Annotated in this window: 93 protein-coding genes, 3 tRNA genes, 1 other RNA gene and 1 riboswitch (2 of these 98 cut by a window edge); of the genes, 32 read left to right on the forward strand and 65 right to left on the reverse strand. The window is 50.3% G+C overall.

Going from position 1 to position 115343, the window contains the following annotated elements; translation table 11 throughout:
- From C9J03_RS01825 to cobA, 6 genes are all read right to left on the reverse strand, one after another.
- A protein-coding gene (locus C9J03_RS01825; protein WP_052829818.1) for a lytic polysaccharide monooxygenase crosses the window boundary here: on the reverse strand, positions 1 to 1383 show its 5' portion. 126 nt of this gene lie to the left of the window's left edge; 1383 of the gene's 1509 nt are visible here — the first part of the coding sequence; its start codon is at positions 1381 to 1383; the stop codon falls past the left edge of the window.
- A gap of 88 nt (positions 1384 to 1471) precedes the next feature.
- Positions 1472 to 1577, reverse strand: a riboswitch (cyclic di-GMP riboswitch).
- A 242-nt stretch (positions 1578 to 1819) separates the two neighbouring features.
- Entirely contained in the window at positions 1820 to 3613 is a 1794-nt protein-coding gene (locus C9J03_RS01830) for a bifunctional protein-serine/threonine kinase/phosphatase (RefSeq protein WP_082060655.1), read from the reverse strand.
- A gap of 102 nt (positions 3614 to 3715) precedes the next feature.
- Positions 3716 to 5191 (reverse strand): NarK family nitrate/nitrite MFS transporter, encoded by a 1476-nt coding sequence (locus C9J03_RS01835; protein WP_039459544.1) that lies wholly within the window; start codon positions 5189 to 5191, stop codon positions 3716 to 3718.
- 291 nt (positions 5192 to 5482) lie between these two features.
- Complete coding sequence (gene nirD / locus C9J03_RS01840) at positions 5483 to 5821, reverse strand: nitrite reductase small subunit NirD (RefSeq protein WP_039459548.1); 339 nt, start codon at positions 5819 to 5821, stop codon at positions 5483 to 5485.
- Between the two features lie 13 nt (positions 5822 to 5834).
- The gene (nirB, locus tag C9J03_RS01845; RefSeq protein ID WP_082060656.1) at positions 5835 to 8444 is read right to left on the reverse strand and encodes a nitrite reductase large subunit NirB; all 2610 of its coding nucleotides are present in this window, start codon (positions 8442 to 8444) and stop codon (positions 5835 to 5837) included.
- 63 nt (positions 8445 to 8507) lie between these two features.
- On the reverse strand, positions 8508 to 9365 hold the full coding sequence (gene cobA, locus C9J03_RS01850; protein ID WP_419761165.1) for a uroporphyrinogen-III C-methyltransferase: 858 nt from the start codon (positions 9363 to 9365) through the stop codon (positions 8508 to 8510).
- Positions 9366 to 9769: 404 nt separating this feature from the next.
- Here cobA and C9J03_RS01855 point away from each other — a divergent pair, with 404 nt between their 5' ends.
- Positions 9770 to 12505, forward strand: a complete 2736-nt coding sequence (locus tag C9J03_RS01855; protein ID WP_044623884.1) for a nitrate reductase — start codon at positions 9770 to 9772, stop codon at positions 12503 to 12505.
- Between the two features lie 59 nt (positions 12506 to 12564).
- Here the strand turns inward: C9J03_RS01855 and C9J03_RS01860 are convergent, their stop codons facing one another.
- Both C9J03_RS01860 and C9J03_RS26585 read right to left on the reverse strand, forming a co-directional pair.
- Positions 12565 to 13977, reverse strand: a complete 1413-nt coding sequence (locus tag C9J03_RS01860) for an anion permease (protein ID WP_044623885.1) — start codon at positions 13975 to 13977, stop codon at positions 12565 to 12567.
- A 66-nt stretch (positions 13978 to 14043) separates the two neighbouring features.
- Positions 14044 to 14196: a hypothetical protein gene (locus C9J03_RS26585; protein ID WP_156149946.1), complete on the reverse strand. Its 153-nt coding sequence runs from the start codon at positions 14194 to 14196 to the stop codon at positions 14044 to 14046.
- 72 nt (positions 14197 to 14268) lie between these two features.
- Between C9J03_RS26585 and C9J03_RS01865 the strand changes: the two genes are divergently transcribed.
- Both C9J03_RS01865 and C9J03_RS01870 read left to right on the forward strand, forming a co-directional pair.
- Positions 14269 to 15843, forward strand: coding sequence for an ATP-binding protein (locus tag C9J03_RS01865; RefSeq protein ID WP_044623886.1), 1575 nt, complete (start codon positions 14269 to 14271; stop codon positions 15841 to 15843).
- Positions 15840 to 16538, forward strand: coding sequence for a response regulator (locus tag C9J03_RS01870; RefSeq protein WP_044623887.1), 699 nt, complete (start codon positions 15840 to 15842; stop codon positions 16536 to 16538). The genes C9J03_RS01865 and C9J03_RS01870 overlap by 4 nt, the downstream gene beginning before the upstream one ends.
- A 165-nt stretch (positions 16539 to 16703) precedes the next feature.
- Here C9J03_RS01870 and C9J03_RS01875 read toward each other — a convergent pair.
- From C9J03_RS01875 to C9J03_RS01885, 3 genes are all read right to left on the reverse strand, one after another.
- Positions 16704 to 16833, reverse strand: a non-coding RNA gene (locus C9J03_RS01875) — RtT sRNA.
- Positions 16834 to 16879: 46 nt separating this feature from the next.
- A tRNA-Ser gene (locus C9J03_RS01880) sits at positions 16880 to 16970 on the reverse strand.
- Positions 16971 to 16994: 24 nt separating this feature from the next.
- A tRNA-Ser gene (locus C9J03_RS01885) sits at positions 16995 to 17082 on the reverse strand.
- Positions 17083 to 17344: 262 nt separating this feature from the next.
- On the opposite strand from C9J03_RS01885, the gene mscM reads away from it, so the two are divergent.
- Positions 17345 to 20641, forward strand: a complete 3297-nt coding sequence (gene mscM / locus C9J03_RS01890) for a miniconductance mechanosensitive channel MscM (RefSeq protein ID WP_052829819.1) — start codon at positions 17345 to 17347, stop codon at positions 20639 to 20641.
- A 36-nt stretch (positions 20642 to 20677) separates the two neighbouring features.
- Here the strand turns inward: mscM and C9J03_RS01895 are convergent, their stop codons facing one another.
- The 4 genes from C9J03_RS01895 to C9J03_RS01910 all read right to left on the reverse strand — a co-directional run bounded on the left by C9J03_RS01895 (position 20678) and on the right by C9J03_RS01910 (position 23735).
- Positions 20678 to 21100: a hypothetical protein gene (locus tag C9J03_RS01895; RefSeq protein ID WP_052829820.1), complete on the reverse strand. Its 423-nt coding sequence runs from the start codon at positions 21098 to 21100 to the stop codon at positions 20678 to 20680.
- A 445-nt stretch (positions 21101 to 21545) separates the two neighbouring features.
- On the reverse strand, positions 21546 to 21995 hold the full coding sequence (locus C9J03_RS01900) for an L-alanine exporter AlaE (RefSeq protein WP_039467727.1): 450 nt from the start codon (positions 21993 to 21995) through the stop codon (positions 21546 to 21548).
- Positions 21996 to 22663: 668 nt separating this feature from the next.
- Positions 22664 to 23143, reverse strand: coding sequence for a (deoxy)nucleoside triphosphate pyrophosphohydrolase (locus C9J03_RS01905; protein WP_082060657.1), 480 nt, complete (start codon positions 23141 to 23143; stop codon positions 22664 to 22666).
- The gene (locus C9J03_RS01910) at positions 23088 to 23735 is read right to left on the reverse strand and encodes a YecA family protein (RefSeq protein WP_044623888.1); all 648 of its coding nucleotides are present in this window, start codon (positions 23733 to 23735) and stop codon (positions 23088 to 23090) included. Before C9J03_RS01910 ends, C9J03_RS01905 begins: the two co-directional genes overlap by 56 nt.
- 195 nt (positions 23736 to 23930) lie before the next feature.
- Here C9J03_RS01910 and C9J03_RS01915 point away from each other — a divergent pair, with 195 nt between their 5' ends.
- The gene (locus C9J03_RS01915; protein ID WP_044623889.1) at positions 23931 to 24617 is read left to right on the forward strand and encodes an NAD(P)H-binding protein; all 687 of its coding nucleotides are present in this window, start codon (positions 23931 to 23933) and stop codon (positions 24615 to 24617) included.
- A gap of 84 nt (positions 24618 to 24701) precedes the next feature.
- The gene (gene dusC / locus C9J03_RS01920) at positions 24702 to 25652 is read left to right on the forward strand and encodes a tRNA dihydrouridine(16) synthase DusC (protein WP_044623890.1); all 951 of its coding nucleotides are present in this window, start codon (positions 24702 to 24704) and stop codon (positions 25650 to 25652) included.
- Between the two features lie 111 nt (positions 25653 to 25763).
- Here the strand turns inward: dusC and C9J03_RS01925 are convergent, their stop codons facing one another.
- Together C9J03_RS01925 and C9J03_RS01930 are read right to left on the reverse strand one after the other, a co-directional pair.
- Positions 25764 to 26318, reverse strand: a complete 555-nt coding sequence (locus tag C9J03_RS01925) for a hypothetical protein (RefSeq protein WP_146149052.1) — start codon at positions 26316 to 26318, stop codon at positions 25764 to 25766.
- A gap of 118 nt (positions 26319 to 26436) precedes the next feature.
- Positions 26437 to 26871, reverse strand: coding sequence for a YcgN family cysteine cluster protein (locus tag C9J03_RS01930; protein ID WP_082060658.1), 435 nt, complete (start codon positions 26869 to 26871; stop codon positions 26437 to 26439).
- A gap of 233 nt (positions 26872 to 27104) precedes the next feature.
- On the opposite strand from C9J03_RS01930, the gene C9J03_RS01935 reads away from it, so the two are divergent.
- On the forward strand, positions 27105 to 27353 hold the full coding sequence (locus C9J03_RS01935; protein ID WP_044623892.1) for a YkgJ family cysteine cluster protein: 249 nt from the start codon (positions 27105 to 27107) through the stop codon (positions 27351 to 27353).
- Here C9J03_RS01935 and C9J03_RS01940 read toward each other — a convergent pair.
- Together C9J03_RS01940 and C9J03_RS01945 are read right to left on the reverse strand one after the other, a co-directional pair.
- A complete protein-coding gene (locus C9J03_RS01940) occupies positions 27350 to 27595 on the reverse strand; it encodes a TIGR02647 family protein (protein ID WP_039467701.1) in 246 nt (81 codons plus the stop codon). The two genes, C9J03_RS01935 and C9J03_RS01940, sit on opposite strands and share 4 nt — an antisense overlap.
- Before the next feature lie 165 nt (positions 27596 to 27760).
- Positions 27761 to 28639, reverse strand: a complete 879-nt coding sequence (locus C9J03_RS01945; protein WP_044623893.1) for a Tim44 domain-containing protein — start codon at positions 28637 to 28639, stop codon at positions 27761 to 27763.
- Between the two features lie 194 nt (positions 28640 to 28833).
- On the opposite strand from C9J03_RS01945, the gene C9J03_RS01950 reads away from it, so the two are divergent.
- The 3 genes from C9J03_RS01950 (at position 28834) to C9J03_RS01960 (ending at position 32117) form a co-directional block, all read left to right on the forward strand.
- Positions 28834 to 29232: an NINE protein gene (locus C9J03_RS01950; protein WP_039467695.1), complete on the forward strand. Its 399-nt coding sequence runs from the start codon at positions 28834 to 28836 to the stop codon at positions 29230 to 29232.
- A 273-nt stretch (positions 29233 to 29505) separates the two neighbouring features.
- The gene (locus tag C9J03_RS01955; protein ID WP_044623894.1) at positions 29506 to 30102 is read left to right on the forward strand and encodes a TetR/AcrR family transcriptional regulator; all 597 of its coding nucleotides are present in this window, start codon (positions 29506 to 29508) and stop codon (positions 30100 to 30102) included.
- A 146-nt stretch (positions 30103 to 30248) separates the two neighbouring features.
- Complete coding sequence (locus C9J03_RS01960; RefSeq protein ID WP_044623895.1) at positions 30249 to 32117, forward strand: MFS transporter; 1869 nt, start codon at positions 30249 to 30251, stop codon at positions 32115 to 32117.
- A 92-nt stretch (positions 32118 to 32209) separates the two neighbouring features.
- Here the strand turns inward: C9J03_RS01960 and menE are convergent, their stop codons facing one another.
- Genes menE through C9J03_RS01985 form a run of 5 tightly spaced genes read right to left on the reverse strand, consistent with a single transcriptional unit; the run spans position 32210 to position 38501 of the window.
- Positions 32210 to 33625: an o-succinylbenzoate--CoA ligase gene (gene menE, locus C9J03_RS01965; protein WP_044624578.1), complete on the reverse strand. Its 1416-nt coding sequence runs from the start codon at positions 33623 to 33625 to the stop codon at positions 32210 to 32212.
- Between the two features lie 20 nt (positions 33626 to 33645).
- The gene (gene menC, locus C9J03_RS01970) at positions 33646 to 34620 is read right to left on the reverse strand and encodes an o-succinylbenzoate synthase (protein WP_044623896.1); all 975 of its coding nucleotides are present in this window, start codon (positions 34618 to 34620) and stop codon (positions 33646 to 33648) included.
- Between the two features lie 38 nt (positions 34621 to 34658).
- On the reverse strand, positions 34659 to 35483 hold the full coding sequence (menH, locus tag C9J03_RS01975; protein ID WP_044623897.1) for a 2-succinyl-6-hydroxy-2,4-cyclohexadiene-1-carboxylate synthase: 825 nt from the start codon (positions 35481 to 35483) through the stop codon (positions 34659 to 34661).
- On the reverse strand, positions 35467 to 37188 hold the full coding sequence (menD, locus tag C9J03_RS01980; protein WP_044623898.1) for a 2-succinyl-5-enolpyruvyl-6-hydroxy-3-cyclohexene-1-carboxylic-acid synthase: 1722 nt from the start codon (positions 37186 to 37188) through the stop codon (positions 35467 to 35469). The genes menH and menD overlap by 17 nt, the downstream gene beginning before the upstream one ends.
- Positions 37185 to 38501, reverse strand: a complete 1317-nt coding sequence (locus C9J03_RS01985; RefSeq protein ID WP_044623899.1) for an isochorismate synthase — start codon at positions 38499 to 38501, stop codon at positions 37185 to 37187. The genes menD and C9J03_RS01985 overlap by 4 nt, the downstream gene beginning before the upstream one ends.
- Positions 38502 to 39045: 544 nt before the next feature.
- Between C9J03_RS01985 and C9J03_RS01990 the strand changes: the two genes are divergently transcribed.
- From C9J03_RS01990 to C9J03_RS02000, 3 genes are all read left to right on the forward strand, one after another.
- Positions 39046 to 40260 carry a pyridoxal phosphate-dependent aminotransferase gene (locus C9J03_RS01990; RefSeq protein ID WP_039467679.1) on the forward strand — a complete coding sequence of 405 codons (1215 nt, stop codon included), beginning with the start codon at positions 39046 to 39048 and terminating at the stop codon, positions 40258 to 40260.
- Between the two features lie 258 nt (positions 40261 to 40518).
- Positions 40519 to 41103 (forward strand): 5'-deoxynucleotidase, encoded by a 585-nt coding sequence (gene yfbR / locus C9J03_RS01995; protein ID WP_039467675.1) that lies wholly within the window; start codon positions 40519 to 40521, stop codon positions 41101 to 41103.
- Positions 41103 to 42479 carry an anti-phage deoxyguanosine triphosphatase gene (locus tag C9J03_RS02000; RefSeq protein WP_044623900.1) on the forward strand — a complete coding sequence of 459 codons (1377 nt, stop codon included), beginning with the start codon at positions 41103 to 41105 and terminating at the stop codon, positions 42477 to 42479. Before yfbR ends, C9J03_RS02000 begins: the two co-directional genes overlap by 1 nt.
- Positions 42480 to 42627: 148 nt before the next feature.
- Here the strand turns inward: C9J03_RS02000 and C9J03_RS02005 are convergent, their stop codons facing one another.
- On the reverse strand, positions 42628 to 43248 hold the full coding sequence (locus tag C9J03_RS02005) for a tRNA-uridine aminocarboxypropyltransferase (RefSeq protein WP_044623901.1): 621 nt from the start codon (positions 43246 to 43248) through the stop codon (positions 42628 to 42630).
- Positions 43249 to 43258: 10 nt separating this feature from the next.
- On the opposite strand from C9J03_RS02005, the gene rrtA reads away from it, so the two are divergent.
- On the forward strand, positions 43259 to 43819 hold the full coding sequence (gene rrtA, locus C9J03_RS02010; RefSeq protein WP_231580683.1) for a rhombosortase: 561 nt from the start codon (positions 43259 to 43261) through the stop codon (positions 43817 to 43819).
- A 100-nt stretch (positions 43820 to 43919) separates the two neighbouring features.
- Here the strand turns inward: rrtA and C9J03_RS02015 are convergent, their stop codons facing one another.
- The 7 genes from C9J03_RS02015 to tig all read right to left on the reverse strand — a co-directional run bounded on the left by C9J03_RS02015 (position 43920) and on the right by tig (position 52965).
- Positions 43920 to 44216, reverse strand: coding sequence for a ComEA family DNA-binding protein (locus C9J03_RS02015; protein ID WP_039467667.1), 297 nt, complete (start codon positions 44214 to 44216; stop codon positions 43920 to 43922).
- Between the two features lie 135 nt (positions 44217 to 44351).
- On the reverse strand, positions 44352 to 46241 hold the full coding sequence (ppiD, locus tag C9J03_RS02020) for a peptidylprolyl isomerase (RefSeq protein ID WP_044623902.1): 1890 nt from the start codon (positions 46239 to 46241) through the stop codon (positions 44352 to 44354).
- A gap of 259 nt (positions 46242 to 46500) precedes the next feature.
- Entirely contained in the window at positions 46501 to 46773 is a 273-nt protein-coding gene (gene hupB / locus C9J03_RS02025) for a nucleoid-associated protein HU-beta (protein ID WP_039467660.1), read from the reverse strand.
- Between the two features lie 212 nt (positions 46774 to 46985).
- Positions 46986 to 49358 carry an endopeptidase La gene (lon, locus tag C9J03_RS02030; RefSeq protein WP_044623903.1) on the reverse strand — a complete coding sequence of 791 codons (2373 nt, stop codon included), beginning with the start codon at positions 49356 to 49358 and terminating at the stop codon, positions 46986 to 46988.
- Positions 49359 to 49487: 129 nt separating this feature from the next.
- Entirely contained in the window at positions 49488 to 50768 is a 1281-nt protein-coding gene (clpX, locus tag C9J03_RS02035; RefSeq protein WP_039467655.1) for an ATP-dependent protease ATP-binding subunit ClpX, read from the reverse strand.
- A 164-nt stretch (positions 50769 to 50932) separates the two neighbouring features.
- Positions 50933 to 51556 carry an ATP-dependent Clp endopeptidase proteolytic subunit ClpP gene (gene clpP / locus C9J03_RS02040; RefSeq protein WP_039467653.1) on the reverse strand — a complete coding sequence of 208 codons (624 nt, stop codon included), beginning with the start codon at positions 51554 to 51556 and terminating at the stop codon, positions 50933 to 50935.
- Positions 51557 to 51663: 107 nt separating this feature from the next.
- Complete coding sequence (gene tig, locus C9J03_RS02045) at positions 51664 to 52965, reverse strand: trigger factor (protein WP_039467649.1); 1302 nt, start codon at positions 52963 to 52965, stop codon at positions 51664 to 51666.
- A 460-nt stretch (positions 52966 to 53425) separates the two neighbouring features.
- Here tig and C9J03_RS02050 point away from each other — a divergent pair, with 460 nt between their 5' ends.
- A complete protein-coding gene (locus C9J03_RS02050; protein ID WP_044623905.1) occupies positions 53426 to 54181 on the forward strand; it encodes an SDR family NAD(P)-dependent oxidoreductase in 756 nt (251 codons plus the stop codon).
- Positions 54182 to 54328: 147 nt separating this feature from the next.
- Positions 54329 to 54493: a hypothetical protein gene (locus C9J03_RS26590; RefSeq protein WP_162845539.1), complete on the forward strand. Its 165-nt coding sequence runs from the start codon at positions 54329 to 54331 to the stop codon at positions 54491 to 54493.
- Between the two features lie 25 nt (positions 54494 to 54518).
- On the opposite strand, the gene C9J03_RS02060 is transcribed toward C9J03_RS26590, so the two are convergent.
- Positions 54519 to 54595, reverse strand: a tRNA-Arg gene (locus tag C9J03_RS02060).
- Between the two features lie 349 nt (positions 54596 to 54944).
- On the opposite strand from C9J03_RS02060, the gene folD reads away from it, so the two are divergent.
- Positions 54945 to 55805 carry a bifunctional methylenetetrahydrofolate dehydrogenase/methenyltetrahydrofolate cyclohydrolase FolD gene (gene folD, locus C9J03_RS02065; RefSeq protein WP_044623907.1) on the forward strand — a complete coding sequence of 287 codons (861 nt, stop codon included), beginning with the start codon at positions 54945 to 54947 and terminating at the stop codon, positions 55803 to 55805.
- Positions 55806 to 55969: 164 nt separating this feature from the next.
- On the opposite strand, the gene galU is transcribed toward folD, so the two are convergent.
- Both galU and rfaH read right to left on the reverse strand, forming a co-directional pair.
- Positions 55970 to 56875, reverse strand: a complete 906-nt coding sequence (galU, locus tag C9J03_RS02070; protein ID WP_044623908.1) for a UTP--glucose-1-phosphate uridylyltransferase GalU — start codon at positions 56873 to 56875, stop codon at positions 55970 to 55972.
- A gap of 78 nt (positions 56876 to 56953) precedes the next feature.
- Positions 56954 to 57451: a transcription/translation regulatory transformer protein RfaH gene (rfaH, locus tag C9J03_RS02075; RefSeq protein WP_039467630.1), complete on the reverse strand. Its 498-nt coding sequence runs from the start codon at positions 57449 to 57451 to the stop codon at positions 56954 to 56956.
- A 416-nt stretch (positions 57452 to 57867) separates the two neighbouring features.
- On the opposite strand from rfaH, the gene C9J03_RS02080 reads away from it, so the two are divergent.
- Positions 57868 to 59256, forward strand: coding sequence for a peptide MFS transporter (locus C9J03_RS02080; protein WP_039467627.1), 1389 nt, complete (start codon positions 57868 to 57870; stop codon positions 59254 to 59256).
- Between the two features lie 79 nt (positions 59257 to 59335).
- On the opposite strand, the gene C9J03_RS02085 is transcribed toward C9J03_RS02080, so the two are convergent.
- The gene (locus C9J03_RS02085; protein ID WP_039467623.1) at positions 59336 to 60385 is read right to left on the reverse strand and encodes a response regulator; all 1050 of its coding nucleotides are present in this window, start codon (positions 60383 to 60385) and stop codon (positions 59336 to 59338) included.
- 338 nt (positions 60386 to 60723) lie between these two features.
- On the opposite strand from C9J03_RS02085, the gene C9J03_RS02090 reads away from it, so the two are divergent.
- On the forward strand, positions 60724 to 61599 hold the full coding sequence (locus tag C9J03_RS02090) for a LysR family transcriptional regulator (RefSeq protein WP_044623909.1): 876 nt from the start codon (positions 60724 to 60726) through the stop codon (positions 61597 to 61599).
- Positions 61600 to 61866: 267 nt separating this feature from the next.
- Positions 61867 to 62466, forward strand: coding sequence for a Yip1 family protein (locus tag C9J03_RS02095; RefSeq protein WP_039467617.1), 600 nt, complete (start codon positions 61867 to 61869; stop codon positions 62464 to 62466).
- A gap of 189 nt (positions 62467 to 62655) precedes the next feature.
- Here C9J03_RS02095 and purF read toward each other — a convergent pair whose 3' ends face one another.
- The 9 genes from purF to C9J03_RS02140 all read right to left on the reverse strand — a co-directional run bounded on the left by purF (position 62656) and on the right by C9J03_RS02140 (position 75855).
- Complete coding sequence (gene purF, locus C9J03_RS02100; RefSeq protein ID WP_044623910.1) at positions 62656 to 64173, reverse strand: amidophosphoribosyltransferase; 1518 nt, start codon at positions 64171 to 64173, stop codon at positions 62656 to 62658.
- Positions 64174 to 64322: 149 nt separating this feature from the next.
- Positions 64323 to 64814, reverse strand: a complete 492-nt coding sequence (cvpA, locus tag C9J03_RS02105; RefSeq protein WP_039467779.1) for a colicin V production protein — start codon at positions 64812 to 64814, stop codon at positions 64323 to 64325.
- A 64-nt stretch (positions 64815 to 64878) separates the two neighbouring features.
- Positions 64879 to 65466, reverse strand: a complete 588-nt coding sequence (locus C9J03_RS02110) for an SPOR domain-containing protein (RefSeq protein ID WP_044623911.1) — start codon at positions 65464 to 65466, stop codon at positions 64879 to 64881.
- A gap of 2 nt (positions 65467 to 65468) precedes the next feature.
- On the reverse strand, positions 65469 to 66743 hold the full coding sequence (folC, locus tag C9J03_RS02115) for a bifunctional tetrahydrofolate synthase/dihydrofolate synthase (protein ID WP_039467610.1): 1275 nt from the start codon (positions 66741 to 66743) through the stop codon (positions 65469 to 65471).
- A gap of 184 nt (positions 66744 to 66927) precedes the next feature.
- Positions 66928 to 67866: an acetyl-CoA carboxylase, carboxyltransferase subunit beta gene (gene accD / locus C9J03_RS02120; RefSeq protein ID WP_039467607.1), complete on the reverse strand. Its 939-nt coding sequence runs from the start codon at positions 67864 to 67866 to the stop codon at positions 66928 to 66930.
- 166 nt (positions 67867 to 68032) lie between these two features.
- Positions 68033 to 68818, reverse strand: coding sequence for a tRNA pseudouridine(38-40) synthase TruA (truA, locus tag C9J03_RS02125; RefSeq protein WP_044623912.1), 786 nt, complete (start codon positions 68816 to 68818; stop codon positions 68033 to 68035).
- A gap of 247 nt (positions 68819 to 69065) precedes the next feature.
- Complete coding sequence (locus C9J03_RS02130; protein ID WP_044623913.1) at positions 69066 to 73157, reverse strand: FimV/HubP family polar landmark protein; 4092 nt, start codon at positions 73155 to 73157, stop codon at positions 69066 to 69068.
- A gap of 515 nt (positions 73158 to 73672) precedes the next feature.
- Positions 73673 to 74686, reverse strand: coding sequence for an aspartate-semialdehyde dehydrogenase (locus tag C9J03_RS02135; protein ID WP_039467598.1), 1014 nt, complete (start codon positions 74684 to 74686; stop codon positions 73673 to 73675).
- Positions 74683 to 75855, reverse strand: a complete 1173-nt coding sequence (locus tag C9J03_RS02140) for a 4-phosphoerythronate dehydrogenase (protein WP_044623914.1) — start codon at positions 75853 to 75855, stop codon at positions 74683 to 74685. The genes C9J03_RS02135 and C9J03_RS02140 overlap by 4 nt, the downstream gene beginning before the upstream one ends.
- Positions 75856 to 75910: 55 nt before the next feature.
- Between C9J03_RS02140 and C9J03_RS26595 the strand changes: the two genes are divergently transcribed.
- Positions 75911 to 76132, forward strand: a complete 222-nt coding sequence (locus C9J03_RS26595; RefSeq protein ID WP_156149947.1) for a hypothetical protein — start codon at positions 75911 to 75913, stop codon at positions 76130 to 76132.
- 178 nt (positions 76133 to 76310) lie between these two features.
- On the opposite strand, the gene fabB is transcribed toward C9J03_RS26595, so the two are convergent.
- Positions 76311 to 77522: a beta-ketoacyl-ACP synthase I gene (fabB, locus tag C9J03_RS02145; RefSeq protein ID WP_044623915.1), complete on the reverse strand. Its 1212-nt coding sequence runs from the start codon at positions 77520 to 77522 to the stop codon at positions 76311 to 76313.
- Between the two features lie 158 nt (positions 77523 to 77680).
- Between fabB and mnmC the strand changes: the two genes are divergently transcribed.
- Positions 77681 to 79777, forward strand: coding sequence for a bifunctional tRNA (5-methylaminomethyl-2-thiouridine)(34)-methyltransferase MnmC2/FAD-dependent 5-carboxymethylaminomethyl-2-thiouridine(34) oxidoreductase MnmC1 (gene mnmC, locus C9J03_RS02150; RefSeq protein ID WP_082060659.1), 2097 nt, complete (start codon positions 77681 to 77683; stop codon positions 79775 to 79777).
- A 111-nt stretch (positions 79778 to 79888) separates the two neighbouring features.
- Here the strand turns inward: mnmC and C9J03_RS02155 are convergent, their stop codons facing one another.
- The 4 genes from C9J03_RS02155 to C9J03_RS02170 all read right to left on the reverse strand — a co-directional run bounded on the left by C9J03_RS02155 (position 79889) and on the right by C9J03_RS02170 (position 83482).
- Positions 79889 to 80203, reverse strand: a complete 315-nt coding sequence (locus C9J03_RS02155; protein WP_231580684.1) for a hypothetical protein — start codon at positions 80201 to 80203, stop codon at positions 79889 to 79891.
- A gap of 159 nt (positions 80204 to 80362) precedes the next feature.
- Positions 80363 to 80713 (reverse strand): four helix bundle protein, encoded by a 351-nt coding sequence (locus C9J03_RS02160; protein ID WP_082060660.1) that lies wholly within the window; start codon positions 80711 to 80713, stop codon positions 80363 to 80365.
- A 52-nt stretch (positions 80714 to 80765) separates the two neighbouring features.
- Positions 80766 to 81932: a nucleotide sugar dehydrogenase gene (locus C9J03_RS02165; protein WP_044623917.1), complete on the reverse strand. Its 1167-nt coding sequence runs from the start codon at positions 81930 to 81932 to the stop codon at positions 80766 to 80768.
- Between the two features lie 161 nt (positions 81933 to 82093).
- The gene (locus tag C9J03_RS02170) at positions 82094 to 83482 is read right to left on the reverse strand and encodes an MBL fold metallo-hydrolase RNA specificity domain-containing protein (protein WP_044623918.1); all 1389 of its coding nucleotides are present in this window, start codon (positions 83480 to 83482) and stop codon (positions 82094 to 82096) included.
- Between the two features lie 396 nt (positions 83483 to 83878).
- On the opposite strand from C9J03_RS02170, the gene wecA reads away from it, so the two are divergent.
- A complete protein-coding gene (gene wecA / locus C9J03_RS02175; RefSeq protein WP_044623919.1) occupies positions 83879 to 84979 on the forward strand; it encodes a UDP-N-acetylglucosamine--undecaprenyl-phosphate N-acetylglucosaminephosphotransferase in 1101 nt (366 codons plus the stop codon).
- A 156-nt stretch (positions 84980 to 85135) separates the two neighbouring features.
- Entirely contained in the window at positions 85136 to 85303 is a 168-nt protein-coding gene (locus C9J03_RS26600) for a hypothetical protein (RefSeq protein ID WP_156136317.1), read from the forward strand.
- Positions 85304 to 85346: 43 nt separating this feature from the next.
- Here C9J03_RS26600 and C9J03_RS02180 read toward each other — a convergent pair whose 3' ends face one another.
- The 3 genes from C9J03_RS02180 to C9J03_RS02190 form a co-directional block, all read right to left on the reverse strand.
- Positions 85347 to 86123: an SWIM zinc finger family protein gene (locus tag C9J03_RS02180; RefSeq protein WP_044623920.1), complete on the reverse strand. Its 777-nt coding sequence runs from the start codon at positions 86121 to 86123 to the stop codon at positions 85347 to 85349.
- A gap of 9 nt (positions 86124 to 86132) precedes the next feature.
- Positions 86133 to 87293: a Na+/H+ antiporter NhaA gene (locus C9J03_RS02185; protein ID WP_052829822.1), complete on the reverse strand. Its 1161-nt coding sequence runs from the start codon at positions 87291 to 87293 to the stop codon at positions 86133 to 86135.
- A 263-nt stretch (positions 87294 to 87556) separates the two neighbouring features.
- On the reverse strand, positions 87557 to 90280 hold the full coding sequence (locus tag C9J03_RS02190; RefSeq protein WP_044623921.1) for a G8 domain-containing protein: 2724 nt from the start codon (positions 90278 to 90280) through the stop codon (positions 87557 to 87559).
- A gap of 341 nt (positions 90281 to 90621) precedes the next feature.
- Between C9J03_RS02190 and C9J03_RS02195 the strand changes: the two genes are divergently transcribed.
- On the forward strand, positions 90622 to 91647 hold the full coding sequence (locus tag C9J03_RS02195) for a lipase family protein (protein ID WP_044623922.1): 1026 nt from the start codon (positions 90622 to 90624) through the stop codon (positions 91645 to 91647).
- Positions 91648 to 92452: 805 nt separating this feature from the next.
- Entirely contained in the window at positions 92453 to 93499 is a 1047-nt protein-coding gene (locus C9J03_RS02200; protein ID WP_044623923.1) for a lipase family protein, read from the forward strand.
- 98 nt (positions 93500 to 93597) lie between these two features.
- Here C9J03_RS02200 and C9J03_RS02205 read toward each other — a convergent pair whose 3' ends face one another.
- Both C9J03_RS02205 and C9J03_RS02210 read right to left on the reverse strand, forming a co-directional pair.
- On the reverse strand, positions 93598 to 94755 hold the full coding sequence (locus C9J03_RS02205; protein WP_052829823.1) for a Na+/H+ antiporter NhaA: 1158 nt from the start codon (positions 94753 to 94755) through the stop codon (positions 93598 to 93600).
- A 229-nt stretch (positions 94756 to 94984) separates the two neighbouring features.
- A complete protein-coding gene (locus C9J03_RS02210) occupies positions 94985 to 95632 on the reverse strand; it encodes a TetR/AcrR family transcriptional regulator (RefSeq protein WP_044623924.1) in 648 nt (215 codons plus the stop codon).
- A gap of 428 nt (positions 95633 to 96060) precedes the next feature.
- Between C9J03_RS02210 and C9J03_RS02215 the strand changes: the two genes are divergently transcribed.
- On the forward strand, positions 96061 to 97449 hold the full coding sequence (locus C9J03_RS02215) for an NCS2 family permease (RefSeq protein ID WP_044623925.1): 1389 nt from the start codon (positions 96061 to 96063) through the stop codon (positions 97447 to 97449).
- Between the two features lie 14 nt (positions 97450 to 97463).
- Entirely contained in the window at positions 97464 to 99233 is a 1770-nt protein-coding gene (gene adeD / locus C9J03_RS02220) for an adenine deaminase (protein WP_044623926.1), read from the forward strand.
- A 361-nt stretch (positions 99234 to 99594) separates the two neighbouring features.
- On the opposite strand, the gene manA is transcribed toward adeD, so the two are convergent.
- From manA to C9J03_RS02270, 10 genes are all read right to left on the reverse strand, one after another.
- Positions 99595 to 100794: a mannose-6-phosphate isomerase, class I gene (gene manA, locus C9J03_RS02225; RefSeq protein ID WP_044623927.1), complete on the reverse strand. Its 1200-nt coding sequence runs from the start codon at positions 100792 to 100794 to the stop codon at positions 99595 to 99597.
- A gap of 33 nt (positions 100795 to 100827) precedes the next feature.
- Positions 100828 to 102006, reverse strand: a complete 1179-nt coding sequence (locus C9J03_RS02230) for a sugar efflux transporter (protein ID WP_044623928.1) — start codon at positions 102004 to 102006, stop codon at positions 100828 to 100830.
- 244 nt (positions 102007 to 102250) lie between these two features.
- A complete protein-coding gene (locus C9J03_RS26605; RefSeq protein WP_044623929.1) occupies positions 102251 to 103546 on the reverse strand; it encodes a hypothetical protein in 1296 nt (431 codons plus the stop codon).
- A 10-nt stretch (positions 103547 to 103556) separates the two neighbouring features.
- Positions 103557 to 104663 carry a hypothetical protein gene (locus C9J03_RS02240; RefSeq protein ID WP_044623930.1) on the reverse strand — a complete coding sequence of 369 codons (1107 nt, stop codon included), beginning with the start codon at positions 104661 to 104663 and terminating at the stop codon, positions 103557 to 103559.
- Positions 104664 to 104708: 45 nt separating this feature from the next.
- Entirely contained in the window at positions 104709 to 105653 is a 945-nt protein-coding gene (locus C9J03_RS02245; protein ID WP_044623931.1) for a DUF1861 family protein, read from the reverse strand.
- Between the two features lie 19 nt (positions 105654 to 105672).
- Positions 105673 to 106692: a glycoside hydrolase family 130 protein gene (locus C9J03_RS02250; protein WP_197078611.1), complete on the reverse strand. Its 1020-nt coding sequence runs from the start codon at positions 106690 to 106692 to the stop codon at positions 105673 to 105675.
- Between the two features lie 55 nt (positions 106693 to 106747).
- The gene (locus tag C9J03_RS02255; RefSeq protein ID WP_044624585.1) at positions 106748 to 108322 is read right to left on the reverse strand and encodes an alpha-amylase family glycosyl hydrolase; all 1575 of its coding nucleotides are present in this window, start codon (positions 108320 to 108322) and stop codon (positions 106748 to 106750) included.
- 15 nt (positions 108323 to 108337) lie between these two features.
- A complete protein-coding gene (locus C9J03_RS02260; protein WP_044623932.1) occupies positions 108338 to 109168 on the reverse strand; it encodes a carbohydrate ABC transporter permease in 831 nt (276 codons plus the stop codon).
- The gene (locus C9J03_RS02265; RefSeq protein WP_044623933.1) at positions 109168 to 110055 is read right to left on the reverse strand and encodes a carbohydrate ABC transporter permease; all 888 of its coding nucleotides are present in this window, start codon (positions 110053 to 110055) and stop codon (positions 109168 to 109170) included. Before C9J03_RS02265 ends, C9J03_RS02260 begins: the two co-directional genes overlap by 1 nt.
- Positions 110056 to 110066: 11 nt before the next feature.
- Positions 110067 to 111335, reverse strand: coding sequence for an ABC transporter substrate-binding protein (locus C9J03_RS02270; protein WP_044623934.1), 1269 nt, complete (start codon positions 111333 to 111335; stop codon positions 110067 to 110069).
- A 304-nt stretch (positions 111336 to 111639) separates the two neighbouring features.
- Here C9J03_RS02270 and C9J03_RS02275 point away from each other — a divergent pair, with 304 nt between their 5' ends.
- The 4 genes from C9J03_RS02275 to C9J03_RS02290 form a co-directional block, all read left to right on the forward strand.
- Positions 111640 to 112653, forward strand: coding sequence for a LacI family DNA-binding transcriptional regulator (locus C9J03_RS02275; protein ID WP_044623935.1), 1014 nt, complete (start codon positions 111640 to 111642; stop codon positions 112651 to 112653).
- Positions 112654 to 112688: 35 nt separating this feature from the next.
- A complete protein-coding gene (locus tag C9J03_RS02280; protein WP_044624586.1) occupies positions 112689 to 114059 on the forward strand; it encodes a phosphohexomutase domain-containing protein in 1371 nt (456 codons plus the stop codon).
- Positions 114060 to 114116: 57 nt separating this feature from the next.
- Positions 114117 to 115202, forward strand: a complete 1086-nt coding sequence (locus C9J03_RS02285) for an ABC transporter ATP-binding protein (protein ID WP_044623936.1) — start codon at positions 114117 to 114119, stop codon at positions 115200 to 115202.
- An 81-nt stretch (positions 115203 to 115283) separates the two neighbouring features.
- Positions 115284 to 115343: the beginning of an ROK family protein gene (locus C9J03_RS02290; RefSeq protein WP_044623937.1), read on the forward strand. It continues 843 nt past the right edge of the window; only the first 60 of its 903 coding nucleotides appear in the window; its start codon is at positions 115284 to 115286; the stop codon falls past the right edge of the window.

Below are 115343 nucleotides of genomic sequence, written 5' to 3' on the forward strand. Positions count from 1 at the left end.
GAGTACCACGGTCTCGCCCGGTACATAGCTACCGATACCTTCAGGGTAGGCATAATCATAATCCCCGCCACCGGCGCTCTCCTTGACCGTAATAGACTTGGTTTCGACCACCTGTTGCTCGTTACTCGCCGGATCTGTCGCCGTCACTACCACGCTGAACGACCCCGTCTGATTGGTAGACAGTGACATACCAACACTGCTGTTATTGATAACATCATTATCCGATGCCAGTTGCTGCCCTGCGCTATCAAGCAGCGTCATGTTAATCTTATAGTGCCCCTCAGAGCTCACCGTGGCTTCAATGTAAGCCTTACCGTCAGTCCCCAACGTGTATTGACTTTCCAGCCCTTGGACGATGACCGGCGCAGGCTCTATCACATCCCCATCACGTACATCGAGAGCGTAGTTATAGTCAGGGTTGGTAACAAAAACCTGGTTGGCATACAGATCAGCTGGCTGGTATATAATATCGCCAGAGGCTTCTTCCACACCGACCTGAGCCACAGCCGGGTATTTCTCGTTAATCAACAGGGCAAGATCATAGGACCAGGTATTGATGTTCTCATTAGCGGCAGTGATTGGCAGCTTCTCGAAAACAATTTCTGAACCTTGCTGATTGAAGATCCGGAACCAGACGCTGTCGCCATCTTGTGCCTCTACCCCAGGCTTGACATACTGGCCCTTAGAAGTCCACTCCGGCGGCAGCACTTCGCCGTCAAAACGAATATCGCTACAATTGTAAAAGCCTTCGCCAGCGGGATCATTACGCTGCCAGCGGGTTACCAGCGTGGCCTCACCACTGCGACCGCTCGGCAGGGTCACATCAACGAGGTAGTACTGGCCGCTGCTCTCCTTCGTCACTGCCACATTGCCGGCAGTATCAATCAGCTCCAGATCATCCCAACCCAAACGACTATGGGCAGCATTGTACCCCGGTTTGGTCAGGTAGAACTGCCAAAAGCTCGGGTTATGCGGAGCGGTTGCACGGTAGCGCAAGGTGAAGGTTTCACCAGCTTTCATCTCGGTACGCTGCCAGTGCTCAGAGGCCACGCTCATGCCGCTCTTGCGCGGGTCGCCACCAGAACAGATAGTCCCATCGGGCACAGCGGCTTTGACGGCATCCATATTGTTGTAATTCGGTACCAAAGCGGCAAACTCATTCTTCTGCACCAATGGATAGGTCCCGGATTCCAAGAATGAGGCGCGGCACGCCTCGTTCGGGATCTGCGAGCCATCAGAGGGGCCCCAGTGGCCGCCATCTGATTCACAAATCACTTGGCGGGCCGCCGGAAAATCGGCCCAGCCGTGGGCACCGACATGCAACGGAGATAGGGCTGCCATGACTGACATTGCGCCCAACGAAAAGTTAATCACTTTTTTCATGTTTAGCTTCCATTATGATTATTGTGGGAAGCCAGCTAACGGGAAGAAGCCACTGCTTTGATCTTATTCTTGATCTTGCTTATTCCAATCAGGTAACCCCGCTACCCTAGAACCCAATCACCTTGAAGTGATGGCGACTCCGTAGGCCGGAAGTTTTGCGCCCTATCCTTTCGGATAATTAGCCTTTAGCTGACGATACAAAAATAGGTCACTTCAATTGTTGGTTCGCCTTGAACCAGTCGATTAAAGAGCCCGGCTATAGTTATAGTGTGTTTTTAATTAGCGACAAAAAATCAGTAATTAATAATGGAATGGTGATCTCATTTAATTCTCAACAATTAATATTAATAAATTAACTTGGTGATATGTGATATTTTATTTATCTTAAAGCATTCACCATATAAATAATCACCAACCTAAAACAAAATAAATAATATTAGTCCAAGGAGATGGTAAGTTGGACAATAACAATAAAAAACAAACAGAGCGATACGACTTTCCAGAACCTAACCGGGTTCTTGCTTTTCAAAGAACGTCCGCTTGCCTGCTTCATTATTTCAGCCGAAGGGTGGAACAAATCACTGGCGAGCTCAGAAAAGGCCGCATATCGCAGGTTGGCTTGCGGAAAGCACCCTTTTCGGATCACCAGATCCATCCAGAATGGTAGATCACGACGGTAACTCCCCAAGGGGATATATTCTGGCCACCGGCTTATAGCCGCTGACGACGTAATAGCCTTAGGAAAAGAATAGGGGAAATGTCCAGTCAACATCTCGTAAATTATGATAGATACAGAATACATGTCGGACCTGACTGACAATTTACCCCCAGACAAACACTCTGGTGACAAATATTTAATATCACCAACAGGGACCGTTTCCTCTATTGGGGTATATATTTCATCAAAATGCTCAGAATAAACCGAACCAAAATCAATAATAACAATTTCGTCAAGTTGATTAACGATAAGGTTTTCTGGTTTGATATCACGATGAATAAGGCGGTGACGCTGCAAAACTCGAAGTGACTTAATGATCTCCTCTGCCATTAACCGCACTTTACCTAATTCAGGCCTGGGATTATCGTCCATCCACTGGCGTAATGTTTTTCCTTCAATCCAATCACAGACATGGTATAGAAAAGGCGAATGGCGGGAAAATGGATGGATCTTCATAACCCTGTGGTTAGCTATCTGCTCCCCCAACCAGCCTTCACGCACGAAACCCTGCAGATACTGATAGTCCTCTGCAAAATTTAGCGAAGGCATCTTCAGTACATAGCGTTTAGTGTCAAATTCACTGACCGCCAAATAAACATGACTTCGCGGGCCGCTGTGCAATACCCGCAGAATACGGTACTGGTCAATCCGGTTTCCTTCTTCCAACACCGGCGGGATCACCCGTCCTGTCAGCTCCTCGATATATTCATCCATGGTCAGGCTAGGTAGCGACTGGGCCTCAAGCAGCACACCCGAGACATTATCCTGGCTGCCCGACGCCAATGCGGCCTCCACCAGCACACGCGCTTGCTGTTCGGCTGGCAAAACACTCGAAGACAAAATTTGCTGCATGTCGGCATCGCCCAACCACTCGTGGATGCCGTCTGTGACCAGCAGCAGCCGGTCGGCTTGCTCTAGCCGTATTTGCTGAAAGTCGACTTCAATGTGGCTGTCCATCCCCAGCGAGCGTGTAAGGAAAGACTGCTGACCATATAACTGACGACGATGATCTTGGGTAAGCGGAGTCAGGATCTGATTGCGGTAGAGATAGGCTCGCGTATCTCCCACGTGCATAATATAAGCGGTATTGGACTTGATGATCACCGCGCAAAAGGTGGTTACCAAGCCGTTATGCTGCAGCTCAGATTGGTTGCTCTGATAGTAAAGCCACTGGTTCAGGGCATGCAGCACTTGGCCGGCAGAGTGCTTCACCCCCCAGGTTTTTGGCGTTGCATAGTATTCTTCAACAAACTGGCTCACACTGATCTGGCTCGCACGCTGGCCCTGTTCGCTGCAGCTGACCCCGTCAGCCAGGCAGGCAACAACGCCTTTGTGTACCAGTTCATCACGCTGCATGGGCTGGCAGATGGCAAACGCATCCTGATTACTGGGCTTACACCCGCCCACCGAGTACCCGCCAACGTCCAACTTTAGAGTACTGGCTCTCGAAGCCCATGCCCCCCTATCCGCTTTCTGATTGGATATGCCCTCGCGCCCAGTTGTTTCACTCATCCACTCCTCCTAGAGCATATTCAACCTGCTGTTGCTCGCCCCAGCAGTTTCATCAACACGGCCGACGGCCTACTCTGCCGTTGCAGGGTAGGCCGGCTGAGCTTATCGGTTAGCGACATCAATCATCACGATACTGCCGTCTTCATTGATCTCGGCGATCTGCCCACTTGGCTCTTCCATCATTAACAAGGTGATGAAACCAATGACCGCCGTAGCCGCTATCACGTAGAAGAAGGTACTGTAATCAACCAGCGACAAAATGGTCAGGTAACACACTGCCCCTACATTCCCGTAGGCACCGGTCATTCCGGCGATCTGGCCAGTCATCCTGCGTTTTATCAATGGTACGGTAGCAAACACCGCCCCTTCCCCCGACTGGACAAAGAACGAACAAGCCATCGCCGCCACCACCGCGAGCCATAGCGGCCAACTGCTATCCACCTGCCCCATCAGGAAGTAACCGGCGGCCAATCCTGCAGTCAAAATCAACAAAGTCGGCTTGCGGCCAAACTTATCGGAAATCCAGCCGCCCCCCGGGCGGGACATCAAGTTCATGAAGGCATAGGCTGAAGCAACCATACCAGCCATCACCGGGGTTAACTCGAAGGTTTCCGAGAAGAACAACGGCAACATCGAGACCACAGCCAACTCCGAACCAAAGGTGGCGAAGTACAACACATTCAAAATCGCAACTTGCTTGAACTTATAGCGATGCACTTCGGGGACCGGCTTCTCAAACACCGTTTTGTTGACCCGCCATACCTGCAGAACTTCATAACAATAAATCAGGGCAAGCACGCTATAGATAGCCATCACCGCACTATCACTGAGCATACCGATCCCGGTTGGCGATAGCTTCCATGCCAGCAGGGCCAAGGCCCCATACATCGGCAACTTCATCAACAGCAGCAGGAAGAAGTCCCCTTTCGAGGTCACCTCCATTGCACCCAACTGCTTAGGCTTGAAATACGTCGCCCCCTTTGGGGTATCCGTTACACTGGCATAGAAGACAAAGGCGAACAGCAGACTCATCACGCCGGTAATGGCCATAGCGTAGCGCCAGCCATCGTCACCGCCGAACATGATAGCAACGGTGGGCAAGGTAAAGGCCGCCGCCGCAGAACCAAAGTTACCCCAGCCACCATAAATCCCTTCCGCCGTCCCCAGCTCATTATGCGGGAACCACTCAGAGACTAGACGGATCCCGACCACGAAGCCTGCCCCGATAAAACCCAGGGCAAAACGGGCAATCGCCGCCTGAACGAAGCTGTCGGCAAAAGCAAAGACAAAACAAGGGATGGAGCAAACAGCTAACAAGGCGGAATAAACCAGTCTCGGGCCATATTTATCGGTGAGCATACCGATGAGCACCCGGGCAGGTATGGTAAAAGCGACATTGAGGATCAATAACGTCTTAATCTCCGCCGTCGTTAACCCTAACGAAGCTTTGACCGATTGGAGGAGTGGAGCAAAGTTGAACCACACAAAAAAGGTAATGAAAAACGCAAACCAGCTAAGGTGGAGAATTTTCATTTTCCCCGTAAATGAAAAGATATTGAACTTGCCTGTTTCTGACATATTGGTGTTTCCTTTTTTATACTGACCTGACACTAACAATGCATTGTTTATGCCAGGTATTTATTTATTATTTATCAACAACTTAAAATGCATAAATCATTTAAAAACAAATCCAAGCACCAAAATAAGTCAAAATTATAAATTTAAGCACCATATTGAGCCATATAACAACCTATAAGACATTATAGACTCACTTAACTTTCAAGCATTATTCAATAAAAATATATATTTATAAGAAATAAATAAAAAATCACAGCATATACTGTGATTTTTCGTCATGACGCCAACTAATTATAAACTAAGTTGCACATCCTCACCTTGACATCGTACCGCGAAAGTTTTCAGTTTTACCTCTGGCTGTTCGATACACTGGCCTGTTTGCAAACTGAAGTGCTGCTTGTACAGGGGAGAAGCCACCACCACTTCATCACCTATCGAACCCATGATCCCCCGCGACAACACATTGGCCTCACCAATCGGATCGTAGTTCTCGACGGCATACAGGGAATCTGACCGGTGACAGTAAAAGATTGCCACTTGCTCGTGACCCCAAAGGACACAAATACCTGAATTTTTAATGAGTGCATCTCGATGGCACACCCTATACCACTCTGCCTGCTTCTGCTCCATGCTATCTTCCTCTTTACTTAGTAATATCAATAATATTAATTGATTCACCAACGAGCCCACCGGGTGAAATACCCGCCGCGATATTGGCCTTACCTTGTTCCAGAGCCCTTTCTTCCCGAGTCATAGGCCTGCGCTGTCCCCGCTCCGATACATAAGCCAGTCGGCTATCTTGCTGTTCGCTATTGATAAAATGCCTGAAACGCTCGAGTTTTTCTGGCGAAGCCAGGGTCGTCTTCCACTCACACTGGTACTGGCCGAGCGTCGCTGCCATCTCCTGCTCAAGTTCTTCACCAAGGCCTAAATGATCGTCAATCACCACTTTCTTCAGATACTCTAGACCACCTTCAAGGTTCTCCAGCCACACAGACGTCCGCTGTAACCTGTCAGCGGTGCGGATATAGAACATCAGAAGACGGTCGACATAACTGACTAATGTATCTGCATCCAGATCACTGGCCAGCAAGTCAGCATGGCGCGGACGCATCCCGCCATTACCGCAAACATACAGGTTCCAGCCGTTTTCCGTCGCAATCACCCCAATATCTTTGGACTGGGCTTCGGCGCATTCACGGGTACAGCCGGAAACGGCAAATTTGAGCTTATGCGGGGCACGCAGCCCTTTGTAACGGTGTTCAAGATCAATAGCAAAACCGACACTGTCCGCCACTCCGTATCGGCACCAAGTACTACCGACACAGGATTTGACGGTACGGACGGCCTTGCCATAGGCATGGCCGGTCTCAAATCCGGCATCCACCAAAATGCGCCAGATCTCTGGTAACTCATGCAGTTGGGCACCAAACAAGTCGACCCGTTGGCCACCGGTGATCTTGGTGTAGAGATCAAACTGCTTGGCAACCTCTCCCAGCACGATCAGTTTGTCCGGGGTGATTTCTCCGCCTGGTATACGCGGTACCACCGAGTACGTACCGTCTTTTTGCATGTTGCCGAGGAAGATATCATTGGTATCCTGCAGCTCGATGTGCGGTTCCGCCAGTACATAGTCATTCCAGTAAGATGCCAGCATCGAGCCCACGGCTGGCTTGCAGATGTCACACCCAAGACCGCGACCATACTCTTTGAGCAAGGCATCAAAGGAGGTGATTTTTTTCACCCTTACCAGATCGGCCAGCTCCTGGCGTGAATAGGCAAAGTGCTCACAAATATGGTTGCTGACTTCTACCCCCATCGCGGCCAATTCTGCATCCATCACTTGTTTGGCCAGTGCTGAACAGCCGCCACAGCCGGTTGACGCCTTAGTCACCGTCTTGAGATCAGCCATTGAGCAGCAGCCTTCGGCCACGGCCTGCTTGATTTGACCTTTGGTCACGTCATAGCAGGAGCAGATAGAGGCGCTGTCGGGCAAGGCATCTATCCCCAAGCCTGAAGAGGCTCCTTCCCCTTCAAACTGGGGCAGGATCAATACCGAGGGGTTCTCAGGCAGCGGCATATCGTTGAGCTTGAGTTGCAGCAGCGACGGGTAGTTACTGACATCGCCTACCAGCACCGCGCCCAATATCTTGTCACCTTGCGGTGACAAAATTAGTCGCTTGTACACCTGCTCCAAGTCATCGCTGTAGGTATAAGACAAGGCCCCCGGCGTCGAGCCACTCACATCACCGATACTGGCCACATCCACCCCCAGCAATTTGAGCTTGGTACTCATATCAGCACCGACGAAAGCCATACCGGCTTCCGGCTGGCAGAGGTGGCTGGCCAGCACTTTGGCCATCTGGTAACCGGGGGCGACCAGACCAAAAACCCGCTGCTGCCACAGGGCACACTCACCGATGGCATAGACATCCTCGGCACTGGTCTGACAATGATCATCAATCACAATGCCGCCCCGCTCACCAACCTTCAGGCCGCACTTGCGAGCCAAGGTGTCTTGCGCACGGATCCCCGCCGAGAACACAATCATGTCGGTTTCCAGATACGAACCATCAGCAAAATTCATCCGGTAGCGGCAAGATTCACCGGCGACAATGTCAGTCGTGGCCTTGTCGGTATGAACCGATACCCCCAAAGACGCAACTTGGCGAGCAAGCAAGTCGCCCCCACCCTGATCAAGCTGAACCGCCATCAGGCGAGGGGCGAATTCCACCACATGGGTATCAACCCCCAGCTGTCTGAGTGCATTGGCCGCTTCCAGGCCAAGCAACCCGCCCCCGACGACAACCCCCACCTGGCTCTGTGCCCCTGACTCGGCAATCGCTTCCAGATCTTCGATTGTCCGGTACACATGGCAGTGCGGCTGGTCATTGCCGGGGATCGGCGGAACAAAAGGATATGAGCCGGTTGCCAGCACCAGTTTGTCGTAGTGCTCGCGCCGGCCGCTTTGGGTCACCACGCACTTCTCGGCGGTATCAATGTCGCAAACCTGCTCGTTAAGCAGATACTCAACCCCGCTAGCTTGGTACTCGGTTTCGTGGGCCAGCGCCAAATCCTGTGCGCTCTTGCCACTAAAATAGCTGCTTAGCTGTACTCGGTCATAAGCCAATCTAGGCTCTTCAGAAAAAGTCAGGATAGTAAACTGTGCCTGCTGATCCTGAACCTGCATATCTTCAATAAACTTGTGCCCGACCATGCCGTTACCGACCACAATAATTCTTTTTTTATCCATTTCTACTCTCCCCTGAGCGGCTGACTTCACGACTCATTTCTCTTGCTCTCAAGTCAATGGCGCTCAAGCTGAAAGCTGGAGCTGTTTTTGTTGCTGTAGTTCGGCAACCTGACTGACCCACTGCAGCTGCTCTGCCAGCGCGACAACCTCTCCGACCACAATCAGTGCCGGCGATACCACCTGGTGCCGCTTCACCAACGCCGGCAAATCCTGCAATTGACCGGTCACGGTGCGCTGCTCGGGGCAGCACCCTTTCTCGACCAGCGCCACCGGCGTGGTAGGCGTCATCCCACAAGCCAGCAACCTATCGCGGATCATAACCGCTTTAGTAACCCCCATATAAAACACCAGGGTATGATCAAGCTGTGCCAATGCCGGCCAGTTAAGATCAAGCGACTGCTCAGCATGGCCGGTGACAAAAGTGCAACCTTGCGACACTCCCCGGTGTGTCAGCGGAATACCGGCATAGCTGGTGCAGCCGGCGGCTGCCGTGATCCCTGGCACCACGTCGACAGGCACCCCAGCCGCTTTGAGCGCCAACATCTCTTCGCTGCCCCGACCAAAAATAAAGGCATCGCCTCCTTTCAAGCGGCATACGCTATTTCCCTGCCAGGCCAGTGCAACCAGCAAATCGTTGATTGCCTCCTGACGGGTACTGTGATCTCCCTTGGCCTTACCGACATACAAAGCCTGGGCACTGGCCGGAAAACATGCCCGTATCTGCTTGCTAACCAAACGGTCGTAAACAATCACATCGGCTTGCTCAATACTTTGCATTGCCCGCAAGGTCAGCAGCATAGGATCACCGGGGCCAGCCCCGACCAACTCCACTTTTCCGACCTTGCGTCCCGACGCCCCTGAAGCGCTGATCAGGGCATTCCCTGCCTGTTCTCTCATCGCTGGCTTACCTCTTCTACTCATACATATCCTGAGAAATCTATTACTAAGACCATCTACCAAGACCATCAGCAAAGACGATGCCAGCTGCGAGCAACCCTGCCCCAGTAAACAAATAACTAACTGTTATTTATGAATTAATAGTCGTTTTCTTCGTCACGATCCGGCCAAGCCATGATGCTCATTGCGCCGGTAACTGCCCGCTCCCCGTGCAAGGAAAGCGTGTTTTTGCACCAAAACAGCCACACAATCAGCATTTCATATAAGCTCAGATACCACTTTAGGGGTGTAGGCAGAATTTAAGGCCGAATATTTCGCGCACAGCAAGCTAATCATCCAATTTCTGATGGAATTTCAGCACAGCGAAAGCTGGCCTGGTTATTGCTGAATACGTTTTAGAGCGATTACCCAGCCAAGGAGAACAGCAGGTGGGCCATAGAGAGAGTAATAAGTGGATTAAATCGACCTGCCCCTACTGCGGAGTAGGCTGCGGCATTGAAGCCACAGCAAACCACCACGGGGGACTGGAGGTTCGCGGCGACAGCCAGCACCCTGCCAACTTTGGCAGGTTGTGCTCTAAAGGGCTGGCCCTCGGGGAAACGGTAGGCATTGAAGGCCGGCTGCTTACGCCGCAAATCAACCAGCAGGATGTAACGTGGGAAGAGGCACTGACAGATGTCGCAACCCATTTTCGCCAGATCATCGAACATCATGGCAATGACGCCGTGGCCTTCTACGTATCGGGACAGTTACTGACCGAAGACTACTATGTCGCCAACAAACTGATGAAAGGGTTCATCGGCAGCGGCAATATCGATACCAACTCCCGGCTCTGTATGTCATCGAGTGTCGCCGGGCACAAACGTGCGTTTGGGGCAGATATTGTCCCGGGTTGCTATGAAGATCTCGAACAGGCAGACCTGATCGTATTGACCGGTTCGAACCTCGCCTGGTGCCACCCTGTCCTGTTTCAGCGTATCCGTGACGCGAAAGCACATAACCAATGCAAAGTCATCGTCATTGATCCGCGCCGCACACCGAGCTGCGATATTGCCGATCTACACCTGCCATTGCTGCCGGGCAGCGACATTGCCCTGTTCAATGGCTTGCTGGCCTTTCTCAGTGAAAACAGGGCAATGGACTTTGCCTATATTGACCAAGACACCGAAGGGCTGGATCTGGCCCTAGCCACCGCCTTCCGGTTTGGCGACATCGAATCGGTACAGGCTGCAACCGGGCTCGACAGGGAGCAGATCCTCGCCTTCTACCAGCTCTTTGCAGCCACCGAAAAAACTGTCACGGTCTACTCGCAAGGTATCAATCAGTCCACATCGGGCACCAACAAGGTCAACAGTATCCTTAACTGCCACCTGGCTACTGGCCGGATCGGCAAACCGGGCAGCACCCCTTTCTCCATCACCGGGCAACCCAATGCCATGGGGGGACGCGAAGTGGGCGGACTGGCCAATATGCTGGCCGCCCATATGGACTTCGGTAATCCTGAGCATACCCGGCAAATCAGCGAGTTTTGGCAGACCGACAACCTGGCCCGCACCCCCGGCCTCAAAGCCCTCGACATGTTCAATGCCATCGAGAGCGGGAAAATCAAGGCGATTTGGATCATGGCCACCAACCCTGCTGTCAGCCTGCCGGATAACCAGCGGCTCAGTGCCGCTTTGGCCAACTGCCCCTATGTCGTGGTATCAGATTGCATGGCCGATACCGACACCCTCCGCCATGCCGATGTCGCGTTACCCGCTCAAGGTTGGGGCGAAAAATCCGGTACGGTGACCAACTCCGAGCGGCGGATCTCACGCCAGCGACGCCTGCTGCCGTCACCGGGGGAGGCCAAGCCCGACTGGTGGATCATCAGTGAAGTGGCCAAGAAAATGGGCTTTGGCTATGCCTTCAACTACCAGAGCGAGGCCGATATTTTCCGCGAATATGCCCAGATGACCACCCTGGGCCAAGAGACCTTGACTCCCTCTTCCTCCGGATCCAGAACCGGCAACCATGGGCAAGACGTACAGGCACTTTCTAGGCCGCTGAACCTCTCGGGTCTTGCCGATCTTACCCCCAAGCAATACCATCAGCTGGCCCCACAGCAATGGCCGGTAACACAGTACGACCAACCAACGGCTAGGCTGTTTGGCAATGGTGAATTTGCCACGCCATCGGGCAAAGCCCAGTTTATTGCCACCGATCACCGGCCAACCGCCGAGCAAACGTCGTCCCGGTATCCGTTGCGGCTCAATACCGGACGAATACGGGATCACTGGCATACCATGACCCGCACCGGCTTATCCCCCCGCCTCAGCGAGCACACCAGCGAGCCATACCTAGCCCTGTCAGCACAAGATGCCGAGCGGTTTTCAATCGAGCAGAACAAACTCGTCAAAGTCTCCAGTGAACGCGGCTGTATCCTATTGCGGGCACGTATCAGCAAAGAATGCCTCCCGGGCCAGGTATTTGCCCCGTTTCATTGGAATGACTGCACCACCAGCATGGGCAAAGTCAACGCACTGCTCGCCGGGCATCGCGATCCCCTGTCAGGCCAACCCGAACTCAAGGCCACACCAGTATGCATTCATCCCTCCCCCTACCAGAGCGAAGCTCTGTTGATCAGCCAAACCAACCACATCCCGGACTGGCTGAGTCCGCAAGAGCACTGGACATGCCAGCGCAATCACACCGGCTATCTGTTCCGGATAACCTCGCAGCGCCAACCCGGGCAGTTACATCGCTACCTGGCAACACACCTTGCAAAGCAGCAAGGCAGGGGGCAGCAGGTAGTCGATATTGCTGCCCGCACCCAAAGCCGTTATGCCCAGTTCCAAAATAGCCAGCTCCAAGGGGCCTTCATCGTTAGCGATGACTTACACGCTGGCGATAACGACTACTTGTACACCCTAATTGGCCGATCGATTTCGGACCCACTGGTACAGGCGCTGTTTACGGGCAAGGCCATGCCCGAGCAGCAAGCCGGACGTTTGGTTTGTGCTTGCAAGCAAGTTGGAGCCAACACCATAGCGCAAGCGATTCGAGCGAAGTCTTGCGGCTCAGTAAGGGCGATCAGCGAGGCGACTCAAGCCGGCACCGGGTGCGGGAGCTGCGTATCTGAGCTGCAGATGATGTTGGATGACATCCAGATAAAACAGGCATGAACGAAAAAGCCCTGTCTGACAACAGGGCTCTGGCTAATTAAACTTTACTGACACTGGGCTTACCACAGACCGATCAGTTTCCACCACGCACCGCCAATCACCATAAAGACGGGGATAACGACCAAGGTGAAAAGAAAGCCTATTTTCCACCACTGTTTCAGTGACATATAACCAGCACCGAACAAAATCGGCGCCGGGCCTGACGAATAGTGTGTGGTTGACATATACAGGTTACTGAACATACCCAAGACAATAGCCGCCAGCATCGGCGGCGCACCCGCACCGATCGCGATAGCGAGAAAGGCAGAATACATCGCACTGATATGGGCCATTGCACTTGCCATCAGGTAATGGCTGTAGAAGTAAACCAACAGCAAAATAACCAAGGTAACAACCCAGCCCATGCCTGCCATGGAGGCCCCTACCTGCTCACCAAACCAATTGATAAACCCGAGTGAATTCAGCTGGCCGGCCATCATTACCAGCACCGCAAACCACACAATTGTATGCCAAGCCTCCTTCTCCTTGAGAATGTCATCCCACTGGATAGTCCCTGTGACAAGCAAAAAGACCAAACCCGCCAGTGCCGTTACCGTCGCATGCAGAGACAACACCGGACCAAACACCCACAAGGTCACCATGCCGACGAATGTTGCTGCTATCATCCACTCGGCCTTGCTCATTGCGCCCATCCGTTGGAGTTCATCACGGGCGAGCTGCCGCATCTCCGGCGTACGCTTTAACTCAGGCGGAAAAAATTGGTACATCAACAAAGGGATCAGTGCCAAGCACACCAAACCTGGCACTACCGCTGCCAGCGCCCAACCCGCCCAAGAGATCTCCACCCCTTGCTCGGCGGCAAAATTCGCCGCCAGTGGATTTCCGGCCATTGAGGTCAGGAACATGGCACAGGTAATCGCATTGCACTGAAAAATACACTGCACCAGAAACGCACCGATTTTATTTTCAGTCCCTTTCTCAGGCGAAGAGTCATACGCCTCTGCCACCGAGCGAAACAACGGTGAAATAATGCCCCCGCAGCGGGCTGTCGTACTCGGCGTGGCAGGAGCAAACAGCAAATCCGTCAGCACCAGGCCATAGGCGAGGCCCAACGAACTGTGTCCGAGCTTGCTAATGAATAAGTATCCGACCCGCCGGCCAAACCCGGTTTGGATAAAACCACGCGAGATAAAAAATGCTGCCGCAATCATCCAAATTGTCGGATGAGAAAAGCCAGACAACGCGGTGCGGATCGGCAACAGCCCGGTCAGCGTTGTAGCCGTAAGCCCAATCATCGCCATCGCGCCCAGAGGCAGCGGTGCGATGATCAGCCCAAGTACGGTCGCCACAAATATTGTCATCATTTGCCAGGCATCGATACTCAACCCATCGGGCACCGGCATAAACCAAATCGCAGTACTCAGCACCACCAGCATCACCAGCCGGAGGCGGGAAGATTGCAACCATTGCATCGTAAATTACTCCATAGAAAAAAATCTACGCCCGAATCTACCCCGCCCGACAACAAAAAAATTGTGTTAGGTCAGTTTCTTGGAAATCCAGCCTGAGGCGATAACAGAACTTCCGCGCCCTTCATCTTCTGCTGCAATGCTCATTGAGAAAAGAATAATTAAGGCTGTTAACATCATAAAAACAATAATAAAACCCATAAAAACCAGAGTGTGAGCCAAGTATTAGTTCCATCACATTTGCGCTGCGTGATCTTCCCCGTTCACGTAACCTGTCGCCCACAGGGAGGTAACGTGTCTTTCAACAAACAAATTATGATCTGCCTGCTGCTGGTATTGGCAGCGCAGGCGCTGGTCTGGTGGTGGCTCGTCACCCCGAAGGCCATGGTGGTACTCAGGCAGGAAGTAGCAGCACGTGCTATGGTCCAGTCGCGACAAATCGCCGAATTACGCCTGTTACAGCGCAGCGTGGAAGCGGGGGATACCGAGGCCGTGGGAGAACTGGTTGACGATCTCTACGCCCATAGTGATGCCGACTTTATTGTGATCGGCGATAAGCATGGCATACGCATGGCACACCCCATCGCCGACCGCATTGGCTTGCCGATTATGGGCGGCGATATCGATGCCGCGCTGACCTCGGGGGCGCACTATTTGTCAGAGGGGGTGGGCTCTCTGGGCCGCTCACTCCGCTACATCACCCCGATCAAAAACACCCACGGTGAGATCATCGGAATGATCAAGGTCGGTTACCTCATCGATACCCTCAGCCACTGGAAACGACTCTACTGGGCTCCGATCTGGATAGCGGTGATCACCACCATTGCCTTTTCAGCGATCCTCACCTGGCTCATTTCGCAATGGATCCGCCGCGGAATGCAAGGGATGGAACCGCAAGAGCTACTGCAGATGCTCGACTTGAAGCGAGGGATCCTCAATGCGACCCACGAAGGGATCATCGCTCTCGATCATCAAAATCACATCCTAGAGTGCAACCACAACGCACGGCGCTGGCTGGGCCTGAAAGACACTGCGCTTCTCGGACAGCCGGTAGGCCGCATTTTTTCCAGCGAAGGATTCTGCGATGCTCACCGAGGCAGTGTTGCCGACCAGATGGCCCAATTCAACGGCCATGCCGTTATCGCCAGCCGGGTATCACTCGCCGCCACCAACGGCGGCTGCGTGATCAGCTTCCGCCGCCGTGATGAAATGAGCCTGCTTACCGAGCAACTGAGCCAGATCCGCCAGCATACGGAAAGCCTAAGGATCATGCGCCATGAATACGCCAACAAACTCACCACCATCGGCGGCCTGCTTCAGCTGGGGAAAAGTGACACGGCCCTGAGGCTTATCAATACCCACTCAGCAGGCCAGCAGCAGTTGATTGACCGCATCACCCAGGTATGCCGACTAGATATGATGGCCGGTCTGCTGATCGGCAAGTGCCATCGTGCCATGGAGCTCCAGCTCAATTTTAGACTCAGCGACGACAGTTCCATTACCTGCCTTCCTCCGCAGCTTAGCGAGGAGACCCTGTGTGCCATCGTTGGCAACCTCATCGACAACAGCTTTGCCGCCTGTAGCATGGGCAATGGAGAGATAGAGCTTGCGATAATAGATGAGGGCCCAGAGTTGATGATCACCATTTGTGACAATGGCTGTGGCATCGAGCCGGCTTTGATCGATCGCATCTTCGAACTTGGTGTGACCAGCAAACAGGCTGACGGCCATGGGATCGGCTTGCATCTGGTCAAGACTCATGTCGAGGAGGCTCAAGGCTATATCGACCTCGACAGCGAGCCAGGGGCAACAACGTTTGCCCTCTATATTCCGTTTCCCCAGCCGACCGAACATAAGGATGTACCGTGATCAGCGTATTAATCGTCGAAGATGACGTCACCATTGCCGATTTACACAGCCACTTCATCGGCTCACTGGATCACTACCGGGTGGTGGGGGTTGCCAGTACCGTCAAGCAGGCCTGGGTGATGCAGGAGGCACTGAGTCCCGATCTGATCCTGCTAGACCACTTCCTGCCCGATGGCAAAGGGATCAACCTGCTCCGGCAATGGCGCACCCTCGCCCGCATGCCCAATGTCGTTTTTGTCTCTGCGGCCAACGACGGGAAAGTGATCCGCGATGCCTTGTCGCTGGGGGTGTTTGATTACCTGATCAAGCCGATTAACTACCAGCGCCTCCGTCACAGCCTGGAGCGCTTTCACGCTTATCAGCACTCTCTCACCGGCGAGCAGCCGATCCAACAAGACCAGCTGGATCAGCTCCTCACCGCAGGCAGTCAACCTCCAGCACGCCTCGCGAATCGTGTTCCGAGCAACGGAGTCGACCCGTATACCCTAGATCAAGTCATGGCCTGCTTCCGCTATGCTACCGAAGAGCACAGTGCATCAACCCTGGCAGAACAAACGGGGCTAAGCAAGACAACGGCGCGACGTTATCTCGACTATGCGGTACGTCAAGGGCGGTTAGAGGCTCACTTGCAGCATGGGAGCGTCGGCCGGCCGATCCGCACCTACCACCGGCCCTACCCATCTCCGTCATCCTAGGCAGGGTGCTGCTACTCTTGTCTTTGCCGAACGACAGATGCAAAAAAGGCTCGCATTTCTGCGAGCCCTTCGAATGTGGCGGAGCGCTCTGGGCATGAAAGGATTTGAATCCTCTATATCGCTAACGCGAAAAAGCCCAGCATTTCTGCTGGGCTTATCTGAATGTGGCGGAGAGATAGGGATTTACTTCGCCCTACGGGCCGTTGCTTTACTACGCCTTCGGCTAGCAACGTTGTCTCGCTTCGCTCGGCTGAACCCTGTCTAGGGTTCTTCACCCTATCACATTCTTTGCCAAGCTATAGATGTAAAAAAGCCAGCAATTAAGCTGGCTTTCTTGAATGTGGCGGAGAGATAGGGATTTGAACCCTAGATACGCTATTAACGTATGCCGGTTTTCAAGACCGGTGCTTTCAACCACTCAGCCATCTCTCCGAATTGTATCACCCTTAAGGATGATGGCGGTGAGGGAGGGATTCGAACCCTCGATACGTTGCCGTATACACACTTTCCAGGCGTGCTCCTTCAGCCACTCGGACACCTCACCACATTGTTGTTTGGACGCCTTGCGTCTCAACGGCGGCTAATGTAATCACTTAGCGTATCAGGGTCAAGTGCTTTTACCGAAATCTTTTGCCGACTGGCGAGGATTAGTGCAAATTGTACCAATGTCCAGCAAAGCACTCGTCAGATATCCATCAAGTCTGTTATACACTACAATTTAACACTAATTATCAATCTATTATCCCTCAGGCTTATTTACCCCACTATTCTCAGGCGAGCTTGAGTCTCTGTTTTATTGGAGTGTTATGATCTGCCGGCTATTTACTGCTTTCGCCCTGCTTGCGCTAAGCCTTTCCTCTAACCTTGTCCATGCGCTGGAGGGGCATTACGATGTCTGGAACCAAGCTCTGGATGAGCAAATCGAACAGCTTCGAGCGCTGGGCAATACGCCAGAAGCCGTCAAGGAGCTCGATACCCTGCAAAATGCTAAAGGCATGATTGAGAGTTCGGTCGGCTTCGATAAAAAAACCCAAAGCTACCGCCAGCTTATTGAGGATTTCCCGGCTCGGAGCGAGAAGCTTAAGCAGCAAATCAATAACTTTGCCACCTCCAAGCTTCCCGACTTCAGCAATATGTCGCAAGAAGAACTGGCAGATGCCATCAAGGAGCAAGACTCGACAATCAAGCAGCTTGAGCAAAGCCGCACCAATAGTAAAAACGAATTGGTGAGTATTGAGCAAGGGATCGATGAATTCTCGTACCGGTCAACCCAGTTACGCGACTTAATCAAGCAAGAGGAGCAGGCGCTGCGGCAGTTCGAAAACCAGCCCGAGGCCAGCAACCAGCAACTAGTGCACCAGATCTCGCATCAGTACTATGTCAGCGAACTGTATATGCTCGAAGCGGAGCAGCTCAGCGCCGGCAACCGCCGTACCCTGGTCAAACAGCGTATCCAGCTGCAAAACCTGCAAATTGATGCCCGCCTGGCCTACCGTAACAACCTACAGCGCGAGCTCACCCGCCAGCAGCGTATCGACACCGATCTGTCCTCAGAGCAAAACGACCAGTTTGATATCGATCTGGATGGGCAGCCCGAACACCTGCGCCAACTGACCATCAACAACAAACGTTACATTGCAGCCCTCAACACCATCAGCGCCCAAAGCGAACAGGTACAGCAGCGCCTCACGACGACCCGGGAGCAGATCCGCAAGGTCGAAAGCACGACCGATGATCTCGCCACCATGGCGGAATGGCTCAAGCTCAGCCCGGCGTTCAGTGAAAACTTGCGAACCCGCCTCAGCCGCTTGCCGGCCAATCCTCCTATCGAACAACTCGACAAGGATATCGCCCAAAACCAGATCAAAAAGTACGAATACCAGCAATTGGCGGACTCGCTCAAAGACCAGGCTTCCTCGCCCGATACTCGGGACCTGACCGAAGAGCAACTGCTGCAAGAAAATGCGCTGGTGGAGGCCAACCAACTGCTGCTTGAAAAGCTCATCGACCAGACCGACACCCTGATCTACCAACAAGCGACGCTCAAGGTATCCTACGAGCAGCTCAACAGTAACCTCAACGATCTGCAAACCTCGGCAAACAAACAGCTGTTTTGGGCCCCGGATACTAACCCCGCCAGTATCCGGTTAGTCGTTGCCACCTGGGAGAAACTCAAATGGTTCTTCTCTCCCTATCAGTGGGTTGGCTTTGTCAAGTTCCCGGCAGTCGCCGAGAAGATCAAGCTGGCGTTTGCCCTGAGCATCATTGCCGTGATCATTGTTGGCTTGAGCTGGTGCCGCAAGTACTGGAAGCGCTACCTGACCGAGACCAGCAAAAAAATCGGCAAGGTTACCCAGGACAAGTTCCGCTTCAGCTATAGCAATGTCTTCTTCTCGTTTTTGATGGCGTGGCCGATCCCGATCATTGTTGGCCTTGTCGGACTGATTTTCTCCAGTGGCTGGCAATATCCCTTCGTCCACCACCTCGGCCAGGCGCTGACGGTACCGATGGCGCTGGTCATGTTCTGCTTCATGCGCGAACTGGTGCGCCCCAACGGCTTGCTCGCCAGCCATTTCGGCTGGGAGCACGATCTTATCAGCCGTTGCTTTAGCCATTACAAACACCTACTTTGGGTTTACCTGCCAATGATGGTCATCCAGCAGTTCGCCCACCTCTACAGCGACATTGATGTCAATGCAACGTTGGGACGCCTGGCGTTTGTGATCAGCAATATCTCGATCAGCTACTTCATGTGGCGGATGTGCAAGGAAAAGCTGCCAATGACCTACGGTGACCTCCCCGAGGGCAAAGCCCATATCGGGCACCACCTGTTCTGGTGGACCCTGATCCTGATCCCGCAGGGACTCAACTACACCGCGCTCAGTGGCTACCTCTCCTCATCGCAAGATGTGATGCACAAACTGGAATATTCCGCCGTCCTTGGCGTGATCACCATCTTGATCTATTACCTGATCAAGCGACTGATGCTCATTCAGAAGCGCCGACTGGCCTTTGAGCGAGCCAAAGCCAAACGACAGGAGATCATCGCTCAGCGTATCGCCGAGCTTGAAGAAGAAAAAGAAGAGCACTTCGGCAGTAACGAAATGCAAATTGAGATCGAAGAGCCGGAAGTGGACTTGGATAGAATAAGCGCCCAATCACTTCGCTTGCTGCGCTCGTTGCTGCTGCTGATTTACCTTGCCTGCCTCTCGACAGTATGGTCCGATTTCTATCAGGCAATTTCCTACCTTGGCGATCTTACGCTGTGGGATGTCACCAGCCAAATCGATGGTATCGACGAGCTTAGCGCTATCTCGGTCAGCAGCGTGTTGCTCGGCATCCTTGCTTTCTGGCTGACCGCGATTGTTGCCCGTGATTTACCCGGCGCCATGGAACTGCTGATCCTCCAACACCTGGACCTGTCACCGGGTACCGGCTACGCCATAACCTCGCTGACCCGTTATGTCGCGATAATCATGGGGATCTTAATCGGGTCGGGTTTGGTCGGCTTTGACTGGTCGAAAATGCAATGGCTGGTAGCCGCACTGGGTGTCGGCCTGGGCTTTGGCCTGCAGGAAATCTTTGCCAATTTTATTTCTGGCTTGATAATCTTATTCGAAAGGCCAATCCGTATCGGGGATACAGTGACCATTCGCAACCTGACTGGGGTCATTGCGAAAATTAATACCCGTGCCACCACCATCGTCGACTTTGATCGCAAAGAAGTGATCGTACCGAACAAGGCCTTTGTCACCGAGCAGTTCATCAACTGGTCGCTATCCGATCCGATCACCCGGGTAACCCTATCTATCAGTGTCAATTACTCGGCTAATACGGATTTGGTCACCAAATTGCTGTTTGAAGCCGCCGAAGAATGCGAACTGGTACTCGACAACCCTGCCCCTGAAGTCTTCTTCCTGACACTGACCGCTGATAGCCAAAATTTCGAAGTCAGGGCCTATGCGGCAGAAACCGCCCACCGCCTGAGCCTTACGCACGATCTGCACCATCGCATCAAGCACAAGTTCAACCACCACGGAATCCAGATTGCCAACCCGCAGCTTGAAATCCAGATGAAGCGACGTCGTGCCACGGCCCCCTGAGCGCCAATACAATAAAAGCCCCTTTGGGGCTTTTTTTTAATGCTTATTTCGAGCTGCAGCGCGTTCATTTTGCATTTGAATATAACTACCCAAATGCATTGAGGCAGGCTTGCCTCTTAGGATGTAAGGTAACTCTGAAGGTTGCATCGTCGCTTTGCTGGTAGGGCGCATTCTGACATAAAGCACGCGAAACATGTTTTTAGCGACACCTTGGCAACAGCGGTCAACCCAAGAGAAGAAGCGACCGAAAAGACCAATTTTCACCCACAGGACAAACTGACTAACACCTAGCATCGCTGCTAGCGACCAATGTACCTCAATCATTTTACTTCCCCCGCTATTTATAGTTTTTGCTGCAGAACTGACTGAGGTAACTATGCCAATAAAATCATGAACAATATGCCTGTGGCTGTAACTGAATTTAACCTGAATCGGCCCCACGGCGCTGTTACAGGTCATTTATGAAATCAAAGATCCCAACCATGAAAACAAAACAAACCAGCAACATAATACAATACTACATATTTAACCAGCTGATTTAATGGACAAATAACCAAGCCAACCAAAACGCCGAGGAACAATAATTTAACAACCCGAACAACCGGTGATCATTTCATTGATATAAATCAATTTCAGCACCTTTCACAACCATCACAATCAGAGATATGTTTTTACAAACAGAAACAGCTTGTTCAAGGCTTATCCAGGCATTTTCATGCAACATAAGAGCGAATAAACGCCAATGCACACACAAATTTTGATCTTTAGAGCTTGACTCGATGCCAGAAAAAACCGCCGTCGCTCAAAATCAATCAGCAACTGGGTAAAAATAGAAAAACCCCAAAGGCAAAACCTTCGGGGTTATAGAATGAGATATTGAATTGGCTGTTAGGCCGCAGCGTCTTTACGCTTGCTGATAGTAACCTGGAACCCGGAACATACGGCGGCACATTTCAAGAAACTGGCCATACACCACACCCAGTGCTCCCGAAACAAAAGCATTGCTCGTCACTGCTGTGATGATCTGGTCAATATCAGCGCCGACGAACAGCAAGATACCCGCGTAAGCCGGTGACTGGAACATCACATAAGCTAACATATCTGAGAGCCCTTTCATCCAGCCACTCGCGGACAGCTTCATTCCCTGGCGGATCACCATGTCGCGAAACATACCATAAGGCCAGGCGATGGCTATATTGACCGGAATAGACAAGGTTCTTGATGCGAGAGACTGCTCGAATGTCATCCCCGATATGAATACTTCTATCACCATGCCTGTAATAAAACTAAAAATTACCATCGCGAAAGTATCGGCGGCAGCACTTCTTACGTTAAATGGCCCTTTAACAGACATAACCAAACCTCAAAACACAGTGAATAAGACCAAGGATTAAAAACAACATAGCCAGATAAACTGGATTAATGTCAACAAACCAGTTTATGCGCGTATTAAAACAGAGAATCAGCAGAATTACCCACCAAAGATCTGGATTGTTTGTAAGTTTACAACTAGTTTCAACTCAGTCTTTGGCATGATCGGCTACACTGGCAGCAGTAACGTGCCACAACGATATAAAAGTAACTTCCTGGCTACGAAAAATGGCAGTTTAATACGTAAAAAGCCCGCCCATTTATTAAGTTTGATTGTGTTTTTGAGTCGTAGCTTTACGATACCGCTTGAACACCATTGAGCAGCAATATCAACCAAGCTCTTAAAGCCAAGTCATCAGCAGGGAATAAACAAAATTAAGTTATTGTTTATATTAAAATAAACAGCAACACAAAAAGAATACCTATGAGGCATCATCCTTATGCGGCTACAGCCCGAATTTAAGTGGATTAAAAAGGACTTAAATTTCACATAAGATACAAAATTATCCCACCCCTACTATATATCTACCTTATAAATGCAATAATAAGCACTTACCACCGTTCCCCCAGCTCCTGTAATAGAACACTTTAGGCAAATAAAAACCCCAGCGTATGGCTGGGGTTAAGTGCTTTCGCTAGGTCGCAAGGCGGTTACTGACAGGAATGTCGCACCAGCGCATCGACGATGGGATAGTCAGCAGGACACAAGGAATAGCGATTGATTTCATCTTGCTCAACCCATTTTGCATCTTGGTGGCTATGCAAAACGAGTTCTCCCGAAACCCAGTGAGCCAGATACCCTTTTAGGTGGATAACCTTGTCACCATAATCAAATACACTGTCGGCTAGAAACGATCCGGTAGTGGTTTCAATTGCCAGCTCTTCGTAGAGTTCACGCTCCAGCGCTTGGGCCTCGGACTCACCCGCTTCTACCTTGCCGCCGGGAAATTCCCAAAGCCCACCCTGGCTGGCGTGATCGAAACGTTGGGTCAACAGGAACCTTCCCTGCTTTTCAATTACCCCTGCGACCACTAGGATCACCGGCTTCTGTTTATTGGATGTTGGTGCCAGCACACTACTTACCACAGCACTGCTTGAACTTCTTGCCACTGCCACAAGGGCAAAGGTCATTGCGGCCGGTTTCCTTATAAGGATTAACGGCCTGAGCTGCATTGCCCTGCTGCAAATCATCGGCCGCCATCACGACTTCTGTCAGCATCAACGGCAACTGGGCATACAGTTCTGCAGGCGCTGGCATACCGGTAACCCCTGCCTCCTGCATTTGCGCCAAGGTATTTTCCTCGTCCAGCATCAGCATCAAGGTAGTAATTAGTGCTGATAACATGCGCACGGTACCGTCTGTCAGTGGCTGCTCGGCCCAATTCGGCTCGATATGTGGCCATACCGCCAGGAAGCCTTCGGCAAATTGCTGCATGGCTTCCGTCAGCTCACCAGCATGCTCGAAACTCACCGCTTCAGGCAAACTGTACTCGCCGGCCTTGATATGTCGGTACTGCAGTTCAAAGTGGTTCAACACCGACATTTTGTCATCTTGTTCTAGCGCTACCGGCTCATCTTCATCTATTCCACCGGTGATCAATACCGGTAGCCAGATCTCTGGTGCCAGAGGTTTCGGGTTCGCATTGGCGGCCAGCAATGCACCTTCAATAAAGGTGGCCGGCATGCCATCCCATGCCTCCGGTAACGTCATTAGTTGTGTCATGGTCGGTTCTCGTTATCTGTTTCGTCGACTGATTATATACCCAAGTCATTCCGTCTGAACATGCATCTTCGGGTTACTTGGATATCCTCTTTTTTGCGCCAGAGCAGGAAAACGGTCGCTAAAAGACAAACCTGTTGAACTTTGCTGCAAATGGTGGCAAAAAAGATGGAGTTATCATCAGGATGGTGGAAATGAATGACAGGTAGCAGTGCAATTATCGCCGGCGGTAGTGGGCTGGTCGGCGATGAGCTTTTACATCTTCTTCTCAACCAGCCGGAGTTTGAGGCGGTCTATGCCCTCTCCCGGCGTGAGCTGCCCCTGCACAGCAGCAAACTGCACCAAATCATCCATCCCGAGCTACGCATCACCGAATGGGAAGACACCTCTCCGACGCCAACCGTGGGGTTTATCTGCCTTGGTACTACTATAAAGCAGGCCGGCAGTAAAAAAGCCCTGGAAGCGGTAGACTACCAACGGGTCAAAGAGGTGGCCAACACCATGAAGATGCTGGGGGTCAGACATCTCGTTGTCATCTCCAGTTTATTTGCCAGCCCTTGGTCCCCCTCTCACTACCTGCGCTGTAAAGGAAGAATGGAGCAGGCTCTGGTAAAAATGGGGTTTGAGCACTGCATCTTTGTCCGACCCGGCCCGCTCAAGGGAGATCGCAGCCAGCCGAGAAAAGACGAATTGCTGGTTCAGAGCCTCTTCGATATCTTTCACCCGCTCGTTATCGGCCCGATCGTCAATCTGGACCCGATCCCGGCAGAGCAGGTGGCCAAGAAGATGCTGATGCTGGCCCAAGAGGCCCAGCGCCACGAATTGCCGAAAGTATTTACCCTCTCGGGCCGGATGCTATTAGACAAGCCCGCTATTACCCACTAAAATCTCGCACCCAACCGGCATGGTGCTGAACGACCGGTTCAGCCCTCGCCTATACTTTTGCACATTGGCACAAAGAGAAATCACATGCGAGTAATTCTAGGCCCGATGGAAGGTGTCCTCGACCACCTGATGCGGGAAATGCTGACAGATATCAATGACTATGATCTCTGCGTCACGGAGTTTGTCCGTGTGGTTGACCAACTGTTGCCAAACAGTGTGTTCTATCGTTTGTGTCCAGAACTGCACCAAGGTGGTAAAACCGCCTCGGGCACGCCGGTTCGCGTCCAATTACTGGGCCAGGATCCTGACTGGTTGGCAGAAAACGCCCACCGCGCAATTACCCTTGGCTCTCCCGGCATTGATATCAACTTCGGCTGCCCTGCGAAGTCGGTCAACAAAAGCCGCGGCGGCGCGGTTCTGCTACAAGATCCGGGCTTGATGTATGACATCGTCAAAGCGGTGCGCGGAGCAACCGATCCACGCCTGCCGGTAACCGCCAAGGTACGCCTTGGCTGGGATGAGCCTAGCCACTGCTACGAAATAGCCGATGCCGTTGCCCAGGCCGGGGCAGACGAAATCGTGGTTCACGCCCGCACCAAGATCGATGGCTACAAGGCCGACACCATCAAGTGGGACTATATTCGTAAACTAAAAGCGAAAATCAACACGCCAATTATCGCCAACGGCGAGATCTGGAACCACAAAGATGGCCAACGTTGTATGGACGTCACCTGCAGTAACGCCCTGATGGTATGCCGTGGCGCCATCAACCTGCCCAATCTGGGCAATGTGGTTAAACATAACGAGGCGCACATGCGCTGGGAAGACGTGCTGCAGCTGCTGCTGAAATACTCAACCTACGAGATCAAAGGGGACAAAGGCCTTTATTACCCAAACCGCATCAAGCAGTGGTTTGCCTACCTGCGCCACGAGTACCCGCAGGCCAAAGAACTGTTTGCCGATATCCGCCAACACAACAAAGCCGCGCCCATCGTCGATATTCTCGAACGCAGCCATGCAAGCCTAGCGGCATAAGCCCGATCCCGACTCAGCCCCAAAAAAAAGCCAGCACCATCTTCATGTGCTGGCTTTTTCTATGCTGACCTGGAGCAACCGGCGAAGCCCAAGCGTTGATGCTCATGGCCATTACGCCCTGCGCTCGCGCCGGACTTGATCCAGAGCCTCCTGCACGGTATCCAGCTCGTCATCGGTTAACTCGCTAAACGCCGCCAAGTAAGCTAGCCGGGTCACTTCCGTTTTACGGCGATGCTCTTCGTGCTCATGCACCTTGTACGCCCGGTTGGCCTGGAAATGCTGGAAGAAACGCTCGAGATCTTCCACCGCCAGGCTAGAGTCCGGCTTGAGATACTCGGTCATTATTTTAACGAAGTTGTCGGGCAAGTGGATGTTGAACTTAGGGTCCATCAAATAGATGAACGACAACTCCATCGCCTGCCTTTCTTCTTCCCGGCAACGCCAAAACTGTGCGGTGCAACCGTGAGTAATTTGCACATCACCCACCTTGTGCAGAGACTGCAGGGCCTTGCCTACATCTGATGCACTGCCCACCAGCAGACACTCGAATCCCCGCGAGATAGCATACACCCCACATTCCCGCGGCAGTGTCTCGCGGTTGACCATTGAGCACTGGTGGCTTGGCATTGGAATTCTTGGCTTATACGCCCGCCTTAGAGCACTCATTGAACCTACCCAATAGAATCATTTTGAGTCAGTATCCATATGCAGGCTTTTTTTTCAAGAAACTTGATGTAAAAAGTAATGTTACCAATGAGTTAAAGGCACCTGAAGATGTGAGGAACTAGCGATTTGGGTGGTTGAGAATGTGATCTTCCCAATCGATCACATCGATTTCATACACCACGCTATCACGTACCGACTCACCGACGGCATGCATGGCGTCTTTCGAACCGGTTAGCAGCGGGTGCCACTCCGGCAGCGCTTTGCCCTCGGCCAACAGGCGGTAGGCACAGGTTTCCGGTAGCCAAACAAACTCGTCGATACGCTCGCGGGTCAGCTTGAGGCATTCTTCGCCCGATTCGAACCGGTTCGGGTAGTCTTTACAAGAGCAGGTCTTGTTGTCCAGTAGGCTACAGGCCACATTGGTGTAGTAGATTTCGTCGGTATCATCATCAATCAGCTTGTGCAGGCAGCATTTGCCGCAACCGTCACACAGTGCTTCCCACTCCTGATCGGTCATTTGCTTCAAATCTTTCTGTTGCCAATAGTGCGTCATCACATTGCCTTCTGTTGCTCTCTACCTTGTGCTATGCCAAGGCCTATCATGGAGGCGGTTTTATAGCTCCCAGCCCCGCAAAGTGCAAGCAATTCCGGCCTATCGCCACCAATAACGTCATGGAATAAGAATCACTCTTATCCGCTGCCACAAAAGCCACATTTTTTTGATCCCTGGCACCGAGAGTGGTAACGTTCGCAGCCGTTTTGATAAGTGTAGATAAGTGGTAAGTGATGGAATGTCGACTAGGCTGTGGGGCGTGCTGTATTGCGCCAAGTATTTCTTCACCGATCCCCGGTATGCCGAAGGGCAAACCGGCCGGCGTTCGCTGCATCCAGCTTGATGACAATAACCTGTGCAAGATTTTCGGCAAGCCCGAACGCCCTGCCGTTTGCCATCAGTTCAAAGCCTGCCCATCGCTGTGTGGGAGTAGCAACCAGCAGGCGTTAGTCAATATTAGCGAACTGGAAAGTATGACCTAAACTGCCATCTTGCCCGTCAGGATACGTAGCACCGACTTGGCGTGCTCAACGGCCTGGTGGCCCGAATAAGTCAGGTAGCCGCCGTCTTCCTGGGTCACCAACCCTTTTGCATACAGGCGCTGCGCAGCTGCGACCATCTCCGGCCCGGCATCACTGTGTACTTTAATCCCCTCCAAATCGCTGTGCATTGGGAATTTCACTAGCAGGTTCATCTCGTGAACCAAATCGGCATTGTACGGCATGCTTTTCTCTCTTACTGATTTAACCTAACAGTAATACTAGCGGCTTGGCGCCAGAAAAGTAGGTGGCAAGATCAATTCACAGCCATCACGAGAGCGAGCAAGATCATATTTTTGTTATAAAAAAACCGCCTCGATAGGCGGTTTTCAAACTATCGCACAATGCTGTTAGGCTTGAATGCCAACAATCAGCCAAGGTGCGTTCGGTGTACGCAAGTCACGCTCAAGGTGCCAGATATCCGCGATATCCTCTTCCACACCTTCGTGGCGGTCTTTGTAACGGCCAGAGAACTTAATGCTCAGCTGGGCAATATTGGCATCGTAGTCGGCACGTACCAGCTCGGCATCGACATACATCACTTCGGTATGCTGCTCACCGTCAAGTTTAGCGCGCTCAGCCATCAAGTCATCGAGCAACGCCGGGCTAACATACTCTTTGATTTTAGCCAGATCGTTATAGTTCCATGCCCCTTGGATGGTTCGGTAGTGCTCGCGGGCACCATTGAGGAACGCATTCATATTAAAGCCCGGAGGCAGATTGAATGGCACATCGCTGTCGGTCGATACGTACTCGTCCTGCCCCATGCCGCCCTGATTCGCCTGCTGGCGGAACTGGTGATGCTGCTGAGGCTGGCGTGGTGAGTTGCCGGCATACGCCTCGCGGTGGCCCATCGGGGTCGATTTAGCACCACGCATTGTTTTGAACAACTTGAAGATAACAAAGGCTATCAAGCCCAAGATCAAAATATCCATGAACTGGATACCTTCAAACGCACCGCCAAAGAAGGCTGCCAGCAGTCCACCGGCCAAAAGCCCGCCCATTAGACCGCCCATGAGTCCTTTCTTGCCAGATGTTGCTGCCTGATTAGCGCCTGGCTGTTGTTGCTGTCTCAGGGTGTCCGTTTGTTGTGGTTGCTGTTTTTTCACTGGCGCTGTTTTAAAACTCTTGCCAAATGATTTACCGCCACCAAATCTCTTCGCCTCAGCCTCTGGCGCCACGAAAGCGACCGTTAGGATCAGGGCAAATACTGTGAAGATGCGTTTCATCCGAATGAAATACCTTTGCCTCATATTGAAGGTTGCATCCTAAACCGCAGCAACTGAATGTCAACCAAACCACACAAGCAAATTGTTACTAATATTAACTATCAATGAATAGTTTCATATCGTGCTCGATTGAACTAGTCTATAACTCCAATAACTTCAAAGTATTAATAATGATTTTGTAGGCAGAATGACTTATGCAAGATACTCACAGCAAACTTATCGGCTATCTGTTGTGGATTTTTGGCTTTACCGGCGCTCACCGCTTTTACTACGGTAAACCTGTCTCCGGCACCATCTGGTTCTTCACCCTCGGGCTATTGGGTATCGGCTGGTTAATCGACCTGTTCCTGATCCCTTCCATGGACCGAGAAGCAGATCTTCGTTTCCACGGTGGCGAAATCGATTATACCGTAGCCTGGCTGCTACTGACCTTCCTTGGCGTGTTTGGCCTGCACCGCATGTACATGGGAAAATGGCTCACTGGTATCTTGTATCTCTGTACCTTCGGTTTCTTCCTTATCGGGATCTTGGTCGATTTCTGGACCCTCAACGAGCAGGTCTCGATTCAGAACCAACAGCGCCGCCGGGCTTAGCCTCGCTGAAAAAACAATCAACACTGATGCCAGCCTTCAAAAAAGTGCTGGCATTTGCCTTGACTAGGCTCACATCTCGCCAAGTAACTATCAGAAATGGTGATAGAGAAAGTTATTAGGCTTGACCTATTCTGGCGGTTAACACTAGAATATCGAACAATGTTCTAATTATTTTATGCCTTTCTGCAAAAAACTTATTTCGCATCATTCCCACTCGGGCTGGGCATATTACAATTAAGCAAAATAAGATTTATTCGATTAAGAGTAACTTCGATGGCAAGACGAAACGACCATACTCGCGAAGAGTTGGTAAGTATGACACTGGAGCAAGTCAAAAACTTTCTCGCAGAACACCCTCACCACGAACTGAGCCTACGCAAGGTTGCGGCCATGATCGGCTATGTACCCAGCACTTTGGTTAATGTTTTCGGCAACTACAACCTGCTGCTGCTGCATGCCGTTGCCCAAACCCTGGACGAACTGTTTGCCCAGGCCGATGCAGAAATGAAACAAGCCGCCTCGGCGGAAGATGCCCTTAAACGCCTTGCCTACTGCTATCTGGAGTTTGCCTCGAAAAACCCGTATCGCTGGCAGCTGATCTTCCAGCACACCATGAACGGTGAAGAGCTGCCTGAGTGGCAGTCAGAGCGTATCAACAACATGACCGGTATGCTGGAAACCCTGATCCAGCAAATTAATCCTAAGCTTAACAGCGACGAAACTCTTGAAGCGAGCCGAGTGATCTGGTCTGGCGTTCACGGGATCACTCTGCTATCTGTTGACGACAAGCTATTCACTTCCGTTCCTGTTGATGGCAAAGCATTGATTGATAACCTGTTAAATACCTACCTTAACACTTGGAAAGGTTAATCAATTAATCATTTTTAACCCGTATCTGGCCTGTGTTTTGGCCAGATACCTATACACTCATAGCAACAAGTAATAGCGTCTTTTTTATCCGCATTACCAGCGGTGACTACTTTCGATGATCTATTCGAACTCAGGCTAACGTATTCATGTCAGATCAGTCTCGACTCCTAACCCAGCGGCGCTTCCTGCCCTACTTCCTTACACAGGCCTTCGGGGCATTCAACGACAACATCTACAAGAATGTGTTGTTAATCCTCATTGCCTTTGCCGCTCCGGGCACGTTACCGGTAGACAGTGATCTGATCATCAACCTGGCCGCGGGCTTATTCATTTTGCCTTTCTTCCTGTTCTCCGCAACTGCTGGGGTGATCACCGATAAGTACGACAAGGCCACCATCATGCGGATGGTCAAAATGGCCGAGATAATCATCATGAGCTTGGCGGCCATGGCTTTTATCAGCGAAAACTACCTGATGCTGCTGATCCTGCTGTTCCTGATGGGAACCCAATCGGCTTTTTTCGGCCCGGCCAAATATGCCCTGCTCCCCCAGCATCTCAAAAAAGAAGAACTGGTTTCCGGTAATGCGCTGGTCGAAACCGGCACTTTCCTGGCAATTCTGATCGGAACCCTACTGGCCGGTGTGATTGCCAACCAAGAGCAAGCCACCTATATCGCAGCCATCAGTGTGGTCAGCTTCGCGATCATTGGCTATTTGTGTTCGCAGGGGATCCCGTCGGCCAAGCCAAGCAACCCGGAACTGAAATTCAAATGGCAACCGGTAAAGCAAACCCGAAAAACACTGGCCATCGCCCGTAAAGACAGAACCGTTTTCCAATGTATCCTGGGGATCAGCTGGTTCTGGTTCCTCGGCGCCTGCTACCTGACCCAATTCCCGAACTTCGCCAAATTGCACTTGGGTGGCAATGCCGCCTCGGTCTCTTTCCTGCTGACCCTCTTTTCAATTGGCATCGCTATCGGTTCGCTACTGTGTGACCGGCTATCGGGCCACCGCATCGAACCGGGCATCGTCCCGCTGGGCAGCATGGGGATCACCCTCTTCGGGGCGGGCCTGATGTTCAGTACGCCGACGGCCATCACCGAAACCCAGTCGATTGTCGAATTCGTGGCTAACCCACAACTGCTAAGCGTGTTTGTCTGCCTGACCATGCTCGGCGTGTCAGGCGGGGTGTTCATCGTCCCTCTCTATGCGATGATGCAGCACCGCGCCAAGGAAAAAGAACGCGCCCAGGTCATTGCGGCCAACAATATCTGGAATGCCATTTTCATGGTGATCAGTGCGGTTACCGGCATTATGGTACTGGCAGTACTGGAATTCTCCATACCGCAGTTCTTCCTGATCCTATCAGTACTGAACTTGGTCGTTGTGATATACATTTACACCCAAGCCCCGGATTTCTTCTGGCGCTTCATGGTCTGGCTGGTCAGCCACACCATGTACCGGGTCACTCATAAAAACCTCGCCAATATTCCAGAAAAAGGCGGCGTTTTGATTGTCTGCAACCATGTCAGCTACATGGATGCCCTGCTACTGGCCGGTGCATGCCCGCGTCCAATCCGCTTTTTGATGGACCGGGATATATACAACCTTCCGATGATCCGTTCCTTCTGCCGGGCCTGCAAGGTCATTCCAATCGATGCCACTGACAGAAAGTCGGTGATGAAAGCCTTTGTCGGGGTCAACAAGCGCCTTGGTCGGGGCGAGGTTGTCTGCGTCTTTCCAGAAGGCCAATTGACGTATGATGGCGAGCTAGGACCTTTTATGCGGGGGATCGACTTAATTATTAAGCGCTCACCTGTCCCGGTCGTGCCTGTCGCTATCCAAGGATTATGGGGCAGCTTCTTCAGCCGCGAAGGCGGGCGAGCGCTGCTGAAAATACCCAAGCGCTTCTGGTCTAAAGTGACCATAGTCGCCGGGGAGCCGGTTTCGCCCGAGGAGACCAACAGTACCTTGCTAAGGGAGGAAGTGCTGTCGCTGCGAGGGGAAAATCGCTAGAGTGAGTGGCTAGTGAATCATCACGAAATGAAAGGCCCGGGTTGTGCTACCCGGGCCTTGTTGTTTTTTCGGCGGCATGAACCAGCACTGAATTACTGCTCAGCCAGCCACTGGGCCAGTTGCCGGCGGGATATTTTGATCCCTCCAGCGCTGAGGTGCGAAGGCAAAGAAAAATACTTCACCGGGCGACGGAAGCCCATCACCTGCTGTTTCATGTAATCGCCCAACTCTCCCTCGAGCCGCGCATCGAGCTCGGAGGTTGTTGCCACAACCGCAACCGGGCGCTGGCCGTACTCGGTATCCTCGACCGGCAGTACAAAAACCTGATGTACCTCTGGGTGTGCCAACAGCACCTTTTCAATCTCTTCCGGCTGGATATTCTCGCCACCGGCAATAAACATATTGTCCTTGCGGCCACGGATAAACAACTCTTCATCATGCCAATCCGCCAGATCTTTGGTGGCAAACCATTCTTCATCGCAAAGCGGAAAAACAGTCCGGTTACGGTAATACCCCATCGCCAAAGTTCTGCCTTTGACCAGTACTTCGCCGTCTTTTAGCATCAACTTCCGGCCTGGCAGTATCGCCCCGACACCGGCACTGCTATCGGCCAGCTTGGCTGTCACCGTCGAGGCCATTTCAGTCATGCCATAGCCGCACCAGCATTCGATCCCTGCCTGTCTGGCCTGCTCGGTAAGACTAACTGGGATCACCGCGCCGCCAAGCAATACCCGCTTTAAGGTCAATGGCGACGTTTGGCTGCTGGCCAACAGGCGCTGGAGCTGAGTCGGGACCAGGGAAGCATGGGTGACCGTCTGCAGATCCTGCTCCAACCCTTGCGAGGACTCAATGACCAATTGCGCACCGCGATATAACCAACGCCAAACAATCGCCATCCCGGAAATGTGAAATAGCGGCAACGAGAGTAACCAATTATCTTCTGGCTCAAAGATCATCCACTGCAGCAGGCCCGCCGCACTCGCCAGGTGACTCTGCGCATTGTGTACCACGGCTTTGGGCTGACCGGTCGAACCCGAGGTCATGGTCAGGGTTGCAGCACGGGAAGGCTGCCAGGTCACAGGCACCAGGCGCGGCGCTTGTGGCGGCAGTAACTGCAACCGGGTTGGCAACGCTTGCCCGGAGCCGACATCCATCCCGGATTTAGCCGGATACCAAATGAAGTCACACTCCAGCTGCGCAAGCTGGGCGGAAAGCTCCTTCTGGCTCAAGCGCGGATTCAGCCCGACATAGCGGCCCCCGGCGCGCAACGTCGCCAACAGCAGCCAGATCAACGATACCGAGTTGGGTGCAACAGCAGCCACCAGCTGATCACGCTTGAGGCCCTGCTCAACCAACCCCTGGGCATACTCTTCGACCCGGTCGGCCAGTTCGGCCCAGCTAAATTGCTGTCCGCCAAATGACAGAGCGACCGCTGACGGCCGCTCTTTTGCCCAATGTTGCCAGGGCCAGGTGGAAAATGTCACCTCAGTGACACCTTCCGCCGGCATATCCGACCGGGGGCCAGCCGTTACTTGGACCATGCCACATCCAGCTCAGCCAAGGTTTTCAGCGGCAGCTCACATTGAGGCCACGGCGTTTCCAGCTGGCTAAGGAATAGTTGCATGGTGTCGAGGCCCGGGATCACCCCCGGCGTCTGCCACTCGGCAAAGCGAGCCAGCTGGTTCAAACCAAGGCTGGTTTCCATGCTGGAGCTGATCACTGCCGTTAGGCCCTGCTCATGCGCCTGCTTTACCAACTCCATACAGCGCTGGACACTCCCCACCAGGGTCGGCTTGATGACAATCGCTACCACGCCCGGCTCGGCTTTGACCTCAAAGCCCTCGTCGCGCACGGTTTCATCCCAAGCAATGTTGATCCCCGTCTCCTGGGCAAAGGCCAGGCTATCGGCTGGGGTTTGGCAAGGCTCTTCTAAGAATGCGATGCCTCCGCGGTTTTCCGGCTTCACATACTTGGCAAACTGCTGGGCTTTCAGTGGCGTCCACTGGCGGTTGGCATCGAGGCGCAGGCGGATCCCCGCAATGGAATCGATGAACATATTGGCCACCATACCATCACGGACCGCTTCGTACATGCCCACTTTGATTTTGGCGACCTTCTCACCCGGCATGTTATTCAAGGCAATAACCAGATCATCAGGATCACCGGCACACAACGGGGCAACCGTGTAGTTGCCGGCCTGCGGCAAGCCGCCCTGCAGTTCCAGCTCTGCCATACTCAGGCCAAAAGCTACAGATGGTAATGCATTGTCTAGCGCCAGCGCCTCGCCAGCGACCCACTGCGTCAGCAATGCTTTGGCTTGTTCACCGGCTTGTTCTGCGGTCTCTTGGCTGAACTCGGGCAGTGGCGCAATTTCCCCATACCCTGTGCGATCGCCATCCTGAAGCTCGACAATCCAACCCTCGCGGTTGACAAGACGCTGGGTACGGAGGATCACACCGGAGTCCATAGGAAGCTGATATTGGTAAAGTTTCGCGCTACGCATCATATAATTCCATTTGCCTTATTCTGGTAAGAATGTGCTTAAAATATTGTTCTTAAAATAAAATCGTCTACGGCCCTGGCAAAAGAGTATGGCTGCTCAACATGAACATTATGGCCGGCTTCTTCGATCACCTGATAAGACAGATCAGAGCCCGCAGCCAGAAGCGTAAACTTTTCGTCTTTCTCTCCGCAAAGATAATGCACAGGTATAGCAAGCCTGTTTAACTGAGATTGCAGAAGAGGTTGTTTGGCTAGCGATGTAGCCAGTAGCATATGTGCTACGGCAGAACCAAGGTTATCACTGCGCTTGGCAATCAAACCTTGTCTCTGGTCATGATTCAGTGATGAAAACACCGGCTGCTGGTACCAGTCTGCCAGCACGTCGGCAATCGGCTGGGAGGCAAACCGCTGCGCCCAGCGCCGATCATTATCCAGCCGCGCCGGTCGGTCGCTTTGCGGCAGGCCAAAATGGCCCCCTTCCAGAACCAAGCCTGCCAACTGCGGCTTCGAGTCGGCATTCCGATGACAAGCATGGTACATCGCCACCCTCGCCCCTAACGAATAGCCCACCAAAATATAACGGCTCACCCCGCGAGCTTCCAAGGTCTGCGTCAGCCATTGGCTGGTCAGCTCGAAGCCGCGCTGGTCGAACTCTGCAGCCGGGATTGAACGGCTGTGGCCATGGCCGGGCAAGTCGACCGTGAGGCAGGGATAGCGCCCGCTGAGCTGGGTCACTATCTGGAGCCAGTCCCGGCCCGAGCCGAGCAAACCGTGCAGAAACACCAGTGTCGGCGTCAGAGGCTCGGCGGGGTTAGATACTCCCCCAACAACAGGCGCACCATAGGTTTCAGAGTAAAGTCGCATGCTTGATCTCGCCAAATAACTCGCGCAGCAGCTTGCCACTCTCTCCGGCCGGGGTCTTGATTTCGACCACGGTGGCCCCCTCAGTAGCCAAGCCCTGTTCAATCGCGAGTTTGGCTTCAGCAAGTGTGCCAGGGCTGGCATACGCTAGCCCAAACATCCCCGCGGCATGCTCAAAGCTCAGTCCGTGGGGCATACGGTACAAACTGTCCTTCTGCGCATCCGGTACCGGCAGCAAGTCAAAGATAGCCCCGCCATCATTGTTGGTGACCACCACCACCACCGGCTGATTGACTGCCTTCAACAAGGCCAGCGAGTTGAGATCGTACAGCAGAGAGGTATCGCCCAATACACACAGCATTGGCTGCTGATTGGCACGCTGCACCCCGGCAGCAGTGGCAATCAAACCATCAATGCCTGAAGCGCCGCGGTTGGCAAACGTCGCGGCTGGCGGCATGCGGCCACACATATCCAGCAGGCGGACAATCAGGCTATTGCCCAAAAACAATGTCGTGTCCCGCTCGACCCAATCCATCATATGGGCAGCCAGACTGACTTCGTTAAGGACGGTGTATTTATCTCGGGCGGAGGCCAAACACTGGCTGGAGGCGGCTTTAAGGCAATCCGCCCAGCCACGATAGGTGGCATCGGAGGATCCGGTATGCTCAATAAGCTGCTCGGCAAAGCGAGGTACATTGGCCTGAATGCGCACGGTCGCGGCAAAGCTCGGGTCAAGCGCAACCGCCAGTGGGTCCACCAGCCAGTAATGCGACCATTGTTTGGCACCGATCAGTTGCCCCAAGCGTTTGGAAACCAGACGGCCACCAAACTGAATAATAGCGTCCGCCTGCAGTAACTGCTGGCGACATTCATCGTTTTGCAACCAGACATCAAAACCAGCCCAGTCACTGCTCCCACCAGCCTGCGGATCGGCCAACAACGGCCAGCCCAAGGCTTTAGCCAATGTATTGATAGCGGCAAACTCATTCGGTGCAACCCGGCCGGCAATCACGATCCCTTTGGTGCCCTGCAGCTGTTGCCAGTGCTCAAGATCGACCGCGGCACCATTGCGCTCAGCATCAATGTACTGGGTAAAACGGGCCTGGCCAGACTGCCAGTGTTCGACCGGCTGCAGGTAGGCAGAGAAATCCCCCTCTTCGCCGTATAACGGCTCGGGATAGTGGCAGTTGAAATGTACAGCCCCACCGCGCTGTGCCTGCTGGTACATTGCCTTATCAACGGTTGATAGCAGCCAGGCAGGGCTGATCTCTTGGGTCGGCGAAGGGATATCTTCAAACGCGGTCACATGGGAGGAAAAAATACCCTGCTGGCGGATAGCCTGATTCGCCCCGCAGTCAATCAGCTCCACCGGGCGGTCGGAGGTCAGCAAGACCAGCTTTTCACCAGTCAGCCCACTTTCGGCGACTGAAGGCAACAAGTTGGCCACCGCGGTACCGGAAGTGACGACGACCGCCACCGGCTCGGCCGTTGCCTTGGCAAGGCCAAGGGCCAGAAAGCCAAGTCCGCGTTCGTCAAAATGGGTATGGATCGCCAGCTGGCCATTTTTTGCCGCCGCCAGGGTCAGCGGCGTCGAGCGGGAGCCGGGAGCAATACAGATATGCTTCACGCCGTGGCGCACCAGCTCTTCGAGCATCAGCCCTGCCCACAACTGGTTCAAGGCCGCTCTTGTCGAAACCCCATTACTCATGCCGTCTGGCGCTCCCATTCAGGTTCATCGCTGGCCAGCAAACTGCACAGGGTCGATGTTTTACGATCCAGCTCTTTCCACTCACTGTCGGCTGTCGAACCGGGCACTATGCCGGCCCCGGCAAACAGGTGCAGCTCATCGCCCATGATCAAGGCACTGCGGATTGCGACACAGAATTCGCTGCGGCGTGCCCCGAGAAAACCGACGGCGCCACTGTACCAGCCACGGGCAAAAGGTTCATTCTCGCTGATGAAGTCCAACGCCTTGTCCCTCGGCAGCCCGGCAATGGCCGCAGTGGGCTGCAGGCTATCGAGTAGCTCAGAGTTTTCAACCCCGTCATTAAGCTGAGCATCTATTCCTCGCTTGAGATGCTGCACCTTGCGCAGGCGGATCAGCTCGGGAGTCTGGGCCACGTTCATACTGATGCAGCGCGGCACCAAGCGATCGACGATATCATCTACTACCAAGCGGTTCTCGTAACGGTTCTTGTTGTCATCGAGCAGCCATTCTGCCAGGCGGTCATCTTCGGCCATGTCGGCACCACGGCCAATGGTTCCCGCCAGTGCCTCGGTTTGCAGATCTTGCTCTTGGCGCAAGAACAGACGCTCCGGGGTGGAACCGACAAAGCAATGCTTGGCATCAAGCGCCATCATAAAATGGAAACTGTGGTGGTTGCTCCCCCGACTTGCCTTGAGCAGTTGGGCCGGGGAAACCGGTGTGTCGAGAGTCAGGGTGGTCTTGCGCGCCAGCACCACCTTTTCGAACATTTTCTGGGAAATCGCCTCTAGGGCGTTGCCTATCATCTGTGACCAGCCCGAGAAGTCAGGGCTGTAGGTGCGCCCCAGGATTTTGCTCGTGATCTGCGGGACAACCGCGGTATCCAGCGTCAGCTGGGCCAATGCATCGATGACTTTGTCTCGGCTTTGCTCAGACAGGTTCACCGCCATCTGCCAGCTGCCGTCGACACGGAATATCTCCAATACCGGCAGGAAGAAGAAAGAAGGCATGCAGCGCCTGTTGCGCTGGGTACGGCCGTCAAATGAACGTCCCCCCCAGATACGCTGCTCATCGGCCAAGATTTTCTCGGCAGCTTTGGGATCAGTGAACGTTTTTATTTGCCCAAGCGCCACCACTTCCTCACGGCAATCACGCGACTGCCAGTAGAATTTGGGAAACAGGGGTTGGGATTCCATCCAATCAATCAGATCGGTATTGGCCGGAAGATCCAGCTTTACCGTCAATCGTTGAGTTATTGGCGTGGATTGTCGAATTTTTTCAAGTAGTAACTCAACGGCTTTTTGTAACGCGGTCAAGGTAACCTCACTCAGCTCTCAAGCACCAAATTGGCTCATCCTTGGCTGATGGTAAATGGCTAATCAATTAGCATCTTTCGCCCTATATGTGGCCCCCCAGCAAGTCATGCAGCTGTAAGCAATAGACCACATACCGAATCAAGGCATTCTACCCTAGAACTCGCATTCTGACTAATAAAGTAATGACTCAATATAAGTCTTCATATCTCATCACAAACGACAATTGCCGCACTTTCCCCTACAACGGATGACGAATGAGGCCCCGCGAGATAATATTTTGCCGCCAGTTTCGACAAATCCGGTTTATTTACCGTCATATTTTGCTGAAATCTCCAGCAAATCCCTTCATTGTAATATTTTATTCTACCGAGGGAGGAAAATAGCCCCTGTTTTGCCCTGTAGCCAGTGAATCCCACCGCATATCATAGAATTTAATTATACAAACCACTATTTTACGCTACTTATTCCTGCAGGGTGTTTATTTTTTAAGGATTTATAGTGTAATTTGTTGTCATTAACGGCTTGAAACAGGATACCACCAATAATGCAAAACATCGGGATGTCATCAAAACTCAATAATGTCTGTTACGACATTCGAGGTCCCGTTCTGAAACATGCCAAGCGCATGGAAGAGGAAGGGCACAAGATTCTCAAACTCAATATCGGCAACCCTGCTCCGTTCGGTTTTGATGCCCCTGATGAAATTTTGGTGGATGTGATCCGTAACCTGCCGACTTCTCAGGGTTACTGTGACTCCAAGGGCATTTACTCGGCCCGAAAAGCGGTCGTCCAGCATTACCAGAAACGCGGCATGCTCGACCTGGACGTGGAAGATGTCTACATCGGCAACGGTGTCTCCGAGCTGATCGTAATGGCGATGCAGGCACTGCTCAATAACAACGACGAAATGTTGGTGCCAGCCCCTGACTACCCGCTGTGGACAGCAGCCGTATCCCTGTCCGGCGGTAAGGCAGTGCACTATACCTGTGACGAGCAAGCCGACTGGTATCCGGATTTAGACGATATCCGCAGCAAAATTACGCCGAACACCCGCGGGATTGTGCTGATCAACCCGAACAACCCAACCGGTGCGGTTTACAGCCGTGACTTCCTGCTGGAAGTGGTGGAAATCGCCCGCCAGCACAAGCTAATTATTTTCGCCGACGAGATCTACGACAAGATCCTCTACGAAGGTGCGCAACATACCTCGATTGCCCCACTGGCCGAAGACGTCTTCTGCGTTACCTTCAACGGCCTGTCAAAGTCCTACCGGGTTTGTGGCTTCCGTGCCGGCTGGATGGTGCTTTCTGGCCCTAAGCACCTGGCGAAGAGTTATATCGAAGGATTGGAGATGCTCTCGTCGATGCGCCTGTGCGCCAACGTGCCGATGCAACATGCTATCCAGACGGCGCTGGGTGGCTACCAGAGTATCAATGAGCTGATCCTGCCGGGTGGCCGTTTGCTGGAGCAACGCGACCGGGCCTATGACTTATTGACCTCTATCCCGGGCGTATCCTGCGTCAAACCGAAAGGCGCGCTTTACCTGTTCCCGAAACTGGATCAGAAAAAATTCAACATCATTGATGACCAGCGCTTCGCACTGGACTTCCTCCAGCAGGAAAAAGTCTTGGTGGTACACGGCACCGGGTTTAACTGGAAGCAACCGGACCACTTCCGTATCGTCACCCTGCCGCGGGTTGATGACTTGGAAATGGCGATAGGCCGCTTGGAGCGATTCCTCCATAACTACCGCCAGTAACTTGGCTATTCAATAAATGATAAGGGCAGGATGCTAAAACCAACATCCTGCCCTTTTACTTAACAAATAACAGATTTTGGCGTTCTTTTACCTATAGCCCAGAGCCATTAGCCGCTCTTGCCACTTTTCCTCTGGCCGCTCTTGCCCCTAGCCTCTAGCCTGCTTCCCAACATTTTCTCGTTTGCTTAGCGGTAAATTCTGTTACCTTTAAAAGGTGATTGATTTTGTTACCTGTTCTGTCCGTCAAGAAGTACCGCTATGAAACAAAGCCATTTTTTTGCTCACCTTGCCCGAATGAAACTGATCCAGCGCTGGCCCTTGATGCGCAGTGTCGAGACCGAAAATATCTCGGAGCATAGTCTCCAGGTCGCTTTCGTTGCCCATGCCCTCGCCTTAATCAAAAACCGTAAGTTCGGCGGCAACACCAACCCCGAACGCATTGCGCTGCTTGCGATGTTTCACGACTGCAGTGAAGTGCTAACGGGGGATATGCCGACCCCTATCAAATACTACAACCCGGCAATCGCCGAGGAGTACAAGAAAATCGAACTCGCTGCCGAACAAAAACTGTTGTCGATGCTTCCCGAGGAGTTCCATGCTGATTACGCTCCGCTTCTCGACAGTCACAAGATAGACAAAGAAGACTATGCCATCGTCAAACAGGCCGACAGCCTGTGTGCCTACCTCAAGTGCCTGGAAGAGCTCAATGCCGGTAACCACGAGTTCACCTCGGCCAAAAACAACCTTGAGCAGACCCTGCACCAGCGCTCTACTCCGGAAATGCAGTACTTCCTCGCGACCTTCGTCGACAGTTTCAACCTAACCCTAGATGAGATCAGCTAATGGCCGATATCGCCCTCCCCCCACAGTTCAACCAGCAGTGGGAAGCCCGCAAAAGCAATGAGCAGAAGATGCGGCGCAACGATCATCGCTCGGCCTACCAACGCGACCGAGCCAGGATCCTCCACTCTGCGGCATTTCGTCGGCTGCAGGCCAAAACCCAAGTCCACGGTGCCGGGCACCATGACTTTTACCGTACCCGCCTAACCCACTCGCTGGAAGCTTCGCAGATTGGTACCGGGATTGTGGCCCAGCTAAAAATCAAGCAGCCCGAGTTCCGTGAACTCCTGCCTTCGAACAGCCTGATGGAAAGCCTGTGCCTGGCCCACGATATCGGCCATCCCCCTTTCGGCCACGGCGGCGAAGTTGCGCTGAACTACATGATGCGCGAGCACGGCGGGTTCGAGGGCAATGCCCAGACTTTCAGGATCGTCACCTTACTCGAGCCCTATACCGAACAGTTCGGCATGAACCTGTCGCGCCGTACCTTGCTCGGTCTGCTCAAATACCCGGCATTTATCAGCCATACCCGCGCCACAGAGCTGCCAGCCGATGTCCACCACTTCCGCCACCTCAAGGCCAAGGACTGGTACCCGGCCAAAGGCATTTACAATGACGACCACCCGACCTTCGACTGGGTATTGGCCCCGCTGTCCGAGCATGACCGCCAGCTGTTTGGCCAAATGCGCCATGCCCGCACCAAGCCAAGCGAGCACCTAAAAACCCGGTTCAAGTCCCTGGATTGCTCCATCATGGAGCTGGCCGATGATATTGCCTACGGTGTCCATGATCTGGAAGATGCGATTGTGATGGGGATTGTTACCCGCGAGCAGTGGCAGGAAGCCGTGGCCAGCAAGCTGGCAGATTGTGGCGAACCTTGGCTGGAAGAACGTATCGGTCAACTCAGCGGCCAGCTATTTGGCACCCACCATCAGCGCAAAGACGCAATCGGGGCCATGGTCAATGCCCTGCTAACCTCCATCCATATTGCCCCGACCATCCAAAATGGCATCGACAGCTTCGAGGAGCCGTTATTGCAGTGGAATGCCTATTTGTCTGAGCCGATGGAGCAGGTACTGGAGGTGCTCAAACAGTTCGTCAGTCTGTATGTGGTGCACAAACCGGACATCCAATTGCTGGAGTACAAGGGCCAGCAGCTGGTGATGGAACTGTTCGAAGCCTTTGCGTCGGACCCCGAACGCTTGCTGCCGGAAAATACCCGCGAGCGCTGGCGCCACAGCAGTGACCAAGGAGAGAATGCCCATCGCATCATCGCCGATTATATTTCCGGCATGACCGACGGCTTTGCCCAGCGGCTCTACAGCACCCTGTTCCACCCGACCACGGCCAGTGGCATCGGGTTTCAGGGGGGGGACTAAGACTCAGGCGAGAGGCGAGAGGCGAGAGGCAAGAGGCAAGAGGCAAGAGGCAAGAGGCGAGAAAAATTGTGTAAAGGCTTAACCTAATCAAGCTCTTGGCTATACGCTCTTCCCCCTAGCCTATTAGCCGCTTTTGCCTATGGCCAAGCTACTCGCCATAATTCCTCTCAAACACCCCTTCGGGCATTTGCTGGATCTGGAACTCGATCATCTGGTTGAATGCCTCGATCAGCGGAGCGAAGTTATCCCCCTCGCCCTCGAGGGCGGTGAGGGCAAGGTAGCCGGCCTCCACCGTCGAGACCCCCGCTGATTTTGGCGACTTACGGATCCGGTAGTTGCCCTGCTCGACATTGTCGAGGGCAACAGTCGGCAACTGCTGCAAGTTTGCTGACAACTGCCACATCTTGTAGGCTTTCTTCCAGGTGCCATCGAGCAGGATCAGAGTACGTTTCGTATCGACAGCTTGTTCATTACCGATATCAACCAGGCTTGATATCGGCAGAGCCCCCTCGCCCGGGTAGACCACCCAGGCCTGGCGATCCGGCTCGGCAAGCAACTGATTGATTTCACAATGTTCTGAAAAGTCTTCCCCGACCCAGAGTCTGGCATTGGGTAACGAGAGAGTCAGGATCCTTGCGGTACCAATTGCCCGCTTTACTTCTGACGGATGTTGTAAAATCCACAATTCAGTTTTAGCATCAAGCTGTTGGATCCACTGGCAGATACATGCCTTGGTGGCTTTTCCGCACCGTTCACAATATCGACTCATCGAGGTAGCCTTGTCTATTCGCATCTTTGTATTCATTCTCATCGGTATCATGGCTCTCGCCCAGCTCCCCGCCGCCCAACCGCTGCTGGCCTGGCAGCGTGCAGCCATCGAGCAAGGAGAGGTTTGGCGGCTTATCAGCGGCAACCTGACCCATACCAATTGGCCACACATGATAATGAACAGTCTCGGCTTGGCAATCATTACCTTTATTTTTCGCCGCTACCTCAGTGTCGAACGGCTTGCTTTGCTGATCCTCGCCGTCGCCGGTTTCATTGGCGTCACCCTGTGGCTGAGTCCTATGGCATGGTATGCGGGGCTCTCAGGCGTCCTTCACGGACTGTTCGCCTGGGGAGCAGTACAGGACATCAAAGCGAAGGACAAACTCGGTTGGGTATTGCTGGTGGGCGTCAGTGCCAAAGTGATAGCGGAGCAGATTTCCGGCGGCTCAGCCAGTTCGGCAGAGCTCATCGGAGCCAGAGTCGCCGTAGAAGCTCACCTAGCCGGTGTGTTGGGTGGCCTGCTCTTTGTTGCGGTAGAACATCTGAAAAAGTGGATTGCAATTGATAATTAGTTGCAACCTCGCTTTACCTTCAGCACACGCTGAAAACCGACAAATAAAGGAGAACAACTAACCTCTCTCCTTTTTGTAACTTACAACTGTTCAGGTACCGTTATTGAAGCTTGATCCGCTCGCGATTTTTCTCAACGGTGGATGTACCTATCCCCTTCACCTTGATCAAGTCTTCCGCCGACTCAAAAGGCCCATTCAGCTGGCGGTATTCAATAATGCTGGCGGCTTTATCCGGCCCGATACCCACCAATAACTTATCCAGCTCTTCGGCATTGGCATCATTGATATTGACGGTAATTTCGATGCCTTCATGGCTATCACCCGTGGCAGAGGCCGGGGCTGCCATCCCAAAAGCCAACCCCACGACTAGGGGCAGAGAGACAAGGACTCGCTTCATTACATTTCTCCTTTCTTAACAAGAATGAATAGAGTGATGAAGCAATTTGTTGCTGTATACAAGAAAGCCCTTTTACGGCTTAAAAAAACGACGGGCCGCACAATGGCGGCCCGTCTAGCAACGTATTAGTTACATTTAGTTCGTAGTTGTATCCAACACAGGGTAAGAGACCTTGGCTGCATTGCGCAGTACATCCAATGTCGCCATCACATCCTGCTGGGCATGCATCTGCTCAAGCTGCTGCACCATCTGCTGGTCAATGGCATCAGCATCAACATCGGCCTCAACCACTTTGTCCAATGCGATGATCAGCATATTACCAGCCATATCACGGGTAACACCATATACCGACGCACCAGACTCAGGCTTAGCAAGGCCAAACGCTACTTGAGCCACCAGACGATCCGCGCCCATGCGGTTAATCAACTCTGGCTCGGAGAAGCTCAGGCCTTCGTCGGCCAGCACAGCCGTGTTGCCGTCACGTAGGGCAGCAACCAGCTCATCAGCCTTGGCGTTAGCCGCTTCTTCGCCCTTCACGACAGACAGCTGCTGCTTCACTTTGGCAGACACTTCCTCAAATGGCAGCACGACTTCATCGCGAGAGTCATCAACACGTACGACAACAACATGCTCAGGGCCGATTTCGACAACATCTGAGTTCAGGCCGTCTTCGCGAACCTCTGGGCTAAACAGCGCCTGCAGGACAGCAGGATTTGCCAGTACGCCCGGCGCATCCGACTGAGAGATGAAATCCGTCGTTTGAACCGTTGCCTCTACGGCTTCCGCCGCATCCTCTAACGAATCAGGCATTTCGAACGCTTTTTCAGCGAGCTGAGTCTGAAGATCGTAGAAAGCTTCTGCTGCACGTTGCTCACGAAGCTCGGCAAGGATTTCATCACGAACGTCAGCGAACGCCTTGACCTGTGGCTCTTTGATATCATCCAACTTGATGATGTGGTAACCAAAGTCGGATTCAACCACTCCCGAGATCTCGCCTTTGCCCAGGGCAAAAGCCGCATCTTCAAAAGCAGGATCCATCACGCCGCGTTCAAACCAGTCAAGCTGACCGCCCTCTTTGCCGCTGAAGGTATCGTCAGAAGACGTTTTGGCCAGCTCAGCAAAATCAGCGCCGTTGTTCAGCTCGTCAAGCAGGTTTTCGGCTTTGGTTTTGGCCTCGCTGCCTTTGCCTTGAACCAAAATATGGCTTGCCTGACGCTTCTCGGCAGTACCGTATTTGCTCTGGTTCTCGTCGTAGTAAGCTTTCGCATCGGCTTCAGACACATTCAGGGTCTGCTTCAGGTTAGCCCCCGACAGCTCGATGTAAGCCGCTTTCACTTGGTCTGGACGGGTGAATTGCTGTGGGTTCTGCTCGTAGTAAGCCAGCGCTTCTTCGTCTGTGACCTCGGCCTTTTGGGTAAATTCAGCCACATCCAGGGTCAGGGTGCGGATTTCACGCTCCTGACGCTCCAGCTTGATCAATGCCGTGACTTCGTTGCCTAGCGCAAAGTCACTGCCCTGGATAGCCAACAACAGCTGCTGGCGCAGCATATCGGTACGCATAGACTCGGCAAACATGTCTGGAGTGAGACCTGAACGGCGAAGCAGTGCGTTGTACTGCTCGTTATCAAATGCCCCGTTACGCTGGAATTCTGGCATCGACACAATCGCCTGACGCACCTGCTGATCACTGATGCGCAGACCAAGCTCGTTGGCGCGCTGCTCAATAAGCAAATCATTGACCATACGGTCTAGCACGCTACGGCGGAACTGCTGCACATACGCAGGGTCACCCATCAGGGTCGAGAAGTAATCGCCCAGTTGCGCCTGCATGCGGTTACGTTCGTTCTGGTAAGCCATTTCGAATTCACGCTGGCTAATTTCACGGTCGTCCACTTTCGCCGCAACTTGGTTACCGCCACCAGCCAGGTAGCTACCTACCCCTGCAAAAACAAAAGAAAGAATGATCAAGCCAAGGATAATCTTGACCCAAATGCTGCTTGCGCCTTCGCGCATACGCTCCATCATAATTTGCCGTATCTCCTACCTATTCGATTTGGCATGGTAATACCAACCTGTGATAAGCCTAATATAGACCCTTCGAAATCACAGCTTACCGGTATTGATATTAGTGAAGAATGCTAACAGGCGAAGACCTGAAAAATTCACACTTTTCCAAAGTAAAAAAAGCGCACCAACAGGATGCGCCCTTTATCATGCCAGATTGCCCATTAAGACAACCTGAATGCTCGTTTGTTCAAACAAACTGGCGGGCAGTGCCCTTCGCTTAGTTTACAGAATCTTTAAGCGCTTTACCTGCTTTAAAGCCAGGTACTTTAGCCGCTGCAATCTGAATCTCTTCACCAGTCTGTGGGTTACGACCGGTACGCGCTGCACGCTCGCGTACAGAGAAAGTACCGAAGCCAACAAGCGCTACCTGATCACCTTCTTTTAGGCTCTCAGACACGGCGTCAATGAATGCATCCAGTGCACGACCCGCAGACGCTTTAGAGATATCTGCATTTTCAGCGATTTTATCAACTAGTTGAGTTTTGTTCACGATCTATCCCCTCTATGAACCTTATCCGCTTGGAGCCTTCATGGCAAAAATTACAACACGGACAAAAAGAATTAATTTCAGTATATCAACACCGAACCCAAGTTCACGTGTAGACGTTGATTTTATTGAGCTAACGGCAAATTAGGACTCACTTATAGCCACACAAAAAAACGCTGACAAGGTTTTTATCCCCGAAAGCGTCTTTTCATATCTTAACTTTGCTGCACGTCACTATTTTGGGCGTTCACCAGCTCGATACCGGTTGGATTATTCTGCAGTGCAACGGTCAGCACTTCATCAATCCAACGTACCGGTCTTACTTCCAAATCGGCAATCACGTTATCTGGGATCTCCTCCAGATCGCGCTCATTTTCCTTCGGAATAAGCACCGTTTTGATACCGCCGCGGTGAGCTGCAAGTAATTTTTCTTTCAGGCCACCGATAGGCAGCACTTCGCCACGCAGCGTGATTTCACCCGTCATGGCGACATCACCGCGTACCGGGTTTCCGGTCAGGCTAGAAACCAGTGCGGTACACATGGCGATACCCGCACTTGGGCCGTCCTTCGGCGTGGCACCTTCAGGAACGTGAACATGGATATCACGCTTCTCGTAGAAGTCAGGAGCAACCCCCAAACGCTCGGCACGGGTACGGACAACCGTCATCGCCGCCTGAATCGATTCCTGCATCACATCCCCGAGCGAACCGGTATATGTCAGCTTGCCTTTACCCGGCATCGACTCGGTCTCGATGGTCAGCAGATCACCACCAACTTCGGTCCATGCAAGGCCGGTAACCTGACCGATACGATTGTTCTCTTCCGCCTTACCGTAGTCAAAGCGCTGAACCCCCAGGTACTGTTTCAGGTTGTCCTGAGTGATAACCACTTTCTTGGTCTCTGGGTTGAGCAGGATTTCTTTCACTGCCTTGCGGCACAGCTTGGAGACTTCACGCTCTAGGCTACGTACGCCCGCCTCGCGGGTGTAGTAGCGGATAATCCCGATCAGCGCCGAGTCATCAACATCGATCTCGTTAGGCTTGAGGCCATTGCGCTTGATTTGCTTCTCTAGCAGGTGACGCTTGGCAATGTTGAGCTTCTCGTCTTCGGTGTAACCAGACAGACGGATCACTTCCATACGGTCAAGTAGCGGCCCTGGGATGTTCATTGAGTTCGACGTCGCGACAAACATCACATCAGACAGATCGTAGTCCACCTCGAGGTAGTGATCGTTGAAGGCATTGTTCTGCTCCGGATCCAGCACTTCCAATAGTGCCGAAGCCGGGTCGCCACGCATATCCGATGACATCTTGTCGATTTCATCGAGCAGGAACAGCGGGTTCTTCACTTCAACCTTGGACATTTTCTGGATCAGTTTGCCCGGCATCGAGCCGATATAGGTACGGCGGTGACCACGGATTTCCGCTTCGTCACGCACCCCACCCAACGCCATGCGAACGTATTTACGGCCAGTAGCAGCTGCAATTGACTGGCCCAGGGAGGTCTTACCTACACCAGGAGGACCCACCAGACACAGGATAGGGCCTTTAAGTTTATTGATTCGGCTCTGTACCGCCAAGTACTCAAGGATGCGCTCCTTGACACGCTCAAGGCCATAGTGGTCGGCATTGAGCACTTCTTCGGCCTTGGCCAGGTTCTTCTTGACCTTAGAGCGCTTGTGCCATGGCACACTCAGCATCCAATCGATATAGCCGCGCACCACCGTTGCCTCAGCGGACATCGGTGACATCATCTTGAGCTTCTGCAGTTCTTGCTCTGTCTTGTCACGCGCCTCTTTCGGCATCTTCGACTCTTCGATCTTCATCTTCAAAGACTCGAACTCATCCGGCGCATCATCCAGCTCACCCAGCTCTTTCTGGATCGCCTTCATCTGCTCGTTGAGGTAGTACTCGCGCTGGCTCTTTTCCATCTGCTTCTTGACGCGGCCACGGATGCGTTTTTCCACCTGCAGCAAGTCAATTTCAGACTCCATCATTGCCATCAAGAACTCAAGGCGTTCGACAACATCGATGATTTCCAGCACTTTCTGCTTATCCGCCAGCTTCAGCGGCATATGGGCAGCAATGGTATCAGCCAGGCGCGCGGCCTCATCAATACCGTTGAGAGACGTCAAGACTTCCGGCGGGATCTTCTTGTTGAGCTTGATAAAACCTTCGAACTGATTGATCGCCGTGCGAACCAGGACTTCCTGCTCACGCTCGTCCATCTCCTCAGTGACCAGGAACTCAGCTTCGGCCGTGAAGAACTCATCGTCGCGCAGGTTTTCGACCTTAGCACGCTGCTGGCCTTCCACCAGGACCTTAACCGTACCGTCTGGTAGCTTGAGCAGCTGAAGAATTGTCGCCACCGTACCGACATCGTACAGATCGGAAATTGAAGGCTCGTCGGTCGCCGCTTCTTTCTGGGCCACCAACAAAATTTGTTTGTTATCATCCATCGCCGCTTCAAGGCAGCGAATAGATTTATCCCGGCCTACAAACAATGGAATGACCATATGCGGGTAGACCACCACATCTCGCAGTGGCAGAACGGGGATCTCAAGGCGTTCCGAACGCTCCAGGTTCATATTTTTCTCTCTTCCGTTCACTCTTATTACTGAGTATATGGGGGCATGGGCACAAGATTCAACGGGATATGTATCAGAAAATAAAAAAGGAGGCGATAGCCTCCTTTTTTTGACCGTACTGGGCAGATTTTACTCAGCGCCTGCAGCTTGGCTTTCGGTGTTCTCATAAATCAGCAGAGGCTCAGATTCGCCTTTAATCACTGATTCATCAATCACAACCTTGCTCACGCCTTCTGCTGAAGGTAGCTCGTACATGGTATCAAGCAGAACCGCTTCAACGATAGAGCGCAAACCACGCGCGCCGGTCTTGCGTTCCATTGCCTTGCGGGCAATCGCAACCAAGGCGTCGTCACGGAATTCAAGCTCGACGTTTTCCAGCTCAAGAAGTGCCGCGTACTGTTTTGTCAGCGCATTCTTCGGCTCACGCAAGATCTGAACCAGTGCATCTTCGTCCAGCTCGTTGAGAATCGCGGTCACCGGAAGACGACCAATGAATTCTGGGATCAGGCCGTATTTCACCAGATCTTCAGGCTCAACCTGCTCGAACAAGTCACTCAACGTACGCGACTGATCTTTAGAGCGGACATCCGCACCAAAGCCGATCCCCGTACCGGTAGCAACACGCTGATCAACCACCTTGTCCAAACCGGCAAACGCACCGCCACAGATGAACAGGATTTTTGACGTATCCACTTGCAGGAATTCCTGCTGAGGGTGCTTACGACCACCTTGTGGTGGTACCGACGCTACCGTACCTTCAATCAGCTTCAACAATGCTTGCTGAACACCTTCACCCGAGACATCTCGGGTAATTGATGGGTTGTCTGACTTACGGGAGATCTTGTCGATCTCATCGATGTACACAATGCCGCGCTCGGCCTTGGCTACATCGTAATCACATTTCTGCAGCAGCTTCTGGATGATGTTCTCAACATCCTCCCCCACGTAACCGGCTTCGGTCAGTGTGGTGGCATCCGCCATGGTGAACGGTACATCCAGCATACGTGCTAATGTTTCTGCCAGTAGCGTTTTACCGCTACCTGTCGGGCCGATCAACAGGATGTTACTCTTGCCCAACTCAACACCGTCACTATTGGTATCGCCGTTGCGAAGACGCTTGTAGTGGTTGTAAACCGCTACCGCGAGTACTTTCTTCGCATGAGACTGACCAATAACGTATTCATCCAGGTTTGCACGAATTTCCTGTGGTGTCGGAAGTTCATTGCCATCACGCTTAGGCATTACTTCTTTGATTTCTTCACGAATGATGTCGTTGCACAGGTCAACACATTCATCGCAAATATACACAGAAGGGCCTGCAATCAGCTTGCGAACTTCATGCTGACTTTTGCCGCAGAAAGAGCAGTACAGCAGTTTTCCACTACCACTCTCTTTTCGCTTATCTGTCATTCGCTAACCTCTTTTCGGGTCTTACCCCATCATTGCCTTTGTTTTGAGTGTATAACAACTCAAGTCTTTTTGCTCCGTGCAAGCCGCTAAGTCGCTGCACGGAAGCCAAAAAAACCTAGGGTCTATTTATCTTTCGCGGTAAATACTCGAAAGGTTAACAGGCCCTAATCGCGGTGACTCAAAACTGCGTCGACCAAGCCGTATTCTACAGCCTGTTCTGCCGACATAAAGTTATCACGATCCGTATCGCGCTCAACCACTTCCAGTGGCTGGCCGGTGTGCTCTGCAAGCAAACCGTTCAAGCGCTGTTTGATCGTTAGGATTTCCTGAGCATGGATCTGGATATCAGAAGCCTGGCCCTGGAAGCCACCCAGCGGCTGGTGAATCATCACGCGCGAGTTCGGTAAGCAGTAGCGCTTACCTTTGGCACCGCCTGCCAGCAGGAAAGCACCCATAGAGCACGCCTGACCCATACACACAGTACTGACGTTCGGCTTGATGAACTGCATGGTGTCGTAAATTGACATACCTGCGGTCACCGATCCGCCCGGTGAGTTGATGTACAGGAAAATATCCTTGTCTGGGTTTTCAGATTCAAGGAACAGAAGCTGCGCAACGACTAGGTTGGCCATATGATCCTCAACCTGACCAGTCAGGAAGATCACACGCTCTTTCAATAGTCGGGAATAGATGTCGTAGGAACGTTCACCACGAGAAGTCTGCTCGACCACCATAGGAACCAGCGCATCCAAAATCGGCGACATGGCGTTTTTTTCTTGGTAGCTCATAACGTTATTTCCCTAAAATAAATGGCCCGAATGAAATTACTCTCACACGGACCATTGTTAGCAGAAGATTTGAAGTAAAGTCAAATCCCTACAGTAATTTCAGCAAATTATGCAGCAGGCTGGTTCATTAGCTCGTTGAAGCTAACTTCTTTCTCAGAAACCTGAGCTTTAGCCAGTAGCGCATCGATCGCTTGCTCTTCTAGAGCAACGTTGCGCATGTTGTTCATCATCTGCTCGTTCTTCTCGTAGTAAGCAACAACTTCTGTTGGATCTTCGTACGCAGAAGCCATTTCAGCGATGATCGCTTTAACGCGCTCTTCATCAGCTTTTAGCTCTTCAGACTTGATCACTTCACCTAGAAGTAGGCCAACAACTACGCGACGCTTAGCTTGCTCTTCGAATAGCTCACGTGGAAGCTCAGGAGCGTTAGCCGCATCACCGCCGAAGCGCTGAGTTGCCTGCTGGCGTAGAACGTTGATTTCCTGGTCGATAAGTGCAGCAGGAACAGTGATGTCGTTCTGCTCAACTAGGCCGTTTAGAACCTGATCTTTGATGCGGTTCTTAACAGCTTGCTTCAGCTCGCGCTCCATGTTCTTACGAACTTCAGCTTTCAGGCCTTCTACAGAACCGTCTTCAACACCGAACTTAGCTACGAACTCTTCAGTAAGCTCTGGCAGTTCCTGAGCTTCAACTTTGTGTAGTTTGATAGCGAAAGTTGCTGCTTTACCTTTTAGGTTTTCAGCGTGGTAATCTTCTGGGAAAGTCACTTCTAGAGAGAACTCTTCGCCTGCTTTCTTACCCACGATACCGTCTTCGAAACCTGGGATCATGCGGCCCTGGCCCATTGCAAGCGCGAAGCCTTCAGCTTTACCGCCTTCGAACTCTTCACCGTCGATAGAACCCGTGAAGTCGATAGTTACGCGGCTGTCAGCAACGGCAGCTTCTTCAACTTCGCTCCAAGTCGCCTGCTGCTTGCGAAGCGTTTCTAGCATAGTGTCAACGTCTTCGTCTTTCACTTCTACTGCTGGCTTCTCAACAGTGATGTTTTCAAGGCCTGCTAGCTCGATCTCTGGGAAGATTTCGAAAGACGCTTTGAATACTAGATCTTTACCTTCAGCGATTTCAACTGGAGTGAACGTTGGTGCGCCAGCTGGGTTAATTTTCTCTTTAACGATCGCTTCGATGTAGTGACGCTGCATCACTTCACCTAGGATGTCCTGACGAACAGACGCGCCGAACATACGAGCAACCATTTTGATCGGTGCTTTACCTGGACGGAAACCATCGAAACGACGATTCTTAGCAATTTTCTTCAGCTCAGCGGTTACAGCGTCTTCGATGTTTGCAGCTGGAACTGTGATAGTTAGATGGCGTTCTAGACCTTCAGTGGTTTCAACGGTAACTTGCATTTTATTTAACCTCAAAACTTACTCAGTGCTACCTGAGTGGTGTTGCCGATCAGTCGTACTGACGGTGGCATCCTTTTCGTGTTATGGCTGGCAACCACACCAAAACCATAACGCCTTAATTCTGATAGTTCCTGCTTTCGCGGGCTTGAACTCACCCGGCCAGGGACTAAAAACGCGGTATTATAGCGATCCTCAGCCCCGTCGTCGAGACAGAGCGGCCGCACCGCAATCAAACCTTTCACACAAGATAGGGGCAAAAATTCCATTTACAAGGGAAAAGCCCAAAAAAATCGGTTCCTTTTACGTTTTTTTGACCGTAGGCGTTTTTAACTGCCTCTTTTACCGCCTAAATGCCGAATTTTTACCGCAATCCCCTCCCCCATCGCTAGCAGGAAAATAACCATGATCCCTCGTGCATATCGGTACGTACTCTTTTAGGTGATGTCACGGGGAAATCTGGATGACAGTGGAAAAAAAGAAAGTTTGGGTTGTCGGGGCTAACGGCGGGCTGGGGTTAGCCCTGTGCCAGCATCTTGTGGCGCAAGGCCACCAAGTCACTGCCCTCTCCCGCAGTCCGTCCACGGCCCTGCAGCAGCTGCAAGGCCGTCATAGCGGCCAAATGGCGACCGTCGTGGGAGATATTTGCCAGCCAGGATCGCAAGCCATCCCGCAACTATCAGCCCTCTTCGCCCGCTGCGGCCTCCCGGACTGGACACTCAATGCATCAGGGTTGCTGCATGCTGCAGGCGCTGACAAAATGCCGGAGAAGCGCCTATCCCAACTGACCCCGTCGTTCCTTGCCGCGAACATCCAAGCCAATACCTACACCAGCATTGCTATTGCGCAGTTTCTCGACCCACTTTACACCCGCGAGGATCCATTTCGCCTGGTGTGCCTGTCCGCCATGGTCGGCTCGATCGGCGATAACCGTGCCGGCGGGTGGTACAGCTACAGAATGAGCAAGGCCGCGCTCAATATGTTTGTCAAAACCCTCAGCATCGAGTGGCAAAGGCGCTACCCCTTCGCCTGCGTGGCAGCGATACATCCCGGGACCACGGACACACCGCTCTCCGCCCCCTTCCAGCACAGCATTAGCCGAGAAAAACTCTACTCGCCAGCGCTCTCTGCCCAGCGGATCTGCCATGTTTTATCAGCCCTCACCCCTACCGACAGCGGCAATTTCTTCCATTGGGATGGAACGATTCTGCCGTGGTAAGCAGGTTGGGATCAAAAACAAGCTAAAAGATTCTAAATAGACGACGGATTGCACAAATTTCAACCACTCACACCTATATGATATTTGTTTTATATTCCCCAAGAGCATGCAGTGACAATCAGGCTGCACAAGATAAAGGACAAGACGATGAAAAGGAACAAGGCAACCGTGATCGCCTCATGGCAACCTGCCAACGAACGTGAGCAACAAGCATTGAGACAGTTTCTGATGGGTGAAATTGCTGGATGCAGTAAACAACATCAAGGCGGCACAGGAAAAACCGGGATGGATACGGGACGGTTGATTCGTTAGCTATAAGATACATAGAGAAGGGAAATGGCGCGCCCTGCAGGATTCGAACCTGCGACCACATGCTTAGAAGGCACGTGCTCTATCCAACTGAGCTAAGGGCGCATCATTAGGCGTAACGCTGAAGTTACCGGACGAATTATACGTCCCCACTCATTCACGTCAACGCCTTTTCCCCTATTTTACTTGCATTTGCGTTTAAGTGTTTAAACATAGACCAAATTGGGCAATAACAGGCTAGAGGCTAAACGCGCTAACAATAACCACACTAAAACAGCAACTATTACCAAAACGTAAACAAAACCAGCGCGCAAACGTTTGCGATGTGGATCTTCTTAACATTCTCTGCGACAATACAACAATTCAGTAGCCTGATAATACTCACCCGTGGGTACATTCAAACCACCAAGCTACTTCATTACCTGTTCAGTTACTTTCAGTCCAAGGGATAAACATGGCCGCTCAAATCATTGATGGGAAACTCATTTCGCAAACAGTTCGTCAAGAAGTTGCTGCCCGAGTCAAGGCTCGTGTCGATGCCGGCCTTCGTGCGCCGGGATTAGCCGTTGTCTTGGTCGGCCAAGACCCTGCCTCGCAAATCTATGTCGGCAGCAAGCGCAAGGCCTGTGATGAAGTCGGCTTCGTATCTAAGTCCTTTGACTTACCGGCCACAACCACCGAAACAGAATTACTCGCCCTTATCGACGAGCTCAATAGCGATAACGATATAGATGGTATCTTGGTCCAGCTCCCCCTTCCCGCAGGGATCGACAGCACCAAGGTGCTTGAGCACATTGACCCAGAAAAAGACGTCGATGGCTTCCACCCATACAATGTTGGCCGCCTCTGCCAACGCATTCCCAAGCTGCGCTCCTGTACTCCCAAAGGCATCTTTACTTTGCTTGAGCGCTACAACATCGCGCTTCGCGGCAAGCATGCCGTGATTGTTGGCGCCTCCAATATTGTCGGCCGCCCAATGACCCTGGAACTCTTATTGGCAGGCGCCACCACCACTACCTGCCACCGATTCACCCAAGATTTGGAAAGCCATGTGCGCCAGGCCGACATTCTTGTGGTTGCCGTAGGCAAGCCGAACTTCATCCCCGGCGAATGGGTCAAACCAGGGGCAACGGTTATCGATGTAGGCATCAACCGCTTGGACAGCGGCAAGCTTGTTGGGGATGTGGAATACGATATCGCCCGCGAGCGCGCCCGCCATATCACCCCGGTGCCAGGCGGAGTTGGACCAATGACCGTCGCCACCTTGATCGAGAATACCCTGCATGCATGCGAGCAGTATCACGCGGAGAAGTGATTAAAACGGTTCTGTGGTTCTGTAATAATTTTTAATAATCAATAAAAAAGCGAGAGTATTTTTACTCTCGCTTTTGCTTCTGAGCCTAGAAGCTGCACTATAACGCGATCTTCAGTATTAAGTACCCCATTTAACCTTAGGGCCTCAGAACCATAGTACCGCTCTTAATTCTTCACCATCTCTTTGAGGTAAGCCGTAAACTCTTCACCCAGTGACTCGTGGCGCATACCGTATTCGACAAATGCCTGCATATAGCCCAGCTTGCTACCGCAATCGTGGCTCTTGCCTGACATATGGAACGCATTCACCTGCTGATCTACCATCAGCATATCAATGGCATCGGTCAGCTGAATTTCATCGCCCGCACCGACCGGCGTACGTGCCAGTAGTGCCCAGATCTCCGCCGGCAGGACATAGCGTCCCACAATGGCCAAGTTAGATGGCGCTTCTTCTCGGGCTGGCTTTTCCACCACCTTGGTCATTGCCGCAGTTTGACCCGGCTTTAGCTCAGCGCCGCTAATATCAGCCACCCCGTAGCTCGACACTTCGGACATCGGCACTGGCTCGACCATTACCTGGCTGATCTGGGTATCGTTAAACGCCTTCACCATCGCCGCCATGTTCTCACGGCGCAGATCACTGGCAGCATCGTCCAAAATCACGTCCGGCAGTACCACGGCAAAAGGCTCATCGCCTACCAGAGGGTGGGCACACAATACCGCATGGCCCAACCCTTTTGCCTGCCCCTGGCGCACATGCATGATGGTGACATCTCTCGGGCAAATGTTTTGCACTTCATCAAGCAGCTGGCGCTTAACACGTTTTTCCAGCGTCGCTTCCAGCTCGAATGAGGTATCGAAGTGGTTCTCAATCGAGTTCTTCGATGAGTGGGTCACCAACACAATCTCTTTGATACCAGCCGCAACACATTCGTTAACCACATATTGAATCAACGGCTTGTCGACGATAGGCAGCATCTCTTTGGGGATCGCCTTGGTCGCTGGAAGCATGCGCGTACCCAAGCCAGCAACCGGGATCACAGCCTTGCGTACAGGGGAAGATGTAGACATATTTTGTTCCATTTAAAATAATTCAAACCACTATAACAAACTCATTGCAAGCGAATCCAACACTGCAATAAGAAGGGGTCACTTTTTCACCAGGTCTTCATTCTGGACGCTGACTTTGACGGGCTTACCCAACAAATTGATCAACATAAACGACCGTTTCTCGCCATCCGGCTCTTGGTAGATGGCCTCGATCCCCTTGAACTGTCCCTGAGTCAGCTTCAGTGTTTCACCAGGTTTCGGCAGATCTGACAACTTTGACTGCTGCTCCTCGGAGTCTTCATTGATCATCAAGCTATAGATGAGATCCGGATTGACAGTCTGCGGCCGGGCTCCTTGGCGGATGAAATCAGCCACACCACGAGTCGACCGTACCGTGGTATAACTGATGCTTTCCGGATCAAAGTAGACAAACATATAACTCGGAAACAGAGGCTCAAATGCTGTCACCCGCTTGCCACGAACTATTTTCTCCACCGTCACCTGCGGGTAGTAACACTCAACCCCTTGACGATCAAGATTGATCACCGCTCGCTCTTGTTCACTGCGCTTGCAATATAGTAGGTACCAATCTTTCATAGCAATCTCAGTCAGTTAATCCTCTCGCATGAATTAATTATACCTAAGCCACCCTTAGCGACAATGTTTTGCCGCTGCTCACGGCCAATCGTCACCCGTTTGTCACCCAACCACCCGACCCTGGCAAAATGTAACAATCATTAACAGCAGCCAGCAACAAAAAACAATTCCACAAATAAGTCAAAACTCAGCATTAAACACCATATTTTTAGTTTTATTTAGAATTTGATTTAGCCCTCTTCTTGGAAATCTGAAATTTCAATTTTGAGCAAATAGCAAACAAACGCTTATTAATCAACATGTTGCATTGTTTTTGTTTTGTTTTTTATTTGTAACGATTTGCAGTTTAATAATTTGTCATTTATAACAGGTGCGACATTAGCAAACACAAAACCAACTAAATTCAGAGAATAATCATGAGCAATCTAAGTAGTGGCACTTTGTTAGGCCATCCAAAAGGCTTGTTCTTACTGTTTGGAACCGAACTGTGGGAACGTTTTTCTTACTACGCGATGCGTGCCATTCTAGTCCTTTATCTCACCGACAAAACCATCAACGGTGGTCTTGGCTGGTCGACACAGGATGCCCTTAACCTTTACGGTATCTATACCGGCCTGGTCTACATCACCCCCCTCATCGGTGGTTGGATTGCCGATAACTTCCTTGGGCAGCGCCGCTCAATCATTATCGGTGGTATCTTGATGGCCCTGGGCCAGTTTACCCTTGCCCTTCCAAACAGCATGGTCGACCCGCATTCTGTGACAGCCTTTTACCTCGGCCTAGGCTTGCTGATCATTGGTAACGGTATGTTCAAGCCGAACATTTCGACCATGGTCGGTGATCTTTACCAGGAAGGGGATAACCGTCGTGACGGTGCATTCACCATCTTCTACATGGGTATCAACCTTGGCTCATTGCTGGCGGGTATTATTGCCGGTACCGCCTCTGCTGCTTACGGTTGGAAAGCGGGCTTCCTTACTGCCGGCATCGGTATGTTGATCAGCCTGGTTACCCAGATGATTTTTGCCGAGCGTCTGCTGGGCGATATTGGTAAGGAGCCTGCGGCTAAGCGCGCGGCAGCGATGAACAAATCAGGCAAGCAAGAGCCGCTGACCAAACAGGAAAAAGATCGCCTGAAGGTTATCTTGATCATGGGGATGTTCGTGGTCATTTTCTGGGCGGGCTTCGAGCAAGCCGGTGGCCTGATGAACATCTTCTCTCAGCAGTACACCGACCGTATGATCGGCAGCTTTGAAGTGCCTGCGGCCTGGTTCCAGTCACTCAACCCGTTCTTCGTGATCACCCTGGCACCGCTTATCGCTTCTATCTGGGTGAAAATGGGTCCAAAAGAGCCAAACTCCCCGGTTAAATTTGCCATGGGTCTATTCTTCCTGGCGGCGGGCTTTGTTTGCATGATGGGTGCCGTGATGCAGCAAGGTGGTGATATCACCGTGAAGACATCGATGTTCTGGCTAGTCGGTGCCTACTTCTTCCACACCCTCGGTGAGCTTTGCCTATCGCCAATCGGCCTATCGATGGTTACCAAGCTGGCTCCACTTCGTCTGGCTTCCCTGATGATGGGTGCTTGGTTCGGCTTCAATGCTATCGCTAACTATGTGGCTGGTATTATCGGTGCCCACGTGGGTGAAGCCGGCCCAATGGCTATCTTCAGCGGTATTGCAATTGCTGCCACAGTTTCAGGTGTTCTTCTGCTGCTATGCTCAAACCAGCTGATCCGCTGGATGCACGGCGCAGAAGGCAAGGTGGTTGAAGAAGAGGCAGAGCCTCAGCCTGTAGAGGCATAATCCAATCGCTGCACGCCAACAGCAATCAAAACGGAGAGCCTCGGCTCTCCGTTTTGGTTTTTGAGAGGTAGCCTGGTGCTCAGCTTTTGGCTTTTCGCTTGAAGGTTAGGCTAAAACTGGCAGAGCCAATTTCACTTAACGACAGCCGCCCACCGGAATCAGCCAGTTTGAGGCTGACACTGTCATTCTTACTGGCTTGGTTACCCAGCCAAGGCTGCGCCTTCACCACTTGCTCGCCATCACTGGTTTGCAACCTCGCCGTCAACCCGGCAGAGGCAACATTCAGGGTTCGGTCTGTGACATCGAAAATACCGAAAATTGCTTTAATCGGTGACGCATAACCTGAATTGCGCATCCCCTTCTCTATCAAGGTGATCAGCCCCGATAGGGAGTTTTGGTCACTCATCCGGGTACGCAGATAATCGTTAAAAAATGCCCGTATCAGTAACGTGGTTGCCGTACCGTTATCGCCACCAGTAGCCGAGTCAACCAGATAAAAGGCCAACCTTCCATCTATCAACCAGGTGTAATCAAGCAACACTGGCTGAACATCGGTGGCCTGCAACACGCAATAGGTGAGCTGCCAATCCCCGAGTGAAGATTCAGTTTCCGGCATCAGGCCAATAAGCAACTCCCTTGCTGCCCGGGGATTTGCCTTGAGCTCCTCGATGTGCCACTCCAATTCCTCGTCGACCACCGTTTCGTCCTCGAGGTCCACCCACTGACTGGAAAAGCCCTGATTGTGGGTAACGGAGTCTTCCGTTTTCAACACCGATAGAATCGCAGCCTTGAGCACCATGATGTTATCTAGCGGTTTGATCAGAAAATCCTTGACCCCATGACGCAACGCCGCCGCCACATCCGACATGTTGCCGGTACCGGATATCACGATGATCGGCACCATCGGGTACTGCAACGACACCTCTTCGACAAACTCCATCCCGGTCAATACCGGCATGGCCAAATCACACAACAAAATATCCGGCATACCTTCACGCAGTGCCTTCAACCCCTCTAATCCATTTTCAGCTTCGCGCACTCGGCAGCCCTGGCTGGAAAGGAAACCAGTCAGCATTGTTCTAAATACTGGATCATCCTCAACGATGAGAACGTCTTTTTCTTCAAGCAAAGCCTGCTCCCTGGCTGAAGAATGATAATGGTGCTTGGCACCTAATGTACCGTCGGACTGGGAATGCGTACTCATGACATTACAAACCACAGGCTTGACTAACCTATCAAAAGCATAGGTCTAAATCCGCAGGCCGTCAGGAGATTGATGGCTCTTTGGGCGAAAATATTGAATTTTGTTAACAGCATCAAAATTTAAATTTTTCAATTACTAAGAATTAGCGCAATAAGAAAAACACACGATATCTTGATTTACAGCAAAAGTTGTCCTGAAAGCGACATCTTTTTACATATTTTGTTATACAATTCCCCATTATAAGTTTTCAGTGTTGTACAGTTATGAAGCTTGACGATTTGAATTTATTCCGCATGGTTGTGGAAAACGGCAGTTACACAGCAACGTCTCGTAAGACCCAGGTGCCAGTTGCCACCCTGACCCGGCGTATTCAGGCCCTTGAAGAGTGCCTGAATATCCGACTACTAAACCGTCATGCAAGGAAGCTATCACTGACAGAAGCCGGACAAAAGTTCTACGACGAGTGCAGCCCTCTGCTCCATAGCCTGGTCGATACCGCCGAGCATGTCAGCGAGGAGTGCAAAGGTGCAGCCGGTAAATTAAAAATTGCCGCGCCGTCAAACCTGACCAAGGTGATGCTGCAGCCATTGCTCAATGCCTTTATGAAAGAGCACCCGGCGATCAACATCCAGTTGATGATGAGCAACGACCCGGAAATTCTCGACCCGACCGATTGGGACGTGATCTTCCGCGTTGGCCCGCAGCGCGACTCTACCTTGATTGCCCGCAAAATCAACGCGGTTAAAGATATCCTGGTGGCCAGTCCCGAGTACCTCAAAGCCAATAGCGAGCCAAAGCATGCTCAGGATCTGCACCAGCATCCTTTGTTGAAAGGGAAGCCACTGCTCCGCTGGCGCCTGACCAACGGCGACGGGGAGACCGTCACCGTTTCTGATCGCGGCCGCTACGAAGCCAACGAACTCAATGTCGTTCGCAAAGCCTGTATGGCAGGCCTTGGAATTACCCTGATGCCAGATGTCATGCTGGAAAAATACATTTCATCCGGCGAGTTAGTTCAAATTCTCAAGAACTGGTCGTCTAACCAGCGTGACGTTTACCTGATGTATAACCATCGCGACTACCAGCCAGAGAAACTGCGCCTGTTTATTGAGTTTGCCAGCGAGTATTTTAAGCTGTAACAGTCGCTCACTTTCACATCTAAGCGCTGCCTACGGGTGGCGCTTTTCACGTAAGACCTTAGCCCCCGCCTTAAAAACCGCTTCTAGCTGCTTGCTAACTTTTTCATCCCCGACTAAATGTTAATAGTACTGGCATAAAACGCCTCCCTGTATCTGTGTTTAACGGTAGGCAAGGCCACTGCGAACAAGAAGAGCACGCTGCGAGCTGAGCGTAGAAACGCTCTTCGAGGACGAATGACAACAAGCACGATTCAATGAGGAAGCGTTATGATTCTGGGACATTTATTCGGTTTATATACCCACCCCAAACAAGAGTGGCGGGCCATTGACAAGGAACATGAAGGGATCCAAAGCAGCGTAAGCCATATTCTGCTGATTGCCTTGCTGCCCCCTGTCTTTGCCTTCATCTCCAGTGTTTTTATTGGTTGGCGAATCGGCGTCGGTGCGCCAATTTATCTCACCCAAGGCAGCGCACTGGCGATGTCCGTTGCCATGTACTTCGCCCTGATTGCCGGTGTCTTTGCCCTCGCCTACCTAACGTACTGGATGAGCCACACCTTCGGCTCAACACCGACCTATACCCAGGCAGTGGAACTGGCCGCCTATACCGCAACGCCGCTTTTCATGGTCAGCATTGCAGCTATCTACCCGCAGATCTGGTTCCTGATGATTGCCGGCCTTATCGGTATCGCCTATTCCGTGTACTTACTCTATACCGGGGTCCCAATCCTGATGCATATCCCCGAGGAGAGAGGGTTCATCTATGCCAGCTCTATCGTCACCTGCGGTTTGGTACTGCTGGTCTCGATCATTGCCGGCTCGGTGATCCTCTGGAACCTAGGGATTGGGCCGCAGTTTAGTCACTAGAATAGCGATTCTGTGGTTCTGTGGTTCTGTGGTTCTGTGGTTCTGTGATTCTGTAGTCAAAAAAAGCGAGAGCTAAGCAGCTCTCGCTTTTTTATTTGCGTTTCTATGGTCTTACACAAAGCCTAAAAAGCCAAAACATCTCTAAGGTTGGTTCTTAATCCATAGAACCATAGGAACAAAGTACCGTACCTACACCCCTTCGTTGTGCAGCTCGAGGTTAGCGAGATCCTGCTGGATTTCACGCTTGGTCTTGGCATCTTCGCTGCGCAGCGAGTCCAGGTAATCCAGGTAGCACTGGTCAATGTCGCCGGTAACGTATGAGCCGCTGAAGACGGAGGTTTCGAACTGCTGAATATCCGGGTTACCTTCAGCAACCGCATCAACCAGATCTTGCAGGTCTTGGAAAATCAGGCCGTCGGCACCGATCATCTTGCTGATTTCATCCACTTCGCGACCATGGGCAATCAACTCGTTTGCGGTTGGCATATCGATACCATACACATTCGGGAAACGAACCTCAGGTGCTGCCGAAGCTAGGTAAACCTTACGAGCGCCTGCTTCACGGGCCATCTCAATGATCTGCTCTGATGTGGTACCGCGAACGATAGAATCATCCACCAGCAGCACGCTCTTGCCCTTGAACTCGGAGCGGATCGCGTTCAGCTTACGGCGAACGGATTTGCGGCGCATTTGCTGACCCGGCATGATAAAGGTACGGCCAACATAGCGGTTTTTTACGAAACCCTGACGGTATGGCTTGTCGAGAGTGCGAGCGATTTCCAGGGCACTGTCACATGATGTCTCTGGAATTGGGATCACCACATCGATATCCACGTCAGCCCACTCACGTTTAATTTTCTCACCCAGCTTCTGGCCCATGTTTACGCGCGCGCCGTACACTGACACTTTATCGATGAACGAGTCAGGGCGGGCAAAGTAAACAAACTCAAACACACAAGGGTTCAGGGTTGGGTTATCTGCACACTGCTGAGTAAATAGCTGACCATCAAAGGTGATGTAGACCGCTTCGCCCGGTGCCACGTCACGCATGAAATCAAAGCCCACAGCATCCAGTGCGACCGACTCTGAAGCCACCATGTACTCCACCTGACCTTCAACTTCACGCTTACCAAGGCACAAAGGACGAATACCGTGCGGGTCACGGAATGCAATCATACCGTGGCCAATCACCATAGAAACCACAGCATAAGCGCCAGAGACCATGCGGTGCACTTCACGCACTGCATCGAAGATTTCTACAGGTGTGATTGGGTAGGTCTTGGCATTTTCCAGTTGGTTGGCCAAAACGTTGAGCAGGATTTCTGAATCCGAGGTAGTGTTGACGTGACGACGCGCTTTTTCAAACAGCTGCTCTTTGATCTCACCCGCATTGGTCAAGTTACCGTTATGGGCCAGTGAAATACCGTAGGGTGAGTTCACATAGAAAGGCTGAGCTTCTGACGCGCTTGAGCTACCAGCAGTCGGATAGCGTACATGGCCAATCCCCACGTTACCCTGCAAACGTTGCATGTGCTTAGCTTCGAACACATCGCGAACCAAACCGTTCGCTTTACGCAGACGAAAACGATTGCTTTCCAAGGTAACAATACCAGCCGCATCTTGGCCGCGGTGCTGCAGCACGGTCAAAGCATCATAAATAGACTGGTTAACCGGGGTTGACCCCACGATTCCGACAATACCACACATGTCCTAAATCCTCGTCACGCTTAATTTGAAATTCAGCGGGTATTCGGCCTAGCCAAATACCCGCTGATAGCTTTTCCATTAGGTATCAGTCGATTACTACTGAACCTGATATTCCCAAGTCACCTCAGGCATTCATCCAACACCGTTCGCTATAGCGCGCCCGGCAAAAAGCTTGATGTGTCCTTGAGGTATGTGAAGAACCATTCAATCACTACGCCAAACTGCGGGATCAACTGGGACTGCTGCCACCAATCCGAATCCGCGAAGCCTGTAAAGGCGTCCATGAAGAACAGCACTGCCGCAACAATCAAAACGCCGCGCACCCCACCGAACACAATTCCCAGTACCCGATCTGTACCCGACAGACCGGTTTTTTGTACCAGTTGTCCAATTACATAGTTCACTACTGCACCGACTATCAGCGTCGCAATGAACAAAGCAGCAATCGCGCTGCCGTTCCGAAGCATCTCATCCTGAATATTAGTGAAATAGGCAGCCAGCTGTGCATAAAAGTTACTTGCCACGAAAAACGCTGCAAACCATATCACTAACGAGAGCGCTTCCTTAACAAAGCCTCGGATCAAACTCACCAGAGCCGAGAAGCCAATTACGCCTAAAATTACGTAATCAATCCAAATCATCATTTGTTGTATTCTTATTGTTGGTGCGTATTCTAACAGAAAAAATGAGAACGCAAACGTTTACCTAAGGGTTTAGTGGATTAAATCTGACCAATCGGCCCTTCAATCCGGTCAATTCTTCCAATTTCTTGATGTCACCTGACAGCTTTTGCTTGGACACATCAGGACCAACAACCACCCTGGCAAGATCCCCTTGCTGAGGCTGCTTTGGAAAAACATGTGCCTGATAACCCGCTTTACGAAGACGCTCAACCAGCTGGTTGGCATTATCAAAATTGCGGAAAACCCCCAACTGCACCACCCAGGCACTGTCTTGATTGCCGACTTTCGGCTCAGTGACCGGTTGCGGTTCGACCTTTAGCGGCTGGTTAGCCGCCTCGATAGCCGCGGCGGTAACCTCAACCTGCTGTTCAGGCTGCGGCTCATCAATCACCACCGTTACCGGCTCCGGGGGTAAATCCACCTCAGCAAACTCCGGAGCCGGGATGGTTTCATACTCGACTTCATCGGTGATTTCAGGCTGCAGCGGAATACTGGCAAATTGCTCTTGGTAATGCTGCTTCTTGCCATCGAACAAATCGGGAAGAAAAATCACCCCGATGGCCACCAAAATGATCGTACCGACCAACCGGCTCTGAAATTTACTTGCCACAATTACTCCTGATTCTTTGCTTCAATGTGACTGGTTATCTGCCCCACAGTGTAAAAGGAGCCAAATACAATTACCATATCGTCAGCTTGTGCCTGTGTCAGCGCTTTGTCATAAGCCGCTTCCGGGGTCAGGTGTGTCTCGGTTGCCGCCGGCAGGTGGGCGAGGATCTCCTCCGCACTGGCTGCTCGCGGGCCTGTCAGCGACGCTGGATACCAGCAGTCAACGACTTGCGTCATTTCAGCTATGGTCGCAGCAATATCCTTGTCGTGCAGCATCGCCACCACAGCATGAATTTTGTGCTTGCCGTGTTTTTGCTTCATGCTTTCCAGCTGCTTGGCAAAATACTGTGCCGAATGCGGATTGTGGGCCACATCCATGATCACCAAAGGCTGATCTGATACCTTCTGCATCCGCCCTGGCAAGCTGGCATCGGCCAACCCTTCAATCACGTTCTCATCGCTAATGTCTAGCTCGGCAACCGCCAGCGCCATCAGCGCCGTCGCGGCATTTGGCAATGGCAACGAAGGCAGCGGAAGCTGCTCCAAAGTGAATGCCCCACTTTGCCAGCGCCAATGATCTTCCTCGACACTGTACTCAAACTGATAACCCACCTGGTACAGCTTGGCATCGATATCATCGGCATGGGCCGGTACCGTGGCCGGCGGGTTAGGCTGGCCGCACACGGCAGGCTTGCCACTGCGGAAAATACCTGCCTTTTCATAGCCGATCACATTGATGTCATCACCCAGCCAGTCGACATGGTCAACCGCCAGGCTGGTGATCACCGACACGTCATGGTCGACGACATTGGTGGCGTCCAGGCGGCCACCCAACCCTACTTCCAATAAAACGACATCTACCTGGCGAGACTTGAACAGATACAGGGCAGCAAGGGTACCAAACTCAAACAGGCTCAAGCTGGTTTCACCGCGCTGCTGCTCAATAGCGGCAAAGGCTTCGCTATGCGCGCTATCAGGCAGTTCGATGCCGTTGATGCGAACCCGCTCGTTATAACGCACGAGATGCGGAGAGCTATAGACCCCGACCCGGTAGCCGGCTTTGAGCAGGATCGCTTCCATCATGGCACAGGTCGACCCCTTGCCATTGGTGCCCGCCACGGTGATCACGCACGGGGCCGGCTTGGTCAGCTCGGCTTGCTGCGCCACCGCCTGCACGCGGTCAAGGCCAAGATCAATCGCGCTGGTATGAAGGTGTTCAAGATAGGTCAGCCATGCGGCCAAAGGGGAGTTTGCTTGAGGTGCTGTCAATCCGGACATCATATTTCATTTCGCTATAACAATATGAGCCCTAATTTACCACTGAACGCGTCCAGACCAAACAGCAATGTATTGATTCTTGACAGAGAGAAGCAATAAATCGAGAGGCAGCCACTGCGGGGATAGATAGAAAAAAACGGGGCCAAAGCCCCGTTCTCTGTTATCTGTTCCAAGCGGTACGTGCTTACTCTTCAGTTTGCTCGTTCGACTCTTGCGCCTTCTCTTCTTCCGCCTTGGCTGGCTGCTCAACAGGGACAGGCACAACCATTGGTGATTCACTCTGGGTCAGCTTGGCTACCAAGCCACCGATACGCTGGCGCATTTCGCGGCGGTCAACAATCATGTCAATCGCACCGTGCTCAAGCAGGAACTCGCTGCGCTGGAAACCTTCCGGCAGCTTCTCACGAACTGTCTGCTCGATAACGCGCTGGCCTGCAAAACCGATCAACGCTTTTGGTTCACCGATATTGATGTCACCCAGCATCGCCAAACTTGCCGATACGCCACCCATTGTCGGGTCTGTCAGTACCGAGATGAACGGCAGACCTTTTTCAGACAGACGCTCAAGCGCAGCACTGGTTTTAGCCATCTGCATCAGTGACATCAATGCTTCTTGCATACGGGCACCGCCACTGGCCGAGAAGCAGACCAGGCCACAATTGTTAGCGATGGCTTCATCAACCGCGTGTACGAACTTGGCCCCAACCACAGAGCCCATTGAGCCCCCCATGAAAGAGAATTCGAATGCACAGGCTACCAGCGGCTGGCCGAGCAGAGTCCCTTTCTTCACTACAAGGGCATCTTTCTCGCCACTCGCCTTCTGTGCAGCTGATAGACGATCTTTATACTTCTTGGAGTCGCGGAACTTCAGCTTGTCTTTCGGCTCAAGCTCTGGCGCAATTTCAACCTGCCCGTCGGCATCCAGGAAGGTTTCCAGGCGACGACGCGCCTTCATGCGCATGTGATGGTCACATTTCGGGCAAACTTCCAAGTTACGTTCTAGATCGGCGTGATAAAGCACTTGTTCGCAAGAAGTACACTTGGTCCACACCCCTTCAGGGATGGACGCTTTGCGAGAAGAAACAATATTGCTTTTTGTAAGGATCTTTTCCAGCCAGCTCATGAATGACCTTTTATCTTTTATTTCCCTGCCCTTAGGGTCTTAGCGGCAGAGAATTACAAATTCGTTAATTTTCCGAGGTGGAATTAAAGCACAAACTCGTCTAACTGTAGATAAAAAACTGGTACTACGAGTTAGCTCGAGCCAAATCTTGCCGTTATCTGCCCGATCAATCTGGCAAGAACAACGGGCCAACAGGCACTTTCGGCAGATCGTATTCTTCAGGATAGTCCACTTCTACCAGGTACAGACCTTCCGCTTTGGCTGTTGCACCTGCCAATGTGCGATCTTTCTGGGCCAGCAACCACTGGATCCATTCCGGCTTTTCTTCGCCTCGGCCGACTTTAATCAGGCTTCCGGTAATGTTGCGCACCATATGATGAACAAAGGCGTTGGCCTTGATATCAATGATCACAAAGTTACCCTGACGCGATACGTTCAAATGCATTAGATTACGCCAAGGGCTGCGGGATTGACAATACACAGCACGGAAGGATGTGAAGTCATTCTCACCCAGCAAGTACTGGCCGGCTTCATGCATCGCCTTTTCATCGAGCTCGCCGTGGTAATGGCTCACCCCAGAGGCCAAAATAGCCGGGCGGTAGGCATGATTATAAATGATGTAGCGGTATCGGCGTGCCGTCGCGGTAAAACGGGCATGAAACTCGTCATCCACTCTTTTGGCCCAGCGCACCGCGATATCCTTTGGCAAATGGGCATTGACCCCCATACTCCACGCCGCCATCTTTCGGTCAACATCGACATCAAAGTGGACAACTTGCCCGGTACCATGAACCCCAGCATCGGTCCTGCCCGCGCACTGCACTTCTACAGGCTTATTGGCAATCTTGCTCAGCGCCTTTTCCAAACGTTCCTGAACACTGTCTACATCACGCTGGCGTTGCCAACCGTAGTATTTCGCACCGTCGTACTCAATACCTAAAGCTATTCGCATAATATTCTTCGTCTTGCTGGCGGCCGAAGGCCGGTTTTCAAATTAAGAGGGGGAGTATAACAAAAAAAGCGGAAGCATGTGCTTCCGCTTTCTTTGGTACTGGATCCTAGGCTCTGCAGGTAGACTCGTTGAGTCAAACCTATATAAATTAATCAGTTATCGTTGAAGTTACTATCTTCAATGGTTCCGATGCTAATCCAAAGTGCTTTAGCAGCTTTGCCCCGATAATGACTCCATAGAACCGTTCTTAATTTCTCAGCTTCGCCAACAGGGCTTGTGCTTCTTGCTGCAGTTGGGCATCGCCTCCTTGGGCGACTTGCTCAAGCAACCCACGGGCACCTTCGCTGTCATTCATTTCGAGATAAGCCTTGGCCAGATCGAGCTTGCTGGCAAACTCCCCCTGGCTGTCGATATCCAGGCTACCGATATCAGACAACACATCCGGAAACTCATCCAGGCCAACATCGAGATTCAGTGGCGCTTCGTCCAACTCGGTCTCAAGCAGCTCGTCATCCAAATCTTTCATCAGCTCATCGATACTGATGTAAGAGGACTCAGGCCGCTCATGCTTAACCGGCTCTGCCGCTTGGGGCTCAGTCACTAATTCGCTGGCCGCTTCATCTATCGCAGACAAAGGCTCCAACTCCTCTTCCGCAGCATAGATCTCAGACTCGGCACCAGCACTATCGTCAGCCATGAGCTCATCTTCATCGAAGGCTGGGACATCTTCGATATTCATCTCTGGCTGCTCACCCCAATCCTCACCTTCAAGTTCAGGTTCAGGGCTACTCGCCGACCAAATCTCATGCTCTTCTTCCGACAGGTCGTCAGCGGCTGACGTATCAGCAGCCACTTCCTGTGGACGGCCGACCAGCAGCTCTCGCTCCCAGTCCGCCTGCAATTCAGGATCGCTGAGCAGGGCATCCATATCCAGCCCTGCCGAGTCGACAAACTCCTCGCTCAACGGCCCATCAGCAATATTCGTTGCCTGGGCGTTTGGTTGGGTGCTCTCTTGAAACTCTGCCGCCTGTTGCTCCGGCTGCGGGCTAAAGGGTTCTGCAGGCGCAGCCGCCTCCTGGGCTGGCGATGACTGCGGGTCGATCCCCTGCTCTCGCTCATACTGCTCAAGCTCATACTGCTCATCGAAGGAGGCCTGCAGGGCATCATCCTCGCTAAACTCAGGCAGGCTTGCGGGATCCAGGGTTTCAAACTCAATGTCCGGGCGACCATGCAACGAATATGGGCTGGCAGGCTCGGCTAGCGAAGGCTCGGCCTGCTCACTCGCGGACAGCGCGTCAGCAATGGCCTCGGGCTGAGGCTTCTCTGCCGCTTCTGCAGCCTGCTGCAGCTGGCGCACGACATTATCGAGCATGGCCTGCTCGTCATCCCCGTCCAGCGCATGCTCGCCTTCTTGCAGCGGCTCCAATTCCGGGTCATTAAACGCCGCGTCTTCATCGAACTCAGGCAGCTCATCGACCGACAAAGTAGCCCTATCAATGACGTCCTGAGCCATCTTTTCAGCGGCTTTTTGCAAGATCCCTTCCGGCTCAGGGGCCTCATCAAGCTCTGCTAATAGCGTTTCCTCATCAAAAACAGGGAATTCATCGTCAAAGTCGGCACTCGATTCAGCCGCTCTTTCCTCTTGAGCTGCGACGCTCTGCTCTGCTTGTTCTTCCGCCGCCGTTGCTGGCGGTGGCGATTGAACAGCATCCAGCTCGTCAGAGCCTGGCGCTTCCACACGGTCAAAATCATCGCCGCTAGCCTGCTCATCATTCCCCAAGCTCTCTAGCAGCTGCTCAACAGTTTGGCCAATCGCTTCGATTTCAGCACGGTCATCCCGTATTGCCGAGTCCATGTCAGCCGCAGCCAGCAACTGCTCGATTTCATCAATTTCAGGCTCAGGCGCCAGAGCCGCTTGAGGCGGTTCCTGTACCGCACTACTGTCACTATTGTCCTGTGACGGCAACTCATCGGTTGCTAATGGTGCGCCGCCATCAAGGTCGGTGCTGGCTTTAAGGCCTGCGCTTTGAACATCGTTACTGCTCGCTTCTAGACCGGCACTCGCTTCTGGGCCAGTGCTCTCAACCTCTGGGCTTGCCAAGACCGCATCGTCGTGTTTTTCAGCTTCCTGGCTGAAGGGGGCCTGCTGTGGCCCACCACCGCTTTCACGCACATTCTCTTCATGGCGTTCAACATCTTCCCCGCTCTCTGGCACGAAATGCTGCTCCAGAATATCGTCAAGCAGCTCGGTGCTGTCCTCTTCGATGCGGATATTATCAAGTGCGACAGGCTGCTGCTCAATGTCATCGTCAAGCATGTCACCATCAAAATCATCAATATCGAGATCGTCGGTATCCAAACCTTCACCGACATCAGCCAGCAGCTCATCGAGCAGCTCTGTGCTGTTTTCAGCAACTTCAATATCATGGTTGGACAGCAGATCGTCTGCCTCAGGCTCATCCAGCAGCTCATCAAGCAGCGCCGTACTGTCCTCTTCCAACTCAATCTCTGACGTCAGGCTATCTTCATCCTCGAGCAATTCGTCCAGCAGCGCCGTGGAACGGTCCGCTGACTTATCAGTTTCGCGGTCTACCGCTTGCTCAAACATCGAGGCAAAGTCATTCTCCGCAGCAGGCGACGCCATCATCTCAATATCGGCCAGCGCCTTGTCCACCGCAGCCTGCTCTGCCGTATCTTGCTCGCTCGGCACATTACCCGCAGCACCGTCAACGTCGACGCTGTCAAACAGGGCGTCCAGCTCAGCTTGGCCGACCAACTGCTCAGGCTGTGGTGCTGACTCTGAAGCAACCGAAGGCTGCTCATCCTCATCAGAGGAGAAGAGGTCATCCAGCATCGCCTGATCGATAATCTGATCACCGTCCGCCGACGGGTCTAGCGGTGAGTCAAAATCAAGCTCATCACCGTCGTAAGACAAGTCGAAGCTATCTTCATCGTCATCATCAGCCTGGAGAGACTGCTCCCACATCGCCGCCAATTCTTCGTCAGGGTTAGGCTCAGGCTTACTGTCCATTTCATCCAGCGCCCGCTCCATGTCCTCCAGACCTATAGCCTCATCGTCGCTATTGACCGAGATGCTGCTCGCCCCAAGATTACTGCCGAGCTCAAAGCCGCTGTTTTCCCCTCCCGGCTTCGAATCGAGCGATGATTCCTGACTAAACAGGCTACTTTCAGGGTCATCGAACAAGGACTCTTCATCACCAAACAGATCATCGAGATCATCATCGTCATCCAATGTTAGGTTCGGGACGCCATCATCAGACGGTGCCGGTGACGGCGGTGGCACCATGGCCGTTTCGTCCTGACTCTGCGGCGCATCTAAGGCTTTGACATCGTCTTCTGCTTCGCGCTTGCGGCCAAGCAGGAAATAGGCCAGCAGACTGGCAATCAAGGCACCAGGGATCAATGCCAGTGCCGCCAGCATCCATGGGTTGGCAATCATGCGATCGAATAGCCCAGGCTGGGGTTCAACCACTTGTGCTTGCTGCGCACGCTGCTGGTCAATAAACCCTTTGATTTGCTCGCGCAGCATTTCATCATCGCTCACCTGCTGCTTCAGCGCCGCGACTTCATGCTGCATTTCAGCCAGACGGACACGCAACAGATGATTGCTTTCCAGCAGCTTGGTCATCTGCTCGTCGGAGGCATCCAACTGGGCCTGGAGTGCCGTCGGCTTCGCCGGGATCAATTCGCTCTTCGGCGCGGCTTCCGGCTCACTGGCCTCAACCTCGGTCATGGGTTCTGTGGGTTGCTCCGGTTGGGCAACCACGGTAGGCGCTGGCTTGGGTTCCTGGGGCTTTGGCGCAGGAGCCGCAGGCTTAGGAGCTTGCACCGCCGGCTGCGGCTTTGGTGCCGTCACTTGCGGCTGGGCAGACGTACGGCGCTGGCTACGAGACGATACACGCTGGTCGGCTTCCAGGCGTTGCTTGACGGCATCGGTATATTCTAGGCGCATTTGCCTTTCGGTCGGAATCACCAAATGGCTGCCGGGGATCAGGCCGTGAATATTGCTGTTTTCAAACGCCTGTGGGTTGTTGCGGAAAATCGCACCGATGACCTGATAGATAGAAATCTGGTTATTTGGCCGGTAGCGGGAAGCAATCGACCACAGCGTCTCGTTACTGGTCGTCGGGCCATAGCGGATAGCATCGGCAGACGACGGTGCCACTGTAGCGGCCGGCAAAGAAGAGGTAGCAGGCTGTACGCCTTGAGTTGGCCCGGTAATGCGGATGGTATTAGCGGTGGCCGTATTAGAAATTACCGCGGTGGAAAAAATTACCGGCAGAAAAAAACGTTTTATCATCGTCGAAAGGTCAGACACTGCCTGTCATCCTCTTTGGCAGGAAAAATAGCTACGAATCAATAGCGCACTTCATGTGCACAAATACCCGCGTTGTATGATACAAGAATATTGCATGTCGGCCTATGCACAATAATCTTGAGCGTGACCGAGCCAGCCAATTGAGAGTTCGGGAGCAAGGTCGCAGTCTTGTCCCATGCAAACTCACTGGGCTGGTATTGATAGTAGATTCAGCAAGTTGAAAATACAACAGCGCTTAAACTAGCATCCACTATTTGAAATTAAAAAAGCGCCCTGCTTGAAAAAACATGGCGCTTTAAACTTTATCGGTCCTGTGGTCCTGTGGTCCTGTGGTCCTGTGGTCCTGTGGTCCTGCAACAGGCTCAAAGAGCCTATAATAAAGTCAAAAGTGAGAGATAGTTAAAGCCCATATAACTAGAGCGAAAAACTATAACGAACAGTCACCTTTACTCTACTAGCGCCGCTTTTTACCCCCATAGAGTCTTAGAACCTCAGCACCCTAGCACCGATCTTATTTATAGATACTCTTCGATCAGCTTCTCGGCAATCTGGACACTGTTGGTCGCAGCGCCCTTGCGGACATTGTCAGCAACCACCCACATGTTCAGGCCGCAAGGGTGACTGATGTCTTCGCGGATACGGGCCACCATGACGTGATCCTTACCGGTCGCGTCACTGACCTGAGTCGGGTAGTCATTGCCGTGGAAGACTTCGATACCCTCGGCGTTTTCCAGCAGGCTGATGGCTTCTTCGACATGCACCGGCTGACACGTTTCTACGTGAACCGCTTCGGCGTGGCCGTAGAATACGGGAACACGAACACAAGTCGGGTTAACACGGATATTGTCATCGCCCAGGATCTTCTGGGTTTCCCACACCATCTTCATCTCTTCCTTGGTGTAGCCGTTGTCCATGAACTGATCGATATGAGGCAGGCAGTTGAAAGCAATCTGCTTGTCGTAGACATTGCTTTCCGCAGGCAGGCCGTTAAGCAGCTTGGCCGTCTGGCCCGCTAGCTCGTCCACCCCTTTCTTACCGGTGCCCGATACCGATTGGTAGGTCGCCACATTGATACGCTCAATACCGTATGCCTCGTGGATCGGCTTCAGCGCCACCAACATCTGAATAGTCGAGCAGTTAGGGTTGGCAATAATGTTGCGGTTACGGTATTCCGCCAACGCGTGCGGGTTCACCTCAGGGATCACCAACGGCACATCGTAGTCGTAGCGGAAGCGGGAGGTATTGTCGATCACCACAACCCCGTAATCGGCAGCAATCGGTGCCCAGCGCTCAGACGCTTCTGCTCCGGCAGAGAAAATAGCTAGCTGAACTTGGCCCCAGTCGAACTCTTCAACATTGGTGACACGCACGGACTTACCTTTAAAACGCAAGGTTTTGCCTGCACTACGCTCAGAAGCAAGTAAATAGAGATTGCGAACAGGAAAATTGCGTTCCTCAAGAACTTCTACAATGGTTTCGCCGACAGCGCCGGTTGCACCGAGTACTGCAATATCAAATTCCTGGCTCATGGCCTTTCCTCTACTGTAAAACCTAATTTAGCCAGCGACTCTACCCCAAAATGGGCCTCGCCCGCTACTGTAATCGCGCTATATTCGCGGCGATCCCAGTAATTTTTACGCATCCGGTCAAAAGCCACCGCCATTTCCGGGCTTCCCGCCATCGTTTGGCCCATTTCACGGCGGAACAAACCGTCATCGCGGCGCACATCATAGATGAGCTGGGTCAGGCTAAAGAGGGTCGGCTCGTCCCATTTCCGGCTTAGCGCCACCTGCGGAACCGGCGCAACCGGCAATAGGCTGGCCGCACTCACTTCCTTGGCCAGACCAAGGAATTGGCAATAGCTGTTATAGACCATGGTGGTACCGCGTGCCTTGCCTTCCAGGCCATAACCGGCAACATGCGGGGTCGCAAAGGCCAGCAACGGCAGCAGCGCCAAGTCGACCTGCGGCTCATGCTCGAACACATCCAGCACTGCCGTCAGTGCCTTGCCCTCATCCGATTGGCTCTGTTGCAGCGCCAACTTCAGTGCCTGGTTGTCAACAACCGGGCCCCGAGCGGCATTGATCAGTATGGCGCCCGGCTGCATGTCCGCAATAAAGGCCTCATCAACCAAGTGGTGGGTTGGATAGTCCCCCTCTCGGGTGATCGGCGTATGCAGGGTGATCACATCGCACTGCGAGCGGATATCTTGTAGCGAATGAAATTTTCGGCTGTCACCCTGCTGCTCTTTAATAGGATCGTTAAGCATGTAGTCTATGCCCAGCGCGTCCAGGCATTGGGCCAGGTAACTGCCGACATTGCCCGCCCCGATGATCCCGACTTTTTTGTCGAAAATCGAAAAGCCCTGTTGCTGGCCGAGCACCAGCAAGCTGCTCAGCACATACTCGGCCACCCCAACTTTGTTGCAACCGGGTGCCGCAGTAAAGGTAATTCCCTTCTGGGCGAGCAGGGCTTGATCAACATGGTCCTGGCCGGCAGTGGCGGTACCAACAAACTGCAATTTGTTGGCTTTGGCCAGCAAGGCATCGTTAACCTTGGTCACCGAGCGGATCATCAACGCATCGATATCTACCAAATCCTCAGCAGTCATTGTCCTGCCCGGCTTGCTGATCACCTCGCCCAGTTGGCCAAACAGCGCCTCGGCGTAAGGCATATTTTCGTCAATGAGGATTTTCATAAAACGTCCTTCGATGGTTATTTGTATATGGCAGATGCTATTGGATGTTGAGGGAGTGTCAAGTGATTCATGGGCGATGGGCGATGGGCGATGGGCGATGGGCGATGGGCGATGGGCGATGGGCGATGGGCGATGGGCGACCCAAATTGTTTGCAAGAGCCTAACCATGTCAATCTCTTGCTTTTCCTCTAGCCTCTGGCCGTTTTTGCCTATCAGCCAAGCTCTTACCCATAAAAAAGCCCAGCAGATTCTCTGCTGGGCGAAGGTCCAGGAATAAAAACACCGACTGGGATCATAGACAGCTCCCGCAAAAGAAAATACTATTCACACAGCCAATGTCGCGTCTGTTTTTTAGGCACTGACTTGAGGTCAAAAGGCTAGAGCAGTCTCCGCAAAAAAACTATCTAGCTGATAAACTTAGTCAGTGCCACCCCCTGGAAAATGACAAAAGTCGGTTAAGCTTCGTATTTCTTGATAACCAGTGTCGCGTTAGTGCCGCCGAAACCAAAGCTGTTGGACATCACAGTTTTCAGCTCTTGCTCGCGTGTCTCAGTCACAATATCCAAACCTTCAGCAGCTGGATCCAGGTTATCGATATTGATGCTTGGTGCGATAAAACCATTGTCTAACATCAACGTCGAGTAGATCGCCTCGTGCACACCTGCCGCACCCAGTGCGTGACCAGTCATTGCCTTGGTTGCCGAAATCGCCGGGCTGTTGTCACCAAACAGCTCCTGGATAGCCCCTAGCTCTTTCACATCACCTACCGGCGTAGACGTACCGTGGGTGTTGATGTAATCAATGCTGTCCACATCCTGCATCGCCATCTTCATACAACGCACGGCACCTTCGCCCGATGGCGCAACCATGTCGTAGCCATCAGATGTCGCGCCGTAGCCGACGATTTCGCCGTAGATTTTCGCGCCGCGAGCCAAAGCATGCTCCAGCTCTTCGATAACCAGCATACCGCCGCCACCAGAGATAACGAAACCGTCACGGTCGGCATCGTAAGTACGTGATGCCTTGGTTGGGTTGTCGTTGTACTTGGTTGATAGCGCGCCCATGGCATCGAACATCATGGTTAGCGACCAGTCTAGCTCTTCACCACCACCGGCAAAGACCACGTCCTGCTTGCCAAGCTGAATAAGCTCAAGCGCATGGCCGATACAGTGAGCCGACGTTGCACACGCAGAGCTCATGGTATAGTTCACACCACGGATTTTGAACGGTGTGGCCAAACACGCCGAAACGGTTGAAGACATGGTACGCGGCACCATGTATGGCCCCACACGCTTCACACCCTTTTCGCGCAGAATATCCACTGCCGCAACCTGGTTGTAAGAAGACGCACCACCAGAGCCAGCCACCAGGCCGGTACGGTCGTTGGACACCTGATCTTCGGTCAGGCCCGCATCTTCAATTGCTTGTTCCATCGATAAGTAAGCGAACGCAGCAGCATCGCCCATGAAACGCATTTTCTTACGGTCGATATGCTCTGCAGGGACCATTTTCAAATCGCCCCAAACATTACTGCGCAGCTTCATTTCTGCAAACTGTTCAGAGAAGCTGATACCGGATTTACCCGTTTTCAATGACTCCAGCACTTCTTTAACGTTGTTACCAATGCTGGACACAATACCCATGCCTGTAATTACGGCTCGTTTCATGATGAATTCCTACTGTCATTTATACCCAAATAACCTCAGCCAAAACAAACATCAACCTGAGGTGACTTGGGTATAACGTTGACGATAATAACGGGTTTAGCCGCCAAAAGTGGTCAGCTTTCCTGTTGATCAGGTACAATCCTCGGCAATAACCAACTATGAGGCTTCGCCCCTTGTCTGATAAAGCCCAACAGTCACCTGATACAGCCGCGCCTTCCGCCAGCCAAACCCCCTCGGCAAAAATCGAAAATGCCGTACTGGACTGGAATGAATCAGGCACCCCTGTATCCAATGACTTTGACGATGTCTATTTCTCCAATGCCAATGGCCTGGAAGAAACCCGCTACGTCTTCCTTCACCAAAATGGCTTGCCTGCACGCTGGGAATCTTTTGACCGCCGCCGTTTTGTGGTGGCCGAAACCGGATTCGGAACCGGTCTCAACTTCCTTGCCGTCTGGCAGTGGTTCAAAGCATTCCGCCAGGCTAACCCGGAAGCGACCACCAAAGAGCTGCATTTCATCAGCTTTGAAAAATTCCCGGTCACCAAAGACGATCTGATCAAGGCCCACCAATCATGGCCGGAGCTGGCCGAGTTCGCCAGCCAACTCCATGCCCATTACCCGCCAGCCGTGGCCGATTGCCACCGCATCGTGCTGGAAGATGGCATGATCACCCTTGACCTGTGGTTTGGTGATATCAAAGACTGCATGCCACAAGTATGGACGAATCATGACGGTATCGTCGATGCGTGGTTCCTCGACGGGTTTGCCCCAAGCAAGAACCCGGAAATGTGGAACCAAGATCTGTTCAACGGCATGGCCAAACTCGCCCGCACCGGCTGTACCACCGCGACCTTCACTGCCGCCGGTTTTGTCCGCCGCGGCCTGATCGAGGCCGGTTTTGACATGAAGAAAGTCAAAGGCTTCGGCACCAAGCGGGAGATGCTGGCCGGCAGTGTGATTGAGCGAAAATACGGCAGCAACGTCAAGCCATGGTACAAGCGTCAGCCAGCCTGCCTGGCGAATCAACAAGATGACAGCGGCATTGCGCTCATTGGTGGCGGTGTCGGCTCGGCGACAACGGCACTGGCCCTGGCGCGACGCGGCATCAACACCACCCTCTATTGTGCCGACGAACTGCCTGCCGAAGGGGCATCCGGCAACCGCCAAGGCGCAGTCTATCCGCTGCTCAACGGCTCAAACGACGCCCTATCGCGCTTTTTTGCCCCGGCATTTCTGTATGCCCGCCAGTTTGTCGAACAAGCAGCGAAGCACAAACAATTTGCCCATGAGTGGTGCGGTGTCACCCAGCTGGCCTGGGATGACAATGCCACCAGCAAGCTGGACAAAATGATGACCGGCGGCTTCCCGCAGCAGCTCATCCGCCAGTTGGATGTCGACCAAACCGAACAGGTCACCGGTGTGGCTTCGGGCCACAGCAGCGTCAACTACCCGCTAGGCGGCTGGCTATGCCCGCAGGAGCTGACCCGCGCCTTGATTGAACAAGCGCAGCAAATGGGTTGCCTTGAGCTAAAAACCCTAACCGATATTGAGCAGCTCACCCAACAAGACGACGGCAGTTGGCTGCTGGCCGATCAGCATGGCCAGCACTACCAACATGGTACCGTCATTGTAGCCAACGGCCACCGCTTTGCCGAATTCCCGCAGACCCAGGACATTCCGGCCTACTCTGTTCGCGGCCAGGTGAGCCATATTCCGACCAACCCAACACTGAACCCGCTGAAAACCGTGCTCTGTTACGATGGCTATCTGACACCCGTTAATGCCACAGGTGACAGCCACTGCATCGGTGCCAGCTACCGCCGGGGCAGTACCGACCTGGCCTTCAGCCCGGAAGAGCATGCCGACAACAAGCAGCGTTTGGTTGACTGCCTGCCTGCAGCAAGCTGGCCTCAGGATATTGACATGTCAGCGGAACAAGCACGTGTCGGGGTACGCTGTGCCAGCCGCGATCACCTGCCATTTGTGGGCGATGTATGCCAATACAAGCCTTTGCTAGAGCAGTATGCTGATTTAAAAAACCAGCAGGAGGGTGCCCAGGATATCCCGGTCTACCCTAATCTGTATGCCATGATTGGCTTGGGTTCTCGCGGTCTTAGCTCTGCCCCGTTGCTCGGCGAACTGCTGGCCTCGCAGATTTGCGGCGATCCACTGCCACTGCCGAACAGCGTGCTGGAAGCCTTGCACCCAGGACGGATGTGGGTAAGGAAGTTGGTAAAAGGGAAGAAGGTTTAATCAGGCGATAGGCTATTGGCGAAATTAACCCCTTACCATTTCATTATGGCAAGGGGAAATAATCTATTTTGATCCTATAGCCCATGGCCTTTCGCCTCTAGCCAGACCCACCTATTGAGCCTGTGTTACCGGTGGAGCTGGGTCGTCACCGCCGCCCGAGTCTGACAGGGCGACACCAATCACCACAGCCGCCGCCCCCACCGCCAATACCGTTGCGGTGATCCCCCCCGCCGAAGCCGCAAACGCGGTGTCGATGCCTGCCGCCTTGCCGGTTGCCTGGCTACCCACTTTGGTCGAGGCACTGGCCTGCTGCGAGCTCGCCATTGGTTTGGACGCAGAGGTATTGGTAGAGGTCGAGTCTGCCGCAAAAGCAGAAAAGCTAATCAAGCCTGATAAAACAATTGCCGCCAATGAAAATTTCATCATTACTATCCCCAAAGCGCAACATATGATTATTGATATGATTGTAAGTATAGTTGGGGTTGGCAATCCGAGAGGAAGACTTGAGAATAGTCTTGGGAATGAGAAACGGGCGATGGGCGATGGGCGATGGGCGATGGGCGATGGGCGATGGGCGATGGCAGTTTATGAGGAACACTTTTGCCTATGTCTAATTAAGGCCCCTAGCTGAGCAGATATGTGTTGAGCTTTTTCAATCAATGGGTTCACTTCTGAAGGGGAAATGTATGTTAAATCCCGCGCCAGCATTAGTTGGGTAACTAGTTCTCCATTTGAACCTTTAGCTATATAAAAAAACCTTACTGCTTCTCTATCGCTAAATCTCTCGTCACCCTCAGCAATATTAGAAGGAACAGATATGCAACAGCGTCGGATTTGATCCCTCAAGCTGTAATCATTACAACTTTCAATGGCCTTATAAACATCCAATGCCTGTTGATAGCTATCCCTCCAAACTTTTAGCTTCTTGTAATTCATCCTTGAATTTTAAATCCTATGGCCTATTGCCCATTACCTATAGCCTAGCTCTTTAATCCGCCCCGAACAAATCGCGGGTGTAGACTTTGTCAGCGACGTCGACAAGCTCTTCGGTCATCCGGTTGGAGATGATCACATCGGAAACTTGCTTGAACTCTTCAAGGTCAGTCATCACTTTGGACTGGAAGAATTCCTCATCTTTGAGCACCGGCTCATAAACCACAACCGGGATCCCTTTGGCCTTGATACGCTTCATGATGCCCTGAATGGAAGACGCGCGGAAATTATCAGAGCCCGCTTTCATGATAAGGCGGTACACACCGACAACTTCTGGCTTTTTCGCAATGATCGAGTCGGCAATAAAGTCTTTACGGGTGCGATTGGCATCGACAATGGCGCCGATAATATTGTTAGGTACCGACTGGTAGTTCGCCAACAACTGCTTGGTGTCCTTCGGCAAACAGTAGCCACCGTAGCCAAACGACGGGTTGTTGTAGTGATTACCGATACGAGGGTCCAAACCAACCCCTTCGATGATCTGGCGGCTATCGAGGCCATGCGCTTCCGCGTAAGAGTCCAGCTCGTTGAAATAAGCCACACGCATCGCAAGGTAGGTGTTGGAAAACAACTTCACGGCTTCGGCTTCCGTCGACTCAGTATAAAGCACCTCGATATTGTCTTTCACGGCACCTTGCACCAGCAAGTTGGCAAAGACTTCTGCCCGCTCGGACTTCTCACCCACGATAATGCGTGATGGATGCAGGTTATCAAACAGTGCGCGGCCCTCGCGCAAAAACTCCGGCGAGAACATCAAGTTGTCACAGCCCAGCTCTTGCTTGATACGCTGGGTATAGCCAACGGGTACCGTCGATTTGATCACCATCACCGCTTCTGGGTTAATGGCCATCACATCTTTGATGACGGCTTCCACCGAAGAGGTGTTGAAATAATTGGTCAGTGGATCATAGTCGGTCGGAGTAGCGATGATCACGTAATCCGCGTTCTCATAGGCCGCATGCTTATCCGTTGTCGCCGTTAGATTCAGTGGTTTCTCCGCCAGATATTCAGCGATCTCTTTATCTTCGATGGGAGAGATCGAACGGTTAATCAGCGCAACCTTTTCCGCAACAATATCTAATGCCACCACATCATTATGCTGCGCCAGCAGTACAGCATTTGATAGGCCAACATACCCAGTACCCGCAACGGTAATTTTCATTACTCAACCTCAATCTCTTTAGCGCATTAATAATCACTTACATCACTCAGCAGGTAATTATCTAAGTCGCAATCCTTTAACTTATAAAGCTTTAATAGCTCGCATACTACCCTAGATGGTGTATACAGCATAGCAGCAACTCAAGGACTTAAGATTCCACTTCATACCGTGGCGGAAATTTGCTCAGCCGAGATGACCACCTCACAACCAGGTTTGATTACCTCGATCTGCTGGGCCAGGGCCTGCTGGGCGGCAGGCTCACCGTGGACAAGGTGAATTTTCTTTGGCCCCTGCTCAATATTGGCAACAAAGCGGATCAAATCATGCTGATCAGCATGGGCAGAATACCCTGAAAGGCTATGGATGTTGGCTTTCACCGCTATGACCTGGCCGTTTATCTCAACCTGTCTCGCTCCCTGGGAGAGTCGACGTCCCAGTGTCCCCTTGGCCTGAAACCCCACCAGCACCACATCCGTACGAGCATCGGGGAGTAATGCCTCAAGGTAATTCATTATCCGTCCCCCCTGGCACATACCGCTGGCCGCCACCACAATCGCGGGAGCATGGGTTGACTTTAGGCGGTTCACGATAGCTTGGTGCTGCGAGTGGGACTGGACGGTAATGCATTGCTCAAACGACAGCGGATGCCGTCCGATATTTTTACGGCTTACCGCTTCTTTCTCCCACAGCCGGTGGAACAGATCGTATTGCTCGGTCACTTTCTCGGCCAAAGGGGAATCAAGGATAATAGGCAACTCTTGCCAAGCCATCTTTTCATTATTGATTTGCAGCAGCGGCAAGAAAGCATCGGCAATCAAACTTTCGATATCAAACAACAGCTCTTGGGTACGGCCAACACTGAAAGCCGGGATCAGTATCGTCCCGCCGTCGAGCAGCGAACGTTTGATGATTTGCTTTAAGCTGTCACTGCGCTCAGCCTGCCGCTGGTGCGTACGATTGCCGTAAGTACTCTCGAGTACCAGGACATCAGCACGCTGGGGTGAGACAGGGTCGACCAGCAGCGGCGTGTTGGACGGCCCGAGATCGCCCGAGAACACCACCACTTCACGGCTAGGCAGCACCACTTCGACATAAGCCGACCCCAAGATATGCCCCGCCTGGCGAAAGTACAAGGTTAAGCGATCGCCACTTGGCAAGGTAACGGGGGCCTGACAATCAAACGGCACAGGCCGCAGCAAGCCTTTGACCAGCGTCAGAAACTTGCTGCGCTGATGTTTGTTGAGGTTGAGCTGGATCTTCAGGCCATCATCCAGCATCAACGGCAGTAAGGCCGCTGTCGCCTCTGTGGCATAAATCGGGCCACGAAACCCAGCAGCAAGCAACCAGGGAATACGTCCGATGTGATCGATATGGCAATGGGTTAAGACCAAGGCCTGAATATGCCCAACCGGGAAGTCAATATCCAGAGAAGCCGACACCTCTTCGCCCTGAAACAAACCGCAATCAACCAAAATACCGTACTGCTCCCAGCGTAGTTCGTGGCAAGAGCCGGTAACACCGTTATAAGCGCCGTGATGAATGATCTGCATGAACAAGTTCCCCAATGATCCATAGGCAGATCTTCACTAAAACCCATTGGTACTACAGCCTTTCAGGCAACAATCCCGAGTAAGTTCACGAAAAATGCTACTAACAGTCACCTCAAGTACATAGCTGGGCAACCCATATCGCCATCAAAACCCATCCAGCAGACTTATCGCCACAAGGTATAAGTGAAAAAAACGACAAGAAGAAAGGTAAAACATGGACAAAGTCACCCATGAAAAGTGTCAAGAAAGTGACTAAACTGATAAGGAACTCAATTGTTCTCCCCCTACAATCTGTGAGCATCGTCCCGATTACAATAACTTAACAGGGTTTAACTTTAATGTTATATGCCACAGGTATAGTATTCGTAAGTTGTCAAATTTTGATAGGGGTTATTTATGGACAGCAGATTGACCGCTATTGTATCAGTGTCATTCCTAAGTCTTATTGTACTAAGACGGGTCGCGCTGGCTGTCAACTTGGTTGACAAACCTTCGGCGCGAAAACACCACCTTGGCAGTATCCCTCTGGTGGGGGGCTTGGCCATTTACCTCACCATCTGTTTGTTTTTGCTTAACACTCCTATATCAAACTCCGACATCCCCCTTTTCCTGCTGTGCTCCGGCATGTTAGTGCTCACCGGCGCACTGGATGACAAGTTCGATATCAGTGTTAAGTCACGCCTGCTAATTCAGCTGATTGTCACCATCGTCATGTTCACCCTGTGCAATGTCCAGCTCGCGACCCTTGGCGGGATCCTGGGGTGGGGAGAGCTTACCCTCAGCAGTAGCGCCAGTTTCCTGATCACCTTTCTCGCCGTTGCCGGGGCCATCAATGCCTTCAATATGGTCGATGGGATAGACGGCCTACTCGGTGGCCTGGCCGTTATCACCTTCTCGGCACTGGGGTATCTGTTTTTAACCAGTGGCCAGGTCGGGCTTTACCAGTTTTGCCTGTTGGTCGTTTTTGCCACTCTGCCCTACATCCTGCTCAATATCGGTTTTCCCTTTGGTGCCCGAATGAAAATTTTCATGGGTGATGCCGGCAGTATGTTTATTGGCTTCACGGTGGTATGGCTGCTACTTGCCGGCAGCCAAACGGCAGAAAGCAGCTTCCGCCCAGTTACCGCACTATGGTTAATCGCCCTTCCGTTAATGGATATGGCGACCATCATGATACGCCGGATCAGAAAAGGGCAATCCCCCTTCAAACCCGACCGCGAGCACCTTCATCATATCTGCCAACGAGTCGGGTTGAGCCCGAAACTGACCCTACTGACCATTTGCACCATCGCCACGGTGTTCGCCTCTGTCGGTGTAGTCGGAGAGGCGCTCAAGATCCGCGAAAGCACCATGTTTATGAGCTTCATACTGACGTTTAGCGGTTATTACATGGCTATTTGCCACATCTGGCGTATTACTACTTTTATCAGGAAAGTCAGCAGTTTATTGCCACCAAATAAACCAACACCACAAATTTCCGATGGTGATCACCAATAAATATTCCAAAATCGCAAAAATGTGATGTGTTTGCCATCTATGCATCACATCTTTGCAATAAAAAGACAGCTGACGACTGGCTATCATCGCCAATCCTTCTATACTTCAATAACACCTTAAAAAGCAAGATGTTATCAAAGCAATGAAGGAGGCATTATGAATCAATCCATGCTATTCCCGTTTCGCCTGTCTGTGCTTTCTAACACCACGACACATTTACTTTTTGTGATCTTGCTGAAGATCTGTTTATTTTTTGACGAGCTGGAAGCTTTTGACCAAGAGGCAAAAGCCATCCGCCGAGAAGATCGAAAAAGCAACATCTGATTTTACCGCTCAGGCCGGACTCTAAAGCCCTTCTCAGCCGGCCTCACCTTTGCTTATCTCGCGGCTCAGAGTCTAATTCAATAGCCATTTCGCAATGGTAATAAAATTGTTCAAGCGCTGCGGGGTCAAAGTCGAAGTCCTCAGGAATATCCAATACTGTGAATTCAGCTTTGAATTGATGGAATAACCACGCCCCTTTTTGCTTGTCACTCCACGAGACTTTGGCAAAGCCTGCTTTCAGCCACCCATTCAAACACTGCTCCAAATCCAGCCGGTAACCATAGGAATCATCCATGTTGAGAAGTACTGTGTACAAGCGGCTTTCAGCATACTCCAGCAGCGCCATTTGCTGATCGGCACTGAGCTGCACTATGCCTTCGTTCAACACTCTTAAGCTCTCCAGCGCCCGTTCAAAGTAGCGCTCGACCTTGTCTGGTTCCCATATACTGCGCCTAGGCAGCGCTTTGGTAATTTGCTTCTTCAACTCTTTCACTGACAACGGGCTGTGAGCCATTTGTGCCCTTTGCCACCAAAGATCATAGGTATCTGGGTCGGCCTCTATCAAGGAAAGAGTAATATCAACCAATTCACTCACTTCTTTGCCAGCAAGCCAATCGCGGAGGGAGGGGACTTGCTTTGGGGAACTATCCCGGAGGTGCTCACTGGAATCTTTTTCTACCGCCACCTCCCCCCAAAGGGTCAGTGCCGTTGCCACCGCGTGTTTACAGACCGTCTGATATTCTGCTGCCGGGCAGGTGCACGATGAGAAGAAATCACCATCGGTATAGCTCACCACCACCGAATAGGGCTTAGTCCCCATCAAGCATGCTCACTTACCCGCTCCGGCCTTAATGACACTATTCCCCTGGGTAGTTGCAAACTGCATTAGCGCCAGGCCTATCAGACTCGCCACCAAGGCCGCCAGCACAATGCCCAATTTGTAGTGGTCATTGTGCAAACCTGACAGCTCACCAATAAAGAGAGACAGCGTTAAGCCAATACTGCAGAAAACAGACATAGCAAAGACCATGAGCATATTCGTCGCCTCCGGCAGTTCAAACTGCTGCAATTTAACCCCCAGCCATACCACCCCGAACACCCCTAGGGGCTTGCCTACCAGCATCGCAACCGCCACATAGACCGCGACCGGATCAATCAGGGCCACGGAGCTAAACGCATCGGCGAGCGATACCCCGGCGTTGGACAGCGCAAATAACGGCAATACCAGCAAGGTCACCACCCACTGCAAGAGAGACTCCGTCTTGTGGTCAATCGCACACCCACTCTGGCTAAGGGCTATCCCGATAACCACGCCCGCGAGCACAGGGTGGATACCGGCTTGCAACAAGCCGAACCACAAGGCAACCCCGAGCGCTACATACAACAGCGGCCGTTTCACCTGGCGGTAGGACAGCACGAAGACCAAAGTGGTGATCAACAAGGACAAGCCCACATAAGCCAACTCGACGGTGGCGGTATAAAATACCGCAATCGTGATAATCGCCAGTACATCGTCAAAAATCGCCACCGCCAGCAGGAACATTTTAAGGCTCACAGGCACCCGGCGGCACAGCGAGAGCAAGCCAAGTGCCAGTGCGATATCTGTCGCGGTAACGATAGCCCAGCCCGTCCCTAGCGGAGAGCCAATACCACCGACCAAGAACAGGTAGATCAGCGCCGGGCAGATAAATCCCGCGCACGCAGAGGCAAAAGGCAGCAAAATGGCCCGCAGGGTCCGAAATGCCCCCTGCTTTGTCTCGTTGCTAAGTTCGAGGCCAACCATCAAGAAGAACAGCACCATCAGCAAATCATTGACAAAAAGCTGCCATGAAACGCCCTCGGTAAGGGGGTAGTTTTTAAATGCCGTGTAAGAAGGTAAATGAAGTGTTGCCCAGGCAAATGCCAGCAGGCAGCAAGCGATCAAGAGCAGACCACCAAACCGCTCCTTGGAAATGGCAAATGCACTTTTTGCGCCCAAAGATTGAACCATAGCCACCCTCCTTAAGGCCAAACCCACGAGGCGAAAAAAAAAGAACTTACCGGTTCAACTTAACCCAAGCCGCAGGGGGAAACCGCGCCATAGATCGGCTTTCCCCCATCACGAAATAAAATAATTCAATCAAGGACTAACGCCCCTCTCGCCCTCAACAACAGTCGCAGACACAGCCCGACCTGCTGACTACGGCAGGTCGGGCTTCGCAATAGTCTGTCAACTCAGCAAGTGCTGATTAGCCCGCTAAGGCATCGACAGGGTTAATACTGACTGTGGCGACCAACCACCTGTAATTCTTGGATATTGGTCCAGCCCCGCTTCACCAAGTCTGCACCATTATTACCCTGCATTCGCAGGCGAATATATTTCACTCCTGAAGTGCCAATGGGATAGCCCACCAACTCTGCGGTGTTGCCAGGGGTCAGATAGCGATCAACCGGGGTAAAGTTAACGCCATCGCGACTCACATCGACATCGATATAGTAGCTACGGATATCACCGTTGGCATGAGACATCGCCAGCGAATTGACATAGTACTGCCCATCTAGCTCGATGGTAAAAAGGATATCCTCGTGAGCCACATCTTCAAGGTTTGCCACCCACTTCGTCGCAGGATCACCATCAATCGCTAAATCTGCAACGCGCCCTTGATTTTCGGTATTGGCAGAGACAGCTGCAATGCTCAACGGCTCATAGGTCGGAAGGTAAGATACAGGCGTGACAGGCAGGGTAGAAATAGGCTCCAGGCGCATGTTGTGGGTCTTCGCAACCGCAATGGCATTGTCCGGGATCCAGGTACCGCCGATTGGCGTCCCCCAAAGCTGTTCAAACCAAAGGTTGTCTTTATCTGCCCATTCAGCGACCGGAGGATTACGCTCACCCGTCGGATAAGGCACAAACTCGGGAGCCTGTTCTTTGATCATATGTACCTGATAGGCTTGCCCCCAATCATCAATATCGATAACCATGGGAGTAAACGGCGACTTTGTAGTACTGCCATAGCCAAACTCAACGTCAAAATGGATTCGCTCACGTCCGGCAAGCGCTGCATCACTCAGTTTACCAAAGCGCACATCCCCGACCACATAGGCCGGTGAGCCATAGTTCCATTGCTTGTTAAAGGTAAAATCGGTGACGTTGTTCATAAAAGCGTTAACCACACCGCAATAGCCTTTTCGGCAGACCGCTATCCCCTCGGCGTAACCTTCGACATGGAGATCGGTGTAGGTAATTCTCGGGCTGTTACCGTGCTCTTCAATCCCTTTTGCGTCGACTGGATTGTCGAGGTCACCGATCACCGTGGTATTCCAGTGATCAGAAGTACCTGAGTACCAACGTGTTTGACCGGCAAAGACATTGTGCGCGGTAAAGCCATTGGTTTTAGCCCTGAGCCTCGCATCTTCAAAGCCCATGCGCCCTGAATAGGCCAGATTGTTCACATACAGCGGTGTTGTGTTGTTGTTTCTTGCCTGCTCCACACTGACGGTGTCTACATCGTTGTACTCGCTTTTATAATTATTCACCAGTCGCGCATTCACATGGCGGTCATAAAAGCCACTATCGAAGCCCTGCTCTAACCAGGTCGAAAACCCAGCCCAAGAAAAACCTATCGCTATATTATCTTGGTATTGAACTAAGCGTGATTGAATCCAGAACGACTCACCGCGATGCCCTTTATCAAAGCGGCTTGCCCCACCGACGCGACCAGTACCGCTCGTCTTGGTACCGTACGTTTTCATGGCGATATTGCCGATAAAACTGCCCAGCTCATCCCCTAGCTCAGAGACAAACGCAGAGCCAAACACACCGTAAGCGACGTTGTCTCTCATTCGCGCATAGCTGGAGTGGTTCACATAACCAAACCCTGGGCTAGTCAGTACGGCATTGCCTTCGACCACCCCCAGCTGTTGGTCATAATTCATGTGAAAGTGGAGCGGGTAGCGCGCCAGTGGGTTGGTTGCAACGGTGTAGCTGCCATCTTCATTGAGGACTGTCGACTGTGCGGTCCAACGTTTATTGGTCCTGCCCAAGTAATGCAGCGCAACATAGCGGAAATCAACCGATGCAGAGTGCATAAACATTAGGTGTCCACGTTGAGTGAACTCCTGTTTTCGGCTATCGCCATGGGTTACAGAGGTATCCCGGCCATCGGGATGGGTTGAGAAGGTAATATTGCGAGTCAAGTTAATGATATGCAGCTTTAGCGTCAAGTCAGCCTTGTTGTGCCGTGGTAAGTGACGGTCATAGGCAAGCGGTGAGTCCAGCTCAATGGTACTGCCAGTCAAGCTAACAATGGTGCGCATCTCATGCTGCTCAGCATCGCTCAACGTTGAGCCACGCGTTGTCCCCGCCACGGCGACGATGTCACCGACACGCCAACCTGCGGGCACAGTATCCACATTCAATACACTGTCCCCAGCCTTTGCGCCATCAAAGGTGGTATACCCCTTTTTGATCGCACCATGCGCTTCTAGGTTCCCCATCACGATAAGGCCCACCCCCAGCTTGAAGGGGTCGAAGTCCGCAGAGGCGTTATCTACGGTTTCAAAACCGTTATTATCATAATCAATGAACACCACCTCAACATTGGCTGCAGTTGGTTGATATTGCGTACCGATCTGCAGAGAACCATTATCGGTCACCACCATGGTCTCGAGAGTCAGCGCCACATTCTTATTCGTAGCGACACTCAACGTGCCATCGATTCTCACCGTTCGGATAGGGGCGGCAACCGGCTTGTCTAGCGTGACATGATGCCCCGCTGAGATTTGCACACGACTGCCGAGATCTGGCACTGCTCCCCCCCATGTGTTGGGATCAGACCAATCACCGTCTTGAATGCTTTTATGAGTAACAAACTGCCCCTGAACCAAGTTCAACACCGCCATATGTTCGGCATCATGACTCATTTCGTCACCGCTGGCCCAAACGGTCACGGCAGAGAATAGACCTAGCACAATTAAAGCCAACCTAATATAACGCATACAATCTCCCTATCTGTTGTATTCCTATTAGGTAATCTAGTCGACTTATTTGGGCTGACATGTAGACTTTTACGGCAGTGAGATCTTCATCCCAGCCTTTTATGCACCGTGGAGCACAGTCTAGTGTGTACATACTGCACCTTTAACAATTCCAGCGCTTGCAACGAATTTGTTAATCGTCAGTACAGGCATGCCAACCTTCATCCCCAGTCCGCGAAACATGTTTCGAAAGCACTTTGCCGTTCATTTTTTGACCCGCAATATGAACTGCCATATCCTTCTTTATATGAGCATCGATGCCTAAACAGGCGAGTACTCACTGACCAAAATGGAGAACGACCATGGAAGAGATCAACAGAGGCAACAGCTCCACGGGATTTGCAAGCAAAGTTGCCACCTACTTTTGGTGGAAGGGCATAGAGAAGATCGAAGCCACTTTGGATAGTTTCTTTGATGGCTTAAAAATCAAAAGGCTCATTGATAAAATCATCACCGGCCTTGAAGATATCGGCGCACTGCGCAAGGTCTTGGGCAAGGATCCCATCGCGCCTTTTTATGGCAAAGACAGCGAGCTCAACAGGAAATATTACGACAGCACAGAAAGCTACATTGAGACATTACAAAAAATCCCATTTGACCTCACTCCGCTGAAAAAAGAAAACACCATAAACCGGTTACCGACCCAATCCGTGAACCCCAGTGACCCAACTCCCAATGAAAAGTGGTTTTTCATCAATGGCATTTGTACCAGCAAAGACATGGCCAAAATTAATGCCCGCATGCTCAGCAAAGTCTTCGGGCGTCCCATTACCCCACTGCACAACCCGACCAATGGCATGATTGCTGATTTGACAGAAGCGATTGAAGGCAGGGATCTCGACCAGTTTACCCATATCGCTCGGACCACCAAGGATCTCATTTGGCAGGAGTTGCAGCATCTTGAAGCCCTGCTCGCCAATCACCCCACAGACCATACTGCGCCACATAAAGTAGTTGTCATCGGTCACTCCCAGGGCGGGATCATCCTCTCTAACGTGGTCGGTCGGCTACTCCAAGAGCACCCCGGAGACCCACTACTCAATCATCTGGAGATATATACCTTTGCCTCTGCCCACGATGATTACCCGTCGTTTGCAAAAGGCGAGAGACACCTCGCACCTCCCTTTACCGAACACTTTGCAAACGATGAGGACTATGTCGCGATGATCGGTGTGCTGAGCCGAACCAGTAACACGCAAGGGAAAGTATTTGTGAAACAAGGAGCGGGACACCTGTTGAATTACCATTACCTTCGAGATTTCCTATCGGGTCAGTATGACCCCCAAGGAGAGAGCCGGTTATCACGCTTACGCAATGGAAAGCGATAACAATTTGAGCCCTCTGCAAGCCACACAATGGCTAGGGCTCACCTTTCTAAGCTCCCACAGGTGAGTTTGAGGAAAAGGCAAACAAGCTAGCTGAAAGAACATCGGTTCCAGAGTGTGCACGACAACTCAGACTCACCCTTGACTACAAGAACATATCGTAAAACCATCACTTGAGCATTCAGCTGATAACTCATTACAACTTCTATCTGTAAACTTCACAGAACCTTTACCATAAAGCTCAAAGACCAGATCCCACTCAATTATTAAACAACTAAGCACGTTTATATTATTAACCACACACATCATTTACATTATATTCTCTAATACCTCTATTAACATTCCCGGCTATATATTATAGCTACCCCTATATTAAAAATAGGCCTGATAACCGTCTGTCTGCAGATAGCCTGGGCTATCAGACACCCCCGAAACACCCCATAAAAGCCATTTCAAATCAGCAACTTAATTACCACCCAAATCTCATTGAGACATTAATCGTGCTCAATGAGACAAACGCTTTTTTGGCTAAGCGTGTATAGAAATCTGAGTTTTGGTATTGAAAAAATTCAATACCGACCAGCCCAAAATTGGCTTAATTTTCGTGTTAGCACGCTAAATGCACAAAAAATCCAGCCTTATAAACCCACCTTTAACAGAGCATAGCCACTTCAGCTTTAAGTAAGCAAGCCTGTTCTAAAAGCGATACTCGTTCATTTTTTATACGGATTACTGCGCTACTCTATCCTTATCAAGATGAATGCATATACCTAATAAAATAGGGACTCACTACCGAGAGGAGTGCACCATGGAAGCTATTACTCAAGAAAGGAAATCGACGGGTTTGGCAACAAAAATGCTTACCTATTGTTGGTGGAAGGCTATTGGTAAGATTGATACAAGCAAAGATAACCTCATTGATACTCTGGATAGCTCAAAGGTCTGCGTTTTTTTAGGAACCGTATCCAGCGGCCTAAAAGAAATACACACCCTGCCCAAAGCCTTAGGCGACAACCCAATTGAGCCTTTTTACGGAGAAGACAGTGAGTTAAACCGCAAGAACTACCCGAACACCGCAAGTTATCTCATCACCTTATTGAAAGCCGCTTTTGACCTGTCCCCCTTTATGATACAGAAAAAAATTAAGTGCTTATCTGAACAAAACTATCGTGATGATAACCAAAACCCGACACCCAACGAAAAGTGGTTTTTCATCAATGGAATTTGCACCAGTAAAGACATGGCAAAAGAAAATGCCCGCATGCTCAGCAAAGTATTCGGCCGTCCTATTACTCCGCTGCACAACCCAACCAATGGCATGCTCCCTGATATATTTGAAGCCATCACCGGGCGTGACTTCGACAAATATACCAATATTGCCAGAACTGCCAAGAACCTTATTTGGGATGAATTACAGCAACTGAAAGTCCATACCATCGATAAAAATACCGACACCAATCATCACCATAAAATTGTCGTTATTGGTCACTCCCAAGGTGGGATCATTCTCTCTAATGTCGTAGGCAAACTCATCCTGGAGCATCACAAAGACCCATTACTCAATCACCTTGAGGTCTATACGTTTGCCTCTGCCCATGACGAGTATCCTTCATTTGGTAACCAGAAAGGCCCATCAAATTATCTATCACCTTTCACCGAACATTTTGCCAACGACGGAGACTTTGTCGCAAGACTGGGTGTACTGCATGAGACCGATAAAACTAAAGGGAACGTTTTTGAAAAGAAAGGATCAGGGCACCTGTTGAACTACCACTACCTTCGAGATTTCCTTGAAGGCAAATATGATGTCACGCAGCCTAGTCACCTATCTACTTTGCGTAATGGAAAACGCTAGCGTGAAGGAGGCAAACGATACAACTACCATTTGATATCGGAGCGGCCTTTCAAGCAACTTGGACATTACTATTGCTTGTGGGCCGCCATCAATTATGCTCATTTACCCGCTCCGGCCTTAATGACACCATTCCCCTGGGTAGTTGCATACTGCATTAACGTCAGGCCTATCAAACTCGCTACCAAGGCAGCCAGCACAATTCCCAGTTTATAATGATCACTCTCCAACCCAGAAAGCTCACCAATAAACAGGGAGAGCGTTAGACCGATACTGCAAAAGACAGACAGGGCAAAAACCATCAGCATATTCGTCCCTTCGGGTAAGTCAAAAGACTTGAGTTTGACACCCAGCCATACCGCGCCAAACACCCCAAGGGGCTTGCCTATCAGCATCGCAACCGCAACATAAGCCACCACAGGATCAAACGCGACGGAAGAAAACGCCTCAGAAAGCGAAACACCTGCGTTTGACAGGGCAAACAAAGGCAATATCAATAACGTAACTATCCACTGCAACATGGACTCTGTCTTGTGGTCAATTGCGCACCCACTCTGGCTTAAGGCTATCCCGATAACTACACCGGCCAGGACAGGATGAATACCGGCTTGGAGCAAGCCAAACCACAAGGCTCCTCCCAGCAACACGTACAGCAATGGCCTTTTTACTTGGAGGTAAGACAGGACACATACCAAGCTGGTGATCAGTACCGATAAACCTACATAAGCCATTTCAACGGTTGCGGTATAGAAGACCGCAATGGTAATAATGGCGAGCACGTCATCAAAAATAGCCACCGCCAGCAGGAACATTTTCAGGCTCACCGGCACGCGGCTACACAACGAGAGCAAGCCAAGCGCCAGTGCTATATCTGTTGCGGTGACAATCGCCCAGCCATTGCCCAAGGGTGAGCTCACACCGCCCACAAGCAGCAGGTAAATCAACGCTGGGCAGATAAACCCCGCGCACGCAGAGGCAAAAGGCAGCAAAATGGCCCGCAGGGTTCTAAATGCCCCATGCTTTGCCTCGTTACTTAATTCAAGGCCAACCATCAAAAAGAAAAGCACCATCAGCAAATCATTGACAAAAAGCTGCCATGAAACGCCATCGGTAAGGGGGTAATTTTTAAAGGCCGTGTAAGACGGCAGGTGAAGCGTTGCCCAGGCAAATGCCAATAGGCAGCAAGTTATCAAAAGCAAGCCCCCAAACCGCTCCTTGGAAATGGCAACTGCACTTTTTGCGCCCAAAGATTGAACCATAGCCTACCCTCCTTAAGGCCAAACCCACCAGGCGAGGAAATAGATCTTACCTATTCAACTTAACCCAACCCGCAATATGAAACAGCGCTATAGATCGGCTTTCGCACATCATGGTATAGGCGCATTCGCTGGGAGCACCAAGGTCGCAATAGGGAAATAAGGTCAGTATCTTTGATGCTTGCTTGAGACTGCTGTGTGATATTTAATGAGATAGACTCAGTTCGCTGTTTTATTCACTCACCGCACAGCCATAGAGGAACAACCGGATATTTTGCCGGTACAGGCTTTCCAGGTATGCAATTGTCTCTTGCTGCGAACTATCTTCGATTTTGAGCGGATAAAAGAAAAACGGCGTCATCACCAACGCGTTGAAACTGTCTTTGAGCAAATCGACATCCAAGTCGGGGTCAATAAAGCCCTTGCGCTGGAGGGTGGAAAAGATTTTGATATGAAAAGCATCGGTGTAGGCCAGTATCGATTTATCGATATAACTACGTCTTGGGCCGTCATTCAACACCAAAGTTTTATAAATAATGCCCAGAAGTTCCGGGTATTCAATATCCAAGTAAAAAATAGTCATAAACAGCTCTTCGATGGTATTGCGGTTCGAAGATGCTTTTTCCAACTGGTTCAGTTTGGCAAAAAATGGCGCGTAAATATCGTCAAATACCGCCTTGTACAACCCGGCCTTATTTTCAAAGTAATAACCAATCAGCGCGACATCTACCCCTGCTTCCCGAGCGATCATACGGGTCGTGACCTTGTTGTAGGCACGTTTCAAAAACAACCGGCGGGCTGTATCCAATATAGCCTGCTGACTACAGGGTTGATCGACCTCCTGCCTGGGACGTCCACGCGATTTAACCTGGGTCGTCATGCCACTCCATTATCCTCAATTTATTGGCGACTGAGATGATTAAACCTTAACCAGCATCCAAAAAAGTGCGGCAAATTCATATTTCAAAAAATTGCGTACCCGTTACCGTATGACATGTGACTCTGGTCAACAATGCCATTTAGGTATTCATCAAAACCCGAAGTTTGCGGAATAATAAAGCCAGTGAAATGAGATCGCTGTCGCCGCGGATGTTCTTCCAATCTCCTTACAATAGTCCTGTACAAAAAACATGCATTTATTCTCTGGTAGCAAATTAAAATTCGTCAGCACCTGAAAACCAGCCACATGTTCCATGGGCAACCCTAACAGCAATTCAAAACAACAAGTCCCTACAGCAAGACAATTGGGCAATAGAACATGGTTGCAGGCGCTTATCTGTTAGATGGAATACAGAAAAGGAATCAATTATGGAAATGCCTAGCAATGAGAGCAGTGCCCCCATCAACGAGCTCCCGAAGAGCTCGATTCCCAACCAGCAAGTTCCCCCTCAGTCCGGCTTCTTTGAGCGTCGCTTTAAGTTAAACGAGCATAACACCACATTTTCTACCGAAGTGATTGCGGGTATCACCACTTTTATGACGATGGTATATATCGTTTTTGTTAATCCGCAAATCCTATCGGCCGCCGGTATGGATCCTAGCGGGGTCTTTGTTGTCACCTGTATGATCAGTGCCTTTGGCTGTATCGCCATGGGATTGGTTGCCAACCTACCGATCGCCCTGGCACCCGCCATGGGGCTTAACGCCTTCTTCGCTTTTTCCGTTGTCGTCGGTATGGGGATCAGCTGGCAGACCGGGATGGGGACCATTTTCTGGGGTGCGGTCTGCTTTACCCTGATGTCCGCTCTCGGTATCCGCTCGTGGATCCTCAGCAACATTCCAAGCTGCCTGCGTATTGGTATTCCCAGTGGGATCGGTCTGCTCATTGCACTGGTCGGTCTGAGCAATGCCGGTATTGTCGTCGCCAGCCCTGCCACCATGATCACCGTCGGCGATTTAAGCTCTCTGCAGTGCGTGCTCGGGGCTCTGGGGTTCTTTATTATCGTGATCCTCGCCTCACGCGGTATCCATGCCGCAGTGTTAATCTCGATTGTCGTAGTGACGTCCATTGCCGCCTTGATGGGGGATGTCGAATACACGGGGATTGTCTCCATGCCTCCGAGTATCGAGAGCACCTTCGGCCAATTGGATATTGCCGGCTCTCTGGATATCGCCCTGGCCGGGGTGATTTTCTCCTTTGCCTTGGTGAGCCTGTTTGATAGCTCAGGCACCATGATAGGGGTTACCGAAAAATGCGGTATCACCGATGAGCGCGGCCGCTTCCCGCGCATGAAGCAAGCCCTGATGACAGACTCAGTCACCTCGGTGGCCGGTGCTTATATGGGAACCTCGACCGTGACCGCCTATATCGAAAGCTCTGCCGGTGTAGCCGTTGGCGGCCGGACCGGTTTGACCGCGATTGTTACCGGACTGCTGTTCATTGTGGTGATTTTCTTCTCGCCGCTCGCTGCCATGGTACCGGGCTATGCCGTTGCCGGCGCACTGATTTACGTGGGGATTCTGATGTCCTCCGGACTGGCAAAAGTCAACTGGAGCGATATGACAGAAGCGGCTCCGGCCTTTATCACCACAGTAATGATGCCCTTTAGCTTTTCAATCACCGAAGGGATCGCCACTGGCTTTATTACCTATTGCGTCATGAAGGCAGGGACTAACCGCTGGCGCGAAATCCACCCAGGTGTAGCCATTGTCGCCCTGCTGTTCATTATCAAGTTTGTCTTTGTCGATGGTCACTAACCGGGAGCGAGATGATGTCGAACTTAAAACACAAGCACACCCAACAGCTTGGCCGGGAACAGTTGCAACACCTGCTAACGGTGCTGCGCGGGGAAAAGAAAGCGGAACTGAAGCTAACTAACCTATCCGTGCTCGATCTGGTCAACGGGGAGGTACTTCCCGGCCCTGTCGTCATTGACCAAGGGTATATTGCGGCTGTCGGTCCGGAGGCCGAGGTATTGCAAGCCAAACGCAGTGTCGACTGCAATGGCCAGGTTGCGGTACCGGGATTTATTGACGGCCACATGCATGTGGAAACCTCCACCATGACCCCGTTCGAGTTCGAGCGCACCACTTTGCCGCTCGGTACCACCAGTATCGTTTGCGACCCGCATGAACTGGTCAATGTAATGGGCAAACAGGGTATCGAATGGTTCCTGCGCTGCAGTGAGTTAATGGTGCAGAACATGTTTGTCCAGATCAGCTCCTGTGTACCGGCTGTGGCCGATCTGGATATCAACGGCAGCGATTTCACCCTTAAGGAAATGGAAGCCTACCTTGAGCACCCCCATGTGCTAGGTCTGGCCGAGGTCATGGACTACCCGGCGGTGATCGGCGGCAACCCGGCAATGCTCAATAAACTGGCAGCCTTCGGCGAGCTAAACATCGACGGGCACTGTCCGCTACTCAGCGGTCTGGAGCTGTCAGCGTATAGAGCCAGCGGGATCCAGAACTGTCATGAAACCACCAACTATCAGGAGGGAAAAGAGAAGCTAGCCAAAGGTATGGCCGTGATTATCCGGGAAGGCTCAGTGGCCAAAAACCTCGATGCCTTGGCACCTTTGATCACCGATTACAGCTCGCCGCTATGCCTGCTGTGTACCGATGATCGCAACCCGCACGAAATAGCCAAAGAGGGCCATATCAACTACATGGTCAAACGGCTGATCCAACAGCATAAGATCAAGCCGCACCTGGCCTACCGGGTCGCTTCCTGGTCCGCAGCCCGGCACTTCGGTCTAGATCGTCTAGGCCTGATTGCACCGGGTTACAAGGCCGATATCAACTTGCTCACCGATCTGGAACAAGTCGATATCCAACGAGTCGTGATCGGCGGCCAATTTGTTGACGAGCTGAAACTGGACGAACTAGTTTCAGATAAGCTGGACTCCTCCGCCCCGCCGCTGCAAGCCACAATGCGCCATAACGTTGTTGCAAGCGATGAGCTGGCGATCCCCCTCACACCCGGCAACTACCATGTCATTGAAATAATCAAAGACGAGCTGCTGACCAACCTCCTTGTTAGCTACTACAACGGCCGGAAATTTGATCAGCCCGGCATCAACAGGCTGGCGGTCGTCGAGCGCTACGGCCACCAATTGCCACCCGCCGTAGGATTAGTAAAAGGGTTCGGACTCAATCGGGGGGCAATAGCCACTAGCGTCGGCCATGACTCACACAATATCGTCGCTATCGGTGCCGACGAGCAGAGCATGGCTCAGGCCATCAATCACCTGCTTGCAATCGGTGGCGGCTACTGTGTCGTCGAGGACGGTACAGTAACCGCTGATCTCAAATTACCGCTTGGCGGGATCATGAGCCTCGACAGCTCAGAAGCGATTACCAGTCACATCATTGCCTTGAAAGTGGCAGCGAAAAATATTGGTGTCACCGTGGCCGAGCCCTTCGTGCAGATGAGCTTCCTCGCCCTGCCCGTGATCCCGTCGCTGAAAATGACGGTGAAAGGCCTGGTCGATGTCGAGAAGTTTCAGCTGATTGAGTTGCAAGTCGAAGCACCGCTCTAACGGTAAGCACAAAAATAATGCCACCAGACTCTCACTTGCCCAGCGTTTTTGTAACGATTGAGGTTCTGAGTCAAAACTGGCTGGCATTGGTGCCTCGGCCCACTCCGTTACTGGCTCCTCTGGCGCCAACTGCTGGTGATATAGCTCAAGTTCAATGTATGCTTCAACAATGGGTTTATCTGCAAACCACGCCTTGGCACAATGCCAAGCCTCGCTCGGCTCATCCAAGGCAATAAGGACTCAATTTTTCATGGCACAATAAAGCGGCCTTCACGAAAACCGCTATAAAACTGTCAACTAAAATCAGATTGTCACAGCATGAAAACCAAAGGAAAATAGTTACAAATATTTTAGTTGGAGATTAGTTAAAGGCTCTTGCCAGTTTACCCGCCCCCGAAAAACTATAGGACTCAGCCATATAGTTTATAAATAATGACTCGCCTGGCTTAAGTGTTTCAACTAAGCCTTGAGAGCTAATGGTAATCTGCCCTTCAATGCAGAGTAAAATTTCAGGGCTGCGTACATATTGCTCGCATGGATGGTCTGTTACATTTGCGACTTCAAATCCAAAATCATCAACTGGTATAGGATAGTGAAGCATATTATTTTTATTCAATGGGTTGATGACAATACTATCCGGATTCAGCGGGACAAAGCGGGTGTTCGCAACAAGTTCATCAATATCTATGTACTTAGGAGTTAAACCTGCGCGTAATACATTATCAGAATTAGCCATAATTTCCAGAGCGGTTCCTTGAACATAAGCATGTGGTGTCTCAGCATGTAAGAACATCGCTTCTCCAGGCTGTAATTCAATTGTATTCAAAATTAACGGCGACAATAAACCAACATCACCCGGATAGTATTGGCTAAACTCTTTACTATATTGTAAAACCTCTCGTTCCAACGCCGATGCGGCTTGACGTTCACCAGCGGTATGTAATTCGCTTAACGCCTTTTCTTTTTTCTCCGCGCCCAGCGACATGATTGAAATAAAGAATTGCTTCAAACCATCACTATTTGGGTTGAGTTCAAGTGCATTTATTTCTTCAGACAAAGTAAAGATACGCATTGTTCTAAATAGATGGATGATTTGTTCTACTGGTCGAAAGCCATTCATGGCTCGATAAAAGGTGAGCGCATAAACTAACTCGGGTTTATGGTTTGAATCCTTGTAGTTACGATTAGATGCATTTAGCTCAATACCCGCTGTATTTTCTCGTGTAAATCCTGCCTCAGCGCTTGATTTATTCGGATGAACCTGTATTGAAAGCGGAGTCTCGGCAGCCAAAATTTTGAACAAGAAAGGCAACTGACCAAATCGTTTCGCGGTATAGCTCCCCAAAACAGTCTCTTGATTTTTTTCTATAAAATCAGAAAGCAGCACGCTTGTACCTTTAATTCTTGAGCAACCATTGGGATGAGCGCCCATCCACAACTCAGCTTGAGGCTGTTCTCTCACGTTCTTTATATCAAACAGCTTGGTAAATGAATCTTTGCTTCCCCAAGCATAATTCTGAATAACGTTATCTAATAGGTAGAATGGTTTATCCACTAACATCTTTAAATCTCACTCAATAAATAAACCATCCCATCAAGAATATTGATAGGATGGTTTAACAACGAAACAAAATATACACAGTAGCAATGCAGACAAACTTATTAGTATGAGGGAGAGATAGAAATTTGCGTAGTAGCTTACCAATTGCCCAACAATCCCTACAAATGCCCCTCCAAGCAATGAGCTTATCTGCAATAGATTAGAAAATAGTGTTGAAGCAACCCCCAACTGGTTCTTCATCATATCTTGCATAGCTACCATTCCCAATGCAGCACAAGTCCCGACAAAAATGCCGTTAAACACCTGGGCCAAGACAAAGTAGTGAACCTCTTTCCCAAGCAGCATAAGTGAGAAAAATACTACGCCACTTATTGTCCCTAACAGCATAACTCTTGTTGAACCTATAGCTCTTGCTAACCTACCAGATAATATCATAGCCGGTATTTCAAATAGTGCAGCGACTCCAAATAACACCCCAAACCACTTGTCATCAAGCATTAACTCTTGCGATAGATATAGAGGCATAGTCGTAAGATATAAGCTGTTTGCTGAAAATGCTAAAATAATGACTGAACTATATAGCAGAACATCGAATCTTAATAACGCATTGCGAACATGGCCTACTTGCATAACTGCAACTTCATTTTTTTGGTTACAATTAGGGACACTTTTGTAAGTGATATATATTGCAAGTAGCACAATAAAAGCAGAGATTGAGAAGGTCGCAGCAAACCCAAAGGATGCTTTAACCATGAAAGCTATCGGTGCTCCAAACACCCAAGCAACCGATGTACCTGCACGCATCGTTGCTAGAAACTGCCTACCATCTTTTAAGCATTCATCTCCATACTCTCTAGCAAGTGCGAATAACTGACCAAATCCTGCACCGCTAATACTTCCAAATATTGCGACAATCAATAGAGCTAGGTAGTATTCACGCACTAATGTAAAGCTAAAAACTAAAATAAAATTACTAATTAGAGATATTAATAGTATTCTTTTTCTCTTCCAACCTCTATCTGATCTCCTTGCCATATATTGAGAAACTATCACAGAACAAGAAACAGCAGTAACCATATAAGCTGAAAGCATAATTGGTGTAGCTCCAAGTTCCTCAACAATAAAAAGGCTAGACAACGGACCAAAAAAAGAACCACATAGACCGATAATAAAAGACAATAAAATAAAAACTAATGTAACCCGACGTTCCACATCACTTTCCTAAAAGAGAGGCATATCTGCTATATCGACAAACAACAACCAACCATCTAAACATTGTTAAATTAGTTAGCATTTAAATGATAACACACCATCAACCCGGCCAGCCTTTAATAATAAAACGACCAATTCATCATCTTTAATAAAAAGTCATCCACCATTAACGAGACATGGCACAAAATAAAAAATTAGCCCCTATCTAATCATTGACAGAGGCTAATATAAGTTCATCAGTTAATTATTTATTTCCCAATTTTTCTTCAAGAAGCTTCTTGGCTTCTGGTTCAGATTCAATCATTTGAATTGAAAGCAGTGCCTCAATTGTAGATTCTGCTCCTGCATTTCGATTGTATTTATCTTTTGAATCAATACCATCATATCCACGACCAGTGTTTTTATCATACATTTCAGCAGCTGCTGGGTTTTGTTTAAAGAACCACATTACAAACTCTACTGCTTGTTCAATATAACGTTTATCACGTGAAATTTGATAAGCACGAATATTTGAGTAAATAATAGGTCTTACTGCGTAAGCTATCTGAGCAAACTGATGTTTCTCGATAAACTCGAATTTATCATCTTCTTTTTTAACACTAAACCAATTCAGGTGTTCCTGCTCAAGCAAATATGGGTGGAAATGGTCAAGCTCAATAAATGCTGCTTTAACAAAATCACGCTCTTGCAATGTCATCCCTGCTTCAAGCAATGCATATGCTTGACTGTTTCCGTAACCATGCCATAAATTTTTCCAGCTAAGTAGCACACCATACATTTCAGACTCGACATCATTGATTTGCATGACCATTATTCCTTCTGCCAGCGAACGCATCATGCGCTCAATTTCAGGCTTAGGATTAATTTTATAAGCTCTATCTAGTGCTAGTAGCAAGACTGACGATTGGTCTGATGCTTGATTAGGCAACCAGTCCGCAACTTCTACACCTTGTTCTGTACTCACAGATTGCTCAAAATTAAAATCACTATAAATAACATCGATGGTAGAGAAAATCACCGCCTCCATTTTTTCAGCAAGCGATGCATCGACATCTTTGATGACAGGATAACTTTCAGCTAACGACCATACTCCTCGCCACGTCCACCAGTTTGCTTCTGCCACACTGGTTTTGTAGCTCGTATTTATCGTATTATCTGGGTAAATGAAGTTATTGAAATATCCGTTCTCGTTATGAGTCGCCAACATAAAATTCACTAATGTTTTTAGCTTTTCTAACGACTCATCATCACCATTTGTGCGGTAATTATCAAGATATACCATCGCAGCACGAGCAACGTCATCTACACATGACGTACCTTCTAAAGGATCTTTCACCCACTCATAATCAGGATACTCACTATAAATATGAATAAAGCCCGCCTCAGTACCATCATTCAAACTTCGCAATTCGTATAAATGATTTAAGTGGCCTAAATTAACTAGGGAGGAACTATTAGTCTCTGTAGAAGACATAGCAGGAGAAGCTATCATTGAGCCAGCCAATAAAGCCACTTTAAATATAGAGCTTAATTTTAACATATAATTACCATTAGAAAATAAAGTTAAGACCTAGCATACCGAAATTAGTTATTTGGTCATCGTAACCAGTACTTCCATCAATAACCTTATCACCCTCAGTTCTATAAAAATACTCTGCCATTAAGTAAATTTTATTAGTAATTGGGTAGTTGTAGTTAACAATATATTTTGTACCAACCGCTTCATACGTATTCTGATTAGACGTCAAATTAGTAATTGTTTTATCTTGGTGTTCAATCTTAAAGAACAACCTGTGCTTACCAAGTCCAAGCGAGGCCCACGGGCGGATTTCCGCCTCTACAACTTTTGTTTCATCGCCACCGTCTTTGCGTCGGTCATAGCCTTCTTTGCGGAACAACTCTAAGCCGAGAGTGAGGTTGTCGGAAACACGATAACTGCCATTTAAGACGGCTTCATAGAAATTAAAAGCGTCTGCGCCATTACCTGCGCCATTAGCACTCTTATCTTCGCTTAAAAACTTCACGTCAGTATTGACTGAGAAGTTATCGGTGAACTGATAGCGGTAGTAAGGGCGAATACCGAATCCGTCACCACCAATAAGGTATGCAGTATCAGAGTCACTCGGAGTATCGTAGCCTGACTTTCCAAGGTAAATACCTTCAATCATAAACCAGTGTTTGCCTATGCTTTGGCTATATGCAGGTTGAAGTTCCATTTCAGTAAATCTGACATCATTGACCACACCAGAACCATCGCGACGATCGTTTTCAAAGCTAACTTTCTTCAGAATGTAACCCAGATTAAAACCTGTATCACCGAAGTTCAGGCGTCCCTCGCCAAAAACCTGTTCATGAACAGGGCGCGAGTTGTTGCTCGTACCTTCATTCTTGAAGTGTTCAATCTTATACATTGTTATCCAGTTGCCATGGATAAATGAACGTTCATTGAGGGGTTCGTATTCAACGACAGTAACACCATCCGCTTCAGTGCCTGCTGTAATCACACCTTCATGAGTTGTCTTGCCATTTGTAAGTTTGACTTTACTACCTGGAGCAAGCAGGATTTGCTCTCCAGTCTCATCTGCTTGGTTATTTGCTGCTAGTGCAGCGTTACTCGCTAATGCTAATAGGGTACTAAGCAAGAGTTTTTTCTTCATCCTTTTCTCCAGATATACTCTCGGATTATTTAATAATTCTAAGTGTTATAAAAACGGGTTATTAATCTCTAACCAGTGTGCTTCTGCATCACTGATTCCAGCAAATAGCTTCAACTTTGAGTCGGTTAGATCTCCGTACAGTCCGCCTGAGAAAACCACGTCGATGAGATCTGGTCGCTTGGCTGCTCCGGGAGTAAATAAGTCTCTCTCAGCTATTATTTTTAGATCTGAGTAGGTATGGTTCTTCGAGTTGTACGTGAACACAGAAGGGTAGTAGTGGCGGTCACCTTTATCGTCAAACATCGCGACATGAGAAAGAACGCCAATAATGCCATTGCCTAAATGGTGTGCTTCATTTGCTCCGCCCCAATCATGTTCTTCAAACTGCTCAGTTAGAAGTTTTGCTTGATTAATAGTGGTAGGGGTCAAATTGCTTAATTGATCAATCTCGGTGTAACCAATCGTTCCGCGCCCGCCAACTTCTCCTTGTGGTCGTGTAAATACCGCAATGCGATTCGGCTCAATTTCACATAACCGAATGTCCTTCATGCCCTCAGGGCCTTCAGCAAAACGTGTCAAGTTATCGAGAGCAGTACCACGATAGAACACCGTCTTCCACGTTAATGCTTGAGGATTCTCCGGATGCGGTGCAATCTCAACACCACCAAACACAAGCTCTTGATCGATAAATGTCACAAACGGGTCTTGTAAGACAAATGTAGGCGCACCCTCAAGTAGCACCCAATGTCCATCAACCTTGTGGAAAAAACCAGCGATAGAGTGCTCGGAATCTCGATCTTCAATCCGTCCAGCAATCAAGGTATGGCCATCAAATACAAATGGAGCAGAAATGTTATATACATCTTTGCTTCCTACACCGGAAAACAACAACTTTTCTGTTTTTGCACTGTGGGGTTTGTTTTCTACGAACTCAGCATAGCGCTCAGAAACACTTATCTTACTGGCTGTGAGTTGTTTTGTATGAGTCATAATAGGCCTCTGTTTAACGTTAAACTTTTAGGTGCTGCCAAAGCTTTTCTAATGAAATTTCGGCCAAGGCCATCACTTCATCAGCAGCACCGTAATAGACTTTTAGTGTGTCATCGGAAATAAGAGCTCCACATGTAAAGACGACATTGCCAAAAAAGCCCTCTAGTTCATATGGTGCAGCAGGCTCTAACAAAGGCACGTCAGACTTCGCGAGCACTGTTCTTGGGTCATCGATATCAAGCAGCATCGCTCCTAGACAGTAACGTTGAGATAAATCAACACCATGATAAATCTGCAGCCAACCTTTGTTGGTTTTTAGCATCGGAGCCCCGCCCCCAAGTTTCAGCTTGTCCCACTCATCGCTGGATGCGCCGAGTAGATGATGATGCCTCCCCCAATGGATCATATCTGGAGAAGTACTTAACCAAATTTCTGGACGCCCCAAATGCTTTGGTGCTGGACGATGGATCGCGACGTACTGACCGTCCACTTTCTCTGGAAAAAAACAGACGTCGCGATTGTCCGGACAGAAAATGATCGCTTTACGCTCAACACTGACAAAGTCATCAGTAACAGCTAATGCTGTGGTAATGCCAAGCGAAGACACTGCTGAATAGTTAATGTAGTACTTACCTTCGACCGGTGTGATTCGAGGGTCCTCACAACCGAAAGCCTCATACTTGGTCTCTGGGAACAAAAACGGTTGCTCCTCAATGTCAAAATCAACCCCATTGTGACTACGAGCCAATCTCAGGTGAGATAAGGATGTCAAATACTTCTCAGACGGGTCACTTTTAGATACGACCATTCTTGTATCAGTAAAATCGTATTCATTATCATCGTATGAAAATGTTTTGTGCGTCAGTGTCCACTGACCATCGACTTCCTCAAGTAGGGGGACGACCACAAGAGACATGTCTGTGGTAATTACACTCTCTGCGACTCGAAGCAACATAATGTATTCATCTTTATGCTTCACCACGCCAGCATTAAACACGCACTCAACTTTGTACTCAGGAGAAGTCGGTTTGACATCCATAGGAGTCACCAGTGGATTTTTTTGATGCCTTATCATTACCATTACTGATACCTTATTATAACTTAAATATTACAAACTCATTTTTATCTAAATGATCAAAATCTTTACCAAAAATAACTTCTGCTCCTAAAGGTATCGCTACTAGCCTTGCTTTGTTGGAGAAATTAATATAAATACCTACCAATGACTCTTCGTAATGACGAAGGATATATACTAAATCATCATCCGTAGTAATTTCTTTATATTCTCCTTTCCTAAGTACGACATTATTCTTTCTTAAATCAATAAGTGAACGATAATGCTGATATAGTCCCTCTTTATTTTTCATCTCATCTCTGGCATTTACATTGAACTCATTTGATTTTCCGTAAAGCCAGGGTCTGTGCGTTGAGAAGCCTCCGAATTCACTATCATCCCAACGTATTGGATAGCGAGACTTATCCCTCGATTTTTCAATGGCAATCTTTAGAGCATCATCTTTATCCATACCGGCATCAATAGATTCTTTATAATGAGTAAGCCCCTGAACGTCATGAATATCTTCTAAGCTATCTGGCAAATAGTCAGGGAATCCAAACTCCTCGCCTTGATAAATAAATGGAATACCTTTTGCTGACAACTGCAATACAGAAATCGCTTTTGCACGTTGAACATCTCGAACGTCTTCACCAAAACGGCTGATCATTCTAGGCATATCATGACTAGAGAAGAACAAGGTCGCTAAACCACTTTGTTTCTCTTCCATCAACTTTATCTGGTTCATCATTTCAGATACATCAAAAGTCTCTAGAGAACCAAGGTTAAAATTAAATACGACATCTAACCCCGAATTATTTCTGTAGTCTGCTAGCTTATCAACGTTATCACTACCGACTTCCCCAACGACAAAGTAATCGCCTTTCTGGTGAATATAAGTAGCGATATCATTGATTGCTTCATGTATTCCAGGTTGATCTATATCGTTGGTATGCTCTTGCTTATTATTTTTATCACAAGGGTTATCTTCACAAATTCCTTTAGTGGATAAAAAGTTAATCACATCCAATCGAAATCCATCAACACCTCGATTAATCCAAAAGTCGAATATCTTTTTTGCCTCTTCAATTACTCGAGGGTTGGTCCAGTTCAAATCAACCTGTTTTGGTGAGAACTTATGATAATAGAACTGCTCACCGACTCCATTAACTTCACTTTCATGTGTCCAAGCAGATCCACCAAAGAAAGACTCCCAATTATTGGGTTCATCAGCAAAGAAAAAGTAGTCACGGTAGTGGCTTTTTGGATCGCCTTTTGCGCAAGTAAACCAAGGGTGCTCAGAAGACACATGATTAAGCACGATATCAACAATGACCTTGATCCCTCGCGCGTGAGCTTGCTCGACAAAGAAATCAAAATCATCAAGGCTTCCAAATTTTGGATCTACATTGCAATGGTCTGAAACATCATAACCATTATCAACCATCGGCGATGGATAAAAGGGTGTGATCCAAATACCTTCTGCACCAAGACCCTGTAGATAATCCAACTTTGCTGTCAGACCGAGAAAATCACCCATCCCATCGCCGTTGCCATCACAGAAACTTGGCATATATACCTGATAGAATGTGCTTTCTGACCACCAAGAACTCATCACTACAACTCCCAATTACTTCAATGACAGTGACATTCCTTGAAGGAAATGCTTCCGAAACAGAATAAACAACATAAGTAGAGGCATTGTCTGAATAACAGAGCCTGCCATTACAGGGCCAATATACACACCATAGGATTTGCTAAATGATGCTAAGAGTACTGAAAGAGGCATTTTTTCAGCATCTTGCATTACAATTAGTGGCCATAAGAAGTTATCCCACGCACCAGTAAATGTGAATAATGCCACAATCGCAATAATTGATTTATTTAATGGCATCATTATCTGAGTAATGACTTGCCATAAATTAGCTCTATCTAGCTTTGCCGCAAATATGTAGTCATTTGGAGTACCTTTGAAGCTTTGTGACATCATGAATATACCCCAACCACTCATAACGAATGGAAGGATCATAGCGCCATAAGTATCAATCATTCCCAGCTCTTTGATTAAGACATACTGAGGAAGTATGAACATAAAGGCAGGGAAAACCATTTGAAAGATAAGAAACCCTCTGAACGCTTCCTGTCCTTTGAATTTCAATTTTGCTAACGAGAATGCAATATACATCGACGTAATTACAACCGATGCAGTGATTGTTAATGAAACAAATAACGAGTTGAACATCGTTCTCAAGAATGGTCGATCCGCTCTATCCGATGTATCAAACAAAAAAGCATAATTATCAAGAGATAGATTACCTCCAAATAAACTCGTTGTATACACTTCAGACGATGGTTTTAAAGATGCCATGAACATCCAGACATACGGGTATAACCATGAAAGTGCCAACCCAATCATCAAAAAATGAGCAATTAAACTGCCAAACGTAATTCTATTATTCATCACACAATCTCAACGTTTCGCTCAAAAAGCTTTCTAATTAACCAAATTAGACCAAAACTAATCACGGCAACGAATATAGACATCGTGGCAGCCCAAGATGGCTCCATTCTCATAAATGCAGCTTCATACATTACAACCATTGGTGTTGTTGTACTGCCCAAAGGCCCCCCGCCAGTAATTAGGTAGGGTTCTGTAAATATACCAAACGCTACAGTCATCGCGAGAACAAGGACCATGATAATTTGAGCATTCATCATTGGCAGTGTTATCTTAAACAACCTCTTAAGAGGGCTTGTTTTATCTAGCTCTGCTGCTGAATATATTTCTTTTGGTATGGCTGATAAACCTGAATAGAAAATCAGACCATAATAACCAACAAACTTCCATGTGACGATTAGCGCAATAGAAAGCATGGCAAAATCAGCGTTCGTCAACCAAGGAATTGTAAAACCAAAAACACTATCTAAAAACCCATTCACAGGACCATTTTGGCTGAATATCTTCGAGAAAACGATAGAGTACGCTACACCAGATGATACATTGGCGAGCAGAAAGCTTAATGCTACGAATGACTTTCCATATCTAAGTTTACTTAACCCATAAGCAAATAGCAGAGACGATATTAATACAATCGGAAGATAGTAAGCTAAGAACCGAATAACATTCCACATTGCCTGCCAAAAAAGTGGATCTTGAACAACATCAAAAAAGTTATTCAAACCATTAAAGCTTGGCGTACCAATAAACCTCCAATCAGAAAAAGAAAGTATGATTAGCCAAATAACAGGATACAGCCAGAAGATTGCAGAGAATCCTAAGTAGCTGGAGGCCAACAAGCCTCCTATATGAGAATCCTTCAGTTTAAATTTTGATAAAAATGTATTCATTAGGCACTCAATTATTGACGAATTGAATTAACTTCTTTTTCTAATCCGCTTAGACCACCTTCAACATCCGTTTTATTGAAGATTATTTTCTCAATCATGTTTGTCATTGCTCGTTGCACTTCTACAGTCTTGGACGTGAATGCTGTCGGCTGACTCAAAGAAACTTGTTCCGCATAGCCTGCCGCCAAAGGGTTAGCTTTAAAGTATTCCTTAAAAATATCGAGTTCCATTAGATCACCGCGCGCAGGGGGCATGCCCGTTAACTCTAACCAACGCTTATCAAATTTCTCATTGTTGTAAACCCAGTTGATAAATTCCCACGCTTCCTCTTTTACATCAGAGGATTTAAACATGACCATGCCCTTTCCATCAGCAAGCGTATTTGGATTATCTCGGCCATCTTTTGTTAACATTGGACCAATCTTGATATTCTTTATGACATCTGGATATTGTGTTTGGAATCTACCAATATCCCAAGGCCCTCTAACAGCTCCAACAACCTCACCAGTGACTAACGGTGCTGATTCGCCAAAGTCATAACTTGCCCAACCATTAGTAAACATCGTATCAATAAATGTTAGGACATCTTTTGCTGCTTCTTCATCTATATCGAGTTGATTTTTAGCATTTAAGTAATTTTTACCGTCACTGGCTGCGTAGTACATAGTGATAAAGTCAAACCAACGGTCCCACCAGTTCCTTCCTGCAGCAACTTGCATTGGGTAGCGCTTATTTTTGACGGAATAGGCTTTTGCTAGCTTATATACATCATCATATGTTCGTGGGACATCAGTAAAACCGTACTCTTCTAAGATGTCGCTTCGCCACCAATAAACCACAGGGCTCATGTAGAGAGGAAATACGAGCTGCTTACCATCGAGCTGCCATCCATTCATTATCTCACTCATATTACGACCACTTATAAGATCCTGATATCCATCAAATTTCGATAAGTCAACCAATTGATCTAATTCATTTAATTGTGCGGCAAAGCCAGAAAAAATGTTCTCTGTAATATCAGGTTCTGTACCCGCAGCTAAGGCATTCATAATGGCTTCTTCTGAGCTTCCCGTCGCAGGAATGGTCGTGAACTCCACAGGTAGACCTTGCCCGCTTGCATTCCACTCAGTAACAACCTCAGACCAAAACGCCTCTTGTGTTTCATTCGGAGCTATCCACATTTTAATTGATTGTGGATCACTAGTATCGCCACCACATCCCGTTAGAATCGCAGCAGCAACTCCACCTAAAACCCAGGAACTCAATGTCTTCGCTTTCATGAACCTGCCCTTTCAATAAATTCAAATTTAACTAAAGCTTATGCTCAAGCAGCCACCCCAGCACAAGATGTGAAGGAATTTACCACCACAATTCTCAGTTTAACGTTAAACTGGTCACAAAAAAAATCAGGTTTAACGATAAACAAAAAAAGCGAGATCAAAGTCAAAAATCTCCATTTTACTGGTGATTTTTTCTTGTTTACCCTTAAACTAACCCTGTAATTTAGATGATACCTAAAATAGACAGCGCGTATTTAGGCGTACTTGTAGTTTAAGAAGATAAGCACACACGAATGGAAGTACGATGAAAAGTAAAGTGACTCTGAAATCAATTGCCCAAGCATTAAACGTCACACATACAACGGTCTCAAATGCTTATAACAGACCAGAAAAATTATCTTTAGAGCTTAAAGAAAGAATTCTCACTTATGCTAAATCCGTTGGTTATGACGGACCAAACGCTGCTGCTAGATTCCTACAGACAGGGAAAAGCGGCACTATTGGTGTTATTTTCAACCAAGAAATGAGTTACGCATTCTCAGACCCACACGCTACTCGACTGTTCAGGGGGATTTCAGAAGTATGCCAAGAACATGGGCTGAATTTATTACTTTTACCTCTATCTTCGAATGAACAAATCCTCAATGTAATGGTCGACGGTTATATTTTTAATGCTACTTTTAAGAATGATCCAATCATTGAGAAAATAATAAACAAAGCCCCTCCTGTTGTGACCATTGACCTTGATTTGCCTGGATTTGGTTCAGTAAGCATCAACAACAAGCAAGCCGCATATGAGATAGCGCAGTATGTCTTCAGTAAAGGACACAAAGAGGTAGCCGTTCTTACTTTTCCTTTCTCACGTAACCCAAAAGGCTTGGTTAAACTATTCGACCATATTCAAGGGGATAATCAAGTGTCGCTCGATCGCCTATGTGGTGTACGTGATGCACACGTAGATGCAGGGTTGGATCCTAATAAGTCCGTAGTTTACGAGGTTCCTGACAACATGACAGGAAATGAAGCTGCAAAAAAGATACTAGAAGAACACCCAAACACAACAGCACTAATTTGCTTCTCTGACAAGTTAGCAGTAGAGGCATTAAGGTATTGTAAGAGTCGTGGCATAAAAATCCCCGAAGAAATATCCATTACCGGATTCGATAATATTCCCATGAGCGGTGATAAAGATATATGCCTCACTACAGTTAATCAAAGTGCAGTGCAAATTGGCCGCCTCGCCACATTAAATCTTATTAATGGGAAGAGAGACAAGATAACAGTCGAACATGATCTAGTCATTCGCGCAACAAGCTGAAGATTTTGCCAACAATACTTTTAATTTGGAACTGTATTATGAATTTAACATGTTTTAAAGCCTACGATATTCGTGGACAAATTGGTGAGGAACTTAACGAAGATGTTTTTTATCGCGTAGGAAGAGCCTTTGCTACTTACACAGGTGCTAAAAAAGTTGCCGTTGGAGGCGATATTCGACTAACTAGCGAGTCATTTAAACGTGCTCTATCTCTTGGCCTAACAGAGTCAGGATGTGATGTTATCGACCTTGGTATGACGGGCACTGAAGAAGTTTATTTCGCCGTACGTCACTTGGAGCTCGATGGCGGAATTGAAATCACAGCAAGCCACAATCCCATTGACTACAACGGTATGAAAATCGTTGTTGAAGATGCAAAACCAATGAGCAACGATAGCGGTCTTCTCGCAGTGAAAGCATTAGCGGAAAAAAACCTGTTTGAAGAACTACCGAACTCAAAACACGGCAAAGTTCACAAAGTCAGCAATCGAAACGCATACGTTGACCACCTATTGAACTACATAGATCTAAACAGTCTTCGTCCAATGAAAGTTGTTGTTAATGCCGGAAACGGGGCGGCAGGTCCTACACTAGACGCCATTGACACAGAACTCAAAAAACACGATGTACCGATTGAATTCATTCGCGTCAATCACGAGCCTGATGGTCAGTTCCCAAATGGTATCCCAAATCCTTTGCTGCCGGAAAATCGCAGTGACACCCGGCAAGCCGTTCTAGATAACAAGGCTGACTTTGGTATCGCATGGGATGGTGATTTTGATCGCTGTTTCCTCTTTGACGAAAAAGGAGAGTTTATTGAAGGGTACTACATTGTTGGCTTGCTTGCAGAAGCATTTCTAACTCAAAGCTCTGAGGTGGAAACGATTATTCATGATCCTCGTCTGTATTGGAATACTGAAAGTATTGTAGAAAAATGTGGCGGTGTTTCCGTTCAATCTAAAACGGGGCACGCCTTCATAAAAGAACGCATGCGAGCTGAAAATGCTATTTACGGTGGCGAAATGAGTGCTCATCATTATTTCCGTGACTTTGGATATTGTGATAGTGGTATGATTCCTTGGCTCTTGGTCACTGAACTACTATCAATAAAGCAAAAAACACTCTCAGATGTAGTCGCCGATAGTATCAAGAAATTCCCTTCTTCTGGTGAAATAAACATAAAACTTGATAACCCTGCTGAAGCAATTAGCATTATCAAACAAAAATACACTCAATTTGCAACTCACATAGAAAATGTGGATGGCCTAAGTATGACGTTCGATACATGGCGATTTAATCTTCGTAGCTCCAATACAGAACCCGTAGTGCGCCTAAATGTAGAATCAAAAGATGATATCAAGCTTATGGAAAAGCAAACGAAAGAACTTTTGTCTTTATTACAGTAATAGTGATTAAGTCAAAACGTGAAATGGAAACTTAATTCATAAGATTAGAGAGAAAACATGGCAAAAGTCATACTTAACGATGTTTGCAAGACATACGATAAAACACAAACAATTCACGACGTTAAACTAGATATTGAAAGTGGTGAATTTCTTGTACTTGTTGGCCCGTCAGGGTGTGGTAAGTCAACCTTACTACGAATGATTGCTGGCCTTGAAGATGTTTCATCAGGTAGAGTGCATATTGATGCTAGAGATGTCACTGATGTCAACGCATCAGAACGTGAAATTTCAATGGTATTTCAATCATATGCGCTATACCCCCATATGACTGTCAAAGAAAATTTAGCGTTCGGTCTAAAAAATATCAAAATGCCGACAGCGGAAATTGAGTCAAGAATTAGCGAGGCTGCTGACATATTACAGCTTTCTGAGCTATTAAATCGTAGACCTCAGAACTTGTCCGGAGGCCAACGCCAACGTGTTGCAATTGGTCGCTCCATCGTTCAAAACCCCAAAGTATTCCTGTTTGACGAGCCGTTATCAAACTTAGATGCGGCCCTTAGAGTGCAGATGAGGCAAGAGCTAAGCAAACTGCATAGTAAGCTCAAGAGTACAATGATTTATGTTACTCATGATCAAGTCGAGGCAATGACGCTTGCAGATAGAATCGTCATACTGCGCGCTGGAAAAATTGAACAAATTGGAACACCTTTAGAGGTCTATAATCAACCTGCGAATACTTTTGTCGCCGAGTTTATGGGAGCACCCAAAATCAATCTCCTAACGGCAGTAGCAGAAAAATCTTCTGAAGGCTTTGACTTGGTATTTGAAGGTCAATCTCGTCTGTCTATAGCAGGGTCACTTAGCCACCTCCCCCCAGACAATAAAGTAACGTTAGGTATTCGACCTGAGCATATATCCATCAAAGCTCCATCAAATGAAAAAACGGCAATGCAAGCCACTGTGACTTATTCCGAGTTGCTTGGAGACTCTACCATCGTATATCTAAACTATGCAGGTCAAGAAATTCGAGTCAAGCTTGCATCACAAGAGCAGCTATCAGTAGGAGATATATTCGATCTTGAAATTGATAGTAAATACTTGAACTGTTTTGTTAATAACATGCGAGTTGATATTCAATAACAACTGCAAATTTGTTAGGGCTATGAGTTAATTTATTTTGTTAGTTCTAGCCCTACTTCATACACAATAATAGGATTAATAATGTTAGTTGGACTAGATATTGGTGGAACCAAGATCGAAGGTGTAGCCCTCAATAACACA

Origin of the sequence: Photobacterium gaetbulicola (genome assembly GCF_003025515.1) — a bacterium.
GTDB classification, from domain to species: domain Bacteria; phylum Pseudomonadota; class Gammaproteobacteria; order Enterobacterales; family Vibrionaceae; genus Photobacterium; species Photobacterium gaetbulicola.

What these genes read in the sequence shown, in the direction of transcription:
- C9J03_RS02185 (WP_052829822.1), bottom strand. Translation starts at nt 87,293, where the DNA reads ATGGTTCAATCTTTGGGCGCAAAAAGTGCATTTGCCATTTCCAAGGAG.
- C9J03_RS01905 (WP_082060657.1), bottom strand. Translation starts at nt 23,143, where the DNA reads ATGACCTTTGCCCTTGTGGCAGTGGCAAGAAGTTCAAGCAGTGCTGTG.
- galU (WP_044623908.1), bottom strand. Translation starts at nt 56,875, where the DNA reads ATGTCTACATCTTCCCCTGTACGCAAGGCTGTGATCCCGGTTGCTGGC.
- C9J03_RS02050 (WP_044623905.1), top strand. Translation starts at nt 53,426, where the DNA reads ATGACAGTGGAAAAAAAGAAAGTTTGGGTTGTCGGGGCTAACGGCGGG.
- manA (WP_044623927.1), bottom strand. Translation starts at nt 100,794, where the DNA reads ATGTTAGTGGATAAACCATTCTACCTATTAGATAACGTTATTCAGAAT.
- menE (WP_044624578.1), bottom strand. Translation starts at nt 33,625, where the DNA reads ATGCCGGCGGAAGGTGTCACTGAGGTGACATTTTCCACCTGGCCCTGG.
- C9J03_RS01830 (WP_082060655.1), bottom strand. Translation starts at nt 3,613, where the DNA reads ATGAGTGAAACAACTGGGCGCGAGGGCATATCCAATCAGAAAGCGGAT.
- clpX (WP_039467655.1), bottom strand. Translation starts at nt 50,768, where the DNA reads ATGACAGATAAGCGAAAAGAGAGTGGTAGTGGAAAACTGCTGTACTGC.
- C9J03_RS02165 (WP_044623917.1), bottom strand. Translation starts at nt 81,932, where the DNA reads ATGAAAATTACCGTTGCGGGTACTGGGTATGTTGGCCTATCAAATGCT.
- adeD (WP_044623926.1), top strand. Translation starts at nt 97,464, where the DNA reads ATGTCGAACTTAAAACACAAGCACACCCAACAGCTTGGCCGGGAACAG.
- menH (WP_044623897.1), bottom strand. Translation starts at nt 35,483, where the DNA reads ATGCGACTTTACTCTGAAACCTATGGTGCGCCTGTTGTTGGGGGAGTA.
- truA (WP_044623912.1), bottom strand. Translation starts at nt 68,818, where the DNA reads ATGCGAATAGCTTTAGGTATTGAGTACGACGGTGCGAAATACTACGGT.
- C9J03_RS02080 (WP_039467627.1), top strand. Translation starts at nt 57,868, where the DNA reads ATGAGCAATCTAAGTAGTGGCACTTTGTTAGGCCATCCAAAAGGCTTG.
- C9J03_RS02240 (WP_044623930.1), bottom strand. Translation starts at nt 104,663, where the DNA reads ATGAAGAAAAAACTCTTGCTTAGTACCCTATTAGCATTAGCGAGTAAC.
- clpP (WP_039467653.1), bottom strand. Translation starts at nt 51,556, where the DNA reads ATGAGCTACCAAGAAAAAAACGCCATGTCGCCGATTTTGGATGCGCTG.
- C9J03_RS01860 (WP_044623885.1), bottom strand. Translation starts at nt 13,977, where the DNA reads ATGCAATGGTTGCAATCTTCCCGCCTCCGGCTGGTGATGCTGGTGGTG.
- C9J03_RS02285 (WP_044623936.1), top strand. Translation starts at nt 114,117, where the DNA reads ATGGCAAAAGTCATACTTAACGATGTTTGCAAGACATACGATAAAACA.
- C9J03_RS02005 (WP_044623901.1), bottom strand. Translation starts at nt 43,248, where the DNA reads ATGAGTCGATATTGTGAACGGTGCGGAAAAGCCACCAAGGCATGTATC.
- C9J03_RS02160 (WP_082060660.1), bottom strand. Translation starts at nt 80,713, where the DNA reads ATGAATTACAAGAAGCTAAAAGTTTGGAGGGATAGCTATCAACAGGCA.
- C9J03_RS01940 (WP_039467701.1), bottom strand. Translation starts at nt 27,595, where the DNA reads ATGCCGTACAATGCCGATTTGGTTCACGAGATGAACCTGCTAGTGAAA.
- rfaH (WP_039467630.1), bottom strand. Translation starts at nt 57,451, where the DNA reads ATGAAAGATTGGTACCTACTATATTGCAAGCGCAGTGAACAAGAGCGA.
- fabB (WP_044623915.1), bottom strand. Translation starts at nt 77,522, where the DNA reads ATGAAACGAGCCGTAATTACAGGCATGGGTATTGTGTCCAGCATTGGT.
- C9J03_RS02255 (WP_044624585.1), bottom strand. Translation starts at nt 108,322, where the DNA reads ATGAGTTCTTGGTGGTCAGAAAGCACATTCTATCAGGTATATATGCCA.
- C9J03_RS01925 (WP_146149052.1), bottom strand. Translation starts at nt 26,318, where the DNA reads ATGAGTGCTCTAAGGCGGGCGTATAAGCCAAGAATTCCAATGCCAAGC.
- cvpA (WP_039467779.1), bottom strand. Translation starts at nt 64,814, where the DNA reads ATGATTTGGATTGATTACGTAATTTTAGGCGTAATTGGCTTCTCGGCT.
- C9J03_RS02180 (WP_044623920.1), bottom strand. Translation starts at nt 86,123, where the DNA reads ATGGGGACTAAGCCCTATTCGGTGGTGGTGAGCTATACCGATGGTGAT.
- nirB (WP_082060656.1), bottom strand. Translation starts at nt 8,444, where the DNA reads ATGGATAAAAAAAGAATTATTGTGGTCGGTAACGGCATGGTCGGGCAC.
- C9J03_RS02090 (WP_044623909.1), top strand. Translation starts at nt 60,724, where the DNA reads ATGAAGCTTGACGATTTGAATTTATTCCGCATGGTTGTGGAAAACGGC.
- C9J03_RS02000 (WP_044623900.1), top strand. Translation starts at nt 41,103, where the DNA reads ATGGCCGATATCGCCCTCCCCCCACAGTTCAACCAGCAGTGGGAAGCC.
- C9J03_RS01990 (WP_039467679.1), top strand. Translation starts at nt 39,046, where the DNA reads ATGCAAAACATCGGGATGTCATCAAAACTCAATAATGTCTGTTACGAC.
- C9J03_RS02275 (WP_044623935.1), top strand. Translation starts at nt 111,640, where the DNA reads ATGAAAAGTAAAGTGACTCTGAAATCAATTGCCCAAGCATTAAACGTC.
- C9J03_RS02190 (WP_044623921.1), bottom strand. Translation starts at nt 90,280, where the DNA reads ATGCGTTATATTAGGTTGGCTTTAATTGTGCTAGGTCTATTCTCTGCC.
- C9J03_RS02265 (WP_044623933.1), bottom strand. Translation starts at nt 110,055, where the DNA reads ATGAATACATTTTTATCAAAATTTAAACTGAAGGATTCTCATATAGGA.
- menC (WP_044623896.1), bottom strand. Translation starts at nt 34,620, where the DNA reads ATGCGTAGCGCGAAACTTTACCAATATCAGCTTCCTATGGACTCCGGT.
- folC (WP_039467610.1), bottom strand. Translation starts at nt 66,743, where the DNA reads ATGTCCGGATTGACAGCACCTCAAGCAAACTCCCCTTTGGCCGCATGG.
- nirD (WP_039459548.1), bottom strand. Translation starts at nt 5,821, where the DNA reads ATGGAGCAGAAGCAGGCAGAGTGGTATAGGGTGTGCCATCGAGATGCA.
- menD (WP_044623898.1), bottom strand. Translation starts at nt 37,188, where the DNA reads ATGAGTAATGGGGTTTCGACAAGAGCGGCCTTGAACCAGTTGTGGGCA.
- C9J03_RS02015 (WP_039467667.1), bottom strand. Translation starts at nt 44,216, where the DNA reads ATGAAGCGAGTCCTTGTCTCTCTGCCCCTAGTCGTGGGGTTGGCTTTT.
- C9J03_RS01895 (WP_052829820.1), bottom strand. Translation starts at nt 21,100, where the DNA reads ATGACCTGTAACAGCGCCGTGGGGCCGATTCAGGTTAAATTCAGTTAC.
- C9J03_RS02210 (WP_044623924.1), bottom strand. Translation starts at nt 95,632, where the DNA reads ATGACGACCCAGGTTAAATCGCGTGGACGTCCCAGGCAGGAGGTCGAT.
- C9J03_RS26605 (WP_044623929.1), bottom strand. Translation starts at nt 103,546, where the DNA reads ATGTTAAAATTAAGCTCTATATTTAAAGTGGCTTTATTGGCTGGCTCA.
- tig (WP_039467649.1), bottom strand. Translation starts at nt 52,965, where the DNA reads ATGCAAGTTACCGTTGAAACCACTGAAGGTCTAGAACGCCATCTAACT.
- C9J03_RS02170 (WP_044623918.1), bottom strand. Translation starts at nt 83,482, where the DNA reads ATGCAGATCATTCATCACGGCGCTTATAACGGTGTTACCGGCTCTTGC.
- C9J03_RS01930 (WP_082060658.1), bottom strand. Translation starts at nt 26,871, where the DNA reads ATGACGCACTATTGGCAACAGAAAGATTTGAAGCAAATGACCGATCAG.
- C9J03_RS01915 (WP_044623889.1), top strand. Translation starts at nt 23,931, where the DNA reads ATGACAGGTAGCAGTGCAATTATCGCCGGCGGTAGTGGGCTGGTCGGC.
- C9J03_RS01935 (WP_044623892.1), top strand. Translation starts at nt 27,105, where the DNA reads ATGGAATGTCGACTAGGCTGTGGGGCGTGCTGTATTGCGCCAAGTATT.
- ppiD (WP_044623902.1), bottom strand. Translation starts at nt 46,241, where the DNA reads ATGATGGAGCGTATGCGCGAAGGCGCAAGCAGCATTTGGGTCAAGATT.
- mnmC (WP_082060659.1), top strand. Translation starts at nt 77,681, where the DNA reads ATGAGGCTTCGCCCCTTGTCTGATAAAGCCCAACAGTCACCTGATACA.
- C9J03_RS02260 (WP_044623932.1), bottom strand. Translation starts at nt 109,168, where the DNA reads ATGAATAATAGAATTACGTTTGGCAGTTTAATTGCTCATTTTTTGATG.
- lon (WP_044623903.1), bottom strand. Translation starts at nt 49,358, where the DNA reads ATGAACCTGGAGCGTTCGGAACGCCTTGAGATCCCCGTTCTGCCACTG.
- yfbR (WP_039467675.1), top strand. Translation starts at nt 40,519, where the DNA reads ATGAAACAAAGCCATTTTTTTGCTCACCTTGCCCGAATGAAACTGATC.
- C9J03_RS02205 (WP_052829823.1), bottom strand. Translation starts at nt 94,755, where the DNA reads ATGGTTCAATCTTTGGGCGCAAAAAGTGCAGTTGCCATTTCCAAGGAG.
- C9J03_RS02095 (WP_039467617.1), top strand. Translation starts at nt 61,867, where the DNA reads ATGATTCTGGGACATTTATTCGGTTTATATACCCACCCCAAACAAGAG.
- wecA (WP_044623919.1), top strand. Translation starts at nt 83,879, where the DNA reads ATGGACAGCAGATTGACCGCTATTGTATCAGTGTCATTCCTAAGTCTT.
- C9J03_RS02270 (WP_044623934.1), bottom strand. Translation starts at nt 111,335, where the DNA reads ATGAAAGCGAAGACATTGAGTTCCTGGGTTTTAGGTGGAGTTGCTGCT.
- C9J03_RS01960 (WP_044623895.1), top strand. Translation starts at nt 30,249, where the DNA reads ATGTCAGATCAGTCTCGACTCCTAACCCAGCGGCGCTTCCTGCCCTAC.
- C9J03_RS02140 (WP_044623914.1), bottom strand. Translation starts at nt 75,855, where the DNA reads ATGAAAATCCTCATTGACGAAAATATGCCTTACGCCGAGGCGCTGTTT.
- C9J03_RS02195 (WP_044623922.1), top strand. Translation starts at nt 90,622, where the DNA reads ATGGAAGAGATCAACAGAGGCAACAGCTCCACGGGATTTGCAAGCAAA.
- purF (WP_044623910.1), bottom strand. Translation starts at nt 64,173, where the DNA reads ATGTGTGGTATTGTCGGAATCGTGGGGTCAACCCCGGTTAACCAGTCT.
- C9J03_RS02215 (WP_044623925.1), top strand. Translation starts at nt 96,061, where the DNA reads ATGGAAATGCCTAGCAATGAGAGCAGTGCCCCCATCAACGAGCTCCCG.
- C9J03_RS01900 (WP_039467727.1), bottom strand. Translation starts at nt 21,995, where the DNA reads ATGTCTGTTAAAGGGCCATTTAACGTAAGAAGTGCTGCCGCCGATACT.
- C9J03_RS01835 (WP_039459544.1), bottom strand. Translation starts at nt 5,191, where the DNA reads ATGTCAGAAACAGGCAAGTTCAATATCTTTTCATTTACGGGGAAAATG.
- C9J03_RS02250 (WP_197078611.1), bottom strand. Translation starts at nt 106,692, where the DNA reads ATGGATGTCAAACCGACTTCTCCTGAGTACAAAGTTGAGTGCGTGTTT.
- C9J03_RS26600 (WP_156136317.1), top strand. Translation starts at nt 85,136, where the DNA reads ATGAATCAATCCATGCTATTCCCGTTTCGCCTGTCTGTGCTTTCTAAC.
- C9J03_RS26590 (WP_162845539.1), top strand. Translation starts at nt 54,329, where the DNA reads ATGAAAAGGAACAAGGCAACCGTGATCGCCTCATGGCAACCTGCCAAC.
- accD (WP_039467607.1), bottom strand. Translation starts at nt 67,866, where the DNA reads ATGAGCTGGCTGGAAAAGATCCTTACAAAAAGCAATATTGTTTCTTCT.
- folD (WP_044623907.1), top strand. Translation starts at nt 54,945, where the DNA reads ATGGCCGCTCAAATCATTGATGGGAAACTCATTTCGCAAACAGTTCGT.
- C9J03_RS01910 (WP_044623888.1), bottom strand. Translation starts at nt 23,735, where the DNA reads ATGACACAACTAATGACGTTACCGGAGGCATGGGATGGCATGCCGGCC.
- C9J03_RS02245 (WP_044623931.1), bottom strand. Translation starts at nt 105,653, where the DNA reads ATGACTCATACAAAACAACTCACAGCCAGTAAGATAAGTGTTTCTGAG.
- cobA (WP_419761165.1), bottom strand. Translation starts at nt 9,365, where the DNA reads ATGAGTAGAAGAGGTAAGCCAGCGATGAGAGAACAGGCAGGGAATGCC.
- mscM (WP_052829819.1), top strand. Translation starts at nt 17,345, where the DNA reads ATGATCTGCCGGCTATTTACTGCTTTCGCCCTGCTTGCGCTAAGCCTT.
- C9J03_RS01945 (WP_044623893.1), bottom strand. Translation starts at nt 28,639, where the DNA reads ATGAAACGCATCTTCACAGTATTTGCCCTGATCCTAACGGTCGCTTTC.
- C9J03_RS02155 (WP_231580684.1), bottom strand. Translation starts at nt 80,203, where the DNA reads ATGATGAAATTTTCATTGGCGGCAATTGTTTTATCAGGCTTGATTAGC.
- C9J03_RS01955 (WP_044623894.1), top strand. Translation starts at nt 29,506, where the DNA reads ATGGCAAGACGAAACGACCATACTCGCGAAGAGTTGGTAAGTATGACA.
- C9J03_RS02200 (WP_044623923.1), top strand. Translation starts at nt 92,453, where the DNA reads ATGGAAGCTATTACTCAAGAAAGGAAATCGACGGGTTTGGCAACAAAA.
- C9J03_RS01950 (WP_039467695.1), top strand. Translation starts at nt 28,834, where the DNA reads ATGCAAGATACTCACAGCAAACTTATCGGCTATCTGTTGTGGATTTTT.
- dusC (WP_044623890.1), top strand. Translation starts at nt 24,702, where the DNA reads ATGCGAGTAATTCTAGGCCCGATGGAAGGTGTCCTCGACCACCTGATG.
- C9J03_RS02135 (WP_039467598.1), bottom strand. Translation starts at nt 74,686, where the DNA reads ATGAGCCAGGAATTTGATATTGCAGTACTCGGTGCAACCGGCGCTGTC.